Raw genomic sequence first — 115,343 nt, forward strand, 5'->3', positions numbered from 1 at the left:
CGAGATCGACGACGGCGCGCGGGTAGGAGACGCACTGGGTCCGGTCGAGCGACATGACGCCGAAGACGTCGGTGCCCGTCACGAGGGGGACGACCATGCAGGCGTGGCCGTGGGGGAAGTCCATCACGCCGTCGAAGGGGTCGCCGTCGCCGAAGGCGTGATCGTCTTCGGTGAAGACGTGGCTGCGGCGCTCTTCGATCGCGAGCCGGATGGAGGGGAAATCGTCGAGGCGGATGCGGTGCTCCCGGACCTCGGGGCGAGAGAGGGGGCCACTGGCCGCGCGCGCGCGGAGCTCGCCGTCCTCCAGCTCGAACACCACCGCCAGGTCGTACGGCGCGAGGCGACCCAGCCACTCCAGCCCCCGCAGCAGGAGTTCGTCGAGGGCGACGTCGGTCCCATCGGCGAGTCGCGCGAGATCCGCGAGTTCGTTGGCCCCCGCCGCGAGCCAGTGGTCGAGGGTCATCGGGGCCATGGTAACGCCGGAGCGCTGGCTGGGGCACCCCGAGCGGGAGGCGTGGGCAACGAAATGTCGGTGTGTGGCAACGACGTTTCGGTGAGCAACGTCCTGTCGGTGGGCGCACGGGCCGAGAGGAGGGCCCATCACGCGCGGATTGCAGGTTGGATGGCGCTGGCACGAGGAGTGGATGGGGTCGGTGGGCGTGACGAGGACCGAGCGAGGGCGCGCTGCATGGCGTGGCGGCGCAGCGCTGCGGGTGGACGGCGCGCATGGAGAGGAGGTCGTCGATGGGCGTGATGGATGGGGTGAGCGGTCGGCTCGGCCGGCGGGGTGGGTGGTCACGGGGCGGTGTGGTGATCGCCGCGGTGCTGCTGGGGGGATGCGGGGACGACGACGGGACGACGCCGCTCCAGGGCGGGCCCGATCTGGATCAGGAGCTGGCAGGGGTGCTGTCCACACAGGAGGTGCGCCCCGTGGTGCCGCCGGCGGCACAGGATCCTCGGCTCGTGGAGCTGGGGCGAAACCTGTTCTTCGAGAAGGAGATCAGCGGACGCCGCAACATCTCGTGCGGGACCTGTCATCACCCGCTGCTCGGCTCTGCGGATGGCCAGAGTCAGTCGCGAGGGCAGGGCGCGGTGGGGCTCGGTCCGGCGCGTCGGCATGTCGATGGGAGCATTTTTCTTCCGCGGAACACGCTGTCGGTCTGGAACCGAGGGGTCGCCGGCTGGGACACGATGTTCTGGGACGGGCGCCTCTCTGGCAACCTGACGGACGGCTACGTCTCGCCCGCAGGTGACGCGACGCCGCAGGATTTCTCCAGCGCGCTCGCTGCATTCTCGATCATCCCGGTGACGCCGGACGAAGAGATGCGCGGGTTCCCCGGGGAGCCCGACGTCTTCGGCAATCCGAACGAGATGGCCGACCTGACGAACGACGACTTCGCGCAGATCTGGCCTCTCGTGGTGGCGCGCGCGATGGGCGTGGAGAAATACCGGGCGGAGCTGCTGGCGCTGTTCCCGGGGACGGCGGAGGCGGACATCAGCATCGTTCACCTCGGCGAGGCGCTCGGGGCGTTCATGATCGATGCGTTCACCATGCTGGACACGCCGTTCGATCGATACCTCGCCGGGAACACCGACGCGCTGTCCGACGCGGCCAAGCGCGGCGCGCTCCTGTTCTATGGTCGCGCGAGCTGCTCGTCGTGCCACTCGGGGGCGCTGCAGACCGACTTCGGCTTCCACAACGTGGCCGCGCCGCAGGTGGGCACGGGCAAGGGGGACGAGGCGCCGTTCGATCACGGGCTGGGTCGCGTCACTGGCGTGCAGTCGGATCGGTTCAAGTTCCGCACGCCGTCGCTGCGCAACATCGAGCTGGAGGGGCCGTGGATGCACAACGGCGCCTACGCCAGCCTGGAGGACACGGTGCGCCATCACCTGGACCCGGTGGCGGCCCTGAGCGCCTATGACGACCGCCAGGTCGAGCCGGAGCTTCAGGGCACCTACCAGCAGAACAGCGAGGAGCTGCTCTCCACGCTCGCCCCGGAGCTCGCCGTGAAGGGCGACCCGCTCAAAGACGAGGAGGTGGCCGATCTGATGGCGTTCCTCTCGGCGCTGACCGACCCCCGGTCGTTGAACCTGATGCACCTGATTCCGGACAGCGTGCCGAGCGGTCTCCCCGTCGCCGATTGAGCCCTCGTTGACGGAGCGACGGAGAGGGAACTCGGTCGCTTCTACGGTGCGAGGGGCAGTTCGAGCACCCTCGTCGCCAGCCCGCCTTCTCCTTGCGCTCCGTCTCCCGCCCCGGTTCCGCCCATCCCTCCAGGGCCCGCGGCGCCGAAGGTCAGCGGGATCGACTCGTCCAGCGACAGGGGCGTCCCGCTGAACGCCACCGCGGCCGCGTGTCCACCGAGCCCGCCACCGCCTGGGCCGCCGTCTCCGCCTTTCCCCCCGACGCCACCCGCGCAGCCGGACCGCATCGGATTTACGGACGAGAAGCTGCCGCCAGCGCCTCCGACGCCTCCCGGGCCTCCGACCTGCCCGTCGCCCCCTTGACCGCCGAGGCCTCCATTCCCCGCCGTGATCTTGCTCTCCGTGAGCACCACCCGGGCGTCGAGGCTCACCAGCCCGAAGCTCGCACCACCCGGCCCACCCCCTTGGCCTGGCTTGCCACCGCAGCCGCCGGTCCCGCCGCTCCCACCCGCGCCATGCGCGCCTGGCAAGATCCCGCAGGCCCCACCGTACGCAGCGCCGCCGCCGCCGCCGCCCTGTCCAGGTCTCCCCACCGTTCCAGCCACGCCGGACGTCCCCACGAAGCCCAGCTCGGGCGACAGCGCACCCACCCCTGCCGCGGGCGCGCCGACGGTCCCTTCGAGCCCTGTGGAGCCATCGCCACCGAGGCCCCGGCCAGCCGTGCAGGTCCACGTCGTCTCGTTGGCCTGAGCGCCGGTGCCTCCAGGCCCGGCATCCCCCGTCTGACCGCTCTGCCCGCTCTGCCCCGAGTTCGCCAGGCCATCCCCACCCTTGCCGCCCAGCGAGGTGGCGCCATCGTCGCAGACCAGCTCCACGGGCGGCCCACCTGCGGTCGTCAGCACCAGGGTGCCGCTCACCGTCAGACAGGGCCGGGTCCCTGCCACCCCGGGGAGACCCGCCTGGGCCGTGGGAGGAGGATCGCCGGGCATGGCAGGGACGGCCCCGTGCTCGCCCGTGGCGCCGACGGCCCCATCCCCGGCCACCAGCTCACAGCGCACCAGCTCCGCGCTGGCTTGATGCGCCAGGACTGCGATCGACGACGCGCCTGGCGTCTCTCCGTTCGCCGCTTGCACGAGCACGTCCTCGATGCGGCTCGCTGCCTCGCCGGGCAGCAGGCGCATCGCCACGCGATCGGGCGGACCTGCGATGGTCGTCTTCCGCTGGTCCCCGACGAAGCCCCACTCCGCCTCGCAGTCGAGCCCCCCGTACAGCGTGATGCCCGGGGGCACCTCCACCGCCTCCTGGAACGGCTCGGCGCAGGCGTAGACGCGGCCCGTGCCCTTGTCGGGGTCGAGCGCGCGAGAGAACGCCTCCGCCAGCGACTTCACCGGCCCCGCCTTGATGCCCGCGTTGCCATCGTGCCCCTGACTGCTCGACGCCCACACCCCACAGTCGTTCGCTACCGGGATGGCGCTCTCGCTCGGGATACAGCCCCCGTACGTCGGCTTGTCGCCCCCCTCGCCGCCCGAGGATGAGTCCCCGTTGGGCGGCGGGGTCACCGTCCCCTCGGCGCAGCCGACGCCGAGACCAGCCGTCACCACGGCCGCGAGCGCCACCAGGCCGAGGACGGCCCCGCGCCCTTCCTCCCCGAGCCTGCCACCGAACTTCCGTCTGCTGATCGTCATGGGGGTCGCGCCTTTCCGAGCCGCGTACGGCAGCCCTACGATAGTTAATATTCCGGGCAGAAGCCGAAGATTGCCGGTTCCGCCCCTGCTCCAAGCACTGAAAGGGATGGGCAGGGGCCATTGCGTGAGACGTCGTACCCTCGACGAGGACGCCCGAGCGGACCGACCGGGTGGCGCTCAGACCCTCTGCCTGCCGCGTGCAGCTATCGACCCCGGCCAGAGCCTGCGGCAAGATGACCGCACATCCTAGAAAGGACCAAGTCGCATGCAGTCCGGACTCCCCCTGTTCCTCTCGGCGGACCTCGACGCCCCCTGCGCGTGCGGAGGCATGTCGTTCTTCGGGTTCTCGATCTCCTCCCTGATCTTCTTCGCCCTCGCGCTGTGGCTCGCCGCCAAGATCCTGCGCCGCCTCCGACGGAAGGGAAAGCCCCGCTCCCGCGAGCGCACCGAGCTGGATCAATGGGCGGATGAGGTGCTCACCCGCGAACTGCACCGCAAGCTGAGCGCCACCGGCCTCGAGCGCGACACCGTGCAGCGCGCCTTCGAGGGCACCCCTGAGCCCGACGCCGTCAGCGCCATCGAAGAAGCCGTGAAGTCCGTGCAGATGCGCTACGCCCGCACCCCGCGCGAAGAGTACGAAGCCCGCCTGGAGGTGAGCTTCGAAGACGGCACCACCGCGACCGCCACCCGCCTCCTCACCGCCGCCCAGCTCCCCCCCGACGTCTGGGAAGAGCTCGGCCGCACCGGCGGCTCCTACATCTTCCGCACCCTCCACTTCCCCTGGTCCGAACCCAACCGCTGGTCCTGACCCCCCATCCCTCGGGTCCACTCCCAACCGCTGGTCCTGACCCCCCCATCCCTCGGGCCCACTCCCAACCGCTGGTCCTGACCCCCCCCATCCCTCGGGCCCACTCCCAACCGCTGGTCCTGACCCCCCCACCATCCCCCGGGCCCCCTGCCAACCCAGGCGCCGAAGGGGGGAGCGTGGCTCCGGTGCCTGGGGGGCCCCATGCGCCCGGAGCGCCGGCCCCCAGTCTTCTCCAACCTCCCCCACCTCGTCTCCCCCCCCTTCAGCCCACCCCGAGCCTCCTACCAGGCGCGACTCGCATGGGGGGAACCAGGCACCGGAGCCACGCTCCCCCCTTCGGCGCCCCCCGGCAGAGAGACCCCTACGCCACCCAGACCGTCTTGATGTTCACGAACTCCCGGATCCCATACACCCCCAGCTCCCGCCCGTACCCCGACTGCTTGATCCCCCCGAACGGCACCCTCGGATCCGACGCCACCATCGCATTCACGAACACCGCCCCTGCCTCCACCTCGGCCACCAGGCGCGCCTTCTCCCCCGCATCGCGCGTCCACGCGCTCGCCCCCAGCCCGAAGTGTGTCGCGTTGGCCACCTCGATCGCCTCGTCCAGGCTCTTCACCCGCACCAGCGCCGCCACCGGACCGAACGTCTCCTCGGCCACCGCAGGCGCCTCGGCCGGCAGCTCCGAAAGCGCCGTCGGCGCGTAGAAGTAGCCTGGCCGATCCAGACGCTTCCCGCCGGTCAGCAGCTTTGCGCCCGCCTTCACCGACGCCTCCACCTGCGCCTCGATGTCGGCCCGCACCTGCGCCGTCGCCAGGGGCCCCACCTCGGTCTCCGGGTCCAGCGGATCGCCCACCTTGAGCCGCCCCATCACCTCGGCGAAGCGACGCTCGAACTCCGGCGCGATCGCCTCGTGCACGATGAACCGCTTCGCCGCGATGCACGACTGACCGTTGTTGATGATCCGCGCCTTCACCGCCGTGGTCACGGCGGCGTCCAGATCGGCGCTCGGCAGCACGATGAAGGGATCGCTGCCTCCGAGCTCCAGCACCGTCTTCTTGATCTGCTTGCCGGCCTCGGCGCCCACGCTGCGCCCGGCCCCTTCGCTCCCTGTCAACGTCGCTGCGGCCACCCGATCGTCGGCCAGCAGCCGGGGGACCACGCTGGCCCCGACGAGCAGCGTCTGGAAGGCGCCCTGCTCGAACCCGGCGCGATGGATCACGTCCTCGATGGCGAGCGCGCACTGCGGCACGTTGGAGGCGTGCTTCAGCAACCCGACGTTGCCAGCGGCCAGGGCAGGCGCCGCAAACCGGAACACCTGCCAGAAGGGGAAGTTCCACGGCATCACCGCCAGCACCGGGCCGATGGGCTGGAACAGCACGTAGCTCTCGCTCGCGCTCGTCTCGATGTGCTCGGGTGAAAGGAAGCGCTCGGCGTTCTCGCCGTAGTAGCGACAGACCCAGGCGCACTTCTCGGCCTCGGCGATCGCGGCCTTGATGGGCTTGCCCATCTCGATCGTCATCAACCGCCCGAGGGCCTCCTTCTCGGCTTCCAGCAGCTCACCCACCCGCAGCAGCAGCGCGGCCCGCTCCGCGACCGGGCGGCGGCGGAGGCGATGGTAGGCCTTCTGCGAAGCGGCGAGCTTCTCCTCGATGATGGCATCGGTGTGCGGTGCGAAGGTGCGGAGCGTCTCGCCGGTGGCGGGATTGACGGTCGCGATGGACACAGGGCCTCCTCGATGATGGCGTCGGTGGCGCGCGGCGAGGGCCGCGCGAGGAACGCGCACCCTACCACGCCACCCTTCACCCCGGACGCCCCACGCCGCCCTTCACCAGGAACGCCCCACGCCACCCTTCACCAGGAACGCCCGTGCCGCGCGGCATCACGGGACGCGGATGTCCACCTCGGCGAGCTGGGCCTCGGTGAGCTTCCACGACGCGGCGGCCACGTTGGCTTTCACCTGCTCGGGGCTGGTCGCGCCGGCGATGACGGAGGCCACCTTGGGCCGGGTGAGCAGCCAGGAGAAGGCCAGATCCAGCAGGCTGTGGTTGTGCAGCGCGACGAACAGGACGAGCGCCTCCACCCGGTCGAGGTTCTCGTCGGACAGGAGCTTCTTGAAGTAATCGCTCGACCCGAGGCGCGATCCTTCGGGCACCGGGTGCCCCTTGCGGTACTTGCCGGTGAGCAGGCCGCTGGCCAGCGGGAAGTACGGCAGGAAAGCCAGGTGGAGCTGCTTGCACGCGTCGAGCACCCCGTTGTGCTCGGGGTCGCGGTGGAGAAGGCTGTACTCGTTCTGGAGGCTCACGAAGCGCGCCCCGCCCGCCTTCTTCGAGGCAGCCTCGGCCGCGTGGAGCTGCTCGGCCGAGAAGTTCGAGCAGCCGATCTCGCGCACCTTGCCCGCCTTCACCAGCTCGTCGAGGGCGCCCAGCGTGTCCTCGATGGGGACCGATTCGTCGGGCGTGTGGAGCTGGTACAGGTCGATCCGGTCGGTGCCCAGGCGACGCAGGCTGTCTTCCACCGCGCGCCGGATGTACTCGGGCCGCGCACCTTTGCGCTGCTCGTCGACCTTCATGCCGAACTTGGTGGCGATGAGGACCTGATCGCGGCGCTTCCCGAGCGCCTTGCCGAGGTACTCCTCGCTCTTCGTGCCGCCGTAGATGTCGGCGGTGTCGAAGAAGTTGATGCCGGCGTCGATCGCCGCGTCGACCACCTTCGCCGTGGCCTCTGCGTCGATCTTCATGCCGAAGTTGTTGCAGCCGAGACCGACCACCGACACGTCGAGTGAACCGAGCTTCCGCGTCTCCATCTCGAACTCCTCTGGCGTTGTGCCTCCCGCGGTTCGTCTTTCCTGCCGCGGTCGGGTGCGCGAGCGTTCTACCGCGGAGCTGGCGAGTGCGGTTCCAGACTCGTTCGAGCCTGTCGAGCGCGGGGCAGATGCTGAGGACGCCGTCCGTCCAAAACAGCACGGTACAGGAGCGAGATCCCCGCGGCTCCCGTGGACCGAGCGGACGCTTGATCTCGCCTGGAGTACCTTCCGATGCCGCGCGTCGCGACTTCATTGCGTTCTCGTCATTGTGAAGCTCGAGGGCTGGTCATCGCTCGGCCCCGTCCTTAGGCGATCTGCGTATGAGACAGTACGAGCGAGCTGAGGCCATGCTGGCAGGAGAGCCCGCGCCGCTGCTCTACCCCGGGCGCCCCCCTGGGCAAGAGCATGTGGCGACGGGAGGCGCGCAGGAACTGGCCGTGAGGACCCGCGCCCTCGAGGCGATGATCGAGGCGGAGGTCCCTTTCCTCGTCGCCGGCACGTACGCGTTCTTCGTGTACACGGGCATCTACCGCGAGACCAAAGACCTGGATCTCTTCCTGCTGGAGCGCGATCTGCCGGCAGCCTTCTGCGCACTCGAGAAGGCAGGATTCCGCACGGTGGTGCACGACGCACGCTGGATCGGCAAGGGGTATCTCGGCGAGAGTTTCGTGGATCTGATCTTCTGCTCCAGCAACGAGCTGGCGGTGGTGGACGAGCTCTGGTTCCAGCATGCGCGCGAGGGATCGGTGCTGGGCTACCCCTGCCTGCTGGCGCCGCCGGAGGAGATGATCTTCTCGAAGGCCTTCATCGACGAGCGGGAGCGCTTCGATGGGGCCGACATCAATCACCTGATCTTCGCCTGCGGTCACCTGATGGACTGGGAGCGGATCCTCGCGCGCTTCGGTCCGCACTGGGAGGTGCTGTTCGCTCACCTCACGCTCTACCGGTTCGTCTACCCCGGCGCGCGGAGCCAGGTGCCCGACTGGGTGATGGATGAGCTGTGCCAGCGCACGCAGGAGGTGTCACGCTCGGGCAATGCCGGCGCAGATCTCTGTCGGGGGCACCTGATCAGCAACAAGCAGTACCGCCACGATTACGAGCTGCGCGGGATGAGCAGCGCAGAGCCCACGCCAGGGGTCCTGCCGCTGGAGTGGCGTTCGGGTGTGAGCGGGTCGGGGCCCTGCGTGGTGGCGACACCGGGCGTGGCTGCGGCAGGCATGGCTGCCGCAGACCTGGCCGCGGCAGACGCGGTGGCAGCAGCAGCAGCAGCGGCAGCGGCAGCAGCAGCAAACGCGAAGGACGTGGCGGTGGCAGCGGCAGCGAACGATGTGGCGGTGCCGGCAGGCGTGCCAGGCGCGAAGGAGGTTGCATGACGACGGATGCGAACGAGCAGCGGGTGGCGAGCCCGGTCACCGCGGTGACGCCCCAGACCGGCGGCGCCAGCGGCGGTGGAGCCCACGATGGCGGCGAAGGGGGAGAACGCGCCTCGGGAGGAGATGGCGAGGGGAAGGCGGTTCGGCGTTTTCGCCTCGCTGCGACCTCGGATCTGCACTGCCGTGGGGCGGAGCAGGTGACCCGCCTGCGGGATCTGTTCCGGGCCGTCAACGACGAGGCGGAAGGGCTCGTGATGTGTGGTGACCTCACCGATCGGGGCCTCATCGACGAGGCGAAGGCCCTGGCGGATGCGCTGAGCGGGCTGAAGGTGCCGTGCGCGGCGGTGCTGGGGAACCACGATCTGGATCACGGGGTGGGTCAGGAGATCATGCAGATCCTGCGGTCTGCCGGCATCCATGTGCTCGACGGCGACCACGTGGAGTTCAACGACGACGTGGGCGTCGCCGGGGTGAAGGGGTTCTGCGGTGGGTTCGGGAGCGCCATGCTGCAGGCCTTCGGCGAGGGACCGATCAAGGCGTTCGTGCAGGAGGCGGTGAGCGAGGAGCTGAAGCTCGAGGCCGCGCTGGCGCAGCTCGATACGGCGCGCAAGGTCGTGATCATGCACTACGCGCCGGTGCCGGACACGACGCTCGGAGAGAACCTGGAGATTCGCTCCTACCTCGGATCCAGCCGGCTGGCCGCGCCCGTGGACATGTACGGAGCCGACGTGGTGTTCCACGGGCACGCGCACCACGGGACCATGGAAGGCCGCACGGCCAAGGGCGTGCCGGTGTACAACGTGGCGTTCCCGCTGCTGAAGAAGAGCGTGGGGCAGGGGTTCTTCGTGGTCGACCTGTGAGCGGCCGCGGGAGGGGAGTCGCGCGGGGCGGTGATCGCGGTCGCGCGGCTCAGGTCTCGTCCGGGGAAGGGGCGAGTTCGATGTCCACCTGCAGGGGGATCGGCCCTCCGCATTCCTGGCTCGTGGCAGGGTTGAGGGTCTCGTCGTAGTCGACGAAGCCCTCGGCCGTGATCTCCACCTGGGTCGGGCCGTTCGTCCAGATCTGGCAGTGAAGCTCCCGCAGTGCGGTCGGCGCAGGCTCCTCGGGATCGACGTCGCAGACCACGTTGCCCTCGTCGAGGGACAGCCAGGTGGAGGGATCGTCGAGGTGGAACGCAGGCTCCTCGCCCACGCTCCACGTGACGCGGATGGTCGTGTCGGGCGGGACGGGGCCGTCTGCGGAACGGACGGTGATGGTGTACTGGGCTGCCAGCTCGGTCGGGCACCCGCCTTGACCTCCCTCGCCCTCGCCGCCAGCGCCGCCCGTGCCGTCGCCGTCATCGCAGGCGCCAGTCATCAGGCTGCAGAGGAGGGCCATGAAGCCCGAGAGGCTCGCCAGCAAGGGAAGATGAATCCGTCGAGACGACACGGCGCGCAGGATAGGCAGGAAGGGGGGGCAGATCCAGCGCCGGTCGCGGGCGCCTGCTCGATGATGTGCGGGCCGCCTGACAGATGAAGGGGGCCCGCGGTGGGCCCCGTGAGAGCGCTGTTACGGCTTGCGATGGAGGGGGCTGTTGGCGAAGCGGCGGGCGAGGACGTCGAGCGCGGCGGCGGTCTCGGCGGAGGCCTGCTTGCGCGCCGCCTCGATGAGGGCGGGGGTCGACGGATCATCGACCACGAGGATGGCCGTCGCGGCGGTGCGGCGGACCTCGCCATCACGGGTCACGAAGGCGTCGACCAGGGCCCTTGCGGCTTCCGCCCGGGTGGCCTTGCCTTCCCCGCTGGCGGCGATCACCGGGGTCTTCCAGGCCCAGGCCGAGCCGACATCGCCGAGCGCGCGCACCACGAGCCGCGCGGTCGTCTCGTCGCGGTGGGTCGGGAGGGCGGTGGCCAGCGTCTTCGCCACGGACAGGCGACGACACATCCCCATGCCGGCGAGGATCGCCGTCTGCTTGGGCCCTCGCGCCGTGGCGAGGCCGATGAGCTTCGTCGCGGCGGCGTCGGTCCCGAGCTTCCCGAGCGCGGCGGCGGCCTCGCGCATCACCTCGAAGTCCGTCATCGCTCCGTCGAGGACCGCGTTCAGCACGGGCGCTGCGCGGTCGTCCCGGAGCATGCCCGTCGCCTCGATCAAGCTCGTCCGCCAGGCGAGCCAGGCACTCTCGCTGAGCTTTCCCTGCTCGCCACCGTCGATCGCGAGCTGCTCGAGCATGGCGTGCAGCGCGCTGGGGCCGAGGCTCTTGAGCATCGGCGTGACCACCGCCATCCGTCCGCGCTTGGTCTCGTCCAGCTCCGGCAGCATCTGCCGGGCTTGTTCCACCGCCATGAAGGCATCCGGGTAGGCAGCCTTCGCCTTGGTGATGTCCGTCGTGAGCTGGGTGCGCTCTGCAGGAGAGAGCTGAGCGGTGCTGATCACCGCGCCGGCAGCCTGGGCCTCGACGGGCCAGCCCGCGGTAGCGAGTCCGAGCGTCAGCGCCAGCGCCGCGAACCATCCTTTCGTGCTCATTGTTCACCCTCCCACCAGTTGACCGCCGGGATCGCCCGGGTGGTATTCGTGCCGCAGTGCACCTCGCCAGCCATGCGGTGATACAGCGCCCAGTTGTCGATCCAGTGTACGGCGATTCCCAGCGGTGCAAAAGCCTCGCTCATCTGCTGCTTGAAGATGTCCTGGCCTCCAATCACCGGGCCGAATGGATCAGGCGCTGCGAAATCCGTGTCCGAGAGATAGATGCCGTTCACCATCCCCGGCACGTACGCGACGGCATAGCCCGACTCGGACTCCCAGACCGAGCCGATCCGGACGATGTCGTCCTCGGTGATGCCCGTCTCTTGCACGAGGACCTCGACCTGACTGTCGACCTCGGCGGCTGCCCACGCGCTGGTGTTCATGAGGTCGGGATCGTTCAGCACCGCGTTGATGGTGGTACGTGCGGAGCCCTTGGACGCGAACATCTCCGTGCTCCCGTACCCCGCGTCCCGCGCTTGCTGGAGCATCTGCACGCCGATTCCGCTGTCGGCGACGACCAGGGCCCAGCCACGTGCGGTCGGGGCCTTGACGAAGCTCGTGGTCTCGTCGACGTGACCGACGAGGAGCCACGAGGTGTCGAGGTACACGGGCGGCTGGTAGCCCTGCGCGACCAGCATGCGGTCGAAGCTCTGGTCGGGGTAGTACGACGCCGTCTTGCCGCGGAGGACGCGACCGACGGGGTAGCTGCGCCCCTCGTGGGTGAAGGGCGGGATCGTTTCGGTGTTCCCGAACGAGTTCAGCGAGTCCATCGAGTTCGCGTGGTTCGTGTCGTACTGCACCGCGCCGGCGACGTCCTTCCCGCGCAGTGTGGTGAAGACGATGCGGCCCGCCGAGCGCAGGCTCCCGCCGGTGTAGTTGGCCGAGCGGAAGTTCACGTGGATGACCTGCTTCTGCCCGCCAGGGCCTGGCATGGCCATGTAGCCCGTCTCGAAGAAGTCCTGCGTCCACTGGTCGTTGAGGGACATCTCCAGGGTCGGCTCCGGCACATTCGAGGCGTTCACGGCGGTCGCGAGACCCTGCCGGAACACCGTCGAGCCGTTGCCGGTCATCCGGGTGACGTAGACGCGCTCGGCCGGATCGAGATGATGGCGGAGCAGCACGGGGGCGACGCGCATCTTCAACGTGTCGGTTCCCCCCTCGACGGGCTCTCCGTTTCGCGTGCCTCCTTCGACGGTGAGGGTGAGCTCGGCGAAGCCGTCCCAGACCGTCAGATCGCGCACGATGTCCCTGCCCTCGATGGCGAGCTCGATCCCCGCCTGGAGCTCGGCAGCCGTGAGGGTGCCTTCCGGGGAGAGCGCGGTGAAGCTGTCTCCATCGGCCTTGAAGAGGCGGACCTTGCTCCTCGCCTGCTCGTTCAGGGTCACCGTGGCCGACGCGTCGGCCGGGGCGTCCGGCCACGGGGCGACGCGCAGCCTGGCGAGATCGAGCAGATCGTCGGGACCATTCACCACCTCGTCGGCGGCGTCATTGCAAGCCGCGAGCTGCGAATCGCTCACGCTCTGGCCCTTCGGACACGATCCCCGGTCGTCGTCGATGTTGGCGAGGAAGATCGCGCCACGCGCCGCGTCCCACGTGTCTTCATTCACGTCGTCGTCGGGATCGTTCAGATCGACGACGCCATCGCGGTTCACGTCGGCGCGGAGATCCACGATGGCCCTCGCGCTGCTGGCTCCACCGCTGCCACCGTCACCGCCGACGCCACCGGCTCCACCGACATCGCCGCCGCCCACGTTCGTCGCGCTGCTCGTCGTGGGAGGGCTCCCGCCAGTTCCACCCGAGCCGCCCGTGGCCTGGTTCGGGAAGAGGTCTTCCTGGTCTCCGCTGCACGCCGCAGCACCAGCCGTGAGAACGGCAGCGCCGAGCAAGAGCCATCGAGCTGTCACCATCCAGGGTCTGCTCCTCGACGGCCGGGAAGTCCGACCGCCGGAAGACCAGTACCACGGAGGCGTGATGGGCTTTAAGCGCGGCGAGAGGGCATCGCGTGTCGATGGGTAGCGGCACTACATCGTTCCAGCGGCAGCGGCTTGCGTCGAGAGGCACTGCCGCGACCGCTTCGTGCGTGCGCTCCAGGCGTCTGCGCGCCACGGCGTGCGGTCGAAGTGCCTGGATCATCGAGGCGCCGAAGGCTCACGGAAACGTGGGAGAGCCGCGCGAGCGCGCGCGCCGTGACGGCGTTTTCCATGACCGAGGCGAACGAGCGCGCGAGGCGATCGAGCGCAGGGGCGCGAGCTCCTGGCGACGGCTGCGACAGGGCTGCGCTGCGGCGTGACGGTGCCGGGTGCTGCGGCGTGACGGCGGCGGGCGCTGAGGCGGCGCGAAACGCGAGCTGGATGCGTCGCTGTACCTCGCCCTGCGCGCCGGCTAGCCTCCGGCCCGTGTCTCCCCCGTCTCCGCGCTTTGCCTACCACCCGGAGGGCCACGTGCTGGTCCTCGCCGATGGGAACGAGCTGTTCGTCCACGAGGGCAACGGGGACGCGCCGCGCTGGCACCACCGGGCCGCGACGGCGCTCGCCGCGGTGGGCGTGGCGGATGACGTGATCGTCTCCCTCTCCGTGGACGGGATGCTGTCCTGGTGGTCCCTCGACGGTGGCGAACCGCTCGCCGAGATCGCTCTTGGAGAGACGCCACGCGCCCTCGCCGTCGCCTCCAGCGGCACGTGCGCCGTGGCGCTGGCGAGCGGCGTCGTCATCGAGCCGCGGGACGGCGCCCGAGTCGCGCTGCCCGTGCCCGATGCGACGGCCCTCGCATGGTCGGCGCGCGGTGAGCGTCTGGCGGTCGGCAGCGAGGAGGGCCACCTGCACCTCTTCTGCCTCGCAGATGAAGCCCCCAAGGAAGAGACCAGAGCCATCCCCGGCTCTGTCGAGACGACCGAGCCCGCGGAGACGCGCGAGCCGGTGGAGAACAGCGAGGCCGCGGAGACGAGTAAGCCTGTCGAGACGACCGAGGCCGCCGGGACGACCGAGCCTGTCGAGACGACCGAGGTCGCCGGGACGACCGAGCCTGTCGAGACGCGGCGCCCCGAGGCCGTCGTGACGGACCTCCGCGCTCCCGTGCGTAGCCTGGCCTGGTGCTCCGCCGGCTTCTGGATCGCCGCCGTCGGCGATCGCCTCGTCACCGTCGACGCGGACGGAGGCCAGCCCATGACCCTCATGCGCATGACGGGTCGACGGCCCGACTGCGTGAGCTGCGCCGCGGCCGGGGACCTCCTGGGCGTGCGGCTCGACCGGCACACGGCGGTGGCGCTGGAGATCGCCTCGAAGAAGCTGGTCGCCGTCCTGAGCGTCCCCGATCGCGAGGTGATCGGCCTCGCCTTCGGGCCCGAGGCCTGGCTCGGCCTGGGCCTCGACCAGGGCGACGCCAACCGGATCGCGCTGCGGGCTCGGACGCTGCACAGGACGGAGCGCCACCCTGGCCGCGAAGGGACGAGCTGGCTGCTCGGGATCTCCTTCGACGCCACCGAGCTGCCGCGGCCCAGCCTGGGGGCGGACATCCTCGACCTCGCGGACGCCGCGGACGCCGTGGACGACGTCGGGACCACGGAGGACGCCGCGAGGACGGCGTGGGCGCTCGGTGTGACGGCGGCGCTCCTGGGCGTCATCCTCCTGCTCGCGAGCCGCTGACCCGCAGGACATCCCTTCCCAACGGCGACCCCTGCGGGCCATCATGATCGCTCAACCACGTACGCCGCGGCTCGACCTGACAGCGTGTCAAGTCCCATGAGAGCCCGCAGCGCAAGGAGGACGGCATGGCAGGAGCCCCGAGGTCGACCACCCACCCCGTCCCACACACTTGTCGCGAGCCCCTCGTTTCCTGGCTTTCGCGCTGTGCGTGGTGGATGGGATGCCTGGTCGCCGCGGCGTGCGTGTCGGCCCCCGAACCGGAAGATGCTGGTGCGCGCCCCGCTGCGGTGACGCCGAGTGCGCAAGCGCAGGCGGTCACCGACACGGCCCCTCCCGCCCTTCGCGCGGCCTACATCGCCGCCGTGCAGGCCGACGCGCCCGCCATCTACCACTTCCGCGACACGCCCCAGGGGCTCCGCGCCGACCCCACGGGCGCGGGCCTCGCCGTCACGCTCGCCGGCGCTGGCGTGCGGGTGCTCTCGCGCTCCCGCCGCTGGGAAGCCTCGTTCGCATCGCTCTCCCTCGGGTGTCCCGGCGCCACCGTGGAGGTCACGCCGACCCCACCCGTCCTCGCCGGCCGACGCGCCGAGTACCGACATGGCGACGTCGTGGAGTGGTACCAGCACGGTCCCCTCGGCCTGGAGCAGGGCTTCGACCTCGCCCGCCGCCCCGCCTGCAGCGCCGCGGGCGAGGGCCGCGTCGAACTCTCGATGACCCTCGGTGGCACCGTCCGTCCCGAGCTTGCCGACGAGCGGACCATCCGTCTACGCGACGCCGCGGGCCGCGAGGTCGGCCGCTACGCCGAGCTGTTCGTGCGTGACGCCGCGGGCCGCGAGATCCCGGCCTCCCTCGACGTCCGGGGAGATCGCATCCGCATCCTCGTCGACGACCGTGTCGCCACCTACCCCCTGGTGATCGACCCCCTCGTCTGGGAGGTCTCCGAGCAGCTCGCGACCTCCGGGGCGGGGGCGCTCGAGCAGCTCGGCACCTCCATCGTCCTCTCGGGCGACACCGCGCTCCTCGGCGCACCCGAGGCCACCGTGGGCACCGTACCGGGCGCTGGCGTCGTCTACGTCTTCGGGCGCGTCTCCGGCGCCTGGGTGGAACAGCAGAAGCTCCACGCCGCCTACACCCCCCCGGCGCTGCCCGTCGCCCGTCGCTTCGGCGCCTCCCTCGCCCTTTCGGGCGACACCGCCGTGATCGGCGCGCCGCACCACGCCGGCATCAACTCCTCGGGCCGCGCCTACGTCTTCACCCGCGCGGGCGGCACCTGGACCGAGCAGCAGGCCCTCGCCCCCCCCGCCGGGCTCCCCCACGACGAGTTCGGCAACGCCGTCGCGCTGGACGGCGACACCGCGCTCATCGGCGCGCAACGCGACGACGGTCACGGCACGGACGCCGGCGCCGTCTACGTCTTCTCGCGCACGGGCAGCCTGTGGTCCCAGGTCACCAAACTCTTCGCCCTCGACGCGGCCGCTGGCGACACCTTCGGCGCCGCGATCGCCTTCTCCGAGCAGCAAGCCCTCATCGGCGCTCCCCGCCATGGCACCCCTTTCGCCAGCGCCGGCGCCGTGTACGTCATGGATCGCGGCGGCGGCGTCTGGTTGCAGATCGACAAACTCACGGCCCCCAGCGTCAGCGTCCGCCAGTTCGGGCAGGCCATCGCCATGGACGGCGACACCGCCGTGATCGGTGCCCCTGGCGACCTGACCCTCGGCCCCGGTGTCGGCGCGGCCTACGTCTACACGCGCGCCGACGGCTTCTGGAACCAGTCCCAGCAGCTCTTGCCCTCCGGAGCCGCCCCCGAGGCCTTCGGCGCTGCCGTCGCCCTGCTCGGGGACCGCCTCGCCGTGGGCGCTCCCCTCGAAGGCCCCGCCGATGAAGGCGCCGCCTACTTCTTCGAGCGCAGCGGTGGCCTCTTCACCGAGACCGGCGAGCGCACCGCCCCCACCCCTGCCCAGCACTTCGGCGCCTTCATCGCCCTCGGCGTCGACTTCGCGCTCGCGGGCGCCCCCCACACCCTCGCGCAGCAGGGCGCCGTGTACGCCCTCCACCAGGTCGACCTGCTCGCCGACGGCCAGCCCTGCGCCGATGATGGCGCGTGCGTCTCCGGCCACTGCGTCGACGGCGTGTGCTGCGACCAGCCCTGCGGCGGCGACGGGAGCGCGTGCCAGGCCTGCAGCGCGAGCCGGGGCGCACAGGCGGATGGAACGTGTACCGTCCTGCCCTCCGGCACCCTCTGCCGCGACGCCGCGAGTGCGTGCGACCTCGCCGAGACCTGCGATGGTCTTTCTGGCGAGTGCCCCCCCGACGCGCTCGCCCTCGCGGGCACCTCCTGCCGCGCGTCCGTGGGACCCTGCGATGCCGAAGAGGTCTGCGACGGCGCGACGCTCGACTGCCCTCCCGATCTGAGCGCACCTGCCGGCACGACCTGCCGCTTCGCCGTGGGGCCATGCGACGCCGAGGAGAGCTGCGACGGCGTGACGCCCGATTGCCCCCCCGATCTGCTCGCCACCGCCGGCACCGAGTGCCGCGCGGCCACGGGCGCCTGCGACGTCGCCGAGGCCTGCGATGGCCTCTCCGGCGCGTGCCCCTCCGACACCTTCCTGAGCGCAGGGGTGGCTTGCCGCCCCCAGGTGGGCCCTTGCGACCGCGCCGAGGCGTGCAGCGGCACCAGCGCCGAGTGCCCCCCCGATGTCGTCCGCGGTGCGGGGACCTTGTGTCGCGCCGCGCTCGGCATGTGCGACCTCGCCGAGGTCTGCGACGGCGTGGGTGCGGCCTGTCCCACCGACGTTCTCGCCACCGACGGCACCGCCTGCCCTGGCGGCACCTGCGAAGCCGGGACCTGCAGCTCCGACGGCACCGGCGGCGCGGGCGGTGGCGTCGGCGGTGGCGACGGCGACGTCGACCCGTCGAGCGTCAGCGGCTGCGCCTGCCGCCTCGCGGAGGCGCCGGCACCCGCGACCTCGGCCGAGCGCGCCGCTCTCCCGGCCCTGGCGGCCCTGGCGATTGCCCTGCGCCGCAGCCGCCGTGCATCCCGCAGCAAGCCCGCTCGACGCGAACCCACCGCGCATTGATGGCGCGCCCGCCGCGGGCCGGGCCCTCCCGACATGACACCACCACGCATCGACCGAGCGCCCGGCGCAGGCCAGGGGACTTGCGCCCGTGGCCCCGGGGGCCTCGCGCCCGTGGCGTGGAGGGAGCCCGAGGTGTCGAAGGAAAACCGAGGCATCGAAAGAAACCGAGGCGCCTCGAACGGCTGCGAGGCGCCTCGTCGACGTCGGGCCGGAGCGGTGTTTGCCGCGCCCGGCTCGAGCGCGCTGCTTCCGCGCAGCGCCTCGTCGCTCAGATCTCGTAGAGCATCTGTTCGAACACGATGATCTTGTGCGACTCGGGCAGCAGGATCACGAACAGGCTGTCCCAGTGGTCCCCGTTCGGGCCCGTCTGGTAAGTCCGGTAATACCGCTTCGCCTGCACCGACTCCGTGCCATTGGAGTAGGTATTCAGCAGCTCCGCGACGACGGGCCGGTAGATCGACGCCAGCGCCTGGTTCAGCCCTGCCGCGTCATACACATCGGGCTGGGGATCGTACTTGTACCGCCAGTAGTGCCCCTGCTTCAGCACCAGCTGCGCCGCGTGGTCCAGCGACGCCTGCCCCGTGTATTGCCACCCGAAATCGTACCGGGTCATGTCCGCGTCGGCCCCGTCCCGCCACACGCCCGCCAGCAGCGTCTCGATGTGCGGCGCGATGGCTTCCTCCACCCAGATGTTCGGCGCGTTGCTCGGCGCCGGCCCGACGTTCGCCGGCAGGCACGACCAGCCCACACAGCGCGGCTGCAACCGGAACTGCTTCCCGGCTCCTGCGTCCGCACCGACCACCGCCAGGTACTCCCCGCCGGCCTCCAGCGACGCCAGCTTGATCCGGCTCAGCTCCCCGTAGCCGTCGTCGTCATCGAGCGCGACCGGCGTCGTCCCGTAGCTCCCGCTCGCATCCTTCGGCCCGTACAGGAACAAGCTCGTGTCCAGCCCCCTCGAGCTCCCGAGCTGCGTCACCTCGACCTGGACCTGCGAATGCGCCGGAATCGTGACCGCGAACGAATAGAACTGCGGATTCGTCGTGAAATAGGTCTGCACTGCGCCTTCGAGCGCCAGCGGCCCGAGGTACGTCGTGCTGTCGAGGATGTTCCCGGACCCCGGAGCTGGCGGCGTCGTCAGCACGGCCTCCGTGCTCTCGCCCACCACCTCGAACGTCCCCTCGTCCTCCACGCCGGCACACCCACCCAGCACGGCCAGCGGCAGCGCGCACAGCAGCGCTCTCATCCACACCCGATCCTGACGCATCATCGCATCGACCCTTGCGCCAGAGAGGACGAATCACCGGGCACGATACCTCGGCTGCCGCTCTGGCCATCTGACGCCTGTCTCACCAGCCGCCCATCGATTCAAGCGAAATTTCGGTGACATCTCCTCGTCACGAGACATCCCCCCGATCACGCCGTGCAGCGAGGTTCACCCTGGAGCGGAATCGTGTCGCGAGACGCGAATGCGCATCGTGCTACGGTCCGTCGACGATGCTGGTCGAGTGCAAATTCTGCGGCGCACCCCTCGACGTGGGCGACACGGATTCCATGGTGAAATGCCGTTACTGCGACAAGACGAGCCAGGTGCGCTCGCTTCGCACGGTCATGCAGCAGACGCCCCAAGGCTGGGCTCCTCCACCCCGGTGGATGCCGCCGGCGCACCTCCACCATCCAGCGAGCCAGCCCCTCCAGTACCACGTCACCACCGTCTCCTCCTCCGCGCCACGCCTCCTCCTCCTCCTCCTGCCCGTGGTGATTACGATGGTTATCGCCATCAGCATCGGCGTCGCGCTCACCCGGAGTGGCCAGCTCGACATCCCTGGCCTGCGCACGGGCGTCGCCCCCGAGAAGCTCCTCGCCCTGACGATGCGCGAGACCCCGACCGAGCTCGCGCGCCTCCTCGACGCCAAGCCCGACGCGCACGGCTTCCTGCTCGTCCCCGTCGCCCACGACGCCGTCGCCTCCGTGACGTTCGGCTGGAAGAAGGCCAGCCCCGATCGCGTCGAGACCATCTCTCTCCACATGCGCAAACCCGAGCAGCACGACGCGGCCATCCGCAAGCAGCTCACCGAGATCTTCGGCCGCCGCTACGAGCCGCCCATGTTCCTGTGGGAGTACACCTCCATGCACTGGCTGCCGGAGGCCCAGGTGCTCAACATCAACGTGCCTGCCTCGCTGCCCATCTACGGTGACAACCCCTTCCGCGAGGAACAGCTCGCCGCCCTCTGGAGCGTCGCCAAGGTCCTCGCCTTCCAGCAGCGCACCCCGGTGGATCCTGCGCTCCTCCGCGACGCCCTCGGCACCGGCTACCCCCTCGCCACACTCGCCACCCTCGACCCGCAGACCAGCGTCGATCAGAGCGCTACCGCCATGAAGGCCCTCTTCAAGGGCACTTACCCCAAGCTCCACATCGACATGGACTACGCCGTCGCCCTCGCACACCCCCTGTACGGCGAGGCCATCGTGAGCTGGGACAACAAGCGCTCCGGCGTCTTGAAGCATGTCCGCCTGACCCCACCTCCGCGGAAGCAGAAGTTCCCCGATCCCTCCGTGCTCGTCGCCTGCGCCACCACGATGCTCGGCCCACCGCAGAACGTCTCCGAGGGCAACGCCCTCCGCGGCGACCAGAAGACCTACCGCTTCCGCGTCGCGAGCGGCGGCAGCGTCGACGTCTTCGAGGCCATGGTCACCGTCCAGCTCGCTCACGCCTCGAAGTCGCCCATGTCGACCGCCGATTTCCAGCGTCTCCTTCGCGGCTTCGACGCTTGCGGCAAGACGTCGGGCTGAGCACCCGGCCTCGCAGCGCGCCGTGGTAGCTTGCTCCCGTCATGCTGGTCGAATGCAGGTTCTGCGGTGCTCCTCTCGATGTCTCCGGCACCACGCCGCTCGTGAAGTGCCGTTACTGCGAGAAGACCAGCCAGCTCCGCTCCCTGCGCACGATGGTCCCCCGGACCCCTCCGAACTGGACGCCACCGCCGCAGTGGACGCCGCCTCCCCACCTGCACTTCCCGACCACCAAGCCGCTCGCATACCACCATGATTTCGTCCGGATGCAGTACGTCGTCGTGCTCGGCGTCATGCTCCTCGCCCTGGTGGTCGGCCTGCTGTCGTCCGGAGGCACCAGCAAGAAGCGCCCGCACAGGGGCGTGAAGCGCGAGACGATCCTCAGCACGCCGATGCGTGGCGGATGCGTCGTGGCCGAGGCGAGTACCCATGTTTCTCCGGATGCGAAGGGAGAGATTCATGTCGAGGTCGACGACGACCTCGTGCCACGGATGACGTTCCAGTGCTCCCCGGAGAAGGTCGAGCCCCTGCAGCGCATCTCGATCCACCTGCGCGACGCCCGGAAGCACGACGCGCGCATCCAGACGCGGCTCCGCGCACTCTTCGGACGCCGGTTCTTGCAGTCCTCGCTCTCGTGGGAAGGAGCGAGTGTGCAGTGGCTCCCCGAGCTGGGCTTGCTGACCGTCGATGTCAAACGGACGCTGGACGACGGCAGCGAGAACCCTCACCGCGTCCAGCAGATCGAAGCCCTCTGGGGGCTCGCCAAGGAGCTCGCGTTCCAGGCGCCCGCGACGCTCGATCCGCAGACCGTGCGCGATTACCTCGGCGGAGGCTACGCGCTGAGCGCCCTCGCCACGCTGGATCCGAAGACCCCGGTCGAGCGCAGCGTGAGCACCTTGAGTGCTCGTTTCCGCGGCCTCCACACGAGGACCCTCGGCGACCTCCACGGCTTCGTCGAGGAGGAGCAGCGGCTCGCCATCGACCACCCCTGGTTTGGACTGGCCACCTTGCGGTGGGATGGCCGTCCAGGCAGCCCCTTGAAGACCATCAGCTTGTTCCCTCCCACGCTCCTTCAGGGGGTGTACGTCCAGCGGGGCGCCATCGACTGCCTGACCCGCCTGCTCGGCCCACCGGAGGCACCCAGCAGCCGCAAGTCGTTCTCGGGTCAGGGAGCTGTCTTCACCTGGCCGGGCGAGGGAAACTACAGCGTGGCGGCGCTGGAGACGTCGTTGGTGATCGACGCGCGCGCAGCCTCCAGCGCCGGGTTCCAGCGCATCCTGAATGGCTTGAGCGCCTGCGGCCAGCCTGTGCGCTGAGCCCTACTTCGCCCACCCTCCAGCCCCTCGCGCCCACCCTCCAGCCCCTCGCGCCCACCTCGTCGCCAACGCCCAGCGCGGGATGCTCTCCCCGCGCAGAGCATTGACCGCTCGTGTCCGCGCCTGCACTGTGGAGATCCACGGACCGGGGGGCGCAGCGTGGAACAGCAAGCCGTTACCGATCGAATTCCTACGGAATTTCGCTACTGGGACAACCTCTCGACGCCGAAGGCGCAGCGGTTACGAGGCATCCTCGGCGCGCTCTTCGGGGTCGACCCCAAGCTCACCGACGAGACGGTGCGTACCTACGCCCGCTCGTACTACGACGCCGATCCCCTCGCCGAGTCCGTCGTCGACGAGGTGTACCTCCCGCGCGGCCAGGCCGCCGGCCGGCGCCTCTTCGACCAGGCCCTCGCCTGCGGTGTCGACGCCATCCCGGACGCGCCCCCCTCGCTCCGGCGCCTCTTCGAGGACCTGGAGACTCCACCCCCCTGGCTGGACGAGCAGCGCGTCGCGCTGGGCGCCCGCGTCTTCCGTCGCTATGGCACCCACCTCTACTCGTTCGCTGGCGCCATCACCCTCGAAGGCTACCGAGAGAGTTCGGTCGCCAAGCCGCTCGTGCTCACCGGCGCCTACACCGGCAGCTCCGCCAACCGCCGCTTCCTGGAGACCGCCGCCTTCTGGACCGACGTCTCCGAGCCTGGCGGCCTCGATCCTGGATGCCGCGGCCGCGAGACGGCCCTCCACGTGCGCATGATGCACGTCTTCGTCCGCAAGCGCCTCCTCGCCCATCCCCAGTGGCAGCTCGGGGCCTGGGGCGTCCCCATCAGCCACGGCGACGCCCTCCTGACCCTCCTCGGCGGCAGCTTCGTGCCCGGCTACGCCCTCAAGCTGCTCGGCTACCGCACCTCGCGCGAGGAGATCGAGGCGATGATGCACTTCTGGCGCTACGTCGGCCACCTCATGGGCGTGCAGCCCCGGTGGTTCCCCGAGACCGTCGAGCAGGCCTTGGGCCTGCTGTTCACCTCGATGATCAAGGGCGCCCAGCGCTCCGGGGACGACGGCGTGCTCCTCGCCCGCTCCTACCTCGCCTCGTACGCGCCCACCGCCGCCGACCGCTGGTTCACCGCCTGGAGAAAGCGCTGGGAGCACAAGCTCCAGCTCGGCTACGTCAGCTTCTTCCTCCCGCCCCCCAGCTACGCCCTCTACGGCCTCCCGCGCCCCGGCCTCTGGCGCTTCCACCCCTTGCTCCAGGCCCCCTTCGTCTTCGCCCGCGAGACTGCGCGCCAGCACCTCCCTCGCCTGGACGACTGGCTCGACGAGCGCGCGCGCCGCGAGACCCGCGACTGGGTCGACGCGCGCCTCGGCCCCCGCCGCGCCGAGTACCGCGCCGCCGAGCCAATCCGGCCGTGAGCCGAGCTGCTCCGGCCGGCGTTCGGTCGCGTGGCGGGACGATCAGCCGCCCAGCAGCACAGCGTCCGGGACCAGCATGCAGGTCCACCGCGCCTCACCGTGGAGGTGGCTCAGCATGCTCATTCCATCGGTCACCCGGCTCGGGACGACGAGGTGGACGTCGACGCTGGCGACGTCGCAGCTGTTCATCAGCTTGTGCAATGGCAGCGTCACCTGCTGCACCGTGTCGACGGCGGTCATCCCGCTCGTGAGCAGCGAGGGCAGGTGCGCATGGCCACGATAGAAGCGGAGCGTGTAGGGGACGGGTCTCGTGGGGTGCGCGGCGGTGAACCGGAGGGTCACCGTATCGCCCTGCTTGTCGTGGTAGCCCACGCAGCCGCAGTGGGTCTGCGCCGCCGTGCCATTGAGCAGCATCCCCTCGAACCCGGCGTCGCACCGCGCATTGTCGATGCGCAGGCGCCGCGAGGCCGCGGCGAATGCAACGCCACGCTCGTCGAACAGCTCGACGCGCAGCGTGGCCATTCCATTCGGCACCCGCGTCGAGTCGATCCTCGCGGCGAGGGACAGGCTCTGCCAGCCATCCTCCTCCCTGCGCAGGGCGTGGAGGTGCGACTGCCCGCCGACGCAGTGGACCGGGATGTCCGTCGCCACCCAGCTCGCGGTCGCGTCGCGCTTGAGCTCGGGGCTACCGTCGTGCCTCACCAGGGCCGCGCCCTCGGCGAGGGACACGCGGTAGTAATGGGCACCGGCCTGCCGCGCCCGGAGGTGATCGAGCGTGACGACCAGCGTGCCCCCGAAGGCGACGTTCTCGACCTTGAACGGAGCGCCCATCAGGTGCGACGTGTCCGCCTTTCCCTCGTGCTCTCCGCTCGGGACGACGCATTGAAATGGGACGAGCCCGATGCCGAAGCCAAAGTCGGCGGGGGGGGCGGTCTCGAGGCGGCCAATGCCCTCCTGGCTGGCGACGAACCACTGACCTGGTGTGAGTTCCTCGGCGCTCCAGGGGTCCTGGGTCGCGCCGTCCATGAGCACCTCGGCGTGAGGCTCGTCCCCGGTCAACCCGCTCACGCGGAGGAGCTGGTTCGCAGGGCTGCGCCGCGTGAGCAGGAGGCTCGCTCGACGCGGGTCTGCCCAGCGCAGGAAGCCCACGTCCCCCAGGCCTTCCAGGAGGACCGCGCGCCGGCCTCCCGTGATGCGCAGCAAGCGCCCGCCCTGGCCTTGCTCGGCGACATAGAAGGTCTCGCCGTCCGCCGCGACGAGCAGCCCGACCCCCTGCGCAATGCCTGCATGAATGCGGCTCGGCGAGCGCCGCTGGCGCGGATCGATCTGCCAGATGCCCGCGTCGTCCACCACGTAGAGCAGATCCCCGTGCGCGGCGATCTGGTGCGGGCTGCTCATGCCGTCGAAGAGCACGTGGGCACCTGGCGGGGCCTGCGCATCGAAAGGAATGTAGAGCAGCGCCCCGCTGTCGAGCGTCACCCCGTGGTGCCCGTCGTGCTGCGTCAGCGCGCGAGGACCAGGTAGCCCCGACAGGACATCCATCGGCTCGCGGTGGAGCTGATAGGTCACCCAGTCCGCCTTCGTGAGGCCGTCGACGAGATCCTTGTAGATCCGGACGATGGCGTGGTGCCCGAGGCGCACGGTCTTCACCGCGTAGTACCGCCCTCGCTCCGATTGCCCGTCCTCGGTGAGCGGCGCCGAGCTGTAGCTGCACGTCCGCAGCTTCTCCGGGTCGACGTGGGCGAGGTCGGGCGGTGGCTCCTCGAGTTCGCAGAGCAGCGCGCCGTTCAGCCGGGTGATGCTCCCACCCGCGCGGCGGAGGCTCGCGGACCCCTCGTCGAGCCGGAGGGTCGTGCCCACGGTGAACGCCGCGCCAGCGCCTTCGGAGACGATGGCGTGCGGAGGGACGAGGACCTTCTTGATCCTCCCCGCGCCAGCGCCGTCGGTTTGCAGGAAATAGAGATAGTCGTCGCTGGAAGCATGGAATGTCCCGCGCGCGCCCGATAACGGCGGCGCGAACTGCGTGTACGCCATGGTGGTCCCCCCCCGAGTCCGCTGAAGTCGACAGGCTCTCGATGCGCCGATGGTTCTGGATCCATGCCGCGAGCGCCTGGGGGCGCACACGACGGCGCTGTGCCGTCACGTCATGGCCACGATGCCTCCCCTCATCGTGAACGCTTCAGTGTAGGTCGTGCAGGCGGTTGCTCAATGTCGAGGGAATCGGAGTCGACCCGATTGTTCGGCCATCGAGGACGGTGGGGCAGGTGAGCTGGGTGAGGCCATGGTCTTCCTGGACCCGCCGCGGAGCCTGAAGGAGGCGAAACTGGGTGCGTCAGCGGCCGACGGTCGCGGTGCCGGAGCGAAACGAGGGGGGCGGCGGCCGACGACCGGGGTGCTGGAGCGAAACTGGGGCCGTCGGCGGGACAGGGGAAGTTTCGCTCGTCAACTGGGTCGGTCGGCGGGCGACGCCCCCAGTCTCGCTCCGGAACTGTCGGTCGCAACGGGGGACGACGCCCCCCGTGGAGAGGTGAAACTCCCCTCGTCGGGGGGTGATGGTCGGCGTTGTGTCGGGGAACTCACCCCGTCGGCGTCGCCCAGGGGAGTTTCCTGGCGAAACTGGGTGCGTCGGCGTTGCCAGGTCGGGTTGCACGGTGAAACTGGGTGCGTCGGCGGCCGTCGGGCGCAGGAGGAGAGGTGAAAACGCCATCGTCGACGGAATGTCAGTGGCCGTCTCCGAGCGAAACTCACGACGTCGGCGAGCGATGCACGCGTGCGAAGGGGCTGACCGCCAGCGGTTGGCACGCGGGGTGATGAACGGGGGCGGTTGGTACGGGAGTGAAAGACGGAGGGCTGCTGGCAGAGCGGTGGGTGAGCCGGTGGGTGAGTGTGCTGGTGTGAGTCGCTACCCGGGAGGTGGGGAGGAGGGGGACGAGCGGCTCGACCCGTCGCGCTGGGCGGTGGCGCGCTCGCGGTACTTGCCCGGGGGGATGCCGCACCAGCGCTTGAAGGCGCGGGTGAAGGTGCTCACGTCGGAGAAGCCGAGGAGGAAGGCGACGTCGGGGATCGCGATCTTGCCTTCGCGGAGGAGCTGCTCGGCGCTCTCGCGGCGGACCTCGTCGAGCAGGTCGCGGAAGCTCACGCCTTCGGCGGCGAGGTGGCGGCGGAGGCTGCGCTCGCTGGTACCGAGGCGGCGGGCGATGGTGTCCGTGGTGGGCTCGCCGGCGTTCATCTCCAGGGCGATGGCGTCGCGGACGCGATCGGGGAGGGCGGTCGCGGCGCGGGTCCGACGGCGCAGCTCTTCGGCGTGGTTCACGAAGAAGGCGGAGAGGGCGGCGTCGGCGCCGCGCGGGGTCTTGGCGAGGAGCGCGCGGTCGAACGAGAAGCTGTCCGTGGGGGCGCCGAACTCGATGGTGGTGCCGAAGAAGCGCTCGTGCGCGGAGACGTCCCGAGGGGCAGGGTGCCGGAAGGTGACCCGGGTGGGGGTGAGGCTGGGAGTGGACGACTCGCGAAAGCAGTGGAGGCAAGAGCAGAGGGAGAGCTCGGCGGCGAGGCGCTCTCCGAGGCTGAAGGTGGAGGCCGCCGTGGCGTGGATGGTGGCTTCGTTGGGGCCGCTGGGATCGTCGAGCTGCCAGCTCGCGTTGTCGGAGAGCAGCACGGCGTAGCGGGTGAGGCGTTCGAGGGCTTCACGGCCGCTCTTGCTGGTGGCGATGACGAAGCCCATCACGTGCAGTTCTTCGAGCCGCATCCCCTGCGCGACGTGGACGGGGAGGCCAGGGTCGTCGAACGTGCGCGCGAGGTAGGCGAGCAGATCGGCGTAGGCCTGGAGGGGAATGCGGCGCTCGATGGACTTGAGTTCGTCGGGCCGGAGGTGGACGCGCTCGCAGAGGACCCGTGGCTCGATGCCTCGCGCTGCGGCGTAGCGGACGAGCTTGCCGACGTGGATCGCCGACGTGGTGAGCGAGGGCCGGCGCACGCTCATGGTCGCGCCACGCTACCACGCACGGCCGGGAGGGACCTCGGGCGGAGCGAGGGAGCACGATGTCGACCCTCCGTAGATGCAGGAATCCGGGGACGCAGGAAAAGAGAAGGTCGCGCCCCGAGGTGCGCGGTGTGCGCAGGCCGCCGCTTATTTCGTGAGCACCGAGCCGTAGGAGATCGTGGCCTTGGCGGTCTGCGCCTTCACGGTCTCCCAGGGGACGGGGATCTGGTCGGCGCCGAGTTCCCAGCTCGTGACGAGGCCGGCCGACGTGACGGTGTTGGCCTCGCTCATCGCGGCGATGTGGGCGTCGGTGACGACGAAGGCCATCATGGACTCTTCGTCCTTCCAGACGCTGATGGTGCGTCCGTAGCCGCACGACTGGGAGAGGGCGAGCTGGTAGCCGATGAGGCCCGGCTGGTCGGCGAGCTGGTTGGTGAGCGGCGTCATCAGCCCGAAGAAGCGGTTCATCTGGTCGGCAGGGATCGAGACCAGGGTGCTGCTGGCGATGTAGCGCTCCTGCGGGGGCTCCGTGAAGCCGCCGTTCGTCGGGTCGTAGCCGGGGCCGGCGAAGGCACCGGGGAAGATCATGTCGCTGTCGTCGCACGGAAAGATGGCCGCGCCGGTGAGGTCGGGCTCGGGCTCGGGTTGCCCGCCGGTCGTCTTGCCCTGACCGTCGTCGCTGGAGCTGCAGGCAGTGAGGGCACAGAGGCCGAGCGAGAGGGCGACGAGCGGGAGTGCGTGGCGGATGGTGCGGTGCATGCGGGTCCTCGGGGGTGTTGGGTCTGCGGTGCGGAACATCGCGGCGATGCGATCAGTCGCGGCGCGAGACGATCCCGAAGAGCAGCTCGGGGAACGTGCGCTGGAGGCGGTTGGATCGAAAATCGGTGCGTCGGCCCATGCTGCGGAGCTTCACGGGCGTGCCGGTGGGATGGCCGGCGCCGAGGGAGACGATCCAGACGAGGTCGCCGTCGTCACGGCGGACGGCGTGGTAGACGTACGAGCCGGTGGTGATGCGCTCCTCGACGCGGCCGGTGCTCGGCGCGCCGTCGGCAGGGGTGCGCTCGAGGGCGCCGAGGGGATTGGCACCGTCAGGCGATGGGCTGCTCAGCGATGCCCGCGCTGGCGCGTCAGGCGATGGGCTGCTCAGCGATGCCCGCGCTGGCGCGTCAGGCGATGTGCCGTCCGGTGCGAGGGGCGCCTCGCGCGGTGCCGAGGGGGGCGTGGTGGCGCTGGGATCGGCGCTGGCGAAGGGGGTCGGCTGGAGGCTGACGAGCGCGGCGAGAGAGGCCGCGGCAGCAGCGAGCCCGAGCAGCAGTCGCTCGTGGCGCGGTGAGCGGGGTCGCTTCATACGCCGGGAAACCTAGGCCGTACGCGCGGCCTGAACCTTCACCGGAGCGGCCAAGCTCTTTGCAGTTCCGGCCACGCCGAGGGGGTCGATCGGTCGCCGTGTGCGGCGTGGGGCGCAGGGGGTGCGCTTGGGAGGGGTCGGGTCTTGGGGTAACCTGATTCTCATGGCCTCTCCTGCCCTCGCTCTGTCGATCGTCCTGGATCAGCGCGGTCTTCTCCCGGCGACGCCCGTGCAGGCACACCTCGTCGCAGAGCTGCGCGCGCTGGGGGGCGGGGTGGAGCGCGCGAGGCCGCCGCTGTCGGTGATCTTCGCGATCGACGTGTCGGGCTCGATGGTCGGGCCGCCGCTGGAGCACGCCGCGCGGTCGATCGAGCGGCTGGTGGAGCTGCTGGAGCCCACCGATCGGGTGGGGGTGGCGGCGTTCTCGGACGAGGCGAGCGAGGTCGTGCCGGTCGCGCGGCTCGACGCGGAGGCGAGGCGGTCGATCAGCGGGCAGGTGCACAAGCTCGAAGCGGGCGGCGGGACGAACGTGGAGGCGGGCCTGTCGCTGGCGCGGTCGATGATGCCGCCCCGAGGCGTCCACGAGCGGCAGCTCATCCTGTTGCTGAGCGATGGCGCCCCGAACCGGGGGAGGGTGGCCGTGGAGGAGCTGGCTGCGGTGACGCGCGGGTTCCGGCCCGAGGTGGTGGTCTCGACGCTCGGCTACGGGGCGCATCACCACGAGGACGTGCTGGCGCGGATCGCGGACGCGGGCGCGGGGCGCTACCACTTCATCGCGGATCCGGCGGTGTGCTCGGTCGAGCTGGCGCAGGCGCTCGGGGTGCAAGGGGACGTGGCCGCGGAGGCGATCGAGCTGTCGCTGTCGCCGGGAGAAGGGGTGGAGCTGTCGCGGTTCCACGGGAGCCGGGAGCTGCGGTTCGGGGCGAGTGGGGTGCGGGTCGCGGTGCCGGATCTGCTGCACGGGGGGAGGGCGGTGACGGTGGCCGAGCTGTCGCTCACGCCGCCGCGGGAGGCGGGGGTCTGGAAGCCGCTGCTGGCGACGGTGACGTTCCGGCGCGCAGGGGAGCGGGAGACGCAGACGATCGCGGCGACGCTGGAGGTGCCCGTGGGGGTGACGGTGACGGGGCCGAACCCGGAGGCGCGGGCCGAGGTGCTGATCGCGCAGGCGGACGAGGCGCGGGTCGAGGCGCGGCGTCAAGCGGACCGGGGTCAGTTCGAGGGAGCGGCGGCGGTGCTGCGGGGGATGATCGGCACCATCGAGGCGGAGCCGGGGCGGGGACGCGGGGATGGCTCTGCGCTCGACGAGGCGCTGGAGCAGCTCGTGGACGAGGCGGTGGCGATGGAGCGCAAGCCGAGCCGCGAGGCGTACTGCGCGTTCCGGAAGGCGCAGGTGCAGAGCCGGTCGCTGGCCGAGGGGGCCGAGTCGTACGCGTCGTCGCCGATGAGCGCGAGGATGGTGGAGAGCGTGGCCGGGGCGCTCCCCAGGGCGTCGCTGGTGGTGGTCGAGGGCGATGAGCCGGGCAAGCGGTTCCCCCTTTCGCAGCCGCGCAACACCATCGGTCGGACGCAGGCGGCGCAGGTGCGGATCGTCGACGTGAACGTGTCACGGATGCACGCGATGATCGTGGGGCAAGAGGGGAAGTTCTTCGTGTCCGATCTGGGGAGCACGAACGCGACGTGGCTGAACGGGGAGGTGCTGGAGAAGCCCGTGCCGCTCGGCCCTGGCGACGTGCTGCGGATCGGTGACGTGGAGCTGCGGTACGAGGAAGGCGCTCAGTCGTCCTTGTAGCGAGCGGCACGCTCGGACCAGTCGCCGTTCGCGCGCATCCACGAGCGCAGGCCGGCGGTGAGGCGGGCGAGGTGCGAGGCCACGGGCTCCTCGAAGGCCGTGAGGCTGCGTTCGAGGGAGAGGTAGGTGGCGAGCTCGGCGTCGTGCAGCGCGGCGGCGCGGTGGAGGGCGTCGTTCAGGGAGCAGCGCTGCTCGTGCTGGATGAGGATCACCAGGTTGTTCACGTCGCCGTGGCGGATCTCCTTGCCCAGGGAGAGGATGTCGTTGGAGTAACAGATGACCCGGTTGGCCGCGAGCTGAGTGGCCTGCACGAGGGGGTGCGCGTGGAGCCGCTCCGGCAGGTCGACCTGGTTGGTGAGGTAGATGAGGTCGAAGCAGGGGATGACGGCGCCGGTGAACGGGCGCATGGCCACGTACTCGGCAACGCAGGGGACGTTGTGTCGGCGGCGGTTCTCGCACTCCCAGCGGTTGGCCTCGAAGTAGGCGCTGACGTCACGGCAGAAGCGCTCGAGCAGCGGCGCGGAGGCGAGCTTCGCGAGGCGGACGAGGATGTCCTCCAGGGCGTGGACGAGCGGGACGTCGTCGGGCCGAGCGTGCGCTCCGCCGAGGATGCTGTCGAAGCGCGTGTGCAGGTGCGCCACCTGGGTGGTCTCGCGTCCGAGCAGGGTCTCGTCGAGCTGGTCGTCTGCGAGGAAGAGCCACGCGAGAAAGCAAGAGGCGAGATCGAGCTGCTCCTCGGAAGCCGTGGGATAGATGCGCCCACCGAACCACCCATACTCCTCGTGGCGTCGCTGTGCGGCCGGCTCGGTGGGCATGATGCCGACCCGGTGCGTCCAATCGATGGTGGCTCGATTGATCGGCTCAGCGAGCGGGTGGAGCGCAGGAGGGAAGGGATAGCTCAACAGGGGCCGGCCGTTGGTTTCCATGGGTTGACTGCATGAGCAGTTATCCCAGGTATTTCCCTCGAAAAGGCGAGATCTCGACGCCGCGAACGTCGTTGTTTCGACGAGATGTGTAGGCGCCAACCGAAACGGGTCGAGCCGCTGTCCTCGGCGGATGACAGTGTCACCCCAAAAGAGTGTTTGGCCCGTCCGCCCGCGGAAGGTAGACCATTCAACCGGTAGAGCGAACGATGCCGCACAACCTGGATCTCATCTTCACGCTGACGGGAGGGCTCACCGCCGCTCTGGTGCTGGGCTTCATCACCCACCGACTTCGGCTCTCGCCGATCGTGGGATACCTGCTCGCCGGGATCGCGGTGGGCCCCTTCACGCCGGGGTACGTGGCCCACGGTGGAATCGCCGAGCAGTTTGCGGAGCTGGGGGTGATCCTGCTCATGTTTGGCGTGGGGCTGCACTTCCACCTGAAGGAGCTCCTGGCCGTGCGTCGGGTGGCCCTCCCGGGTGCGATCGTGCAGAGCGCCGCAGCGACGGCACTCGGGGTGGTGGTGGCGCAGTTCGCTGGCTGGGGTACGGCGGCGGGTGTGGTGTTCGGTCTTGCCATCTCGGTGGCGAGCACCGTCGTCTTGCTGCGCGTGCTGGCGGACTACGACGTGCTCCACACGCCAGCCGGGCACGTGGCCGTCGGCTGGCTGGTCGTCGAGGATGTGTTCACCGTGCTCGTGCTGGTGATGCTGCCCGTCGTCACCGGCCCCGAGGCGAGCGGCGATCTGAAGGGGATCTTGCTCTCCGTGGGGGCGGCGATCCTGAAGATCGGCGTGCTCATGGCCTTCACGCTGATCGTGGGGCAGTGGGTGATCCCGCGTCTGCTCGGGTACGTGGCGAAGACGCGTTCGCGCGAGCTGTTCACGCTCACGGTGCTGGTGCTGGCGCTCGGCATCGCCGTCGGATCGGCGAAGCTGTTCGGCGCGTCGATGGCACTCGGTGCGTTCCTCGCGGGGATGGTGGTCGGCCAGTCGGCGCTCAGCTCCAGGGCGGCGTCGGAGGTGCTGCCGCTGCGTGACGCGTTCGCGGTGCTGTTCTTCGTGTCGGTCGGCATGCTGTTCAACCCGGCAGAGGTGGGGGCTCACCTCGGCCTCGTCGTTGGCACGCTGGCGGTGATCCTGATCGGCAAGCCGGTGGCCGCGTTCGTGGTGGTGGTGCTGCTCGGCTACCCCATGAAGAAGGCGGTCACGGTCGCCGTCGCGCTGGCGCAGATCGGTGAGTTCTCCTTCATCCTGGCCACGCTCGGTCGCAGCCTGGGCGTGCTGCCCGAGCAGGCGATGCCGGCGCTCGTGGTGGCGTCCGTGATCTCCATCACGCTGAACCCGATGATCTTCCGGTACGTCGAGCCGGTCTCGCGCTGGCTGGAGACACGCTGGGGGAACAAGCGGAAGGACGATGAGCCGATGGCCGACATCAAGCACGCAGACCCGGCGCACCGGGCGGTGGTCGTCGGCTACGGTCCGGTGGGCCGCACGCTGACCAAGCTGCTGCGCGAGAACGAGATCGATCCCACGGTGATCGAGCTGAACCACGAGACGGTCCACCGGCTGAACCAGGAGGGGATCCGTGCAGTCTACGGCGACGCGGCGCAGCCGGAGATCCTGGAGCGCGCTGGCATCAAGGAGGCGTCGAGCCTCGTGTTCGCCGCGTCGGGCTCACCGGCCGATGCGGTGATCCTGACGGCGCGCTCGATGAACCCGGACATCCAGGTGCTCGCGCGGACGGCGTTCCTGCGCGAGGTACAGGCGCTGAAGGATGCCGGGGCGTCGGTGGTCACCGTCGCGGAGGCGGAGGTGGCGCTGGCGATGACGGAGCACCTGCTCACCCAGCTCGGCGCGACGGTGGAGCAGCTCGATCGGGCGCGTGAGCGCGTGCGCACCGATCTGGGGTCGCTGGTGGGCGTGAAGGTCGGCGCCTGATCGCGGTCTGCGGTGAGGGGGGGCCACGCGCGTCGGGGGGCGCGCGGTGGGGGGACGCGCGGCGGGCAGGGGGAATGACCGGCTGAACGGGCGCTGCCCGGGGGGGCGACCCGGGGCGCAGCGGCAGCGCAGGCTGTGCCGGCTGCGAGCAGCTCCGCGCGGCGCGAGGCTTGCCTCAGCCGGTGGTCGATGAGGGTCGACCGCCGTCACGCCCGTTCTTTCGCCTCGCGGGGGCGCAGGTCCGAGCCGCGCACCCGGAAGGCGCGGCGCGGCAAGAAGGCGCTGGCGCTGCCGCCTGTGCAGGTGCTGCCCGTGGCCTCGGCAGAGGAGGCCGGGCTCCGCTACGTGACCGACGCCATGTCCGGGCTCCGGCGGATGCGGGCAGGCCGGGGCTTCTACTACGTGGGGGTGAGCGGTCAGCCGGTGCGGGACAAGGCGGAGCTGGCCAGGATCCAGGCGCTGGGGATCCCGCCCGCATGGACCGATGTCTGGATCTGTCCCTTCAGGGACGGGCACCTCCAGGCGACGGGCCGCGATGCGCGGGGGCGCAAGCAGTACCGCTACCACGTGCGCTTCCGTGAGGTGCGGGACGAGACGAAGTACCACCGGCTGCTGTCGTTCGCGGCGGCGTTGCCGGGGATCCGGCGGCGGGTGGAGGAGGATCTGGCGCGGTCGGGGCTGTGCCGTGAGCGGGTGCTCGCGACGGTGGTGCGGTTGCTGGAGAAGACGCTGATCCGGGTGGGGAACGATGAGTACGCGCGGAGCAACGAGTCGTTCGGGTTGACGACGTTGCGGGACGAGCACGTGGAGGTGCAAGGGCCAGAGCTGCGGTTCTCGTTCCGGGGGAAGTCGGGGCGCGATCATGCGATCGGGGTGCGCGACGCGCGGCTGGCGAGGATCGTGAAGCGCTGCCAGGACCTGCCCGGGGAAGAGCTGTTCCAGTACGTCGACGAGGCTGGAGCCCAGCGCGTGATCCACTCGGGGGACGTGAACCAGTACCTGCGGGAGATCTCGGGGCAGGAGTTCACGGCGAAGGATTTCCGGACCTGGGCGGGGACGGTGCTGGCTGCTCAGGAGCTGTCCCGGGTGGGGCCAGCGTCGACGGTGGCGCAGAGCAAGCGGAACGTGGTGGCAGCGATCGACGCGGTGGCGGCGCGGCTGGGCAACACGCGGGCGGTGTGCAAGCGCTGCTATGTGCACCCGCTGCTGCTGGAGGTGTACGCGGAAGGAAAGCTGCCGGTGCCGTCGACGGGCGCCGCAACGGGGGAAGGGGCGGCGACGGCAGAGGTGCGTCGGGCGGTGATCGCAGTGGAGAACGCGCTGCCACCTCACGAGGTGTGGGTGGTGGAGCTGCTGGAGGCGCGGTTGCGTGCGGCGGCGGATGCGCCGTCGCTGGAGGCGCAGCTCGTGAAGAGTGTGCGGGTGACGCGGGTGAAGGCGACGCGAAGGGGGTCGGGGAGGTCGGTGGAGAAGGGGGAGGGAAGGGGACGGGCGTCGAAGGGGCAGGCGGTCGCGAAGTCGCGAGCGACGGCGAAGGGACGGGCGTCGACGAAAGGCGTCAGCGGAACGTCGCGAGGGACGCGACGGCCGTGAAGGCGAGCGCGGTGAGCGCTGCCAGGACGAGGACCCAGAGGGTCTGGTCGATGCCGCCGGTCGCGCCGAGGAGCCGGCGCTGATCCGCGAGGGGGAGGGGCTCGGAGAAGCCTCGCTCGCTGGCTTCCTGGAGGTGCGCAGTGAGGTGGCGTCGAGCGCGGCGCGCGAGGGCGAGCGTGAGAAGCGCTTCGGTGACGGCTGCCACCACGAGGATGAGCAGGCCGAGGCGTCGGGCGTGGGCGGCGCGCTGCTGTTCGTGGGCTTCGACGCGGGGCATGCCGTCCGCGAGCAGGGCGATGGGGGGCGCAGGAACGGCCGGGGTGGTCACGGGGATCGGCCAGGCGAGGGTGGCAGCGCCGCGCTCGTCGGGATCGCTGGCGACGACGATCCAGAGGGGGCTGGGCAAGGGGAAATCGATGGGGAGCTCGCCTTGAGGGAAACCGCCGCGGGCGGCGACGAGGGGGACGATGGCGCCAGCGTGGCGGCCGTGGGGGCCGAGGAAAGAGAGGTAGGCGTGGCGGCGAGGGGCCGGCGCGAGGATGCGGAGGCCTCGAGGGGGGTCGCCGAGGGGGATGAGCCAGAAGGCGCCAGGGACGACGGGGAGGGTGGCTTCCAAGGTGCCGGTGAGGGGCTCCTTGCGGGCGGTGATCGTGAGCTCGAACAGGGGGGCGTGGGGGTTGAGGCCGATGGTGGCGTCGCCGTTGCTGTCGGTGCTGGTGATCAGTGGGTCGACGGCGAGGGGGAAGACGGCGCCGGTGGCGCGGGCTTCGATGGGGATGTCAGGGAGGGGGCGCTGATCGGGGCCGAGGGCGCGGACGCGGAGCTGTGCGGGGAACGGGGCCGCGAGCGCGCCGTGAGCGAGGGTGAGTTCGAGGTGGATGTCGCCGCTCCGCTGGCCGGCGAAGGGAGGGGGAGGAGCAGGGAGCGCGGGGGGAGGAGAGAGGGGAAGCTCCGCGTCGAGGAGGATGCGTTCGTGCTGGGCGATGGTGACGTGGAGCGGGGAAGCGAGTCCGCGGGGCGCAGGGAGTGAGGCTTCGACGATGCCGTCCTGGTTCGTGGGGCCGGTCCAGGTGCCGAGGGAGGTGCCGGCGGCGCGCGCGGTCACGGTGAGGGGCAGGTCGGGTGCTGGCTCGTCGATGCCGAGGCGACGCTGGAGGGCGTGAAGGCGCAGGGCGAGGACTTCGCCTCCCGGGGAAGGGGAGCCCCAGGCGGTGATGCCCGTGACGACGCGGACGCGCCCGGGGCCGAGCATGACGGCCGCGGCGAGCGTGATGGAGATGGCAGGGAGGCCGATCATCACCAGGCGTCCAGCGGTGCCCATGCCGAGAGCATAGCCGGTGCTGGTCGATGCCTTTGCGTTCCGGCGCTGCCTCCGATAGGAAGCCGAGCATGGCAGCCGACAAGCCGACCAAGCGCAAGCGCAAGAGCCCCGGGACCGCCGCCGACGTCGGAGGGGCGTTCCTTCGGCAGCGCAGCGATCCTCGCAAGGAGCGGCGCTTCGAGAACTCGTCGTCGGTGGGGGCGGTGCTGACGATGGTCGGCGGTTCGCTCGCCGCGCTGGCGCTCGGCGCCGGGGTGTTCGGGCAGTGGTTCCGAGGTGATGGGACGACGCCTCATCCCTATGCGCTCCACCTGCTGGGGGCGGGTGTGGCGTTCGCCATCGCGATCTTGCTGTTCGGTCAGTGGGGTTCGCTGCCCGTCCGTGTCGGTGACGCTGGCGTGGCGGTGGAGCGCGGCACCGAGGTGGAGAGGCTGGGCTGGCACGATGTCCAGGGAGTTCTCCTCGGCGGTGGTGCGCTGACGTTCCGGGGGGCGGGCATGAGCATCGTCATCCCGCTGCGCTCTCAGCCGGAAGCAGCGGCGCGGGCGCTGGCCGAGGCGCGCACGCGCATCCCGGCGCGGGTGAAGGAGATCGACGAGAAGGCGCTACCGGCGCCCAGCGACGCAGCCGGTCAGGTGCTCTCCCTCGAGCCTCCGCAGATCGCAGGGCTGCGCTGCAAGTCGAGCGACAAACTGATCTCCTTCGAGCGGGACGCGCGCCTGTGCGGTCGCTGCGGAGAGCTTTACCACAAGGATGACGTGCCTCGGCGCTGTGTGACCTGCGACGCGCCGCTGCTCGGCTGAACGTTCCAGTCGTGGGGGTAGGGAGCTGAGGCGACGCGGGCGGGGGCGCGTGCCCCTGCCGCGGGACTCACAGATCGAAGCGATCGGCCTGCTCGCGCAGGAAGTTCACGTAGAACTCCGAAGGCTGGTGGGGCTGGAGCTCGCCAGACTCCACCGCCGCTTCGAGCGCCTTCTTGAGCTCCCCGATGCGGCGGGAGGGGGGAATGCAGAACGCGGACATGATCGCGTCGCCGATGCCGCCCGGGAGCGGAGGGATGACCGCGTCCTCGACGGCCAGCTTCTCCACGCGATCGGAAAGCTCGCTGATCTGCCGCAGGCCCCGGCGCTTCTTCTCGGGGCGCTTGGTGGTGATGTCGGCGCGGGAGAGATCGAGGAGGTCCTTGAGCAGGTCTCCCATCTCCTTGGTGAAGCGGCGGACGGCACTGTCGGTCCACGAGGCGTCGTACTGGCTCGCGCGCAGGTGGTGCAGGATGAGCAGCCGGACGGTGCTCTTGAGGGCTTCGTCGCGCGCGAAGAGGGGGAGGCGCCGGTCGATCCGGTCGAACATGCGCGCGCCGACCTCGGCGTGTCCGAAGAAGTGGACCTCGCCGTTTGGCGAGATGCTCCTGGTCTTGAGCTTGCCGATGTCGTGGAGCAGCGCGGCCCAGCGGACCTCGAGGCGAGGGACGGCCTGACGCACGACTTGCTTCGTGTGCTTCCAGACGTCCTTGTGGCGCCACTCCCCGTCACCGAAGCCGACCATGGCCTCGACCTCGGGGAGCATGGCGGCGAGGGCGCCGCACTCGAGGAGGGCGTCGAGGCCCGCCTCGGCGTCGGACGACATCATCACCCGGTCGAGCATCTTCCGGACGTCGGGGAGATAGAGCGTGGTCGCGGCCTTGAAATCGGCCGTGGACGCCCGGACGACCTGGTTCTCGGGCCCTCGCTCGGCGCGCACCGCCGCGTACTCGAGGGCTTCCATGGCCCGCGCGGGGCTTGCTTCGTTCTTGGGAAGGTCCTGCACTGCAGCCCTCGCGTCGCTCGCGGGTGGTGGTTCTTGCCCGAGGGAGACCGGCTGTTTAATCGTTCCCCAGCGGGAATCAACCCTGGTCCGCGCGGGCGAGCGGGGTGGGCCCGAGGCGCTGACCGACGCGGGGCCGAGGAGTTTGCGGGGCGGCGCGTCAGGCGGCGCGGAGCAAGCGGCTCACGTGCGCTTTCTCCCAGGCGATGGCCCGCTCGAAGTGGCGGAACATGCGCTCGCGGGCGAGGAACTCCGGGGGGTGCAAGATCCGCCGGCCGTGCTCCTGCCCGCAGGGGATCACGTGGTGCAGCATCTCGTGGTAGATGACGTACGACACGAAGTACCGCGGGACCCAGGGCCGATCGAGCGCCGGGTGGATGCGGATCAAGCGCTCCACGGCGGAGTAGCTCCCCAGCTTGATGGTGCGCCGCGGCTTCTGGGCTTTCCCTCGGCGACCCCACGTGATGAGGGCGTCCATGGTCCCGCCGAAGTAGGTGTGGTTGACCTTCTGGTAGAGCTGCAAGAGGTCGTGCGTCTTGCCCTGGGTGCGTACCGGCGTGCTCACCGGCCGACAGGCGCGGATGCGGTAGCCGTTCTGGTCGATGTACTGACCGACGACCAGCGACCCTTCCCGATCCTGATCGACGAGGTAGCGGACGAGTGCCTCCTGCACGGGGGCGGGGGCGTCCAGGAACATGTGGTGGACGCGCGCGCGGAGGACACCACCTTCTCGCGAGGACGAGAGCATCTCCCGGAAGTTGTCGGTGACCGAGAGGAGGACCGGGCAGCGGGTGGCCAGCTCGAGCCGCCGCGCCATCGCCTGCCGGGCCCCCTCGTGAACGAAAATTCGCGGATAGCCGGGCGGGAAGCGGATCTCGAACGGGAGCGCTCGAGGGTCGGGGAGCCGGATCGCAGCGGGTGAGACGCGGGGCGCAAGCGCCGTGCCTTTGCCGCCGCGCCGCGTCAGCCGGCCAGCGGAGGACTCGGACGTCGAACGAGCCCTGGTGCCACCCAGCCCCTGAGCAAGATAGGGGGGGTGAGCGAAGGGAAAGACCATCTGTCCCGTCATCCTCAGCCTCCGGATCGGGCGTATTCCCGGGGGGGATCCTTGTCAATGCGCGGGTCCAACGCCATGAAATGATTCAAAATTATTGCTGGCTGGGCCCGACGGCGCGCCGGGCCGAGGCGCCGCGGAGCGGAGACACGGAGTGGGCGGCGCCATTTCTGTATTTGTTGTCTGATTTCCGGCGGTTACCGATGGTTCTCGGTGTCCCGGAACGTCCGCGGGTCGATCATGTCGACCATCCGCCAGCGCGGTGCAGCTTCATGAGGTTCCAGGGCGACGACCATGGCGGTGCAGAAGCCGCCCGCGACGGTGGCCGGTGGCTTCTGGCCGTCACCCGGGGCGAGGCTGCGGAGGAGATGGTCGACGGTCGGCGCGTGTCCGACGAGCAGCGTGTCCACGCCAGTGCCGAGGGCCTCCGAGGCGAGGCGCAGCGTCTGCGGTAGGTCGGCATCGAGCGCCAGCTCTTCGCGAAGCTCGGGGCCGAGCTCGGAGGCGCCGACTCGCTCGGCCTCTTGAAGGACTCCAGCCATGATCTCGGCCGTCTCACGGGCGCGGCGGAGGGGGCTGGAGAGGATGCGCAGGGTGGACGTGCTTCCCCGCTGACCTTGCAGATGGAGGGCGACCGCCTGGACCCGGCCTTTGCCCTCGGCGGTCAGCGCCCGGTCGGCGTCACGGCCCGTCGCGGACCGATCCTCCGCCGGACCGTGGCGCATCACGTAGAGCCGCATGACCTAGTTGGCCTTGGGGGTCTGGCGCTTTCCCCCCTCGGCAGCAGGGGCCGCCGCTTCACGACCTTTCCCCTGGGGAGCCGGTGCGGCCGGTGCAGCATCGGCGCCGTTCCCGGGGCGACGGTGGATGCCATGCTTGGCCAGCACGAGCTGCTCGACCTTCTCCAGCATGGCCGGATGCTGCTCCAGGAAGGAGCGGGCGTTCTCTCGGCCCTGTCCGATGCGCTCTCCCTGGAACGAGTACCAGGAGCCGCTCTTCTCCACGATGCTCGCCTCGGTGGCCAGGTCGATGACGTCGCCGCTGTGGCTGATCCCGTGACCGTAGAGGATGTCGAACTCCACCTCCCGGAAGGGGGGGGCCATCTTGTTCTTCACCACCTTCACCTTGGTCCGGTTACCGACCACGGCCGGGTCCTTGCCGCCCGCCACGGCCTCCTTGATCTGGCCGACGCGGCGGATGTCGAGGCGCACCGAGGAGTAGAACTTGAGGGCGTTGCCGCCGGTCGTGGTCTCGGGGCTGCCGAACATGACGCCGATCTTCATGCGGATCTGGTTGATGAAGACCAGGAGGCACTGGGACCGGGAGACGGTGCCGGTGAGCTTGCGGAGCGCCTGGCTCATCAGGCGGGCCTGCAGGCCGACGTGGCTGTCGCCCATGTCGCCTTCGATCTCGGCCTTGGGAACGAGGGCGGCCACGGAGTCGACGATGATGACGTCGACGGCGTTGGACCGGACCAGCATGTCGGCGATCTCCAGCGCCTGCTCGCCGTAATCGGGCTGGGAGATGAGCAGCTCGTCCGTCTTCACCCCGAGCTTTTTCGCGTAGTTGACGTCGAGCGCGTGCTCGGCGTCGATGAAGGCTGCCGTGCCGCCGTTTTTCTGGATGTTGGCGATGGCGTGCAGGGTCAGGGTCGTCTTGCCGCTCGACTCCGGGCCGTAGATCTCCACGATGCGGCCGCGCGGGTAGCCGCCGATGCCGAGGGCGATGTCCAGGCTGAGCGAGCCCGAGGAGATGGCCGGCACCTCATCATGGAGGGATTGCCCCTCCTTGAGGCGCATGATGGCGCCCTTGCCGTATTCCTTCTCCACGCTCGCGATGGCGAGTTCCAGGGCGGCGTGCTTCTGCTTGCTGTTCTTTTCTTCCGACATGGGGACCTCGGGGCGGTGAGAGGGGGCGCGCGGTCAGCTGATGCGGGAACTGTTTACTGGCCGGCTGTTCAGGAAGCAAGATGCCCGCATCCAGGCTGAGACAGGGAATGACCGAGCGCCGGGCGTGATGAACGGGAAGGTGCGGACAGGGCGAAGAGGCCACGGGGTTCCTGGTGGAGCCCCCGGATGGGGAGGCTGCCCCACGTTGGACAGGGCGCCGGGAACCCTGGCACGGGGCTCAGAATAGACCGATCGAGAACTGGAAGGCGCCGAAGTCTTCCCAGGGCCGTCGGAGCAGGTTGATGCCGTAGTCGAGGGCGAGCGGGCCGATGGGGGTGCCGATGCGCAGGCCTGCGCCGGCGGCATAGCGCAAGGCGAAGAGGTCGAACTCGCGCGGGTCCGCCCAGACATTGCCGGTGTCGAGGAAGATGCCGCCCTGGAAGACGGAGCTGGAGCCCAGGGGGAACCGCAGCTCGGCCCGGGGGTTGAGGGCGAGATCGCCGCCGCGGATGAGCACGTTGTCGATGGTGGTCGGCTCGCCCTGGGCGTTGGGGGCGCCGGAGAGGATCCGGGCGGCCACGTCCTGGGGGACCATGGCATCCACGAGGAAGGCGCGCATCGAGTCGACGCCACCCATGAAGAAGAGGCGATCGGGGTACGTTTCGCTGCCCTTGGCGAGCTGGAGGTTGTAGCCGCCGGACATGCTGAGGGCGATGCTCACGCCCTTCAGCGGCAGCGGGATGTAGCCCGAGACCCGGCCTGCGAGGCGGAGGAAGTGGCTGATGGCCGCCTGGTCCTCGCTGTCGTCGGACGGGAAGGCGTTCACGTGCTCGACGCTACCGCTCATGAGCACGCCTTTGGTCGCGGCGAACGGGCTGTCGCGCCCGTCCCAGACCATGTTGAACTTCTGGGCGAGGGCCATGGTCTCACCCTGGGGGACCCGCAGCCGGCGGAGCGTGGCGTTGCGTGCCTCCTCGTTGAAGAGCTTCACGTCGTTCAGCTCGGCGCTCAGGCCGAACTGGCTGGTCAGCGTGCGGCGAGGCCGGAAGCTCAAGGTCGGGATGACGGCTTGCTTCGTCATGCCGAAGTCGCGCTGGTTGTCGCGGACGTCGATGGCATCGAACGACAGGCTGACCAGCGGTCCGAGGCCGATCTCGGGGAGGAGGACCGAGATGCTGTTGCGCCGCTCGAGCCGCTCCAGACCGCTCAGCGGGGCGTAGTTCGCGCGGACGCCGGGATCGATGATCATGAAGTCGAGCAGGGCGTTGAGCTGGATCCGCAGCGTGACGGCGATGGCGGCGCCGCCGATGTTGCGGTGGCCGTACTCCACGGCGAAGCGGATGCCTTCACCCGTCGAGAAGCCGATGCGCGGATCCAGGTACTGCGGGAGCTGCTCGGCGACCGTGATCAGCACCCGCTTCCTGCGCTGCGGGACGTCGGGGTCCTCGAGGGACACGGACACGCTGGAGAAGGGGCCCAGCGTGGCGATGCGCTCCTCGCTGGTGCGGACCTGCTTCTGGCCGAAGGGCTGCCCTTTCTTGAGGGCGAGGCGGCGGAGGATGAGCGCGTGGTTCGTGCGTACGGCGCCCTTGATCACGAAGCCGTCGACGATGACCTGGTCGCGCTCGGTGACGACGAAGCGCGCGCGGGCCCGCGTGCGGTCGGGCGAGGGCTCGACGACGGCACGGACCTCGGCGTAAGCGTACCCGCGCTCGCGGTAGGCATCGAGCATGCGCAGGCGGGCGGCGTCGAGATCGAGGGTGGAGAGCGGCTGCCCCAGGGCGAGGTCGGCCATGCGGGCGAGATCGCGCTCGGTGAAGGCGCGGTTGCCTTCGAAGGCGATGTCGTAGAGGGTCGTCTGCGGTCCAGGGTGGATGGGAATGCGCAGGGTGATCTCTGGCGCGCACTCGATCCCACGCACGGGATCGGGCCGGCACTGGAGCGCGTCGGGGACCGGGGGCTCCGGGAGGGGGAGGCCGTACTGATCGGTGCGGCACTGGGCCGCGACCGTGACCTTCGGGGGGTCGGGGATGCAGCGATCGGCGGGCGACTGCCGCGAGCAGGTGGCGCGGAGCGCGGTCACCGGGCCGACGATCGCGTTGAGGTATCCCTTCGCGTAGTAGAGATCCCGGATGTGGTTCAGCGCGCGATCGTAGGTCTCCCGGTCGTACGTCATCGCCGGGTTCAGATCGACGGGCTTGGCCCGGCCGCCGGCGCCCTGGGTCGGGCCGAAGATGCCGTCGATCGCCGTGACGTCGGGGAGGGTGATGAACTCTCCGCCGGGTAGATCTTCTTCGAGAAAGGTCTGGATCTCGCCCCCGACGTCATTGGGGCTGAGGTGCCCCGTCAAGCAGGGGAAGACCCGCTTGTTCACCCGCACCTGCTGGTGCTCGTGCACGAGGAACACGAGGTAGATGGTGGTGTCGCTCGTCCCTTTGCGCTCCTCGGCCCGGACCTCGGCGTCCAGGAAGCCCCGGCGCACGTAGAAAGAGCGGAGCCGCTCCACCAGCTCTGCGGGTTTGTGCTCCGTCTCTCCGTCCAGCTCCAGGGCCTCCTCCAGCGCGTCGGCGTCGAAGGCGCGGTTGCCCTCGAAGGCGGGGATGATCCTGGGACCCGGGGTGAGATAGACGTAGAGGTAGCTGTACGACCCCGCGTGCACCACCCGGTGCGCCACCTCGGCGCGGTGGAAACCGTTCTTCCGGAGCAGCTCCGTCATCTCCGTGTCGGCTTCGCTGAAGGCTGGCTCGTCGACGCGGTCGCCGGCGCCATAGCGATACCGGCGTTTGAGGGAGCCGAGCTCCCGGTCGGCAGCAGGATCGATGACGAACACGCGCTGCGCGATCGAGCGCGGGGGGCCGGCGTTGATGTCGATGGCGAGCACCACCCGCATCGGGTCGTCCGTGTCCGCAGCATCCACGGCCACCTGCGCCGTGGGGTAGCCGTGCTGGCCGTAGTAGACGCGGATGCGCTCGGCGATCTCGGACAGCATCGGCGCCGTGACCTCGCTGCCCTCGGCGATTCTGGCAGCGTCCAGGGTGGGGGCGACGCCCAGGGCAGCCCCCGTGATCTTCACCGTCGCGACGAGGCGACGCGGGAGCAGGTAGAGGCGGAGCTCGGCCTCCCCGTCCTCGAGGGGGACCACCTCGGCGGAGCCGCGGGCGAAGGTCCCCGTCGAGAGCAGCTCGCTCAAGGCGGTCCGCGCGGCCTCGGCGCTCAGGGGGTCGCCCAGCTCCACCGTGGTGACGGGCTCGACGCGCGGCCACCGACCTCCGACCGCCGTGACGCTGATCCTGCCGATCGGTTTTCCAGCGAGATCGCCGAGGGAGGGCGGCGGTTCGAGCGGTGGGGTGTCGGCGCCTTGCACGCGCTCTTCGGCCGCGAAAGCGGCAGCCTGTGCGGCGGTGCGTGGCTCGTCGCCGGATGTCCCCGGAAGAGGATCCACGGCGTGCGCCGGCTGGCCCGCGAGTGCGACCACGGCGAGCACGGCTGAGACGAGACCTACGCGCACGGCGGGCCGAGGGTGCCTGTCAGGGCACCATCGATGCAAGAGTCAGTGATCTCCGTCGACACGAGGAGTTCATGCTTCGAGGCCGTCTCGTCCGTGATGCGCCGTGGGGCACCGTGAGGACGGCGCGCGCGCTCACGTCGATCCGCCGACGCGGGGAGGTGCGCACGATCCGATGCCTCTGCATGGGACGGGAAGGACGGCGCGCGCGCGAACCGGTTCCGTGAAACCGGGAGCACGAGGCGGACAGCCAGGAGCCTGGGCCACAGGCATGGCCAGGCGTCCAAAAATGAAATTGACTTTCGATATCGACCAAGATAGCTAGCGCGGGTGCTCGCCAGCGAGAGCCTCGAGGCTCGGCTGATGGGCCGGCGCTGCCATTGCTGACGCTCTCCCGCCCTCCAGCGGGCCCGTCGGCATCTGCGTGCCGTCCGTGATTCGCGCCCGGCGCCAGCGTGCTGCGCGACGGCGGGTCGCAACGTGAAGTCGACGTCGACGTCGCCCATCCAGGGCGTCCGCCTGGACCACGGGAGCGGGGGCGCCGTCCAGCTCGTGGAGCGGGGCGGTGATCTGCGCTCCCCGCGGCTCCAGGGCCGCCGGGTGAGCGCTGGATACCCGAAGAAAAACGAGGATCTGTGCAGATGAAGTACGTGGGCCTGTTCTGTTCCTTCGCGCTCGGGCTCGGGATCGCTGCGGCCGCATGCGGCGATGACGGCTCGGAATCCCCGGGGACCACCACCACCACCACCACGGGGGAGGGAGGCTCCGGCGCCGCTCCGGGCTGCCCCACGGTGCTGGAAGCGCCGTGCGGGACCTGCATGGGAGACGCTTGCTGTGAAGACCTCACGGCCTGCGAGGACGACCCCGACTGCTGGGCCTGCGTGCACGCACAGGACAGCGACGCCTGCGAGCGCACCCCCGAGACGCACGACCGCGTCGACCGCTACCTCGTCTGCCGGGGCGGCGCCTGCCAGCAGGCGTGTATCGCCGGCGGCAACGGTGACTGCGAGGGCCGTCTCGACAACCTGTATCCCGCGGCCTGCGCGGAGTGCCTCCAGGCCTCGTGCTGCGACGAGATCGCGAACTGTGCCGCGAACGACGCCTGCTGGATCGACTGCTACACCATGCACGACACCGACGCGTGTCACGGCAACCAGGACGGCCACGCGCTCTACCACGCGCTCGGCGCCTGCTTCAACGCCACCGACTGCGCCTCGGCGTGCAGCGCGCCTCCGATCGCGCCCGCGTGCGACGCGCCGGTCGACTCGCCGTCGGCGGGCGTCTGCGTCCCGACGGGCGGCGCCTGCAACCCGGTGACGAACGAAGGCTGCCCCGACGACGGCAGCGCATGCGACATCAACCAGGGCGGGACCTTCCAGTGCTTCCCGCCCCCCAGCCCCAACGCGACCTGTGAGGCCTGCGGCTCGGCGGCTGGCTGGTGCGCGCCGGGGAACACCTGCGCGCCGGGCGGCAAGTGCGCTCGTTACTGCTGCGACGACGCGGATTGCGGCACGGGGACCTGCGACAAGGACGTGCTGGGGGTGGCCACCGTCGGCCTCTGCGTCGAGGCCAACTGAGCCATCCGTTCACGCCTTGCCGCGGAGCGCGAGCTGCTTTTTGCGCAGCGCGCGCGCGGCAGGCGCGAACAGGAGGCGAAGCAGCCAGCGCGGGCTGAGGGTGCCCAGGGAGATCAGCACCCACATCAGAAAGCCGGGCACCACGAGCGCTCGCCCGCGATCGAGGCTGCGGACGATCGCGCTCGCGCAGCGCTCCGCCGAGATCATCAACGGACCCGGCACATCCATCCCGGTGAAGTTTCCCACGGTGTCGTGGAACTCGGTCGCGACCGGGCCCGGGCAGACCTGCGTGACGCGCACCCCGGTCCCGGCCAGATCGAGCCGCAGACCCTCCGTGAAGGACGTGACGAAGTGCTTCGTCGCGATGTAGGCGGCCATGCCTGGACCGAACGTCAGCCCGAACCCCGAGCTGACGTTCACCACGCCGCCTCGCCCACGGGCCACCATCCCCGGGACGAGCCGGTGGGTCAGGTAGGTCAGCGCGGTGACGTTGAGGGCGATCATCCCCTCCGTCTTGTCCCAGCCCGCCAGATCGAAGGCGCCGATGTCCCCGTAGCCGGCGTTGTTGATCAGCACATCCACGTCGCCCACCTCGGCCTCGATGGCGGCGAGCAGCTCATCGGTCCGAGCGCGGTCGGTGACGTCGCAGCCGAAGACGACCACCTGGAGCCCCGGGGTCTTTCGGTTCAGCTCCTCGCGAAGCGCCTCCAGGCGCTCCTTGCGACGGGCGACGAGGATCAGGGTGCGCGCCCGCGGACCGAGCTGCAGCGCGAGCGCGCGGCCGATGCCGGAGGAAGCGCCAGTGATGAGGACGGCGCCTCGATCGATGGGCGAACTCACGGGACCAGGGTGCCGCCTGGAGCGGGGGAGGCGCAAGGGGCACGGCGGCAGGAGCGAGCGAGCCCGCTCCTTGCGTCGTCAGGGGACTTCGTGGGGACCGATGTCATAGATCCCTTGAGGTCGGGCGCCATCGATGAAGTCATGGGTCGGCGCGTCCTCGATCGTGCCGGCTCCGATGCAAGGCGAGCCCGCGGTGAGGCGGAACTCGGTGTCCACCTTGGGGTCTCCTTGCACATTGCCCGTGTACGCTGCCGGGAGGGCGCCGAGCATGGCGAAATTCACGGCCGAAGTCCCGTTCCAGCGCCTGTAGAGGTATTCGTTGCCTCCCGACTGGGGCATGAAGAAGAACAGGTTGTTCGTGAAACCCTTCGGGTTGGCCGTCTGATTCAGGACCGTCTCTTCATAGACGCCGTACCTGTACTGGTTGCGCCCACCGATCAGGGTGTTGTTGCGAATGATCGCATATTGAGCATTCGGGTTTCCTCCCGCGTAGGGCGAGCCGAGGACGATGGCCGCCGATTTCGCGCTGACGGAGGTGGAGCCATTGCCGGTTGCGTCGAGGTAGTTCGAATTGATGTGGATGTCCGGTGCGGGCACGTCGAGTTCCGGCAGGTAGATCGCCGCCGATTGATCGGCCGACGCGCCGAAGATCACGTTGTTCACGATCCGTGAGGCGGAGCTGTAGCTGGCGATCCCGCCGCACCAGTACGAGACGCTGAGGCAGACCGGAGGGGTGCCCATGTCGGTGTTGATGAGGTTGCTGTCGATGAGCACGTCACCGCGGGTGGTCATGCCATAAGAGACGCCATTCATGGCGGTCCCGGCCTGGATGCGGTTCTTGAATACCTTCGTGTCGGGGCGCGCGCCGGAGTCGATGATGCCGAAGGAGGATTGCCCCGACCCGCTCCGGATCTGGTTCTCTCCCACCTGCGCGGCGGCCTGGGACTCGATGAGCACGCCGATGGAGGCGTCGTTCTCGGAGTTTCCTGCCTCGATCACGTTGTCGTTGATGAGCGCTCCGAGCTGCTCCGAGGGCGAGCCGAGCACGTGAACCGCGATGGATCGCTTGGCGTTGTTGACGTTGCCGTTGATGTGACCGCCGATGATCCGGTTCCCCCTGAGGATCGGCGAGCCGCCATCCAGGGTGATGGTGACGCCCCCGGGGGCGTTCGCAGGGGCCCCATCCTGCGCCTGGATGGTGAACCCTTCGACCACGGTGCTTCGCGAGATCGTCGAGTTCGCGCGGACGCAGGTGAACGAGGTACACGCGATGACGCTGGGATGCGCCGCAGGGTTCCAGGTCCACGAGGTGGCGTCGTGGCCGCCCTTCAGGCTGATGTGCTGGGTCAGGAGGACATCCTCCTCGTACCGCCCTTCGGCGACGTAGACGAACGTGTTGGGGCCGATCTGTTGCGCGTGCTCGATGCCTTTCTTGAGCGTGCGGACTGGCCTCTCGGTCGTGCCGGGGTTCTTGTCGTCCCCGTCGGGAGACACGAACGTGCCGAGCCCTTTGCAGATGCTCTCCGGATCGGCTCCACCCTTGCAGTCGTTGTCGATCCCGTCGCCACAGATCTCGGTCGGACCCGGGATCAGCGGATTGCCATCGTCACAGTCGCCGTCGCACTCCGACAGACCATCGCCGTCGAGGTCGGCGTCGCTGCACGCCCCCTCTCCCCCGCCGCCGGTCGCTCCCGAGCCCCCGGTGTTCCACGAGCCGCCCTCTCCCCCGCTTCCCGAGGTGTCGGCGGTGAACATCGGCCCGCAACCCCCTGCCACCCACAGCGCGCCCCCCGCCGCACACCAGAGCCATGCCGCCAGTCCTGCACGCATCGGAAGCGCCCTCCATCGGAGGGGATCCTCGCACCGCTGAGGGCCCCCTCGGACCGATCACTCTACCAGAGAACGACGGATTCTTGCACGTTCCATGACCGCTCTGGACGCCTGAGCTAGGTTGATGCCTCGATTCCTGTCCAAGGAGCTTCTGTACCCATGCGCGCCTTCATTCCGACCCTCATCACCCTGTCGCTCGCCGCCTCTCCTGTGCTCGCCCAGGAGGCGTCAGAGCCTTCTCCCGCGGACGCCTCCGACACCCGTGCCTGGACGAAATCACAGAACAACCGAGCCGGGATCGAGCTCGACTTCTTCAACTCGTCGGTGGACAGGGGCACCTTCGGAGGGGGGTCGGTCAGCAGGACGGGCATCTCCATCACCCCAGTCCTCCAGTTCGAGCTGGTCGATGACGTGTACCTCGATGTCGAGCTGCCCATCGGGTACGGCTCGACGAGCTTCGGGAACCAGAGCGAAGGGAGTTTCCTCTTCGGAAATCCGACGCTCGGAGCACACTACGCGAAGGGGTTGAGTGACCGGCTCGCGTTCTTCGTGGGAGGCAGCGTCTCGATCCCGACCATCCACGATCCCGATTTCTCGACGCTGTTCGGCTCCCTGTTCAACGTGGCGCCCCTCCGCGCGAACTACGAAATCTACCGCTACGTGCCCGAGGCCATTGGCATTCGTGGCCGCGCCGGGGTGGAGGTGCGCATCCTCCCCTCGCTCATCTACCGCGGCGACATCAACCCGAACTTCTTCATCCCCACCGGTGGCGGAAACGCGGTGTTCCTCATCGATCAGGGGAACGAGATCGAGTACCGCCTCGACTCCGGCCTCGGCTTCGGCGGGCGCTTCCAGGCGACCTTCATCCTCACCGACACCAGCGACCATGTGCAGACCGCGCTCGAGCCCTTCGTGAGCTACGAGCCCCGGCCCTCTGGCCTCTACGCGCGCGCCGGCCTGCTCATGGCGCTCGACGAACAGCTCGGCTTCGCCTTCGACGAGGGGAAGATCCTCACGGGCCGCATGGCCGTGGGCTACAAGTGGTGAGCTGGGGGTTCACCCCTCCCCAGGGCGCGAGGACCCGCTAGAACCAGCGCCTGCTGCCGCCGAGGGCAGCGTCCTCGTGCCGCGTGGTCTCAGCACGCCGGTCCTTGTTCTTGCGCCCGACATACTGCCCGATGTGATCGAAATCCCGGCTCATCCCGAGCTCGGCCTTGGTGCGCGCGACGTGGATCGTCCCGTCGCGCACCTCGGTCACATCACTCCATGACACCAGGCAGTCCCTCGGAAAAAGAAAGCCCTTCTCGACCATGATGGACCCGGCTTGTGTGCCGATGACCTTGCCGAGCTTCTCACCATCCACGCTGCGGACCTCCATCCCCTCTTCAATGCATCCCTCGAACGGGCTCTGCATACGGACCTCCTCGGGGTAGCGCGTCGTCTCCTGGGTGAAGCGTCCAGGTGCCACGTGGACGGTCGATGCATCGAGCATGCCGATGCCGGGTGATCAGTTCCCGTCCGAGAGACCCCAGCCGAAGCCCATGCTCTCCAGGGCACCGAGCAGTTCATGCGTGCTGGCGTGCGCAGGGAGGAGCCGCTCCTCCAGCAACCCGAGCGCCTCGCGGCATGCTGCCTCGCCCTGCGCATCGACCGTGTGAAAGACCAGGCGGCTCAGGCCGGCGAGGCGGGCTGCCAGCATTTGCAGGCACGCCATCAGCACCTTGTTCCCCCCGAAGGCCCCAGTGCCCCAGTGCCCGGTGTGGATCGTCACCTGTGGCTCCGCGTGCCCGGTGGCGAGCTGGGACTCGAGGCGGGCTGCGGTGAAGCCGGTGAACGCCGTCTGCACCACGTCGGCGATCTGCTCGGCCGTGTACCGGCCGCTCGCCCCGGGGATGGCTTCCATCGCGATGAGGTTGCTCACGGTGGGTGGGTCGAGCGGGCGGGTCGCTTTCCGGATCACGTCCGCGGTGGCCCGAGCGAAGCGGTTGCCATAGAGGCCGTCCGGCAGGGCCGCCGGATGCAGCGTATCGATGGCGCAGCGCCGCTCGACGCCGCGGATCAGCACCGGCGTCGGCACCTTGTTTTCCCGTGTCCTCGCCTTCACGAAGGGGTCCGCAGAGACCTTGAGGGCCTCCCGCAGCGAGCCCAGCGCCGGATGCTCGGCGGTCTGGAGCTCGTCCTGCGCGAACAGCGGCCCACCGTAGCCGAAGAACAGGTTCACATCGGCGAAGTTGACGTACCAGGCCATCTGGGGCGCGGTCCCGCTGGCCGTCTCGGGCTCGTAGGTGAAGAACGAACGGTCCAGCACGAACTCCGGCGTGTGCGAAGGGAGCTGCGCCGGGACGGGCAGCGCCCACCAGCGAGAGACGACGAGCGTGCCCCCATGCTTCGTGCCGGGAGGGCACGCGATGTCGTGGATCACCTGCTTGTTCGGGTTGGCGAGCCGCGGCGGGTGCGAGGTGACCAGTTCATGGGCGTCGAACGAGACGCGGACGAGGAGTGACTCATCGTGGGGGGACATGATGGCGGAGCATGCCAGCGTGCGGATGCGGCCGCTACCTGCAGACTCCCCTGGAGATGCGCGTGTCGAGGGGAGATCTGCGTGGCGCCCGAGCGCAACCCTCTCCGTTCGCTAGCGTGCGAGGGCACCACCGATGGCGCCACCCATCACACCGAAGCCGACGGCGCCACCGCCGATGGAACCGGCACTACCGCCCATCGGACCCATCCCGCCACCGCGGCCGATCACCGAGTTCGCGGCGCCTGCAACGCTGCCCACGCCGGCGCTGCTGTTGGCTCCGATGGCGCCGACCGAGCCGAACCCCGGGATGCTCCCGCCGCCGAACGCAGCCCCGCCCGGGAACCCTGGAGGCTGCGCGACGCCAGGGATCTGCGGGTAGGCGAGGGAAGAAGTCCCCGGGCCGGGGGCGAACGTCGCGCCCGGTGTCTGCGGCAGCCCAGGAGCTGCCGAGGTGGGGGGTCGCATCCCGTAGCCGCCACTGTCACCGCCCACCCCGAAGAAGAAGCCGGCGGGGGCCTGGGCCACCTGAGCGGGTTCCATGGGCACGGGCTGCACCACCACCACGTGCGTGGACGCGGCTGGCGCGGTCTGCTCCGCGCGCTGCGGCTTCGGCTTCGGCCTCGGAGGGGCGCTCGAGAGCTGCACGCCGAGGAACCGGCGCTCGCCTGCGCGCATCACCTCCATCAGCACCGCCGTACCTGGCGCGAGCGACGTCAGGTAGTCCTCCAAGGCCTCCGCCTTGTCCACGGAGCGCCCGTCCACGGCGAGCACCGCGTCGCCTTTCTGGAGCAGCGCGGCCGACGGCCCCGACGAGAGCAGTGTCGCCACCCGCTCCCGCGCGTTTCCCTTCTTCTTCACGTCTTCCTTGTGGGGCTCCCGCTCACTCCTGCGCTCCTCGGCCTGCTGCTGCGGCGGCGCGGCGCGCAGAGGTCGCGGCTCATCCGCGAGCGCATCTCGGCCCGGTGTTTCCGCCTGGTGAGCGCTCGGGTCTTGCACCTGCCGATCATTCCCAGCCTGTGCAGGTACCTCGGCCGGCCGAGCCTTCTCCGCGGCCCAGGCCACGTTCTCATCCTGCCCGCGCCCAGCGTGGATCATCGCGATCGCGGCGGCGCCCGCGGCCACCATGCCGAGCGCCACATGCACGGTCTTCGCTCCAGTCATCATGGCTGCTCCTCCTGCTGGGCCTACAGGCAAGGATGTCGCCACCCTCCCACACGGCCTCACGCTCCAGCCGGTCCACCTGCCGCGCGCCGCGGATCACCTCGCCTCCCCGGACCACCCCGACTACCTTGGTGACGCCGTGCCCGTCCCTCCCTCGCTGCTCAACGACCTCACCGTCGTCGGTCCCCTGGGCTCTCTGGCCATCTCCCAGATCAAGCCCCGCAGCTCCTCGCTCGCGCTGCGCGCCATCCGCTGGCATGAAGGCCTCGAACGACTCGGCCTCGTCCTTCCCTTCTTCATGGTGCATGACGTGGGCCTCCTGTTCGCGGCACCCCGCGAGCAGCTCGAACTCGGCGCGCGCTGTCCCATCGAGCGCCTCCAGCGCCCGCACCTGGACCCTGGCCGTGGGATCTCCCTCCACGACATCGAGGGATACCGCGCCCTGCTCGACGAGATCGGCGAGAGCGAGGCCGCGCGCCGTGCCCCCCAGCTCAAGCTGAACGACGACCTCATCACCGTCGTCCTCTCCCGGGTCCTCGGCACCGTCGCCTCTCGGCTCACGGTCACCCCCGGCTACCGCAGCCGCATCCCTGTCGACGCCTCCCTGTTCGACGGCATCGAGTCCCAGCTCGCCGCGCTCTTCGAGACGTCGACGCTCCCTGCCGAGGTGCGCGTCTCCCGCGTCTTCGAGATCCAGACCCTCCGGGCCCTCGCCGATGCTCGCCTGTTCGTCCTCACCATGGCCGACGCGCTGGACATCGACACCCTCCGCCTCTTCGGCATGCTGGGTTCCGAGGCCAGCGCCGGCGCGCTCGCCCAGGTGGATCTCCTCGCTGCCCTCGAATCGCCGGAGGCCAACGACATCGTGAACTTCTCCCTCGAGATCCTGCCGAGCGTGCTGGAGACCAAGACGCGCCCTGCTGCGGGCACCTCGGCCGCGCATGGGTTCTCCGGGATCAACACCCGCGGCACCATCGACGGTCTCGTCCTCACGGAACTCGCATGGGACGACCTCGAACTGGCCCGCCGGATCGCCGACAACGAGGTCCTTTACTACGCGCGCGAGCAGAGCCGCGAAGAGCAGCGCCGCATCCACTACCTGCTGGTCGACGCCTCGGCGTCCATGCGCGGCGACCGCCAGACCTTCGCCCGTGGCATGGCCATCGCCACCGGGAAGAAGCTCCTGCTCGAAGGGGAAGACGTCGCCTTCCGCTTCTATGACGCGCGGCTCTACGAGATCCAGCGCGCGAAGTCGGGGCAGCTCCCCACGGCCCACATCCTCTCGTTCAAGGGCGAGCGAGGCCGCAATCCAGCGCGCGTCTTCGCCGAACTCGCCACCGATCTCGACATCGCTCGTCACCACGACCCCCGGACACCGGTCGTCCACCTCTTCACCCACGCCGCCCTCTACATCCCGCGCGAGATGGTCCAGGCCGTGCGCGCCCACGCCCACCTCTCGGCGGTGTTCATCCTCCCCTCGGGGGGGCAGCTCGACCTCGACTACCTCGACCTGCTCGACGCCCACTGGGTCGTCGATCACGCGACGATCGCTGGCGGAGGCGCTGCCCGGGCGACAGCGGCGCGCTCCATCCTCGGCGAGACCCATGGCGATGCCGCCACGGCGCCCGTGAGCCTCCGGAGCGTCGACGCCACGGCCCACCCCTCCAGCGCGCGCGACGACGAAGCGCGCCTCACCCGCTGAGCATGGACCCGAAGGCGTCGCCCGAGCGGGCGGGGGGCGGCACCCTGGGCGTCGCCCGCGTCGATGGAGCCTCGGCCGTCGTCTCCTCCCGCGCAGACGCCCCCCTCAAGCTCCTCGTCCCTCGGCCGCGTGGACCTGCGGCCTGGATCTACGCGGCGACGCTCGGCGGTGGGTTGCTCCCTGGCGACAGCATCGACCTCGACCTCGACCTCGCGCCGGCAGCCGCCGCGCTCGTCGCCACCCAGTCTTCCACCAAGATCTACCCCAGCGATGGGCGTCCCTCGGTGCAGACCCTCCGCGCTCGCCTCGCCGACGGCGCCTTCCTCGCGTGGCTTCCGGATCCTCTCTGCCCCTTCGCCGGCGCGATCTACCGCCAGCACCAGCGCATCGACCTGTCGCCCGGGGCCTCGCTCGCCCTCGTCGACGCCATCGTCTCCGGCCGAGCTGCGCGGGCCGAGCGCTGGCAGTTCACGTCCCTCCACTGCACCACCGAGATCTTCGTCGACGGGCGCCTCACGATCCGCGACGCGCTCCACCTCGAAGACGACGCCGACCTCTCCGTCGCGGACCGCATGGGCCGCTTCGACGCGCTCGCCACCGTGCTGCTGCTCGGGCCTGCCCTCGCCGAGGCGGCCGCGGGCCTGGTCGAGCGGTTCGCCGCCACCCCGCTGCGGGCCGAGCCGCGCCAGCTCGCGTCCCTCCACACGGCGGTCAATCCGGTCGCTGGCGGCGCGCTGCTCCGCATCGCCGGCGAGCGCATCGAGGAGGTGACCGCCGCCGTCCGCAGCGCGCTCCAGGTCCTCACGCCACTCCTCGGTGAGGACCCGTGGGCGCGGCGGTGGTGAGGCGCGTCTACGGCGCGGCGACGTGGCCCCGCGCCATCTCCACGAACGCGCGCAGCCCGGCCGACATCTGCCGACGGCTCGGGTAGTACAGGTACAGACCGGGGTACGGCGGACACCAGTCGTCGAGCACCCGCTCCAGCCGACCCTCGTTCAGCGACGGGGTGGCCATCGCCTCGAACACGGACGCCAGCCCGACCCCGTCGATCGCGGCGTGGATCATCAGCGTCTGGCTGCCCAGCGTGAGAGGGCCTTGCACGTCCACCGTCTGCTCCTTGCCGGCCTTCTCGAACTCCCAGGGGAACAGCGCGCCGCTCTGGAAGCGGTACCGGATGCAGGCGTGCGCTTTCAGATCGGAAGGGACCTTCGGCCTCCCTCGCTGAGCGAAATAGCTCGGCGAACCCACGATCGCCCAGCGTTGCTGGGGCCCGATCGGCACGGCGATCATGTCCTGCTGCACACTCTCCCCGAAGCGGATGCCGGCGTCGAAGCCTCCCGCGACCACGTCCACGAGGCCGTCTTCGCAGACGACCTCCAGCTGCATCTGGGGATGCGCTCGCAGAAAGCGGCCCATGATCGGGGTCAGCACCATCTCCGCCGCCAGGTGGGACGAGTTGATCCGCAGCGTCCCCACCGGCGTGTCGCGGAAAGCGTTCACCTCGTCGAGCGCGTCCCCGATCTCGCGGAACGACGTGCTCAACCGCCCGAGCAGCCGATCTCCCGCCTCGGTCGGTGAGACGCTCCGGCTGGTCCGGTGCAGCAAGCGGACGCCGAGGTTCTCCTCCAGCTCGCGCACCGCGTGGCTGAGCGCCGAAGGGGACACGCCCAGCTCCACGGCGGCCCGTCGAAAATTGCGGTGCGTCGCCACGGCCACGAAGGCGGAGAGGCGCGTGAAGTCCATCCGGGGGGGGGCCATGGGTGAATCCAGCTCAACGATCCGGTGAAGGGAAACCAGCTTATCGGAACGGCTCGGATCGATCACATTCCAGTCATCGAGCGCGGCGGCGAAGGCCCCCGCGGCACCCGCAACGAGCAGCGTTCCCGGTCAACCGGTGTCGCCCTCCCGCGGGCGCCGCTTCCGGGCGGCGGGCCTCCCGTCTGCCCTGCGCACGACGAGTCGACGAAACCCGAGCGAATGCACGAAGAACAGGAGAATCCCATGAAGATCTGGCTCATCACTGGCGCGTCCCGAGGTCTTGGTGCCGAGATCACCCGCGCTGCCCTGGACAAGGGGGACGCCGTCGTCGCCACGGCGCGCTCTCCTCGGGACATCACCGCGCGCTTCGGCGAGCACGAGCGCCTCTTCCCCGTCGCACTCGACGTCGCCGACGAGCGCCAGGCGCAGACGGCGATCCAGGCGGCGATCGAACGCTTCGGTCACATCGACGTCCTCGTCAACAACGCCGGTTTCGGCGTACTGGGCGCTGCCGAGGAGACGAGCGATGCCGAGACCAGGGCCGTCTTCGACACGAACGTCTTCGGGGTGCTGCGGGTCCTGCGGGCGGCGCTACCGCACTTCCGTGCCCGGCGCAGCGGACACATCATCAACATCTCGTCCATCGGCGGCTTCAGTGGAGCGGCGGGGTACGCCGTCTACGCTGCCACCAAGTTCGCGCTGGAGGGGCTGTCCGAGTCGCTGGCCGACGAGGTCGCTCCCCTGGGGATCCGCGTGACGATCGTCGAGCCGGGCTACTTCCGCACGGATTTCCTCTCGGGTGGGTCGCTGCGGCCGACGGCGCAGCAGATCGCGGACTATGCGGACACGGTCGGCAAGGTCCGGGTGATGTCCAGCGAACGGAATGGACGTCAGCCGGGTGACCCCGCGCTGGCCGCCCAGGCGGTGGTCACCATCGCCCACGCCGAGCAGCCCCCGCTGCGGCTGCCTCTGGGCCTCGACGCCATCGCGCGCAACCGCCAGAAGCTCGCCGACGTCGCGCGCGAGATGGACGTCTGGCAAGCGCTGGGCGAGTCGACCTGGTTCCCTGAGGACCGGCCGGCGTCCTGAGGCGGCGTCGAGGTCGGTCGAGCGCGAGCCCGATGCCCTGCACGTGACCACGTGACACGCTCGAAATACGCACGACACACAACGGTCCACGGGACGATACAAAGTCGTTATGTGTTCGATACACGCGGAGCGCGCCCGTCGTGCCTGGCATGTAGTGCCGAAAACAGCGGGAATTCGCGAGGAATTCTCCCCCTTGCCATCACACCGGGGGCGCGTGTGGTGCTAGGGTTCGGCATTGCGACCATCATTGCGGTCGCAGCCAGGGGCCATGCACCTCTCTCCGCGTGAGATCGACAAGCTGACCTTGCACAATGCGGGCTTTCTGGCGCAGAAGCGCCTCGCCCGCGGGGTGAGGCTCAACGTCCCGGAGAGCATCGCTCTCCTCTCCACCCAGATTCTGGAACTGATCCGCGATGGGAAGCGCGTCGCGGAGCTGATGGACCTCGGAAAGAGGATCCTCGGCCGCAACCAGGTGATGGAAGGCGTCCCCGAGATCGTCACGGAAGTGCAGATCGAGGGGACATTTCCGGACGGTACGAAGCTCGTCACGGTCCATCATCCCATCGCCGCCGAGCAGGGCGACCTCGCCCTCGCTCTTTACGGGAGCTTCCTCCCCGTCCCGGATCTCGCGCGTTTCCCCTCGCTCCCTCTTTCCAGAGAGCTGACTTCTCCCCCTGGCGCTTACCAGGTTCCCGAGGGGGACATCGTCCTCAACGAAGGGCGCAGCGTGGTGCAGCTCCGGGTGGCGAACCTCGCCGACCGGCCCATCCAGGTCGGGAGTCATTACCATTTCATCGAGGCGAACCCGTATCTCCGCTTCGACCGGGCCAGGGCTTACGGCCACCGCCTCGACATTCCGGCGGGCGCAGCGGTCCGGTTCGAGCCGGGAGAGGTGAAGACGGTCACGCTCGTCCCGATCGCGGGGGAGCGGGTGATCCGCGGCGGGAACAACCTCGCTCAGGGCCCCGTGTGCCCAGAGAACCTCGCGCGCGCCATGGAGCGCGTCCAGGCGCTCGGTTTCGCCCACGAACCGGAGGCCTGAGGTGAGCTTCCATGCGGACCTCGACGCCCGAACCCCGCTGACTCTTTCGCTTCACGGAAGCTCGAGAACCTGATGCCCCGTCACCTCTCCCGCCGCGCTTATGCAGAGATCTATGGCCCCACCACGGGAGACCGCGTTCGCCTCGGAGACACGGATTTGCTCATCGAAATCGAGCGAGATCACACCTCGTACGGAGACGAGTGCAAGTTCGGGGGCGGCAAGGTCCTGCGCGATGGCATGGGGCAGCGCGCGGGGGCGACGCAGGAGGAAGCGCTCGACTGCGTCCTGACCAACGCCGTCATCCTGGACTGGACGGGCATCTACAAGGCCGACATCGGCATCAAACACGGTCACATCGCGGCGATCGGCAAGGCCGGGAACCCGGATGTGATGGCCGGGGTCACACCCACGATGATCGTCGGGCCGACCACGGAAGTCATCGCCGCGGAGGGGATGATCGTCACGGCGGGGGGGGTCGACACCCATGTTCACTTCATCTGCCCGCAGCAGTGCGACGAGGCCATCGCGGCGGGGATCACCACGATGATCGGAGGGGGCACGGGGCCGGCCACGGGCACGAACGCGACGACGTGCACGCCAGGGGCGCACCACCTCCGGATGATGCTGGAGGCGACGGACGAGCTGCCCCTCAACTTCGGGTTCACGGGGAAGGGGAACGCATCGCTGCCGGAAGGCCTCGGAGAGCAGATCCTCGGGGGCGCGATCGGACTCAAGCTGCACGAGGACTGGGGGACGACGCCCGCGACCATCGACTGCTGTCTCACCGTGGCGGAGGCCCACGACGTTCAGGTCACGATCCACACGGACACGCTCAATGAGTCGGGCGCCGTCGAGCACTCGATTGCGGCGTTCAAAGGGCGGACGATTCACACCTACCACAGCGAAGGAGCAGGCGGAGGGCATGCACCGGACATCCTGCGGGTGTGCGGCGAGCGCAACGTCCTGCCTTCGTCGACGAACCCCACGCGACCCTTCACGGTGAACACCCTGGACGAGCACCTGGACATGCTCATGGTGTGTCATCACCTGGATCCGAGCATTCCCGAGGACGTGGCGTTCGCGGAGTCGCGCATCCGGGGAGAGACGATCGCGGCCGAGGACATCCTCCACGACCTGGGAGCGATCTCGATCATCTCCTCGGACTCGCAGGCGATGGGGCGCATCGGGGAGTCGATCACGCGGACCTGGCAGACGGCGGACAAGATGCGTCGGCAGCGCGGAGCACTCGCGGAAGATCGAGGGAGAAGTGACAACCACCGAGCGCGCCGCTACGTCGCGAAGTACACGATCAATCCGGCGATCGCTCACGGGGTCGGCCACGTGGTCGGATCGGTCGAGGTCGGCAAGCTGGCCGATCTCGTGCTGTGGCGGCCTGCACTGTTCGGCGCGAAGCCGGAGATGGTGATCAAAGGCGGCGTGATCGCATGGGCGCAGATGGGGGACCCCAATGCGTCCATCCCGACGCCTCAGCCGGTGATCATGCGGCCGATGTTCGGGCGGTACGGCCGGGCCCCTGGGCGCAACAGCCTCGCGTTCGTCAGCGGAGCCGCGCTCGATGCGGGCGTGGTGGCCACCTATGGGCTCACCAAGCGCCTCGAAGCCGTCCGTCGTTGCCGCGCGCTCACCAAGGAGGACATGCGGCTGAACGACGCGCTCCCGGCGATCACCGTCGACCCCGAGAGTTACCTGGTGACCGCGGACGGTGAGCGCCTCGCGTGTGCACCTGCGACCCGGCTACCGCTCGCGCAGCGGTACTTCCTGTTCTGATGGAGGGAGGAACTCGTGCGCCGATGAATGCTCTCCTGCTCCTGCTTCAGCTCTCGGACTCGGCCTTCCCCACGGGAGGGTTCGCGCACTCCAGCGGCCTGGAAGCGGCGGCGCAGCTCGGTGAAATCCAGGGGCATGGCGCATTGTTCCGCATCGTCCAGCACAGCCTCCACCAGACGACGCGGAGCGCGCTCCCCCTTCTCCTCCCGGCATACCGGGCGCCCAGCCGTTTGTTCGAGCTGGATCGTCTCTGCGAGGCCTCCACGACGTGCGCGGTCGCGAACCGCGCCAGCCGCGTGCAAGGGCGGGCATGGCTCGCCACCACGGCCTCGACGTTCGGCTCGACGGCGCTGTGGGAACTTCGCAAGGACCTGCGCGCCTCCGGGCAGCCAGGGCATCTCGCGCCCCTGTTCGGGGTCATCGCGCATCACCTCGATCTTGGTTCGGAGGATCCTGCACGACTCTTTCTCTTCCTTCATCTCCGGGGACTTCTATCGAGCGCGGTTCGCCTCGGTCTCATCGGGCCGCTGGAAGCGCAAGGCATCCAGGCCCGCTTCGGTCCACTGCTCGAGTCTCTCTGTGCGCGGGCTCGGTCCTTCACGGAGGACGATCTCGCGACGACCGCCCCCCTCCTCGATGTCTTCCAGAGTCATCACGACCGCCTCTATTCGCGGCTGTTTTCGAGCTGAATGGAGAATCACCATGCCTGACCGTTCCTGCATCGACGACCGCTTCATCTACCGCGATGACATCGAATGTCATGGCCCGGCGCGTTCGCATTCTCGATCGCATGCGCATGCGCATGTCCATTCACAGCGTCATCCCTTTCATGCACACGGTCACGGTCACACGCACGAGCCACTCGGGGGGCCTGGCGATTTTCACCACCGTGACCGCCCCCTCCGGCGTGACTACGAAGACCGGGCATTCACCGTCGGCATCGGTGGCCCTGTCGGCAGCGGCAAGACCGCGCTGGTCCTTGCGCTCTGTCGTGCCCTGCGTGACCGGATCGGGCTCTCGGTGGTGACGAACGACATCTTCACCCGGGAGGACAGCGAATTTCTTCTGCGCCACCAGGCGCTGCCCGCCGACAGGATCCGCGCAGTCGAAACGGGTGGCTGTCCGCACGCGGCCATCCGGGAGGACATCGCGTCCAACCTGCTGGCCCTCGAGGAGCTGTCCGAGCTGCACGGTCCCGAGATTCTGCTGATCGAATCGGGTGGGGACAACCTGGCAGCGAACTTCAGCCGAGAGCTGGCTGATTACATCATCTATGTGATCGACGTAGCCGGAGGGGACAAGGTGCCCCGCAAGGGTGGGCCCGGGATCACGCAGTCGGACCTCCTGGTCATCAACAAAACGGACCTCGCGACCGCCGTCGGCGCAGATCTCTCGGTGATGGACCGGGACGCGAAGGCGATCCGGGCCGATGGACCGATCGTGTTTGCTCAGGTGAAGAATGGGGTAGGGGTCGACCTGATCATCGATCACATCCTGCATGCCCATCAGCACGCACTCGGGATTGCGCATTGATGGTGAGATTGACGAACGCCCCTCCCGTCGCACCTCGCCTCAGCCCTCATCGGCGCCGACGTGCCGCGACCCCCTGAGCCCAGCCCGCCCCGCGCGACCCCGCCCACCTCTCCCCCGACCACCCCCTCGCCCCCCTCTCGACAATCCTGACAAGAGGCTGTCATCCCCTCCCCCTACGCTCCCTTCCCTCGAAAGGAGCTTCCCGTGCACCCCAGCCCTCGCCGCCCCCTCCACTGGTTCGACATCCCCACCCTCGACCTCCGCCGCGCCGCCCGCTTCTACGAAACCATCCTCGACCTCACCTTCGAGCGCCGCCCCCCCCGTGACCAGGCCCACGTCCTCTTCGCCTACCGCGACGGCGGCATCCGCGGCGCCCTCCTCCGCGTCGACCCCAACCGCCCCTCGACCCAGCCCACCCGCGTCTTCCTCGACACCCGCGGCAACCTCGACGGCGCCATCGCCCGCGTCCCCGACGCTGGCGGCAAGCTCCTCATGCCGAAGACCAGCCTCGGCCCTGACGGCTTCTTCGCCCTCATCCGCGACACCGAAGGCAACACCATCGGCCTCCACACCGCCCTCGCCTGACCCCCCCGCCTTCCGCCTCTTCCGCCCCCGCCCATCGAGCAACCGCAGCCCGAACACCTCCCCGATCGACCCCAGCCCCAGCGCCCGCCCCGCATTCCGCGCCGCGCGCCGCGCCTGCCGCACCAGCGTCACCACCATCCCCCCCAGCAGATACACCCGCTCCGTCTCCTCGGGCGTCCCCCCACCCGCAGGCCGCCGTTGCAACCCCTCCTCCAGCCCCTCCAGCGCCCCTTCCAGCGCCCCCAGCCCCTCGACCCCACCCCGACCCGCCGCCAGGCCCCCCACCCCTGGCACCTTCAGCGCCTCCAGCAGCAACCCCAGCTGCCCACACAGCGCCACCCCTTCCCCTTTCCCCTCCGGCAACCGCGACGTCATCGCCAGCGCCGTCTCCACCAACCGCTGCTCACCCCCCACCTCCCCCCGGTCCCGGAGCTCCACCAGCACCCCCAGCAACACCGCCCTCCCCACCTCCCGCCCCTCCCGCCCCTTCCGGAGCGCCCCCGCATAGACCCCCCGCTCCTGCCGCCTCACCCCCACCTCTCCCGTCCGCCTCACCGACGCCGAGACCAGCGCATCCCGCACCTCCGCGAGCCGCCCCCCATCCCCCCGACTGAACCCATACCCCTCCAGCGCCCCCTCGTGCCTCCCCAGCGCACCCAGCGTCTCATTCGCTTGCGCCAGCGTGACGTGAGCGCTGTAGCTCCTCCCCAGCCGAATGTAACGGGCCCTTGCCTGAGCCGAGAGGCTCGACGGATCGAACGGCATGACGAATCTCCTGACAGCACATGGCTTATCGGACGGCGCCCGTGGGCAGTTCACACCCCACCGACGTCATTCATCGACGTCCGACCCACCCCACATATTCTCGGCCCGCCCCCGATTTTCTCCGCCCCCGACCGTCCCCACCACCCCGACCCCCGCCAGCATCTCTGACCGCCTCTCCGAACTCCCTGCCCGTCCCTCCCGAATCCCTGAAGCTCTCGCCAAAATCCCTGAACGCTTCACCGAAGCCCCTGCCCATCTCTCCCAAGTTCCTGAACGCTTCACCGAAGCCCCTGCCCATCTCTCCCGAGTCCCTGCCCGTCTCTCCCGAATCCCTGAACCTCTCGCCAAAATCCCTGACCGCCTCTCCGAACTCCCTGCCCATCTCTCCCGAGTCTCTGCCCATCTCTCCGAAGCCCCTGCACCCCTCACCGAAGTCCCTGCGTCACTCTCCGGAGCCCCTGAGCCTCCCTCCCATCTCCCCTCAGACGGGATCCAGGCGACGGACGACGACCGACGGCTCGAGACGAATCCGTCGCGTCGAGGGATTCCCCGGACATCCTCATCACCGAAGCCCTCATCGACACCACGCAGAACGGCCCCAGTCCCGACGGCTGCGTCGTCGCCGACGCCATGCCCCGGTCATGGGCCCGCAATGCAAACGATTCCGTGGTGTGCCCGAGCCGCGTGAGCGATCGCGCCCGGGAGGAGGGGGCAAGCCCCGACGCCGACCAGCGCGCTCATCGCCTCGTCAGAGGATCAGCGGAACGCGGACCACCAGCTCCGCTTCCGACGCTGGGCGCGGGCGACGAGGAGGCCCAGGCCGAGGGCCACGACGCCACCCACGAGGGGAAGGGTCAGAGGGTGGTTGAGGGCTTTCTTGCCGAGCACGAGGGCTCTTCGGCCGGCTTCGGCCAGCTCTTCTTCGCGGCGTCCCAGCTCGGCGACGGCTTCGCCGAGACGTTCGCTGGAGGCTTCGGCCTGCTGTGTGGCAGCTTCTCGTCGGTCGTCCTGCTTGCTCATCGATGATCTCTCCTGATCCGGCGGGCGTTTTCGGCGAGGCGTTCTCGGATCCCACCGAGGGGATTGCTCGGCAGCATCACGGTGCCCACCGTGCCCGCGATGACCGCGAGCGACAGCAGGCCGAAGCCGAGCAGCATGGGGCGCGAGGGCTCTCTCTGGCGGGCGAAAGCCGCGGAGAGAAGCATCAACTGCATCCCGGAAGCCGCCGTCACGACCGCCGTGCCCAGCAGCAAGACGGCGGCCACGGACTGGGTGGCGGCGCGGGTCAGATCGTCGCGCGCGAGAGTCATCTCGGCGGACGCGAGATCGCGTGCGGCAGTCATGGCTTGCCCGAGCAGCTTCGTGGTCGGAGCTCTGTGATCCGATGGTCCCTGCATGATTCCCCCCGGTGATGGTGACCCCCGCGGAAGTGCATCGAACGTCGTCGTGCATCCACCAGGACGCCCGAAAGCTTACAGGAAACTCCCTGGGTTCGTGCGTCCGGATGCCGCCACGGGGCAGTTCTGGTCGGCAACGCTCGTTGGGATGGGGACGGAGCGAGGCGGGATGGCGACAGTGTGAGGCGGGATGGAGACGGCGTGGGACGAGATGGAGACGGCGTGGGACGAGATGGAGACGGCGTGGGACGGGATGGAGACCGCGTGAGGCGGGATGGGGACAGCGTGGCGTGTCGAGGGCAGGGGAAGGCGCGGCGTCGCGGGCGTGGGAAGGCGCGGCGTCGACGGAATGCAACGAGGACGGGGGCGGGGGCTTCTGACGCGGGCGGCATGGCTCGTGCCCGTTGCGGGCGGCATGGCTCGTGCCCACTCAGGGGGGCCCGACCCGGGCGTCGCACTTCGTGACGCTCGATGGGTCTTCACTCCCGGAAAGCGAGGGGCGCGATGTTGGTTCGAAGCTTGGCATTGGGCATGGTGGTGACGGTTGGGATGCTGGGGGCTTGTTCGTCGGAGGACGAGCGAGGCGACCAGGTGGACGAGGGCATCCCTGGCAACGGGGAGACGACGACACTGGAGGAGCCGGAGACGTGCGGGGGGATCGCGGGGCTGCCGTGTCCCGCCGGGCTCGTGTGCGTGGATGACCCGCGGGATGACTGCGATCCCCGGATGGGCGGCGCGGATTGCAGCGGGATCTGCGTGGATGATCCGGACTCGTCGACGCCGCCCAGCGGCGTGACGGCGGGGTGGTCGGTCTGTGGCAAGGCCATCTGTGGCCGCGGAACGGTGTGCTGCAATGCGAGCTGTAGCCTGTGCCTGCCGCCCGACATGATGTGTACCCAGCACGTCTGCGAAGAGACCGCGGTGATGTGCGGGAGCAGCGTGTGTGGTCGAGGGGAGTACTGCTGCAACGAGAGCTGCAGCATCTGTGCGCCGCTCGACGGGGCCTGCACCCAGCAGGTCTGTGATCCGGAGTGAGCGCGAGGCCTGTGGTCCAGCGTGATTTTGTGGCGAGGTGACCGCAGGATCGGAGCGAGGCGAACGGCGTCAGGTGCGAGAAACGGTTGACGCTCCTCTCTTGCTGGGGAGACTGCCGTGTCATGTCCTCCCGATCGCCGAGCGCGCTGGTCCGGGCCGCCTTCCATGTCGAGCACCAGTTCGAGTCGCTGAGCTACCGGCTGCGGAGCAAACTGAACCTGGCGCGGCCGCCGCGGATCCTGCCGTACCGAGGGTACGGCACGACGCGGGCGTGCGTGGTGAAGGGGCGGGTGCTGGAGGATCGCTACGAGCGGGCTGCGCTGAAACAGCGGACGCTGGTGGGGAGCGCAGTCGCTTCGTGGAAGCGGTTCGCGACGCTGGAGATTCCGCACGCGCGCGTGGAAGTCCGCTGGGGAGAGCGGACGTGGGAATGCGTGAGCGACGAAGAGGGATTCCTCGAGATCACGGTCGAGCCGCCCGATGGGATCACCCCAGGGTGGCACGAGGTGGAGCTGTCGCTGCTGTCCCCTGCGTCGACGAGCGCGGTGAAGGTGAAGGCGCCGGTCGTGGTGGCCGGTCGAGAAGCGGAGTTCGGGATCATCAGCGACATCGACGACACGGTCATCGTGACGGAGGTGACGAACCTGTTCAAACGGGCTTATGCCCTGTTTCTGACGGATCACCGGCTACGGCTCCCGTTCGAGGGCGTCGACGCGTTCTACGAGGCGCTGGCCCAAGGGCGGAGCGGGCAGGCGGGGAATCCGATCTTCTATGTGTCGTCGAGTCCGTGGAATCTCTACGAACACCTGGACGAGTACCTGGCCCTGCACCGGATTCCAGCCGGCCCGCTGCTTCTCCGCGACTGGGGCTTGAGCCGCACGGGAATCGCTCCAGGCGGAGGACATGGGCACAAGCTGGACAAGATCCGCAGCATCCTGCGGGCCATGGAGCCATTGCCCTTCCTCCTCATCGGAGACAGCGGGCAGGAAGATGCGGAGCATTATCGCTCGATCGTGCGGGAGTTCCCGGGCCGCATTCGCTGCGTCTACATCCGGAATGTTCGCCAGAAGCCGGGACGGGAACACGCGATCACGGCGATTGCGGAGGAGATCCGGCTCGCCGGGAGCGTGATGCTGGCGATGGATGACACGGTGACGGCAGCGGAACACGCGGCGCGGCACGGATGGATTCGCTGGCAAGAGGTGGCGGAGGTGGAAGCGCGCAAGGAGGAGGCCGAGGCGCTGGAGACCCCGGTGCTCGATCGGTTCGAGCAGGAGGCTTGAGCGGAGGAGGGGGGCGTGGCCGGCGGCGTCAGGGGGTCATGAGATGCCGTCCGGGGAGGTGAGGTCCAGGTAATCGGCGCGCCAGTAGGCGTAGAAGGTGTCGTCGAGCGCCTTCCAGCCGAGCGAGTCGCTCATCTCGGCGCCGTAGGTGGCCTGGAAGTGATTGCCCCAGTGGGGGCGGGTGCCGTCGGCGTCGATGAAGCCGTATTCGTCGGAGAGGGTCCAGGAGGCGAAGACGCGGCCGTTCTTCCGGTGCACATCCGGGTCGGCGGCGAGGGCGGCGATGGCGCGTCCGACGAACGCCGGGGTCTCGGAGGCGATGAAGTTAGGGTCTTTCTGGGCCCCGTCTCGCCAGGTGTCGGCGGTGACGCCGAAGTGGTCGAGCATCTCCTCGGAGCGCAGGAAGCCCGGGGTGACGGCGACCGACGTGATGTTCGTTGCGCGGAGTTCGCGGGCGTAGACGAAGGCGAGGCGGATGATGGCCGTCTTCACGAGGTCGTAGAAGATGTTGCCGCGGTAGGCGAAGGTGTCGCCGTCGGTGATCTCGACGAGCAGGGGGCGCGGGCTCTGCTTCAAGAGGGGAACGGCGTGCTTCGCCGTGATGAGGTGGGTGAAGATGGCGCGGTCGATCATGGTGCGGCCGGCTTCGATGGACTGCTCCCAGAAGGGCTTCGAGAAGTCCGTGAGGGCGTCGCCCCCCCAGACATCATTGACGAGGAGGTCGAGGCGGCCTCGTTCCTCGCGGATGCGCGCGAGGAGGGCTTCGACCTGGGGCTCCTGGCTGTGGTCCACCTGCACGGCGATGCCCTGGCCTCCGTTCGCGGTGACCAGCTCGGCAGTTTCTTCGATGGTCTCGGGGCGTTTGCCGGTGGCGGGGGCGCCGCGGACGCTGCGGCCGGTGCAATACACGGTGGCGCCCGCTTCACCGAGCATGGTGGCGATGCCGCGGCCGGCGCCCCGGGTGGCCCCGGCGACGAGGGCGATGGTGTTCTGAAGGGGTCGAGGAGGAGTGGGCTTCATGGTCGGGACCTCGCGAATTCGGGTTCGGAGGGGGGTGTAGCGAAGGAATGCTGACATCCTCTGTCAGGATGGTGGGACTACGGTCCGTTTCTGCGAGGTGGGCGGATGCGGGCGGACCGGTTGGTGAGCTTGATGATGCTGCTGCAGAGCCGGCGTCGGGCGACGGCGTGTGAGCTGGCGCGTGAACTCGAGGTGTCGGTGCGGACGATCTACCGGGACGTCGACGCCCTCTCGGCCTCCGGGGTGCCCGTCTGTGTGAGCCGTGGCCCGCACGGAGGGGTCTCGCTGCTGGCGGGGTGGCGGACGAGCTTGACGGGGTTGACGCGAGGCGAGGTGGAAGCGCTGGCCGGGGTAGGGCAGCCAGGAGCGCTGGTGGATCTGGGGCTGGAGGAAGCCCTGCAAAGCGGCCTGCGGAAGGTGGCCGCTGCGCTGCCGGCGGGCCAGCAGCCCGAGGCCGCGCGGGCCCGAGAGCGGCTGTTCGTGGATGGCTCGTCATGGTTCCAGGAGCGGGAGGAGGTGCCACATCTGGGGGTGCTGCGGGATGCCGTGTGGGAGGACCGGAAGGTGGCGCTGACGTACCGGGATTTCGAGGGCGCAGAGAGCGAGCGGGTGGTCGAGCCGCTGGGGTTGGTGATCAAGGTGGAGCGCTGGTACCTGGTGGCGGGGACCGAGAAGGGCGTGAGCGTCTTCCGCGGGGGGAGAGTGGCGGGGGCACGAGCGCTGGAGGAGCGGTTCGTGCGGCCAGCAGGGTTCGAGCTGGCAGGGTTCTGGAAGGGGTGGTGCGCGCGGTTCGCAGAGAAGCGGGCGACGTACGAGGTGACGGTGCGGGTGTGGGGGGAAGGGGAAGAGGCGCTGGGGGCGGCGCGCGGGGCAGGGGATCGGGAGAGGATCCAGGCGGCGGCGCGCGAGGCAGATGGCTCGAAGCTGGTGACGGTCGACTTCGAGCGCGAGGCGATCGCGGTGGCGCAGCTGGTGGAGCTGGCGGGGATGGGGGGCGGGGTGGAGGTGGTGGCGCCGGAGGGGCTGCGGCGGCGGCTGGGCGCGATGGGGGAGGCGCTGTGGGGGATGTATGGGGGGGCTGGGGCGGAGGGGAAGTGGGGGCGGGCGAGGGTCGGCAGGGCAGGGGAGGGGGAAGGGCGTGGGCTTGTGGGGGCCCTCGGGGAGGGGTAGGGAATCGAGAGGATCTGGCGGGAGTGCGGGATGGAATCTGAGCAGCTGGCGACCTCGTTCGAGAGCCTGGACGATCAAGGGAAGATCGCCGAGGTGTTCCGGCTTGCTGGGTTCGACGTGGAGCGTGGGGTCGGGACCGAGGAGGGGACTGTTGCGTGGTTCGCCGTGCCCACGTCAGGGTTCGTTCGACCGCGGACGCTGTTTCGAGCGCTGCCGTCGCCGCCGGATGCACTCGATGAGGCGCTTGATGCGCTCGAAGGTGCGCGAAAGGCGATGAATGCCGATCGGGCCATCGGGGTCGTGATGTCCGGGGAGCTGCCCGAGGGCTATGCGCCGGATCTCGATGGGAGTGCCTGCGGCATCTTTACATTTCGGGAGTGGTTTCTGACCATCTCCGGGATCACAGATGAGCTGAATGCGTTGATCCGGAACGTCGAACAGTCCAAAGAGGATACCTTCTACATTCCCAGGAGAGCGCGGCTCGAATCTGGCGAAGAGGTGGGGGTCGAGTCATTCATCGACGACTGGGTTCGAGCTGCGGATGGCTCCTCTCTGCGTCTGAACGGAGACAGGGATGCAGTCGCCTCGGTGCTCCGTCTTGCCTCGTATCGAGCCGCACGGAGGGTAGGCACGGAGAGAGCGCTCCTCGATGTGAATCGGGCGAGCTGGGGGCCACTCTCACAGCTCGCTGTAGCACTAGGACTTGTGATTCCAACCATTAATGGATTCGTAAACGAGCAAGTGGACATCAATACACGGTGTTTGATGGGTCATTATATCGTTAGGAGTACGAAGGATATCGTCACAGGTGAGCCAGTAGAGTTTCGTTTCGTCATCCCGGAAAACCTGGTCGAGTTGTTGCTCCTTGAGCCGCAACCAGAAGACTTGGCGGCGTGGTTCGACCAGCGTCTCGGCTCGTCGCCAGTTGTTCAGCGAGTGCGAGAGGCCCTTCGCTCCAGCCGTGACTTCACCGACCTTTCAGCGAAGCTCGCCCGTTTCCATGACTTCTTGCGAATCTTTTCAAGCCGAGCCGACGATGCCGAGGCTCTTCCCGTCGCTGACTGGATTGCATCGATGTCGCTGCGGTACTTCCGCTTGGTTGAACAGAGGCTCCCTCAAAGGGGAGATCGAGATGAGGTTCTCAAGAGTTTCGAGGAAGCTGCCATGCGCCAGTTCGCGCTTGGAGAAGTTCGCGAGGACGAGATCTCGTTCGACTGGCCATGGTCAAGCTATACAGAACGATTTTGTTTGAGTTTGCAAGGGTTCACCAATTCGATTGCGCGAGACTATTTTGTCGCCAAAAAAATTCTTCGCGAAGTCGAGCAAGGCAATGAAGGTCTGCTTCTTCGTCACCAGTTCCCGGCGATGACGCTTCGTTTCTTGAGCCGCATCGCACCGGACATTGCAGTCCGTCTGACCGGGAGTGCGCTCGGGAGAATGGAGCAGGCGATCCAGGATGAAGTCGAACGAAAGCTACACCTGACCTTCGCGCATATCCTGAACCGGCCTGTAGGGGCCATGCGTCAATACCTCGAAGAGATACGCCAGGAACTTTCGAAGACCCAGCTCGACACCTTGGCGCGCCCTCTGGAACGGCTGGAGGCAGAGATCACCCATCTCGCGGATCTGGCAGAGAAGACACGTCTCTGGCGCGACGAACCTACCGGGACCCGAGAGCCCGTCAGGCTGCGTCCACTCGGCGAAGAACTCCTCCGTCAACTCCAGCAGCAACAGCCGTCGGTGAAGATGGCACTGCACGTCACGGACGACCTCGTGGTCAGCGCGCTCCCGGAAGCGCTGCGCGAGGCGCTGTTCTGCCTGGTTCAAAACGCATTCCAGGCCGCAATCGCCAGCTCCGAGCGAACACCTCCCCACGTCTCCTTGCGCGGCCGTCCAGTGGGCGAAAACATTCGGATCGAGATCTGGGACAGCGGGGATGGCGTGAGCCCCGGCGATCGCGACCGCATCTTCGAGCCCTTGGTGACGACGAAGACGGGCGGAGCCGGCAAGCCGCGGGGTACAGGGCTTGGGCTTCCCATCGCGAGGCGCTACGTGGAGAGCATGGGCGGGCGCGTCGGGGTTGATTCTGAGCAGGACCAGACCTGCTTCTTCGTGGAACTCGTAGCCTGGAGAGCGGACGGATGAGCGACGGCACGTCGAAGCGGATCTTGCTGGTCGAGGACGACGACCAGAATGCAGAGGACTACACCGCCTGGCTGCAAGCCGCCGGGTACGTGGTCGAGCGCGCAGCGGCCGTCGACGACGGGCTCGCGCGGGCCGAGGCCTTCAAGCCCGATGTGGTGATGCTCGATCTCCAGCTCCCCTCCCACCCCGGTCGCGCGGACGCTGACGCGGCACACGGTCTTCGCGCGCTGGAAGGCCTGCTGAGAGACGACCCCTTTCGGCCCGTCGTCATCGCCACCGCCCACAGCAGGAACCGGGAGCTGATGCGTGAGGTGATGCAACGAAACCGAGGCGGGCAGTTCCTGTTCAAAGATGAACGGGATCTGAAGGGCGCCTTGCTGCGTGCCATCGCCGTGGCCCTGGCGAGCCCTGTCTACGTGGCGAGCCGCACCGTGCGTGCCTTCGAGGCGCTCGTCGAGCGCAACGAGCTGGAGGAAAGGTACCGCGAGTTTCTCAAGAAGAACTGGCGCATCATCCTCGGGCCTCGGTACCGGGAGTGCAAATCACCCCATGACGTGGGGCGCGGGGCGAAGGTGGATCTGCTGTTCGTGCGGCATGACGACTTTCCGGACCTCTGGGAGCTGAAGCGGCCGGATCAGCCCGTGCTCAAGGGCTATGGCGACCGTCTCCATCTGAGCGAAGAGTGCGCGCGCGCCGTGGGGCAGCTCATGGAATACATCGATCTCGCCGAAAAAGAACGCGCAGGGCCGAACAGCTACGAGGCGCGAAAAGGTCTACAGGTGCGGCTCGAACGACCGCGCGGCGTGGTTGTGATCGGGCGCCGCTCCGACGATCGGGAGCGCGATCATCTCGCACTCCAGAACAGCTTTCTGGCCGGCATCTCCATCCTGACCTACGACGACCTCCTCGACAGCGCGCGCGAAATCCTCACCTTCCTGCGCGACTACCGGAACGGCGACGCGGATCCCTGAGCGCTCCTCCCTCGTCAGCGGACGCCTGGCTGGCACGAGGCGCGTGGTCGTGTGTGACCCGGGCACCTTCATGTCTCTGACTGGCCTCCCTCAGACCTCTCCCGTCTGGAGCGGGATGTGCAGCGCACGTCGCTCCTCCCGCGCACTCTCCAGCGTTCAGGCTCGGCCACCACCACGCGAAAGCCTGCCCAGTTGCTTTCCATGCGCGAACGGATGGCCCTATCCTCACGTCCCATGAAGAGCGCGATCGTCCGGGCACTTCCGATGCTCGCCGTGGTGGTGGGAGGACTCCCATCGAGCACGGGCTGCGCCGCAGGGCGGGAGCCGGCCCCCGATCCGTCCTCCAGCGTCAGCGTGACGGGCGGAGGTGCCGGAGGCGCAGGCGGCGAAGGCGGCGCTGCGGGCGCAGGCGGTGAAGGCGGTGCTGGAACCGGCGGCGGCACCACCACCCCATGCCCCACGGCGCCCACCCAGGAGATCCTCGCCGCGGGCGTCCTCCCTGCCGACGCCGCCGTCTTCGAGCAACCCCCTGGCGCCACCTCCCCGTTCGTCTTCGACCCCCCCTCCGGCGTCGTCCTCCCCGCCAAGTGGCCCACGCCTCGCTTCCTCGTCCACACCGACACCCTCCCCAAGCTCGTCCGCCTCGAGCTTCGCGTCGGCACCCAGACGCTCGGCTACGTCGGACGCCCTGCCCCGAGCCCCCCGGCGCACGCCGACAGCGTCGTGCAGGGCGCCTGGTGGACCGTCAGCGTACCCGACGTCTTCTGGACCTCGGTCTCCTGCCAGGCAGGCAGCGGGGTCGTCGCCTGGCGCATCCTCCACGCCCTCGAAGGCATGCAGAACCCGAGCGGTGTGACGGAAGGCGCGATGCGCTTGATCACCGGCGCCGATCCCCCCGACCTCACCTACTGGCAGATCGAGGACGCGGTGGGCGCCACGCTCTCGATCGAGCGGCTCGCGGTGGGCAGCAACCCGAAGACCCTGATCGGGGGCAGCACGGGGTGCGTCGGGTGCCACGCGGTCTCCCCCGACGGAAGAGACGTCATCTACCAGCGCCCCGGGGGCAACAACAGCTTCCGCCTCGACGTCGTGCGTCCCCTCGCGTCGGGGACCATCACCTCGCCCACGCTCACGTCACTCGCCTCCACCGTGCTCGCGAATGCCCCCCTGGGCACGCCTTCGGTGTCGACGGGCGCGTGGGGGGACACGACCGGGCGATGGGTGACGGCGGTGTCGCTGTCGACGTTCCCGGCGCAGCAGGGGCGCCTCGCGCTGCTCCAGATCGACGCCAGCGCGGCGACGATGACGATCGGGCCCGAGGCCGTGCCGGGGAATGCGGCGTTCCGTGTGGCGTTGCCTCAGATGGCGCCGGACGCCAGCCGCATCGTCTATGTCGCCACGGATGGGATGCTCGAGGGCAGGGCGACGGGAGAGCCCGACAAGACGTTCGACCTCTGGCAGGTGCCGGTGACCCTCACGAAGGATGGTCCTCCCGTCTTCGGGACACCTGCGGCGCTCAACTTCGCGTCGAACACGCCGCACGGAGAGGTGTACCCCTCCTTCTCCAGCGACGGGCAGTTGCTCGCGTTCATGCGGGTCCCTCAGGGGCGCGGGGCATACGACGAAGAGACGGGCGAGATCTTCCTGATGCACGCCAGCGCGTCGCTTCCTCCCGTGCCTCTCTCGGCGAACCTCGGGCCGCAGGGGCCTGCGGTGTACAGCGGGCTCGGCTTGACGAACGCCTGGCCTCGCTTCGGACCGCAGACGGTGGATCGACCCGAAGGCCGCTACCACTTCCTGCTGTTCAGCAGCCGTCGTGGGTCGCCCACGCTCTGGGAGGCGCGCGTGGATGGGTCGGTCCCGCACGGGGGGCGACCGCTGCCCAGAATCTACATGGCCGCGGTGCTGGTGACGCCGGACCGGCAGATCGCGAGCTTCCCTGCGGCGCTGATGCCGGGGCAGCGGGTCGACGCGGGCGCGCACTCCGGCGACTTCACCAAGGTCACCGCGGTCCCGCCGCCATGAGGGGCACGGGAGGCGAGGTTGTCGCGACGAGGCGCCGCGCGATGGACTAGGCTGGGCGCCGTTGAGCCAGCATCTCCGCCCCCTCGCCGAGCTACGCGACGAAGCGCGGTCCGCGCTGGCCCGCGGTGAGCTCGGTCGCGCGCGGGAGGCACTCTGGGGCGCCCTCCAGCACACCATCGCCCGCGAGGAGGAGTACGTCGCGCTGACGGGGGAGATGCGCGAAGTGTTCAACCGGCTCGGCGATGTCCGCGCGGCCCTCACCGTCGCCTGGTACGCGGGCACGGAGAAGACCCAGGCGCCACTGCTGGAGCGGGCGCCTGCGATCGATCGGGCGCGCACACTGCTCGCATGGGCCGATCGCGAGACGGGGATGGAGCGGCAGCAGCAGCTCTATGCGCGCGCTGCGGACGAGTACGAGGCCGCCGGCCTCGTGGCGCAGGCGGCCATCGCGAGGGAGCGAGGTCACGATTTCGGTCGGGCACGCGCGCTCTGGTCACGCCTCTCTCAGCTCCTGTCGTCGTCGGGGTCCGACTTCTACGCAGCCGGCCTGGCGCGATTCAACCTGGCTCGCACCTCCCTGCGCACCGGCGACGCCGCAGCCGCGCGAGAGGCCGTCTTCGCGTCGGTGCATCTCCTCGAAGAGGCAGCGGATCGCTACGAGACCATCGGCCAGCGCGAGCGGGCGTTCGACTGTTACCAGGTGCTCATCGCCATCGGCCGGGAGAGCGGCGCGTTCGAGCACGTGCTCGAAGGCTACGTGAACGTGATCCGCATCCTGCGCGAGGATCACCTGCGCTACTACGCCCTCCAGTCCTACGAAGAGGCCGTCTCGGCGGCCGAGAAGCAGGGAGAAACCTCGGCGGCGGCGACGCTCTCGCGAGAGATGGCGGCCTACGCACGGAAAGAGGGGCTCCCGGCGGTGGCGAACTTCGCCATGCTCACCCAGGCGCGCCTCTGGCAAGAGGTGTCGGTGCTCGCGCTTCGGCGCGGGTCGCCGCCCGAGATTGCCGAGAATGCCTTGCTGGCCGCGGTCATCGCGCTCGGGGAGGCGGGGCAGTACCGGAAGGTGGGGGACGTGTACCGGGCGCTGTCCGAGCTACCGCTCGAGGCGTCGCGCCAGAAGCACTACGGCCGGGCGCGGGAGAGGTACGTGGACGCGCAAGATCTCTCCATCGATGCGGCGCCTTTGCCCGCGCATCTGCGCCACGAGATGGGCTTCCCCGAGGTCTGGCACGTGGATCTGGTGGAGTGGGAGCAGGCTGGCAGTGCGAGCCAGGCGGCGGGGGATGTCGTGCTCGATGCCTCGCAGTGGTCCGAGGTGACCCGTCGGCGCGCCATGCTCGCGCGGCTCACGGCGCTCGCGATCGAGGAGCAAGAGGCGAGGGGGGCCTTCCGGGAGGCGTCTGGGGGCTATGTGACGCTCGCGGAGCAGCTCTCGACGGTCGAGCTCTACACCATCCTCTCGCCCCTGGAGACCCTCTTCCGGCGGCCCGAAACGCACGTGCGCGTCGCGGTCGTGCGTGCGCTGTCCCGGTTTCTCTACAAGCGGACGTTCACCACGCTGCGTGAGGCGCTCGCCGATCGGGATCCGACGGTGGTCCACGAGGGGGCGAAGTCGATGGAGGAGCTGCGGTTCCCCCACGCCTTCGATCCGCTGGCCAGGATCTACCGTGAGGCGCAGAGCGCGCAGGTGCGTCAGAGCGCGGTGCGCGCCCTGTCGAAGATCGATACCTTCGAGGCGGCAGAGCTGCTGCTCGGGATCATCCGCCACGATGGCAGCGAGGAGCGGATGGCCGCGGTCGACGCGCTGCGTCGGGCGAGCGGGATGAAGTTCATCGATCTGGCGCGAGGGGCCATGCCAGGTCTTTCGGGGCCAGCGCAGGCAGCGGTGCGCGACATCCTGCAATCACGTGGCGTGAACGTTTGAAGCTGGACTTCACCCTGTCGTCATTTTGACCGAAACGTCTCACGGAAGGCGAGGAAAAGCCCGAGACGTACGGCCCTCCCCTCACCCTGCATTCCACGCCGTCCCCTACGGTCGCGTGTTCCGAAATGGCGTACACCTATCTCGACGGCGCGCTTGGGGGAGCGCCGCGGTGCCGAAACTGACGTGGGGGCAGTCGAGGTCGCTACGTGACGCCGTCCGAGCCCCCGGGGGTATGCTGCTCGACCTCGGTCGACTTCTCGGCTACCCCCGGCGGCTCGTTTTCTTTTGTGCGCTGGCGGTTCAGGACCACCGGCCGCGTCGGATCGCTCTTCAGCGGAGCGTGCTCTCGAGCGCGGTGACGATGTCGGTGTACTGGAACTTGTAGTCGAGCTCATGGGCTCGCCTGGGGATGACGTGCTGGCCGGTGGTGATGATCTCGGCCGCATCGCCCAGACCCAGGCGGACGACGGCTTCGGGGACGCGCAGCCAGGAGGGGCGTCCGAGGACCTGGCCGATGGCCTTGGCCAGGTCTTCGCCGTTGACGGGGTTGGGAGCGACGACGTTGAAGGGGCCGCTCACGGTCTCGTTCTCCATGGCGAGGAGCGTGAGACCGACGACGTCGTCGAGGTGAATCCAGGAGATCATCTGGCGGCCATCGCCGATGGGACCTCCGGCGAAGAGGCGGAAGGGGGTGATCATCTTCTCCAGGGCGCCGCCGCCCTCGCCGACGACGATGCCGATGCGGAGCTGCACGGAGCGGACCCCTTGTTGCTGTCCCACGAGCTGCGCGGCTTCTTCCCAGCGCACGACGACGTCGGCGAGGAAGCCCTCGCCCGCCGGGGCCTTCTCGTCGAGCTGCTTCTCGGGCGGCTGGGCGCCGTAGTAGCCGATGGCCGAGGCGCAGACGAAGGAGGAGGGCTTCTTCTTCGCCTTCCCGATCGCCTCTCCGAGCAAGCGCGTGGTCTCGACGCGGCTGCGGATGATGTCGCGCCGCGCTGCATCGTTCCAGCGCTTGGCGATGGGCTCACCAGCAAGGTGGATGAGGGCGTCGGTACCGTCGATCTCGTCGAGCCAGGAGCCAGCGTGATCCGGATCCCACTGGACGGCGCGCGTCCCGGGGAGCGCACGCTGCGCTCTGTCTGCGTCGCGCGAGAGCACGACGACCTCATCTCCTCGAGCGAGCAGCTCCTTGACGAGCCCTCGACCGATGAACCCCGTGCCGCCGGTGAGCAGGATCTTCTTCACGGCCGGCCTATCTATCACGCTTCGTCGGCCATGGGGGGGCTTCCGGCGGCGAGCGAGGAAGGGTAGGTGAACGCGCGATGAGCCTCGAGACGTTCAAGAAGCAGCCCCTCGGTGGCGTGGACCGCCGCTCCCTCGTCGGCGCCCTCTCCGAGCACGGCGCCTCGGCAGCCGCGGAGCTGCTCCGGTCGCACCGTGCGCGGATTCAGCCCGCAGGGACGAAGATCGCCTCCGATACGGCCGTGCTCCTGCTGGGGGGCTCGAACGGGATCACCCGGGCCGTCGCGCTGCACCTGCTCTTCGGAGAGAAGGCGGCGGTCTACGGGGTGCATCTGGACAGTGAAAAGATGCAGATCGGGCCGCACCACGTGAAGGCGCTGACCGAGGCGGCGGAGGCCGAGGGGCTGACGGCGCGGTTCTGGAACGCGGACGCCACCCGGCCGCAGACGGTGGAAGAGGTGGTGGGGGCGCTGAAGGAGCGCTACCGCGCGGTGCATCTGGTGAACGGGATCGCGGCCGGCGCGACCAAGCGCTACGCAGAGCACGGGCCGACGCTGGTGCGGGATCTCGACGTGGCCTTCGATCCGGTGCTGCAGGTTCCCGACTTTTCCAGGGCCGAGAGCATCCGGCGCCTCGGGATGGTGGAGGTCGAGGTGGCGACCGAGGCGGACATCGAGCGCACCAACAAATTCATGGGCACCTCGACCCTGCTCTGGGCCGAGCCGCTCGCCGCGGCAGGGTTGCTCGCGGCCGGGGAGAGCGTGGTGGCCTTCTGCGACTACGACTACCCGGACGACGATCCGGTGTACGCGATGGGTCCTCTCGCCGGGGCGAAGCTGCTCCAGCGAAAATCGATGCAGGAGATCAAGGAGCGGTTCGGGGTGCACGCGGTGCGGATCTGTTACCCGCCGGTGGCCACGACGGCGCTCGGGGCGATCCCTGGGGGGCTGCTGATGTACGGCCTGAGCGCGCAGATCTTGAAGGAGCGCGGCCAGCTCGAAGACGTGCTCGATCTGGCGCGCGGGACGATGGACCTCTGGAAGCCTGGCTTCGCGGGTGAAGAGCTGCGGCTCGACGAGGCCTACAAGGCGGCGCTTCCGGAGTTCAATGCGCGCAAGGACGAGCTCACGGCGGAGGACATCCCTGGGGCGCTCCACCTGCTGTTCGAGAGCGAGAGCGCTGCCAAGGGGTGACGGGCTGACGGACGTCGCGTCGGAGGGCGGCCGGTCGGGTCGCCTCCGATGCGGCTCACTCCGGGATCAGGCAGCTCGGACCCTTGCCATCGCCGGCGTTGTTGTCTTCGTGGCACTCGTTGTTGCCGCCTGTCGCTGGGTTCGAGGCGCAGTCGTAGCCCTCGTTGTCCGCACAGCCGCGAACATCCAGCTCCTGCACGTTGCTCGGGGCATTCGCCCACTCGCAGATCACCGCCTCACACTGGCCCGGTGAGAGAGGCTGCGTGGTGGCGACGGGCGCGTTCGCGCAGGTGATCTCGTTCCGGGTGAGGTTGTTGTAGAAGCGGACCTGTACGCCAGCGCCGACGACGAGCGCGCCGCGGTTGCAGACGTCGGCCACGAGGCTCAGGTACGCGGGGCAAGTCGCGGCGTTCAGCGTGAGGTCGAGGGTGATGTCGGGGGCAGCGAACCGATCGAAGCTCGGGAGGTTCTGGCGGAAGTTGTTCATCACGCCGGCCACGGTGGCGTCGGTGGCGGCGAGCCAGTTCGGGGGCTCGTTCATGGGGATCGCGCCGAGCTCGCTCACGTTGGTCACGTGGTAGGCGTGCTGATTCCAGATGCGGCGCGTGGGGACCCAGGAGTCGGTCGGGTCTCCCCAGATCTGGATCCCGTCGGTTGCCGCCGGTGTGCTGCCGCTGGCGTTCTCCACGAAGATGATCTCGGCGTTGCCGTCGTTGTCGACGTCGACGACGATCGGCATCTCCAGGCGGGTGTGCGAGTTGTTCGGCACCTCGAGCAGCACGGTGCCGTCGACGCCGCTCATGACCCGGAAGAACCGTTCGTCGTTGTAGACGACCTCCGCCTTCCCATCGCCGTCGAAGTCGAAGACGCTCGATCCGGTGGAGCGTGAGCTGCAATCGTCGTTGCGCACCTTCCAGCGAATCCCTGGATCGGAACACTGTGGCGGCAGGGGCTCGGCGAGGCACTCCAGGTCGGCGACGACATAGTAATCTGCGCCGGCGACGCCAATCTCGGCGTCTCCATCCCCGTCGAAGTCGGCAATGGTCGGCGGCCCCCCCTCATTGAGGGTGCAGTTCACGCGGGGGATGTCGATCCGTACGGGCGCTCCGCCGACTTCCAGGGGGGTGCCGTCGTGGTTCAGGATGTAGATGACGCCTGCGCGCACGATGACGATCTCGCCGTAGTCGTCGTCGTCGAAGTTCCCCACGGCCGTGAAGCCGTCGCACGGATAGGCGTTCGGAGCGCCGCAGTTGGCCGAGCTGGAGGCGACGGGGAAGTCGTAAGTCCACAAGGGGGTGCCGTCGATGGCGTACATCGTGTTGCCGGCGAGCACGTTCAGGTTGCCGTCGAGGTCGGGGTCGCCGACGGTGCTCACGGGGCCGAGGAAGGCGTTGATGCCGACGCCGCCGGTTCCTTTCCATTTCAGCGAGCCATCCTCGCCGTTCAGGACCACGCGACCCTGGATGATCTCGGGCTTGCCATCGTGGTCGATGTCCGCGATCGACGGGGTGGTCCCGGCGAGATGATCCCGCATCGGGCGGGAGGGGTGCTCGGTGTTGATCCACTTCACCCGCCCCGTGCGCTCGAAGGCGATCGTCCCGCCATTGACGATGGTTCCGACGAGGTCGACCGAGCCGTCGCCGTCGATGTCGCCCGCAGCGAGCCCACCGGAGTTGTCGAGCCAGATGCCAGCGATCCCGGTGTCCGCCTGGATCTCGGTCGCGCCGACCGCGAAGTGCTCCGTCATGGTGCCGTCGGGGTTACACGCGCCCGACAGGACACGGAGCGCACCGTTCTGGTTGCAGCAGCCGTCCTCCTGCAAGCGATACGCGACGAACGCGATGTCGGGGATGTCGTTCGTGTCGACCTGACCGTCGCCGTTGTCGTCCGTCAGGTTCACGACGACCGGCGTCATCACCACATCGTCGCGCAGCGCGTAGGGACCATTGGCCGGAGGGGCATGCCAGGCACACTCGATCTGCGGGCTGAACTCGCCGGCCGGAGGGACGTAGATGCAGGCTTCCGCTTCACCTCCGCCCTCGCCGCCTGCGCCGCCACCGCTGCCGCCACTCCCTCCGTTGCCGCCCGCCGCGAGGCCTCCGACGCCGCCTCCGCCAGGTCCCGTCGAGGGGTTGCCCCCGGTGCTTTCGTCGTCGCTTCCACAGGAGCAACCTGCGGACGTCGACGCGACCGTCGCCACCATGAGCAAAGCAAGTGCAGGAAGGGTCGGCGTGCGCATCATGACGGATCAGGCTATCTGCGCAGACCTCGCCCTGTCGACGTCGACGGTCGGGTTTGGTCCGCGGGGAGGGGCCGTGGTAGGGCCGAGCGGGTGAAGGCCATCATCATCGGCGCAGGTCGCGGCAGCAGGCTCCGTCACCTCACGGACGAGATTCCCAAGACCCTGGTGCACGTACTGGGTCGGCCCATGCTCGACGCCATCCTGGAGGCGCTCGCTGCAGGCGGTTTCTCGCGCAAAGACGTGGTGTTCATCTGCGGCTACCGGAAGGAGGTGATCCAGGAGGCGTACCCCGATCTGACCTATGTCGAAAATCGGGACTGGGAGCGGAACAACATCCTGCTCTCTCTCCTCTGCGCCCGAGAGCACCTGGCCGAGGGCTTCGTGTCCACGTACGCCGACATCGTCTACCGGCCAGCCATCGTGGCCGATCTGGTGCGCTCACCGCACGATCTCACCCTGGCTTGCGATACCGACTGGCGCCGTCGCTACATCGGTCGGTCGGAACATCCGGAGACCGATGCCGAGAAGTTGCGGGTTGAAGGAGACCGGGTGGTGGAGATCTCCCGGCGCATCCCGTCGGAGCTGGCCACGGGGGAGTTCATTGGCGTGATGAAGGCCTCAGCAGCCGGAGCGGCGACGCTGACCAGGGCGTTCGACGAGGCGCAAGCGCGCTTCGCCGGGCGTGAGTTCCGGGAGGGGCGCTCGTTCGAGCGGGCTTACCTGCTGGACATGTTGCAGCACATGCTCGAAGGGGGGACGGCGATCCACAAGGTGGATACCCACGGGGGGTACATGGAGATCGACACGCTCCAGGATGCCGCCTCTGCCGAGCGATGGTGGCGCGGGGAGTGAGGTCTTCCCGTCACGGTGGGGCGCGGAGCACGGGCAGCTTCAGCCGCGCTGCCATGGGGGAGGGCTGCTCGGCCGTCGGGAGCAGCTCGGCCAGGGTGGCGCGGTCCAGCACGGCCATGAAGGCCTCCAGCGCCTCGCCGAGCAAGGCCTGGAGTCCGCAGGCGCCCGTGAGAATGCAGCCGCCGTAGGTCGGCTCTTTCTGGAAACACGCGACCAGGGCCATGTCCTCCTCGGTCCAGCGGATCACATCGCCGATCCGGATCTCGGTGGGAGAGCGGGCCAGGCGCAGGCCTCCACCGCGTCCCCGCAGCGTCTCGATGAACCCCCCCTGACCCAGGCGGTGCACGACCTTGACCATGTGGTTCTCGGAGACGCCGTATGCCTCCGCGATCTGGCGGATGGAGACGAGCGCGTCGGGCCGCATGCCCACATAGAGCAGGGCACGAAGCGCGTAGTCCGTATGGAGGGTGAGGCGCATGTGGAAAGGTATAAATCGATTGCATCTTTGAACCAGGGGTGACTATAAGATTCATGTTTGATGCACCTTTGAGGAGGATGCCATGTCCCGAACCCTCAGCGAGCACACCATCTCGGTGGTGAAGGCGACCGTCCCGGCTTTGCAGGCGCACGGCGTGACCATCACGCGGCGCATGTACGAGCGGATGTTCAAGAACGAGTCGATCCGCAATCTGTTCAACCAGTCGCACCACGGTGCGTCCGGCTCGCAGCCCCACGCGCTCGCCGCGGCGGTGCTCGCCTATGCACAGAACATCGACAACCTCGCGGTGCTGGCCCCGGCCATCGAGCGGATCGCGCAGAAGCACGCTGGGTTGAACATCCTGCCGGAGCATTATCCGTTCGTGGCAGAGGCGCTTCTGGCGGCCATCCAGGATGTGCTGGGTGATGCGGCCACGCCCGAGGTGATGGACGCGTGGGGCGCGGCCTACTGGTTCCTCGCCGAGGTGCTCATCGGGCGAGAGGCGCAGATCTACCGTGAGGCGGCGGAGGCGCGCGGAGGCTGGAACGGCTGGCGCGATTTCGTGGTCACCGAGCGGGTGCGCGAGAGCGACTGCATCACCTCGTTCACGCTGGTCCCGGCCGATGGGAAGCCCGTGCTCGAGCACCGGCCCGGTCAGTACCTGACCTTCTGGGTGGATCTCCCCGGGCGTTCCCCCCTGAAGCGGAACTACAGCATCTCGTCCGCGCCGAGCGATGCGTCGTACCGGATCACGGTGAAGCGAGAGCCGGAAGGCACGGTCTCGGGCTGGCTCCACGACGAGGTGAAGGTGGGGACGCGCTTGAAGGTGGCACCCCCGGCCGGAGAGTTCTTCTTGCCGGAGACGCCCGCGCGTCCGGTGGTGCTGCTCAGCGGGGGCGTGGGCCAGACGCCGTTGCTCAGCATGCTGGACACCCTGGCCGTACAGCATCCGGAGGTGCGCACGCATTTCGTGCATGGCGCGCTGAACGGCGCACTCCACGCGCTCGGGACGCATGTCCGGGGGGTGGCGCAGCAGTCGTCGGGGAACATCGCCGCGACGGTGTTCTACGAGAAGCCGCGCAACGAAGACCGCCACGGGGTGGACTACGACGAAGCGGGCCTGATCTCGCTCGACTGGCTCCAGGCGAACACGCCGCTGGGGGACGCGGACTACTATCTCTGCGGGCCGCGGCCGTTCCTGCGCGCCTTCGTGGGGGGGCTGGGCAAGCTCGGGGTGCCAGCCGCGCAGATCCACTACGAGTTCTTCGGACCTGCGGACGAGCTGCTGGCCTGAGCGCGGAGCCCGAGCACCGCGCCTCTTCTCGGTATCCGCAGCGATGGGCTGGAGGGGTCGATGAGGGCCGACGCCACGGCGCCGGCCCGCGCCGACTCAGAGCTCTCTGGCGCAGCGAAAGCCGATGCCGGGGGCAGAGGCCGTGGCGAGCTGGTGGAAGCGGAACGCGGGGTTCAGCCAGAGCGCGAAGCCTCCGTTGAAGCCGCCGCCACGGATCGCCTTCCGATCGCCGGCGGGAGCGCCCTTCGGGTTGACCTGCTCTTCGTCCTTGTAGACGGCGAACCAGTCGCCGGTCCATTCCCACACGTTGCCGACCATGTCGTTGAGGCCGAACTTGGTCTTGCCCTTGGGGAACGAGCCGACGGGCGCCGTGCCGGGGAAGCCATCATTGGCTTCGTACATGCGCTGGCTGGGCTTCGCGCCGCGCGCGGTCTCCCACTCCGTGCACTCGGTGCCGCAGGCGTTCATGAAGGTGTGATCGCCGACCTCGTTCCCCCACGGGAACTTCCGGCCGTCGGAGCCGCGCGCGGCGTACTCCCACTCGGCCTCGGTGGGGAGGCGCTTCTTCTGCACCTTGCAGTAGGCGTCCGCGAGGTCCCAGCTGACGCAGTTGATGGGGTGCTTGGTGAGCTCGGGCTTGCCGAAGGTGCAGTGCTCCGAGATCGTCTTGAGCAGCTTCTCGTGCTCCGCGTCGCTGACCGAGGGATCCTTGGGGAAGGAGATGGCTTCCGGGGGGCGCTTGCAGTCGCCGACGTCGGAGCAGGCCTGGTACTCGCCGGCCGTCACCTCGTTGATGTCGATGCAGAACGAGTCGATGGTGACCTTGTGCGCGGGTTGCCAGAGCTTGAAGGTCGGCTCGTCGGAGCCCATGAAGAAGCGGCCACCCGTGACGAGCGCCATCCCTTCGGGGCATCCCGGAGGAGCGGCCGCGCTCGTGGCCGCGCTGGCGCTCGCGCTGGGAGCGCCAGCGGCGACCGAGGCCGTGGGTGAGGTGTCGGCGGTGGTGGTCACCTCCGATCCGCCGCCGAGGATCTTCAGGGCGGCGAAGCCGCCAGCGGCGAGGATGACGGCGCCGAGGGCACCCAGAACGACGGGGGCCGCGGAGCGCTTGGTGGGGACGGCCGTCGAGGTGGAGGGCACGAACGAGCCGGAGTTCTCGGGCTGACGCGTGCCACCGACCACGGCCGGGCCCGACCCGGGGAGGCTGGAGGGAGGAGAGGCGCCCGCTCCGGCGTAGCCAGGCATCGAGGGGAGTGAGCTGCGTGATGGGATCCCCGAGGACACGAGCCCGCTGCTCGTGGCCGGGCTCCAGGTGCCAGCGTCGGGGAAGACGGCCTGGTGTAGGGCAGTCCAGAACTGCCCCATGGTCCTGAACCGCTCCTGAGGGGACACGGCGAGCGCCTGCAGGAGGACGGCCTCGACGGTGCTGCCGAGATCCAGCCCGAAGGCACGCGTGGTGGGTCGCCGGATGGGGTCACGGCTCTCCACGGCGAGCTGCATGTAGTCGTCGCCCTGGAGGGCGGACTTGCCGGTGAGGATCTCGACCAGGATCAGCGCCATGGCGAACACGTCGGTCCACGGTCCCGTCGCGCCGTGGGTACGGCTGAACTGCTCCGGGGCGCCGTAGTTCGGCGTGAACGCGGTGATGTCTTGCCCGGTGTGGGCCAGCGCGGCTGCGGCCGCGGCGTGCTCCGACATGACCTTGGCGATGCCGAAATCGAGGACCTTCACGTGGACGCCGATCCCGCGGGGGTCGCCGATCACGAAGATGTTCGCCGGCTTGATGTCACGGTGGGCGATGCCACGCGCATGGACCTGCTCCAGTGCGACCGCCGCCGGTTCGAGCAAGGCCATCGCCTCGTGCAAGCTGCGGTTCGGGGCGCCGCCCTGTGTCTCCTCCCAGAGCACTGCGTCGAGGGGCTTTCCTTCGAGCCACTCGAGGACCATGTACGGGAGCCACTGGCCGTCGGGGCTGGTGAAGGTACCGATGTCGCGGGCCTGCACGATCGCGGCGGAGCGGCTCGACAGCTCGGCCATGAGGCGCCCCTCCTGGATGAAGCCGTCGAGCAGCTTGTCGCGCTGGTCCGCGGGGGCGTTGGCCAGGATCTTGAAGCACTTCAGCGCGACGGGCTGTCGCCAGATGGTGTGCTCGGCCTTGTAGACGACGCTGAAGCCGCCCTCGCCCACCGCGTGGCTGATCAGATACTTCTCTGCGATGAGGGTGCCCGAGATGCCGAGCGGGTCGCGGGTGCGCTGGGAACTCATAAGCTCCTTCGAAGAGGGGACGGCATCTTAGCCAGGACGCGGCCCGAAGTGGACCTTCCTGAACGCTGGGGGGCGCTTCATGGAGCGCGAAGACCAGGAGGCGTCTCGCTTCGCGCGCGCGTTGCCCTGATTCTTCAGGTGTTTTCCAGCGGTGGGGCACAATGGGTCAGGCGACCCCTGCCGGGGTGCCGAGCGCGGGGGCTAGGGGGCAGGGGAGGGGCCCAGCAGCGCTCCACGCTCACTCAGGTCGGCGAGCAGGGTGGCCGTCCCCTCCAGGACGGGGCCGTCGAGGGGCTGACGCTCTGCGGTGCAGGCGGTGAGCACGGCGTCGCGCAGCGTGGCCCCGGCGAGCAGGTTCTCCAGGAGGGAGGCGGCCAGGGGGCTGAGCTCGAGGTAACGCGCCTCATGCTCGGCGTCGCGGTACACGAAGAGCGCCGTCGGCCGGCGCTCGGGCAGGTCGTCGGCGGTCTCGTCGTCGAGGAGAAGGTGGACGGCATGCTCGTAGCGGACCAGGGCGGCCGAGGCGTGGAACCGGACGCCGCGATCGAGCGAAAGGGGCGCGTCGGGAGGCGGTGCGGGCTGCGGTGCGTCCTGGGGGGAACGGTGTGGCTCGGCGGCGGCGCGCGTGGCGAATCCGATCAGCTCGTGTCGGGCGAGATCGGAGAGGTAGTCGGGGAGGTTCGGGTCGGCTGTCCAGCGCGGGGACGCCCACTGCGCGAACTCGAACGCGACGTCGCGCACGTAGGGAGAGCGCGGGAGCTCCTCGTCGAGGAAGCGATGCACGTGCGTGTCGAAGCTGGCGCCGAGGCGGGCCGCGGTGCGGGGCATCTCGATCGCGATCGCGGCCCTCAAGCGGCTCCTCACGAGGTTGCGGTAGACGAGCAGCCGCTCCTCGGGCACCGCGGCGAAGGCATCGAGATCCGGGCCGGAGACGCCCGCCGTGGAGAGGAAGGCCCTCGGATCGCGGGTGATGGTGTCGTCCTGAGGGGCTCCGACGAGGCGCTGCAGCGCCAGGAAAAGAGGCGCACCGGGATCGAGGCGCGGGGCGAGGTCGGGGAGGAGGCGAGGGGAGGGAGTGCGCAGGGGGGGCGCGACTGTTGCTTCGGCGAGGCCAGCTCGGTACGCGGTCTCGATCGCGGGAAGCTCCTGGAGCAGCTCGGCGAGGGGCGGGACGTGATGATCCCGTTCGAGCACGACGGGGACCGGGCCCGTGCGCGCCACGGCGCGGGTCAGGAGCTGGAGCACCGGATCGATGGGAGGAGCGCCATGGGTGTCGATGAGCAGGGGGCCGCGCTGCTCGTGACCGGCGACGTGCATCGCCACGACGCGCTCGGGCGGGAGCTTGTCGAGGAAGCGCGCCGGGTCGTAGCCGTGGTTGCGGGCATTGACGTAGACGTTGTTGACGTCGAGCAGGAGCCCGCAGTCGGCCCGCTCGAGCACCTCGACGAGGAAATCGGCCTCGTCGAGGGGAGCCTGGCCAGGCACGAGGTAGTAGGTGATGTTCTCGATGGCCATGCGGCGCCCGAGCCGGTCCTGGGCTTCGCGGATGCGAGCCGCCACGTGGGCGGCGGCGGCGCTGGTGCGAGGGAGGGGCAACAGCTCGTGCAGCGCTCGGCCCTCGACGCCCGAAAAGGACAGGTGATCGCTGTGGAAGGGGGCGTCGACCGAATCGAGGAGGCCCCGTAGCTCCCTGAGGAATGCGGGGTCGAACGGATCCAGGCCGCCGAGAGAGAGCGCAATGCCGTGGCTCAGCAGGGGGTAGCGCGCCTGGACGCGCTCCAGGGCGGCGGGGATGAAGCCGCCGCGGCGCATGATGTTCTCGGGGCAGATCTCGAAGAAAGGCAGCGGCGGCGCTGCTCCTGCGTCGAGCCCTTCGAGAAGATCGTCGAGGATTTCCCAGCGAAGGCCGAGGCCGACGCCTGTAGGGGATGCGGGAAAGCGCCCCGGGAGGGGGGCGGCGAGATCCGCAGGGCCAGGGGATGCGCCCTGAGCGGTCACCGTGATGCTCCGGCAGGCTGGGTCAGGCGCACGTCCCTGCGCCGCACGCTGCGGAGGCGTCCGGCTTCTTTGCCGCAGGCTTCTTCGCTGCGGGCTTGGGGGCGGGCTTCGCCGTGGCAGGCGTCGCGGGCGCTTGCGCCGTCTCGGCGGGCTTGGGGTCGACCGGAGCTGCCGCGGCGCCGGGCTCCGAAGGCGGTGCCGTGGCGGGGGTCTCGTCCGGCGTGACGTCGGCCGGCGTCGCCGGGTCCTCGGCGGCGGGGGTGGCGTCCTGGGCAGCGGGGACCTCGGTCGCGTTGACGGGGGTCTGAGAGCCCCCGCAGGCCGAGATCATGGCGCCCGCGCCGAGCGCGGTGAGGGTTTCGTAGATGCTCTTCTTGGACAACATCGTGCGCTCCTGGTGTGTCCCGGTTCTATGCCAGGACGTGTCCGGCGTCGAACGAGTTCGGCGCCGTCGTCCGGCCGGCTCCCGCTGGGGGCGGAGGCGCACATCACGCACCCGTGATGCACATATCTGCTGGCCTACGTCCTGCAGCGGGCCGTGCCGAACGCAGGGGGGGGCGGGGGTGCGAGCCAGGGGGACAACCCCGGCAGCCGCACCGTGACGGCCGAAGGGCGGCAGGGAACCTGCGCAGACGCCTGGCCGACGACGCTCGAGCTGGGCGGTGAGGCTCACGAGCGAGGTGTGGGGTGCGAACGCGCCTCGACCGCTCCCGTGCGGTGAGACTGAACAACGAGGAGAACAGAGGACCATGAACACGCTGGGATTCGTGTCGATGGGGTTCGCGGTGGTGGCGGTGGGTCTGACCTTCACCGGCGCTGCCAGCGCTCAGTCGAGCAGCTACGCCAGAGACTACCCCGATCTCAACGTCCGCAATGTCCCCCCGTCGGACAAGCCGTTGATCCGCAAGATCCCGCAGCCCGACTACTCCCTGGAGGGAGGGTTCGGCATCGTGGGCTACCTCGATGGGGCCGCCTCCATCGGACCCGCGTGGAACGTCCGGTTCACCGCCGCCTTCAACCAGCGCTTCGCCGGAGAGCTGAGTTACATGGGCTCATCGAGCAGCGTCGCTCAGACCGACAGCAGCCTGGTGATGACGGCGCTCGACGCCTCGGCGCGCTTCAACATCCTGCTCGCCGATCAAGCGTTCGTGCAACCGTTCGTCGCGGCGGGGCTGGGCTACGCGGGATTTGCTGGCGAAGGGGGCGACCCCTTCACGGTCACGGTGCCCGTGGCCGCAGGGGTGGAGCGGCTCCTGACCGAGCACGTGAAGGTGGGAGCGCGGTTCAACGTTCGGCCCACGTTCTTCGACGACATCGGGACCGGACCCGAGACACAGGGCGCCGACTCATGGCAGGTCGTCGGTCAGGTGGGCGGCGCGTTCTGACCTGAAGGTTTGGCCTCCCACGGCGGGAGAACACCAGCGACATTTCGGGCGCACGCTTGGCTCAGAAACGGCCGCGGACGCCCATCCAGCCTGGACCCGCGACGACGTTCACCGGCTCCTGGCTCGATTTGCCAGGGCGGAGGACGACCAGCGTGACACCTGCAGCCGCGGCGACGCCCGCGAGCACGAAGCTCACCGTGGAGACCGTCGCGAGCGTCATCCCCTTGTCCTTCGTCGCCCTCTCGGACTCCGGGCATCGCCCGCTGACGTCGCACGACTTCTCGAGGTCGCTGGCGACCCCGAACGACATGAGCCCCGTGACGGCCCCGACGCCGACGCCGACGCCTGCGACGCCGAACGCGATGGCGGCGGGCAGGAGAGAGCCCGAGCTGCGTGACCCGCTGCTCTGCGCATCGCCGGGAGCAGAAGGCGGCTCCGAGACGGGCGCGATGGGGGAGGTCGTCGGCGCTCCGGGCGATTCGCCGGGAGATGCCGGAGGGAGCGCCGCGATCTCCGTGCGCGCTTGCTGCTGGGCCTCGAAAAACTCGGCGGGCGCGTAGTTGGCGAGCTTCTCATCGATGATGCGCTGGAAGACGGCTCTCGCTTCCTGGTGATGGCCGAGCTGAACATGGCTCCGTGCGACCATCAGCAGGATCGTCGGCGCGTGGAAGTTGCGCTCGGCTTCCTCGAAGGCCTTCAGGGCCTCCTCGTATTTGCCTGCCTCGAAGTGACCAAACCCCTCGTTGGCGAGCGCGCGCGCCCGCTCACGATCACCGGCGACCGGGGCCGAGGCCGGACTTTGGGCCTTCGCGAGCCCCGGGGTCGACGCCGTCAGCGCGACCGCGCAGGCGAGAATCCATCGAACGTGCATGCAGCCACCCACCGGGCGGAAGCTACCAGAGACCGGACCGAAAAGGTGAGCCAGAGATCTCTCCGGGCCCTCACTCGGCGTTGGCATCGCTCGTCGCGGGTCGGGACGACCAGCGATCCGACCCGTGACGAGGCGCGGTCTCCGGCCGCTCACGAACCGATACCGCGGTGACGACCCCCTCCACGACCCGGTCCAGGATCTCGGGCCGGATGGGCTTGACGACATGCTCGTCGAAGCCGGCGTCGAAGGCGGCTTGTTGATCCTCGGGCCGGCCGTAGCCGGTGAGGGCCACCAGGTACAACCCGTCCTTCCCGCACGCGCGGCGCACGCGCCGAGCCACTTCGTAGCCGTTGACCTCGGGCAGCCCGATGTCGACGAGGGCCAGGTCGGGCTTCTGCTGGATGATGGCCTCGGCTCCCTCCGCACCGGTGCAGAAGGAGGTGACGGTGTGGCCGTCTTGCATCAGCAGCACCTCCAGCATCTCGCGGCCGTCGTCGCTGTCCTCGACGAGGATGATGGACAGCGGGCGGGACACGGATGGCGACGCGGACGGCGACGCGGCAGGGCGCAGCGTGCTGGCCACGAGCTGACCCTGCCAGAGAGGGAAGGAGGCCACGAACTCGCTGCCCCGCCCTGGGCCGTCGCTCGAGGCGGACACGCGCCCACCGTGGAGGCCGACGACCGCCTGCACCAGAGAGAGGCCGACGCCGATGCCCCCCGACGAGCGATCCAGCGTGGTCTCGCGCTGATAGAACAGCTCGAAAACCCGGTCGAAATCCTCCTTCGGGAGGCCCACCCCGGAGTCGCGCACGCGGATGACGGCCTGATTCCCCTCTCGCCGCACCGAGAGCCAGATGCGACCCCCGGCAGGGGTGAACTTGGCGGCGTTCGTGAGCATGTTGCTCTGCACCTGCTGCAGGCGGTGCAGATCGCCGCGTACGGCGACCGGGAGGGGCTCCAGGTCGACATGAAGCTGGAGCTTCTTGCTCTCGACCAGTGGCTGCACCGCCTGCAGCGCCGCCTCCGCCGCCTTCCGCAGGTCGAGGGGCTCCGCCCGGATCTCGATCTTCCCCAGGGTGATCCGGGTGATGTCGAGGAGATCGTCCAGGAGCCGCGCCATGTGCAGCGCCTGCCGCTTGGTCACGTCGAGCGCGGAGCGGGTCGCCGACGTGTCGAGCTCGCTGCGCTCGATGGTGTACGTGGCGTTGAGCACTGCTGCGAGCGGGTTGCGCAGCTCGTGGGAGAGCATGGCGAGGAAGTCGTCGCGCCGCTTGAGGGCCGTGCGATCGCGCTCCTCGGCGTCCTTGCGCACCGTGATGTCCTCGGCGATGCCTGCGATCGCGTAGACCTCACCGCTGGTATCGACGAGGGGGAAGCGCACCGTCAGGTAGGTGCGGACTGCGCCATCGTACTCGATCTGCTCCTCGACCCGGAGCACCTCGCGGGTGGAGGCGACCTGCTCGTCGCGTTCGCGCCGGAGGGACGCGAGCTTCGGGGGAAGGAGCCCCTCATCGGACTCGCCGATGAGCAAGTCCGCGCGCGCACCGAGCACCTCGGCCGCCACGCGGCTGACGATCTGGTAGTTGCCCCTGCGGTCCTTGACCCAGATGGAGAGCGGCGCGTGATCGAGGATGGCCCGCATCTGCTCCCCACGGAGGCGCGCCCGCTCCTCGCTCGTCCGCAGCTCGCGCTCGGCGTCCTTGAGGGCCGAGAGATCGACCAGCGTGAGCACCACCCCCTCGACCGTCTGGCGCGGCCGGTAGGGCAGAACGCGGAGCAGGTAGTGGCGCCCGCGGAGATCCTGCACCTCGCGCTCCACGCGCTCGGCTCCATGGAGCACGCCTTCCAGATCCCGCACGATGCCCTCGTGCCGTAGCTTGTGCGTGAAGCTGTCGATCCTCCGCCCGATGTCCTGCGGCAGCAGACTGAACGTCTCGGCGATCTTCGGCGTCAACCGACGGATGCACAGCTCCTTGTCGAGGAAGAGGATCTGCACCTCCGTGCTCTCCAGGAGGTGGTTCATGTCCGTGGTCAGCTCGGTGAGCTCGGCGATCTTGGCCTGATACTCCGCGTTGACGGTGTACAGCTCCTCGTTGACGCTCTGCAGCTCCTCGTTGGTGCTCTGCAGCTCCTCGTTCGAGGCGATCAGCTCCTCGTTCGTCGCTTGCAGCTCCTCGTTGCTGGTCTCCATCTCCTCGAGCGTGGCCTGCAGGTTCTCCTGCGTATGGCGTAGCTCGTGTTCCAGCGTCTCGATGCGCTCCTGCGTGAGCATGTTGACGGGCATCTCGTCTTGCCCTGGGCTCGCTGACTGCGTGGTCGCCGGCTCCAGGGTGACGAGCAGCTGCTGGTTGTCCTCGGCTCCACCGAGGGCCATCACCGAGACGCGCACGAGGCACGACCCGTCGGGGGTGCGCGCCGGGACCCGCTCGTAGAAGGCAGGTTCGTCTCCCTTGCCCGCGCGCTTGAGCGCCGAGGCGACGGCGAATTTCAGCTCCCCATCCAGCAGATCGAGGACGTTCAGGGACGGCCTTCCATCGTGGTAGGCGAGGAAGCGTCCTCCCCCGCCGAAGGAGTGCAGCAGCTCCCCGGTCGGTGTCACCAGCAGGCTGGGCGGCGTGAACCGCTCGAGGAGCGCGTGCTGCGCCTTGGTGATCGCCCTCTCCTGGATGCTCCGACGATCCAGCAAGCGTTCGCCGCGCTCGCGTCCTCCCTCCTGACCCCGCAGGTCCGGGGTGATGCGCAGCTCGCGCCGCTTGCGGTAGATCTTCCACCGCTGATCCAGGGGCAGAAACTCGTCGCTCAGCGGACCCGGAGTCTCGCTCGGCCCGAGCACCATCACGCCGCCTGCCTTGAGCCCGAACAGGAACAACGAGATGGCTTTGCGCTGCGCGGCCGGCTTGAAGTAAATGAGCAGGTTCCGGCAGCTCACGAAATCGATGCGTGTGAATGGTGCGTCACGCAGCACGTTATGGTGCGCGAACACGATGCTCGAGCGGAGCGCGGGCGAGACCTGGAACCGGTCTCCGTGGGAGGTGCGCGTGAAATAGCGATCGCGCAGCTCGATGGGCAAGCCTGCGAGGCTCTCTGCCGGGTAGATGCCGGCGCCAGCCACCTCCAGCGAGACCCGGTGCACGTCGGTCGCGAACACCTTCAACCGCACCCGCTGACCGGCCTTCCGGAAGGCCTCGTGCGCCAGCAGCGCAAGCGAATACGCCTCCTCGCCCGTGGCACAGGCGGCGCACCAGATGCGGAGATCTTCATCGGGGCCGAGACGCTCCAGTAGCTCGGGCAGCACATCGGTGCCGAACCGCATGAACGCATCGCGATCGCGGAAGAACCCCGTCACACCGATCAAGAGATCCTTGTAGAGCGAGGCCAGCTCCGCCGGGTCGTCCCGGAGCTGGCGCACGTAGTCTTCGGGGCTTTCCACCCGCGAGAGCAAGAGCCTGCGCTCGATGCGCCGACCCACGGTCGCCGCCTTGTAATGGGAGAAATCGATCCCCGACTCTCGCCGGAGTAGATCGAAAATGGGGCTCATGGCGTCGCCGGAGCCCGACAGTGCGACCAGATCGGCGAACTCGGCGCCGCTGCCCGGGGGGCGCTTTGCATAGCGGATCAGCGCGTCGCGCAGCTCCTCGGGGGACAGGATGAGGTCGACGATTCCCGTATCGATGGCGCTTCGGGGCATTCCATCGAACCTCGCCGTTTCCTCGCTCTGGACCAGCACCAGGCCCCCTGCCTCGTGAATGGCGCGGACCCCGCGGGAGCCGTCGCTCCCCGAACCCGACAGGATGACGGCGGCGGCGCGCGAGCCCATATCCTCGGCCAGCGAGCGAAAGAAACCATCAATCGGCAAGGAGAGGCCCTGATCGAGCACACGTTCGGTGAGCAGCAGGCACCCTCCGGAGATGATCATCTCCGTGCCTGGCGGCATCAGGTAAATGGTGTCGGTTCGCACCTCGATCCCGTTGGTCACGCGCACGCAATCCAGCTCGGTGCGACGCGCGAGCAGCTCGGCCATCACGCTGTCGAAGTCTGGAGACAGGTGCTGAACCACCACAAAAGCCAGGCCGCAGCCGGGACTCAGACCCTCGAACAGCCGTTCGAGGGCCTCGAGCCCACCCGCCGAAGCGCCGACGCCCACAACGAAGAACTCAGGTGTCGTCTCGTCCGAAGCGTGTCCTGGTCTCTCTCCCAGCATGGTCGACGGGTTCTCACTCATGTTGATCACATCCCCCTCCCCCCGGTCCGCTCTGGTTATAACATCAGGTGTCCATCCTGCTAAGCCCGCGTGACGGTGGCGTCGCGATCACGAAAACCTCGTCCGTTCGTGGGGATGCGCCTTACAAGCTGATTGAATCCGGTAAAACTTGCGCACGTCGATCCATAATCGATGCAAAGATCGGCAACCGAACTTGACCTTCGTCCTGCACGCCACCACGATGCCCCTGCATCCCCTGGATGACGATGGACGTGGTCACGTCCCCCTCCTACAATTTCATACGCCGATGAGCCTTCACAGCCTCGCCGCACAGGGTTTCTCCGCGGCAGCCGACGCCTACGAGCGTGGGCGCCCCGATTACCCTCCCCAGGCCATAGAGATCCTCACGGACGCGCTTCGTCTGCACGCCGGTCGGGTCCTGCTCGATCTCGGCGCCGGAACGGGCAAGATGACGCGCCTGCTCGTGTCTTCTGGCGTTCGACTGATCGCGGTCGAGCCTGTCGAAGAGATGCGACAGAAGCTCGCCGGCGCCACGCCCGGCCTGGAGATCCTCGATGGCGTTGCAGAAGCCATCCCTCTGCCGGATGCCTCGGTCGACGCCGTGATTGCCGCGCAGTCGTTCCACTGGTTCCACGCCGATCTGGCATTGCCCGAGATCCACCGTGTGCTGCGGCCCGAGGGGCGGGTGGCGCTGGTATGGAACATGCGGGACACCGGGGTGGCCTGGGTCGCTCGCCTGTCGGAGATCCTCGATCGGCACGGTCGAGAGGCGCCCCACTACCGTGGCTTTGCCTGGCGGGCAGACCTCTCCACGAGCCCCCTCTTCGAGCCGGTGGCCGAGCGGGAGGTCTCCCACACGCAAGAGCTCGACGCCGAAGGGCTCGCCGAGCGCGCCGCTTCGATCAGCTACATCGCGGCGCTCCCGACCGCCGAGCGGCTGGCCGTGCTCCGCGAGGTCCGCCAGCTCGCTGCCGAGCACCCGGACCTCCGCGGGCGACCGACCTTCGCCTTCCCTTATCGGACCGTGGTAGCCATCTATGCGTGCCGAACCATGAGGTGATCGTCGTCGGTGGTGGGCCAGCGGGCGTCACCGCGGCCCTCGCCTTCGCGCACCAGAAGCCAGCGCTCGCCGAGCGCATCGTCGTCCTCGAGCGAGACCACTACCCACGAGACAAGTACTGTGCGGGAGGTCTTGGCGGCCGCGCGGACAGGGCACTCGCCCGCCTCGGCGTCCACGTCGACGTGCCGAGCGTGGCCATCCGTGGCATGAGCGCCACCACCCTCGACGGCGAAGTCTCCGATCGAGCCGGGGTGATCGGCCGGGTGGTGCGACGGATCGAGTTCGATCACGCCCTCGCCCGCATCGCGCGAACCCGCGGCATCCAGGTCGTCGAAGGCGCGCGGGTCACCGCGCTGTCCTTCCATGACGAAGAGGTCGTCGCCGAGAGCACCAAGGGCGCTTTTCACGGTCGGGTGGTGATCGGCGCCGATGGCGTCGGGAGCATCGTCCGCCGCGCCCTCGGCTTGCCCTTCGGCCGCCTCCGTGCCCAGGCCGTGGAGGTCGACACCGAGCCGGTCGCCACGGATCGCCCCCGTGACATGCTCCACTTCGACCTCGATGATCACTCGTATGCCGGCTACGCCTGGGATTTCCCCACGCTCATCGATGGCGCGCCCATGGTCTGCCGTGGCGTGTACGTCCTTCACCCTGGAGCGCTTTCCAGGAGCGCATCGGACGAAGCCTTCGCAGGTGGCGATCCCGACGCCTTGCTGCGAGCCCACCTCCGCAAGCGCGGCCTCGACCCCGCGCGCTACAGGTTCAAGCGGTTCGCCGAGCGGGGCCTCGCGGCAGGCCTGACCATGGCGCGCCCTCGCGCCTTGCTCGTCGGTGAAGCCGCCGGAATCGATCCCCTCTTCGGGGAGGGCATCGCCCAGGCCATCGCGTACGGCGTGCTCGCGGGCGCTTACCTCGCCCCGCGTCTCGACGCAGGTGCGCTGGACTTCACCGACTGGGACCAGCACATCCAGCGCTCACGGCTCGGCGCCGATCTGCGGGTGCGGCGTCGCCTGGTCCGCCGCTTCTACGGCCGCGACCGCGTCCGGATCGAGCGAGGCGTCGCCGCCTCTCCCTCGCTGCTTCGGTTCGGCCTGCATCATTTCAGCGGCGACCGCATGCCGATGAACGAAGGCATGCGGGCCTTCGTGGCCGCCCTCTCTCTTTATGCGCGCCTCCGCCTCCCGGTGCCCTGAAGGCTGCCTCAGGGCATCGCAGCGCCCGCAGACACCGTCGACTCGGGGCGGCGCTGAGACCTGGGTTATCCAGGTGGATCCCAGGCGCACCACCACGCTCCCCCACCCATCGACCGTTCGAGACCAGTGCGACCCGTCCTGAGGCCTTCCGAGAGACGACAATGCAGGCTTTTTTTAGAAGCGCTGGATTCTTGCCTCGCCTCGCGTCATGCGCCCCGTGCGGCACGCGCCGTGCTAAACAAGAAGCTCAAACAACGACGCGAAAACCGAAACCACTCGCGCAAGTAAGTCGAAGGACGAGGGAAACGCCATGAAGAAGATCTTCACCATCGCCGCTCTGGTTGCTGCCACCGTTTCGGGCACCGCGCTCGCCGCCTCCGAGTACGAGTTCAAGGTCACGCCGCCTGCAGCTGCGAAGGCGAACTCGAAGGCAGAAGCCACCGTCTCGGTGACCGCCACCGGCGCGTGGAAGATCAACCAGGAGTACCCGGCGAAGCTCGTCCTCGACGAGACCAGCGGCCTGACCTTCGAGAAGGCGAAGCTCACGAAGGACGACAAGGGCAGCGTGAAGATCGACGACCACGCGGTCGAGTTCAAGATCGCGGTCACGCCCTCTGCCGCTGGCGCGAAGGAGATCAAGGGCAAGGTCAAGTTCGGCGTCTGCGACGCCGCGAAGACGCAGTGCCTCAGCAAGGAAGAGGCGGTCTCCATCAAGCTCGACGTGAAGTAACCTCTTCGCGAGCCGAAGAGCCTGCTGTGAGGGCGTGCCATGGGTGCGCCCTCTGCGTTTTGTGATCACCCGTCGTGTCACACTGCATTGTTTGAGCGACGCGTTGGGTTATTCTCGCGCCGCGATGACCCGCCGCCCTCTGAGCGTCCTTCGTATTCCGACGCTTCCTGCTGCTCCAGGGAAGAGCGGCTTCCACATCAAGGGGGTGGTCTACTCCGGCATCTTCGGGCGCCTCGCGCAGGAAACGGGCGCCCTGGAGCGGTTGCGGGAAGAACTCAACGACCAGACGCTCCTTGGGTTCTTCGACCAGCTCTTCCTCGCCTCGGGCTGGTACGACATCTTCCCCATCGTGCCTCTCTTCTCGGCCATGGCGAGGACGCGAGGCGTCTCCTTCGAGTCTGCGAGCATCGAGGGCACCCGCGCTCGGGCCACCGAGGACCTGAACTCCATCTACCGATCGTTCTACCGCGGTGCGACGCCAGCTCAGGTCGCGCTACGCCTTGCGCGTGGCTTCGGCAGGTACATCGACTTCGGCGACGCGACCTCCACCGAGAACGCGGACGGCACGGTGGAGATCGCCACCCACAAGCTGCCGACCTTCTTGCTGCCCTGGTACATGCCCTCGGCCGCCACGTTCTGCCGCATTGCCCTCGAGCTGGCCGGCGCCCGTGATGTGCGCACCTTCTGGCGAGCTCCCGAAGACGACGGCGAGCGAGGTGACATCTCCCTCGCCTCCATCCAGCTCTCTCTCTCCTGGCGCTGAGCGAACGAGCCTGCCAGAAGCTGAGCGAGCTCGCTGTGAAGCGAGAGCGTTCGAGCGTTGTTCGGGGGAGTCGGGAGCGCCGTTACGGCGGGGAGGGGGGCGCTGTTGAGGGCGCCTCCCTCGCGTCTTCGTGGGTCGTCGTCGAGCGGAGCCGAGCACGCCGCGAGCGACAGCTCACGGCCTTCTCGTGGGGACCTTGCTCAGGGGTTGCAGGGCGTGACGCGGCCGAAGGTGAAGGGGCGCGTCGCCTGATCGTAGTAGCTCGTGTGGCTGCCGTTCACGCGCCAGTTGTACGCGGTCGCCTCGCCGTTGGCGTTCGTGTACACGCGCATGTACGCCGTGCCGGGAGCAGCACCGGCCGCGTACGACGAGCAGCCGCGGCTGTCGTTGTAGTTCGTGCCGCCCACGCTCAGGCACCCGTGCGTGCTGCCCGTCTGGTCGGCGATCGGCACGATCCACTGCGTGTCGAGCGTGATGGGGTTCTGCTTGGAGGAGAGGACCTTCACGTCACCCACGACCACCACCGTGTGGCCGCCGTAGGCAGGCGCCACGGAAGACGAGTTGATCACCAGGATGTCGCCAGCCGCGATGTTGTCGGCGATCCCGTCGTTGTTCGCGTCCACCAGCGTGCTGGTCGCGGTGAAATACTGCCCATTGAGAATGTGCTCGTAATAGGTCGGCGAGCTCGGGCTGTAGTAATCCCACAGGTCGCGGACATCCGAGGTCTCGAGATCATAGGCAAACCGGAATGCCGCCGTGAAGAATGGTGCGCCATTGCCGGTCACAAGATTCTCGGTGACGATGTTGAGCGCGGAGGTAGCAATGTCACCGCACTGGGCACTGGCAGTCGCGGGGGCCAGGGAGACGACCGAAACGGCGGCGGCGACGGCGAGGCAACCAGAGAGCTTCAACATGGGGGGAACTCCTTCACGACGGACACGTTGGACATTGGATGGCTGGGCATTGCATCCCGCCTTTTTGGGTGCTGCTGCAGGAGACCTGCATCGTGCATAAAAGCGACGAAGGGCATGCTCGTCAAGTGAATCCACCGTGCAGAGCAAATCTGGTCGCAGGCTTGCTCCCTCCGTCGCAATGTCTGCGGTCTATGCGCACATCTGCGCCGAGTGGTCTATCGCCTCACACCCACATGGCCAGCTCGGGGCTCCACCGACGCCACACGAGTTCCTCCTCGCGTTCGAGGGCTGCCTCACCCGCCAGGATCCTCAGCCGGATGGTCTCGAGCCGCGCGGCGAGCCCCAGCTCGAGGCCCGTGTGGTCGGCGTCTAGGTCCTCTGGATCCAGGAGCCGCGCCGTCGTGTGCAGCGCGTCAGGACCTGCCTCCACGACGACGTAGCCGTTCCGCTGCGTCTTCGCGAGCGCCAGATGTGGGTTCGCCCCCACCTCGGGCGCTGTGAGCAGCGTCTCCGTCGCCATCGCCCCGGCCTGGTTCGAGGACACCTGGCCCTTCAAAAGAGGATGCTCGCCCACCTGCTTGGCAAGCCGTCCGTCGAGTGGTCTCGATGACACCGGGGGGCCGGCGAACTCCACGACCCTCCGGCCCTCGTCCCCCTCCACTGCGGGCAACGCCGCGAAGAAGGCGCCAGCGTCCCCCGAGAGCACGACCATCCCGTCGAGCCTCGCCAGCGCCTCCAGCAGGGCGCGGCGCCGGTTGGGGAAGCCATCCCACGTGTCGCCGCTCACGTAGAAGGCTCGTTGCAGTGGTGCAGGCACGTTCGCATGGGTCAGGTCGAGCACCTGCGGGGAGAAGGCATGCTCGCTCGCCCACACCTTCCACGTCGCCTCGGAGGTCTGGAGCGTCTTCAGGAACCAGAGCTCCTGCTCGGAGCCCATGATCTGCTCGCTGCGCCCCCGGGACTGCTCGTAGCGCTGCCTGGCATACGAGTCGAATGCCTCCTTGCGGAGCAGGTAGCGCGCGCCCATCGCCGAATACGGTGCCACCTTGCCGATATCGCCGAACGACACGCCCCACAGGGGAGACGCCGTCGCGTCGATCGGGGCGAGCCGCTTCGTGACGGGCAGCGTCGCATTGTGGACCGACAGCACCTCGTTGATGAAATCCACCGCGAGGTCCCCGTGAACCAGCACGGGATCGTAACCACACGTCGGCGCTGCAGCGATCAGTGCGGACTGGTAGATCCCCCCCTGGTACGTCTCCACGTCGACATACCGTGAAGCCCAGGCCGGGGGGTAGCTCGCGGCCTCCTTCTCCCTCAGCGCCGCGTCCGTGATCACCACCGCCCCTGGCAGGGCGTCCTCCGGCACCAGATGATCGCCCCGGTGGGTGCGAAGGTCGGTCAGGACCAGATGGACGTGACGTCCAAACACGAGGTCCCGGTGAATGCGGAGCTGGCCCGGGTAGGGCGCGTCCGGATCGTAGACGCTCTCCTCGTTCGGCGTGTCGACGGGCTGGTATTCGAACCAGGCGCGATTGGCTCTCTTCCTGCGGCGCACGTCGGTCTCGTCGGCGCGCTCGTCGAAGTAGGTCGACGTCGCCCCGTAGCTGTCCTCGGAGAACTCGTGGTCCCCCCAGATCATCACCATGGGAAAGCGCTCGTGGACCCGCTGGAGCGCGCGATCGGAGCGGTAGACGCGGTAGAGCTCGCGGTAGTTGTCCAGCGACGCCGCCGCGAGCACCTCGCGACCGTCCACCTCGACCGGCATGGCGCCCTCCTGGTCGGTGAACGTCACCTGCCGCGCCACACGGATCCCGCGCTCGGCGACCTCGTGAATGTAGCCGCCCAGGTGCACCACGAAATCGATCTCCTCCCGGGCGAGCAAGAGCAGCGCGTTGTAATGCCCTGCGCTGAAATCCTGTCCCGACAGGAAGGCAAAGCGCACAGGCACGTCTGCCCCGGGTGCAGGCGCCGTGCGTGTCCGCCCCGGTCTCGACGCGTACCGCCTCCCGTGATGATCGTGAATGAAACGATAATGGTATGTCGTGGCCGGCGAGAGCTGCTCGATCCGCACCTTCACGCAGTAATCATGTCGTGCCCGCGCCCAGACGGACGTGCTGACCACCAGGCTCTGAAAGTCCTCGCTGGTCGAGACCTCCAGGTGCAGCGGCACATCACGTCCCGCGTGCCTCGGGTTCTGGATGCGCGTCCAGAGGATCACGCTCTCGGGCCGCGGCTCCCCGGAGGCCACCGACTGAGGAAAGTACGTGGCGCCGTCCAGGACCTCAATCTCCGGAGGAGCAGCGCAACCTGGCGCCAGGAAGGCACCTGCCAGCACGGCCGTCGACCGCAGAAACTCTCGGCGCTGCATCTCGTCTCTCCCTCCGTTGCTCGCCCCGTCGTGTCGAGCGCTCACCGCGCGATCGACCGCGTGCTGTGCGTGCCACGCCCTGCGCCTGCCGTGGGCAGAGCGCCCTCTCGTCCGTCCTCGAACCCAGCCGACGCTGGCGCCCGGATTTGTGAGGTTCCTCTTCTGTGATGTCAGCCAGGTTGCCGAGGGCGCGTCACACACGCCGTGCCAGCGCGCCTGTCGCCCCCCTCGGGACGTGACGGCTCCGCGTTGGCAACCTCGCTCGACCTTTCCCGGGGAAAGCGCCGGACCTCGAGTCGACCCAGCGTGACCCCAGGGACGGCATCACCCGGTGTGGCGTAGCCTGAGCCCTATGCTCGCCATCGAGGCCCGCGGGCTTCGCAAGACCTACCGCCCCTGGTTCCGCCGTGGCGGACACGAAGCCCTCGTGGGGCTCGACCTGGTCCTCGAACAGGGGGCCGCCTTCGGCCTCATTGGCCCGAACGGCGCGGGCAAGACCACCTTCATCAAGGCCCTGCTCGGCATCCTTCGTCCCACCGAGGGCCTCGTGCGCGTCCTCGGCCAGTCTCCGGACGACCCCCACATGCGCGCCCGCATCGGCTACCTCCCCGAGCGCCTGCACCTCCCTGGCGCCCTCACCCCCCTTCGCTTCCTCCAGGGCGTCGCTCGCCTCAAAGGCCTCTCCGACGGCCCGCACGAAGCCCGAGAGGCCCTCGCCCGCGTCGGCCTCCAGCCCGACGCCACCCGACGCATCGGCGGCTTCTCCAAGGGCATGCGCCAGCGCCTCGGCCTCGCCGCCGCGCTGCTCGGCCGACCTCTCCTGCTCATCCTGGACGAACCCACCGACGGCGTCGATCCCGTCGGGCGCGTCGAGATTCGAAAGCTCCTCGCCGAAGAGCGCGCCCGCGGCGTCACCCTCTTCCTCAACTCCCACCTCCTCTCCGAGACCGAGCGCATCTGCGATCGCATCGGCGTCCTGGTCGCCGGCCGCCTCGTCCGCGAAGGCCCCCTCGACACCCTCTGTGGCCGTGAAAACCGCCACCGCGCCCGCTTCGCCCCTGGCCACGACCCTGACGCCCTCCTCGCCGCCGGCCTCACCCCTGCGAAGGACCCTGGCTGGTTCCTCGTCGACGCCCCCGACGCTGCCACCCTCAACGCCGTGCTCGATCGCGCCCGCCAGACCGGCGCCCTCCTCGTCGAGCTACGCCCCGACGCCCGCGACCTCGAAGAAGTCCTCACCGAGGCCCTCTCGCCATGAAATCCCTCCTCGTCGCCGCCGACCTCCTCCGTGAAGCCGCCTCACGCCGCTGGTTCCTCGGCCTCGGCATCGCCATCACCCTCGTCCTCCTGATCCTCGGCCTCGCCCTCCGCATCGACGTCGTCGACGGCGCCCTCGCCGCCTCCCGCCTCTTCGGCCGCACCCTGCGCACCGACATCCGCGCCGCCGACCTCGCCTTGCGCCCCATCTTCAAGGCGACCTCCTACCTCATCTTCTACGGCGGCCTCCTCTTCGGCATCGTCGCCTGCGCCGACTTCGGCCCCAGCCTCCTCGCCCCTGGCCGCATCGAGCACCTCCTCGCCCTCCCCATCCGGCGCTTCGAGCTCATCCTCGGCACCTTCCTCGGCGTCCTTGCCCTTGCCCTCCTCGGCGCCCTCTACGGCGCTGGCGGCCTCGTCGTGCTCTTCGGCGTCAAGACCGGCGTCTTCACCGCCCGCCCCCTCCTCGCCGCCCTCCTCGCGAGCGTCACCTTCTCGGTCCTCTACGCCGCCATGCTCACCGTCGCCGTCGTCGTCCGCAGCGCCGCCCTCTCTGCCGCTGCCGGTCTCACCTTGTTCACCCTCGGCATCCTCGCCGGCTACCGCGACCGCCTCGCCACCTTCTTCGAACCGGGCCCCACCCGCGCCACCTTCGCCGCCCTCACCCTCTTCCTCCCCCGCATCTCCACCCTTGCCGATACCGCCGCCGACCTCTCCGCGGCTGCCCCCATCGACGCCCGCGCCCTCCTCACCCACCTCGCTGGCCTGGCCGTCTACGCCCTCGCCGCCGTCGCCCTCGCCATCCACTGCTTCGAACACAAGGACTTCTGAGCCGGAGCCCCGCGCTCCTTGCGAACCCCCTCATGAAACAGCGTGGCTGGCTCCTCGCCTTCGTCCTCCTCCTCGGCATCGCCGCCTTCCTCATGGCCCGCGCCGACTCCCCGAGAGCCCCCGCGCGCGCCGTGCGGATGGCGTTCCCTCGCCACCCCACCCTGCGTGACCACGAGCGTCGCGCCCGGCGCCAATCCCTTCCACCCGTGGCGCTCCCGGGCGACACCGAAGCTGCCCCTCAGCGTCGCGACCCGCTGACCGTCGCCCTCCCGACCGACCCTGACAAGAGCGCCTTCGTGTTCGAGCTCGAGGACCTCAAGGACTCCCCCCTCGGCCAGATCTGGATGGACTGCCTCCTGGAGCGGACCGACCGTGGACGCGACCGCTTCAAGGACGTCTTCGGCATCGACCTCCTCGAAGACGTCGAGCGCGTCGCCGTCTCCACGGGCCGCGTCGCCATCCTCGGCCTCGTCCCCGACGCCGAGCGAACACCGCCCCCTCGTGCCACGGCGCGCCCCTACGGCGAGCGCGCCCAGATCTACACCAGCGACGACCGCGGCGAGATCTTCGCCACCTGGGGCGACTCCCTCCTCCTGACCGGCCCCGAACGATCGGCCATCGAGGCCGCCCTCGACCGCCTCGACGGCAAAGGCCCCCTGGAGGAACCTCGCATCCCCGACTGGTCCGCGTACGGCGCCATGTACGGCGTCCTCTCCCCCGAAGACGCTGCCAACCTCTTTCCCCCCTCTCGAGCAGAGCTGGCCGCCCAGCTCCAGGCCGTGGTCAGCCGCGTCGACATCCACGTCGACGCTGCCGAAGACGTGGCCATGGTCCTCGACGTCTCCGGCCCCCAGGCCGACGACCTCGCAGATCTCGCCCGGTCCCTGGGGGGCGCCCTCACCCTCGCGCGAGCCACCTCCACCGAAGAAGGCGACCACCCCTTGGCCCGCCTGCTCGAACACGCCGCCGTGCACCCGAAGGACGATCGCTTCGCCGTGGACCTCGCCTTGCCGCTGGACTTGCTGAAGACCATGGGCCCCTGCCGGAAGCGAGAACCTCGCCCGCAAGAAGCCCGACCGGGCGACCCCTCGCCCGCGCCTGAAGACACCCCTGCCGACGAGTGAGCGTGGATTTCAGCCTGTTCATCGGCTCGGCAGGGCGTTCGTGGCATTCGTGGCGTTCGCGGCGCTTTCCCGCTCAGCGCCTCGGCTCAGAGAGGCAGGGCATTCGCGATGCCCTCCCCTCGGTGCCTCAGTTCATCGGCAGGAGCGCCCCGTTCGTGTCCACCCGCCAGACCCGGAGCTGCGACCCATCCGGCTCCGCGCTCAGGTAAATCGCTCGGATCCCGCGCGCCTCCAGCTCTGCGATCTGCGCTGGCGCGATCCCTTCCTCCAGGCGCGGCTCGAACATGAACTCCTCCCAGAAGTTGTGGTGACCAGGCCGGTACGTCTGCGAGTAGTACCCCTTCAGCACCAGCGGCGCGCTCGTGAGCCCCACGATCCGCGTCTCGACCCACTTGTACAGCGGCGCCGTGTACCCCGCCGTGAACCCGGTGGGTGCAGGCGGCCAGTAGAACGACGGCGTGACCGTCACCCCGGGCGCCACCGTGTACGACCGCTGCTGCAGGATCGCCCCCGGAATCGGCTGCCCCTCGGCCGGACAAGCGTCGAGGCGCACCACCTCCGACGACACCGTGCTCACCGACCCCGTGTAATCGACCACGGGTACCGGCGTCGCGTACGTCGCCTCCAGGGTCACGATGAAGTCACGCAGCGCCGTCAGCGGCCCCACCGACGGCGGCAGCAGCTCCGGAATCTGCTCCGTCGTCAGTGTGAACGTCCTCAGGCTGGCACCCGCGCCGTTCGTGAAGCTGTCCTGCGACGTCCCCGCATTGAAATCGTGGCTCGCACCCGGCCACGACGCAGGGGTCCCGGTCAGCGTCGCCACGCTCGCTCCACCGCTCGCCAGGAACGACAGGCTCGAGTTCCCGAACAGCGTGCTTCCCAGCGCCGCCGGCGTCAGGAACTTGCTCGGCGTCGACAGATCCGCCCGTATCTTCAGCCGGTGGTTCGCGAAGATGTCCCCGAACTCCCCCTGGAACGTGCAGACCCGCCGCGGATCATCGATCAGGTACGGCGTCAGGCTCGGCGTCGTGTCCGGAAGTGCCACCTCACGCACCTGCTTCACGACCAGCTTCCCGGGCGACATCTTCTTGTACTCGAAATCGAGCATGTACGACGACTTGCCCGGGTACTCCTGCTTGAAGCGCGTCTCCACATCGAAGAGCAGCGCCGCCAGCGCGTGATAATCGTCTTCCCACGCCATCACGCGCGCGCCGAGCGGCACCAGCGTCGACGTCGACACCAGATCCAGGTACGTCACCGAATCAAATTCGTTGACGCGCACCACCTCGGGGAGCGCCCCGCCCTCCGGGTTGGTGACCGACACCGCCCCGAGCTGCGTCACCAGCTTGATGTCCGTCCCCGCGAACGGCAGCTCTCGCCCCAGCGTCGCCACCCCGTTCGCCATCTCCTGCGGGTCGGGATACGAGTAATGGACCAGCACGCCCATTCCCACCTCGGCCTCGTTCACGCCATAGAGCAGCCGCGCCAGGAACGCATTGTCGTTGTAGAAGCTCGCGTACACCCGGCGAATCGCCCGGTACACCCCCCGCTCTTCCGGCTCGCCGGCATCGCAATGGCTCGGCCCCGTCGTGTCCGCGTCGGTATCGTCGGCGAGGCACCCGCTGTAGCTATCGTAGAGCCCCGCGCCGGTGAACTCCGCGCTGTCCTCCACATTCGTCGAACTGCGGAACCGGATCTTCCGCGTCGGCGAGAACCCGGTGAGCGCCGCCTGGATCGCCTGCTGCTGACCCGCCGTGAACACCGCGTCCTTGCGGATCCGGTCCCGGATCTCCGCCAGGTCCACCTTCAACGCCACCAGATCCGGCGGATACGTGTACCCCGAGAGCTTCGCCTCGATCTCCGCGCGCAGCGTGCTACCCCCGGGCATCGTCTGATCCAGGAACTCGTCCCAGAGATCGAACGACAGCGCCATCGCCTCGTCGCTGTTCTGCGGAATCGCATCCCGCAGCATCCCGTAGTTCGCCGCCTTCCCACCGAAGTGGATGATGTCCGCCGGCCCCAGGTTCTCCGTCGACCCGTAATAGGCCCCCAGCGGCTGCTTCGGTGACAGCCCCAGGTTCGCGGGCCGCTTCAGATCCAGCAGCGCCGCCCGGTCTGCCGCGGAGATCTTCCCCTCCGCGTCCACCAGCGCCACCCGGCAGAACGTCCCCCAGTCCAGCGCAGCCCGCAGCGCGATCTCCTTGCCGTCGAGCGTCCTCGCGTGCTCGGCCGTCTCCTGGTTCCCCACGTACGCGAACGGAATCCCGAACGACGTCGCCAGCAGCGCCGCGTGCGAGTTCGGCGTCGAGGGCGACAGTGACAGGATCCCCGCCACGTAGGGCACCTCTGCCGGCACCGAGTCGGTCAGCAGCACGTCCTCCGGCCGCAGCGCTCCGCTGGCGTACGCCGCCTCGATCTGGTCCGGCGCCACATACTTCAGCCGGCCGATCGCCCACCCCGGCGCATAGCAGCTATCCCCGTTGATCCATCGCTCCGCCGAGCTCACGGGGAACCCGGCCGATTCGAAGAACGCGCTGTTCGCCGTCGCCGACGCCTGCTGCTCGAACGTCGGGAAATAGAACGAGCGCGTCCCTGGTGGCGCATCGACGATGCTGTTCTTCACCAGGTCGAGCACGATGCGCGCCATCTCCGGGTGATACGCATCCTGCCGCACGAGCTGGATCCCGTACTCGGGCACCGCGTCGGCGTTCGGCGAGATGAGCACCGCCCCCAGGATCGCCTTCTGCCCCGCCGCATACAGCGAGACCTGATTGTACTCCTCCAGCGTCATCCCGAAGAACGGATCGAGCCGCGCCGTGGCGAACGGCCCGTGGAACGGGAAAGCGTTGCTCTCCTGGTAGTAGACCTTCGTCGGATCGTGCATCAGCACCGTGAACTTCACCCACCGAGGCGCCCCGGGATCCCACGTCGACACCATGAACGGGTCGTACGGAAAGGTGAGCTCGTTCTTCCAGTCGTCCGACGGCGTGATCTCGATCGGATAGGTCTCGACGGGCCACTCGTAGCCCCCCTGTCCCCCTTGACCACCATCGCCCCCTGCGCCACCCGCGCCTCCGGTGCCACCGCTCGCCCCTGAGCCACTCGTCGGCCCCGGCTGGTTCGGCGACTCGCCGTCGCAGCCCGCCACGAGGAGACCCGCTCCTGACAGCGCCACCGTCAGGCAAGCCATCCTACCGATTCGTTGGTACTTCATTGAAGCGTCCAGGTCCAAGACCCATGCCAACCAGCGTGACATCGAGGCTCGTCATTGCGTGGTAGGGCATTCATGCCCGCATCTGGCACACGCCGACACATCCGACATCGCGCTCGGTGCTGCTCGGCCCGCTGCGCGATCCTGCGCGCACCGCTGCGAATTCCACATCGCACCGCGCGCATGGTGCAGCGGTGATGAACGGCCCACGACGCCGCTCAGCGCCCGCCACGGTGCTCATCCACCCGCCAAGGCGGAGATGGCTCGTGGCCCCGCTCGACGCACGCCCAGCGCTCCGCCATTCACTCCCAGCTCTCCGCCATCAAACGGGTCGCTGCATTCTCCGACTTCCCGACCACCCGCGCGTTCACCTTCACCCGCTGCCCAGCAGTCGGGATCGTGTGCTTCTCGCTGTCGAAGAAGATGATGGCCCTGCCTGCCTCGTCCACCAGGTGAAAATAGTCGAGCTTCATCTTGTCGTCGCCGCCCACCATTTCACGCGCATTGAGCGCCCGGTTTGCGTCGTCGACCACCTCGACCACCCCCTCGAGCGAGCACACCGTCTCGCTCGGCTCGCTCGTGTACGAGCGCGTCGTGCAGGGTTTTCCTCCCGGCCGCATCACCACGATGAGGCCCACGAAGCCCACCGCCAGCACCAGGAGCAGCGGACTCAGCTTGGACTTCAGCGGGGATTTTTTCGCGTTTTTTTGCGCTGCGCCATCCATCGACCGCGATGAAAGCACGCTCTTCCACGACGCCACAAGCACAGCCATCCCGTGTCTCCTGCGCAGAGAACCTCGCTCGCAACGAGTTCCGTTCCTGTCGATGTCCGACGATGCAGGTCGCCCCCATGGTGCATCGCGCTCCAGCGCAGCCATCACGCACGATTCACGAAACGGAGAGCGCTGCATGGACACCGGCCATGGTGCATCACGCCCCACCGCAGCCATCACGCCGCGCCACACGCTCCTGCTGGCCGGTAGACGAAGCGCACCGACGACGTTAGCCTCGGCGCACGCGCTCGTGGCCAGGCGGCGCGCTGGACCGGAGTTCCCCGCTTGAAGATCTCCCAGCCTCAGCTCGACACCTTCGCGCAGACCAACCCGGCCATCTTCACCGAGTGGCTGATCGATCACGTCCACCGTTTCTTCGCCGACTGCTGCGACGAGCTTGGCCCCGAGACCGTCCGCCTCGAAGTCCACGAAGCCATCCAGCGTGCCGCGCACCATGGCTTCGTCGAGCCACTCCACATCGCCCGCTACACCGACATGGTGTTCGAGTTCGGCACCGACTTCGACGACGACCCCCGCTTCCCCTGGGCTGCGCAGATCCTGGCCGACCCCGCCCTCTCCACCCCTGCCGAGCGCATGGAGCGCCTGCACGCCGCCGCCCTCGACCAGGTCACCCGCGACGCCCAGCTCGTGCAGCCCGACGCCGACTCCCCGAACGCCACCCCTTCCGCCTCGACCTCCACCCACCCCGAGCGGTGATCCCATGGCCAGCGACACCACCCCCGAACCCCAGGGCTATGCAGCCGCCAGCCGCGACACCGAGCGCCACGCCATCACAGGCGCCTTCGCCCAGCACTGCCGCGGCAACCTCCGCCGCCTCCGTGCCCTCACCAGCCGCTGGTTCAACCGCCCGCGCGCCGACAACGCCCCGCTCCCCGACGACGAGCCCGCCACCGACCCCTACAAGATCCACTGGGTCTGGGTCGGCGGCGACCTCGCCCCCTCGGCCCAGAAGAACATCGTCTCCTGGTCCAGGTCCTTCAAGAAAGACGTCGAACCCGTCCTGTGGGTCGACGACGCCGCGCTGGACGCCCTGCGCAACAGCGGCCGCATCCGGATGGAGAACGGCAAAGAAGTCCTCGACCTCAAAGGCCTGAAGCGCCCCGTCACCGTCACCTCCATCCGCACCCTCGACGGCGCCGGCATCCCTGGCTGGGACCGACTTTCCCCGGCCATCGCCCACGAGACCCAGAGCGACAGCGGCCTCAAGCAAGTCGCCTCCGACATCGTGCGCGTCGCCGTCCTTTGGCACGCCGGCGGCTCCTACTGGGACCTCGGCGACACCTCCCCGGGCAGGCGCCGCTTCGGCGCCGACAAACTCGACGCCGCCCTTGGCGACGACGCCCCCGCCATCATCCCCCAGGTTCTCGCCAGCGAGCCCATCCCCGGGACGACCGTCCACCGCACCGAGAACGGCGTCATCCTCACCCACCCCCGCAAGCAGCACGAAGCCAAGGCCCTCTACGGCATCATGCTCGACGACATGGCCGCTCGCTACGACCGCCCCGACGCCCGCACCCGCGACGTCGACGCCCTCGTCGGCGAGTGGAAGCAGCGCCAGCGCATCCGCCTCCCCGACAACCAGATCGAGCGTGACCGAAAGCTCGCCGAGGAGCACCCCTCCGCCACCGTCCTCGCGAACAACTGCGCCGCCCAGGAGCACGTCATGCAAGGCCTCGACGGCGTGCGCACCCCGAAGGAAGTCGACTCCCTCATGGTCGAAGCCCTGAAAAAACGCGGAAAGAACGATGGCACCAACACCGCCATCATCCAGGCCACGAAGCGCGAAGACGAAGCCGCCTACCTCACCAGCCTCCAGCAGGGCCTCGGCGGCAAGATCGAAGCGGATTACCTCCCCAAAGAGATCTCGAAGACCGTCAACACCTACACCTTCGAGTCCTTCGTGAAGATCTCCGGCACCCAGGTCCCCGGCGGCGCCGAGAACTTCCCCGCCAAAGCCGAGAACCTCAACTCCGCCGGCTGGAGCAAGACCCAGGGCTTCTTCGGCGGCAACACCAAGAGCGGCTCCTGGTACTCGTGGAAGACCGTCCCCGGCCGCACCCTCGCCGCCGAAGCCTGACGCCCGTCCCTACCCAGCCTGCCCCCATCTCCAGCGGCCAGTCTTCACGGCAAACTCCCGCCACCGCCGGGCAGGCCTCACCGCATCCCATCGTGACCAGCAGACTCGCCGTGCTTCCCAGCGCGTCCGAGAGTCGCTTCGGGACCTCCCGCGAGAGGTCCACGCCGACCTCTTGCATCACCTCGACCACCTCGGGATGCACCTGCGCCGCGGGTGCCGTTCCTGCCGACTCCGCGTGCGCCTTGCCTGGATCGACCAGCGCATTGAACCACGCGGCCGCCATCTGCGAGCGCCCAGCATTGTGCACACAAGCGAATACGATGGTCTTCACGGACATGCCTTCTCGACCCCTCGATCCACCGACCGCTGCTCCACGCCCCCCGACGCGCCCTCGGAAAACAGCCGCCGCTGGAGCCACAGCGACAGATGGACGAGCGCCAGAAGTGCCGGCACCTCGATGAGCGGCCCCACCACACCTGCGAGCGCCTCCCCCGAGCCGATCCCGAAGATCCCGATCGCAACAGCGATGGTCAGCTCGAAGTTGTTCCCGGCCGCCGTGAACGACAGCGCCGCCGTCTCCTCGTACGAGAACCCGAGCCACTTCGAGATCGAGAACGCCGCACCGAACATCACCACGAAATAGATCCCCAGGGGGATGGCGATCCTGACCACGTCCAGCGGCAGCCGCACGATCTTGTCCCCTTGCATCGCGAACATCAGCACGATCGTATAGAGCAGCCCCAGCAGCGCCGTCGGTCCCACCTTCGCCAGAAATCGGTTCTCGTACCAGTCCTCTCCTTTCCATCGCACCAGCACGCCGCGGGTCGTGGCCCCTGCGATCAACGGCAACCCGAGAAACAGGAACACGCTCGTCGCAATGGTCCCCATCGACACGTGAAATGCCGTTTGCTCCGCCCCGAGCCATCCCGGCGCCACCGACAGAAAGAACCAGCCCAGCACGGAAAGGAACAGGATCTGGAACACCGAGTTCAGCGCGACAAGCACCGCAGCGATCTCATCGCTCCCTTTCGCCAGCATGTTCCAGATCAGCACCATGGCAATGCAGCGCGCCAGCCCGATGAGAATGATCCCCGTCCGGTAATGCGGAAGATCCGGCAGCAGCAGCCACGCGAGCCCGAACATCAGCACTGGCCCGAGCACCCAGTTGAAGAACAGCGACGCACCGAACAGCCGCCCCTTCGCCACCACCTCACCCAGCTTGCCGTAGCGAACCTTCGCCAGGACCGGGTACATCATCCAGAACAGCCCGATGGCGATGGGGAGCGACACCTCCCCCACCTTCACCGCGTCCAGCGCCGGTCCGATGGCAGGGACCACCTGCCCCAGCGCGATACCGCTCCCCATTGCAACGAAGATCCAGACCGGCAAGAACCGATCGACGAGCGAGAGCTGCGCCCTCACCGGCTTCGCTTCACGCATCGTTCCTCGGAGCACAGCACGGCCCCGTTGCCGTGTTCGCCGCCTCGTCGGTGGCCGCGAACGGCGCGCGACGGTTGCTCTCCTCCGACCCCATCACCGCCGCGTCCCCCTTCACCACGAACACCTCCCACGAGTTCCCGTCCGGATCCTCGATCCAGACCTTGTCCTGCACCGCGTAACAACAGGACGTGTCCGCCTCGGTGAACGTCTTCAACCCCGCGGCCTCGAACCGCTCCTTCGCCTCGAGCACATCCGCCGTCGAGGCCACCTGCACCCCGAAATGGCTCGCATTCACCCCCGTCCGCGGCGCCTCCTGCATCGTCAGGTTCAGCGATGGGACCTGCAGATCGAACTTCGCATACCCCGGCCGTCGCTTCGTCGCCGGTACCCCGAACACCCGCTCGTAGAACGCGACGGAATCCTCGATCGTCGACACATTGAGCGAAACGTGCGGCTTGATCACCTTCATGGCCCACTCCTTCCAGAAAACTCGAACATGTGGAGCGAAGAAAATCGCCCATCCAGCGTCGGACCGACCGGCCCGACCAGGGCGATGCGAACTCTTCACGTCATGCGTGCGACGACGCGCAACCCCACGCTGAACGCCGGACGACACCGGCGGACGAGCGCGTTCCAAAGTCGATGGGTGAGCGTCTCGCGCGCTGCTTCAGCAGCAGCCCTTGCCCCGCTTGCAGCAATCCTCCCAGACGTATGCCGTGAGCACCCGGAGCGCGCCGTAATCGACGCTGTAGTAATGAAACGTGCCTTCGTTGCGTGTCTTCATGAGCCCCGCGTCCACCAGCCGCTTCAGATGGTGGCTCAGCGTCGAGGCTGGCATGTCGAGATGCGACTGGAGTTCTCCCGCAGCCGTCCCGTCGTCCCCGCCTTGCACCACATAGCGCAGAATGGCGAGCCGGACGGGATGCCCCAGCGCGCTGAGCTGCTCCGCATGCCGTTCGAGCTTCGAACTCACCCCCTTCTTCTAACATCCTCGAAGTAGGCCGGCAACCCGATCCTTCGACAAGTTTGGAAGTAGGCTCAGCCTCTCCCGTCGGATGGGCGCATGGTCGTGCAGCTCAGCCGGCCGCCCTCATGAACGAGCAACCCGACCTCAGGAGCCCGGTGCCGCGAACAGCGCCTCCACCCCGCTCACCACCGCCGCCCGACGGATCCACCCATCCAGCTCGGTCAGGTCGGTGCTCCCGAGCACCCGCTCCCGAACTGCCGCTGGGACCGCGAGCCCGCGCGCTTCGAGGACATCGAGCACCGCCTGCGCCTTCGCTTCCAGCTTGCCGGCCTCGGTGCCCTGCTCCACCCAGCGCTTGACCAGCTCCGTCTGGAAGACGTACTCGCGCTTCACCATCGACTCCAGCTTCCTTCGCGCCGCCTCGTTCAGCGACGCTACCACCAGATCGGAGTACATCGCCGCACGCTCCGCATCCAGCCCCGCAGCCGCCTGGAGGAACGCCTTCCCGATGGCCACGCCAGCTTCTCCCTTCCCGTGCGCCAGCGCCGACATCACGGCCAGCTCCGGCTGGCTCCGGGCCTGCTCCACCTCCGTCACGAGCGGGATGCCCCTCGGCCCCAGCACCAGCGGCCGCAGCACGCACCCGGGGTGACCCAGCTCGATCGCTTCACCGCACCACCGTGCCACCACCTCCGAGGGCGTGACCACCAGCAGCCAGGTGGGGCAACGATACCGCTCCCGCACTGCCGCCAGGTACGACAGCCAGACATACCGTTTCCACGCATCGCGCTGGAGCTGCGCCTCCACAATCACCGCCAGCTTCTCGGCGCCGCCCTCGCACTCGAACAGCAGGACGAGATCCGCGCGACGCTCCACGGGGATTGCATCCGTTGCATCCCCGGAGACCACCTCGGCGCGCGTGAACCTGGGCGTCACCTGGTGCAGCACGTCGCGCAGTAGAGCCGCTGCCAGCATGGGCTGATTGCGAAAGATCCACACCAGGGCTTCGTGGGGCAACGAGGGCACGTGGCCTCTTTCTGGGTACGGTCCGGACACGTCCGCGCGAGTGCCCCTGAACGCAGAGCACCTCTTCGCCGCGCGCCGTCCCGGTCCGCGTGGTCGCAGCACCCTCATACCGCATTGATTCGGTATCGTGCCTGCCCTGGAAGCATGCTCAATGCAGATTCATGGCGAATTCGTCGACCTGGCGTCGGGTAATTACGCTGTCGAGATGATTCGCGCTGCTCTTTTTGCACGCCGCCGTTGCAAGCGCTGAGCAAGCTGGAGGGTCATGATAGGCTGCGCTGGATGCAATCCGCGAGCGGTAAGGGGTGGATCGCTGCCAGTGCGCTGGTGACGGCATCCGGCTGCGCAGTTCTCAGCGGACTCGATGCCTTCGTGGTCGATGACGATGCGGGGGATCGGGCCGGAGGCGCTGGGAGCGGCGGGGAGGCCGGGAGTGGTGTTTCGGGAGGAAGCAGCGCCGGGGAAGGAGGCAGCTCGTCCATCGTGTGCGGTGACGGGCGTGTTGAAGGGGCGGAGGCTTGTGATGATGGGAATACGACGCCCAATGACGGTTGCACCTCCTGCGGGATCGATGATGGATTCCTGTGCCAAGGACAACCCAGCGTCTGCGAGCTTTCCACACGCATCGTCGTGACCGAGGGGCCTGGGCTGGGGATCTCGATCCCCGACGACTCGCGCTACGACGGAAGCGTGGCATCCATGGAGTGCGTGACCTTGCCAGTCGCTGCCGGGATTGGCGCCCGCGTGGGCAAGGTAGAACTCGTCATCGGAATTCAGCATCCTTTTGTGGGTGATCTGGTCATCAAGGTCGTCAGCCCGACAGGCACGGTGCTCACCGTCCTGAGTCGACCTGGGGTCTCCGATCCAGGCGATACCAGCTTCGGATCGAACGGGGATTCCTCGAACCTCGAGGCTGCCCACCCTGTTCGCTTCGCTGATGGCGAAGAGCGTTCTGCGGAGACCATGGGGAACTCGATCGGCGGCGGCAGCGTGGTGTGCAAGGACGACAACCGCTGTGATTACGCGCCGGCCCCGGAGAGGGGTCCTGGAACCTCCTTCGCTGATTTTTTCCTGGAACCAGTCGCAGGTGACTGGTTGGCATGCGTCGCGGATGGTGATTCCAACGATTTTGGCTTCATCGACGCTGTCAGCCTGTCCGTCTGGACAGGCTGACGCATGGCCGGACCTGGGAGAGGTTCAGGTCGTCGTCGCCCTGAACAGCCCCGTCGCGTCACTCACGCGCATTGCCCTCCGCATCCAGTCATCCAGCGCCGCGAGATCCCTGCTCCCACGGACCCGCTCGCGCACGTCCGGTGAGATCTTCAGCCCACGCGCTTCGAGCACCGCGATGATCGCTTCTGCCCTGGCTCTGGCTGCCCCTTTCCCCCATGGGACCGAGCCAGTGCGCACTGGACCTCGTAGGCATGCGTCATGAGGGCTTCCAGCTTCTGTCGCGCCGTATCGTTCAGCGAGACCAGCACCAGATCCGTGTAAACGGCCCGCCGCTTCTCATCGAGCCCAGCGGCCACGGCCAGGAATGCCTTGCCGATGGCCTCTCCGTGTTCTCCCTTCCCATGCAGGATGGCCGAGAGCACCACGATCTCGGGCGAAGCCCACGGCGACCCTGGTCTGGGCGCAGACGGGACCCCTTCGTGGTCGAGCGCGAGGGATGCCAGGACCAGCTT

At 68.9% G+C, this 115,343-nt stretch carries 92 protein-coding genes and 1 pseudogene (2 of these 93 cut by a window edge); 45 read left to right on the top strand and 48 right to left on the bottom strand.

All coding sequences use genetic code 11. The features are described from left to right. Positions 1 to 463: the 5' end (the start) of a sigma 54-interacting transcriptional regulator gene (locus CMC5_RS13550; protein WP_050435881.1), read on the bottom strand. 1,106 nt of this gene lie to the left of the window's left edge; the window shows 463 of its 1,569 coding nt (coding positions 1-463); it begins with the start codon at positions 461 to 463; its stop codon lies off the left edge, out of view. Positions 464 to 744: 281 nt separating this feature from the next. Between CMC5_RS13550 and CMC5_RS13555 the strand changes: the two genes are divergently transcribed. Next, complete coding sequence (locus CMC5_RS13555) at positions 745 to 2,145, top strand: cytochrome-c peroxidase (protein WP_050430808.1); 1,401 nt, start codon at positions 745 to 747, stop codon at positions 2,143 to 2,145. 41 nt (positions 2,146 to 2,186) lie between these two features. Here CMC5_RS13555 and CMC5_RS13560 read toward each other — a convergent pair whose 3' ends face one another. After that, positions 2,187 to 3,830, bottom strand: coding sequence for a hypothetical protein (locus CMC5_RS13560; RefSeq protein ID WP_050430809.1), 1,644 nt, complete (start codon positions 3,828 to 3,830; stop codon positions 2,187 to 2,189). A gap of 265 nt (positions 3,831 to 4,095) precedes the next feature. Here CMC5_RS13560 and CMC5_RS13565 point away from each other — a divergent pair, with 265 nt between their 5' ends. Then, the gene (locus CMC5_RS13565) at positions 4,096 to 4,638 is read left to right on the top strand and encodes a hypothetical protein (protein ID WP_050430810.1); all 543 of its coding nucleotides are present in this window, start codon (positions 4,096 to 4,098) and stop codon (positions 4,636 to 4,638) included. A gap of 361 nt (positions 4,639 to 4,999) precedes the next feature. Here CMC5_RS13565 and CMC5_RS13570 read toward each other — a convergent pair whose 3' ends face one another. Both CMC5_RS13570 and CMC5_RS13575 read right to left on the bottom strand, forming a co-directional pair. Further along, complete coding sequence (locus CMC5_RS13570; RefSeq protein WP_050430811.1) at positions 5,000 to 6,364, bottom strand: NAD-dependent succinate-semialdehyde dehydrogenase; 1,365 nt, start codon at positions 6,362 to 6,364, stop codon at positions 5,000 to 5,002. Positions 6,365 to 6,520: 156 nt separating this feature from the next. Beyond that, complete coding sequence (locus CMC5_RS13575) at positions 6,521 to 7,444, bottom strand: aldo/keto reductase (RefSeq protein ID WP_050430813.1); 924 nt, start codon at positions 7,442 to 7,444, stop codon at positions 6,521 to 6,523. 320 nt (positions 7,445 to 7,764) lie between these two features. On the opposite strand from CMC5_RS13575, the gene CMC5_RS46470 reads away from it, so the two are divergent. Together CMC5_RS46470 and CMC5_RS13585 are read left to right on the top strand one after the other, a co-directional pair. Continuing rightward, entirely contained in the window at positions 7,765 to 8,817 is a 1,053-nt protein-coding gene (locus tag CMC5_RS46470) for a hypothetical protein (RefSeq protein WP_156338556.1), read from the top strand. After that, positions 8,814 to 9,677, top strand: coding sequence for a metallophosphoesterase family protein (locus CMC5_RS13585; RefSeq protein WP_082362462.1), 864 nt, complete (start codon positions 8,814 to 8,816; stop codon positions 9,675 to 9,677). Before CMC5_RS46470 ends, CMC5_RS13585 begins: the two co-directional genes overlap by 4 nt. Before the next feature lie 49 nt (positions 9,678 to 9,726). Here the strand turns inward: CMC5_RS13585 and CMC5_RS13590 are convergent, their stop codons facing one another. The 3 genes from CMC5_RS13590 to CMC5_RS13600 form a co-directional block, all read right to left on the bottom strand. Next, the gene (locus CMC5_RS13590) at positions 9,727 to 10,245 is read right to left on the bottom strand and encodes a hypothetical protein (protein ID WP_156338557.1); all 519 of its coding nucleotides are present in this window, start codon (positions 10,243 to 10,245) and stop codon (positions 9,727 to 9,729) included. A 120-nt stretch (positions 10,246 to 10,365) separates the two neighbouring features. Then, entirely contained in the window at positions 10,366 to 11,319 is a 954-nt protein-coding gene (locus CMC5_RS13595) for a HEAT repeat domain-containing protein (protein ID WP_050430816.1), read from the bottom strand. After that, on the bottom strand, positions 11,316 to 13,226 hold the full coding sequence (locus tag CMC5_RS13600; protein ID WP_050430817.1) for a protein-arginine deiminase family protein: 1,911 nt from the start codon (positions 13,224 to 13,226) through the stop codon (positions 11,316 to 11,318). Before CMC5_RS13600 ends, CMC5_RS13595 begins: the two co-directional genes overlap by 4 nt. A gap of 489 nt (positions 13,227 to 13,715) precedes the next feature. On the opposite strand from CMC5_RS13600, the gene CMC5_RS13605 reads away from it, so the two are divergent. After that, positions 13,716 to 14,960: a WD40 repeat domain-containing protein gene (locus CMC5_RS13605; protein ID WP_156338558.1), complete on the top strand. Its 1,245-nt coding sequence runs from the start codon at positions 13,716 to 13,718 to the stop codon at positions 14,958 to 14,960. Positions 14,961 to 15,175: 215 nt separating this feature from the next. Beyond that, positions 15,176 to 18,037, top strand: a complete 2,862-nt coding sequence (locus CMC5_RS13610; RefSeq protein WP_169796535.1) for a hypothetical protein — start codon at positions 15,176 to 15,178, stop codon at positions 18,035 to 18,037. A gap of 268 nt (positions 18,038 to 18,305) precedes the next feature. Here CMC5_RS13610 and CMC5_RS13615 read toward each other — a convergent pair whose 3' ends face one another. Continuing rightward, entirely contained in the window at positions 18,306 to 19,304 is a 999-nt protein-coding gene (locus tag CMC5_RS13615) for a hypothetical protein (protein ID WP_050430820.1), read from the bottom strand. Positions 19,305 to 19,531: 227 nt separating this feature from the next. On the opposite strand from CMC5_RS13615, the gene CMC5_RS13620 reads away from it, so the two are divergent. The 3 genes from CMC5_RS13620 to CMC5_RS13630 all read left to right on the top strand — a co-directional run bounded on the left by CMC5_RS13620 (position 19,532) and on the right by CMC5_RS13630 (position 23,553). Beyond that, complete coding sequence (locus tag CMC5_RS13620; RefSeq protein WP_050430821.1) at positions 19,532 to 20,827, top strand: PHD finger domain-containing protein; 1,296 nt, start codon at positions 19,532 to 19,534, stop codon at positions 20,825 to 20,827. 41 nt (positions 20,828 to 20,868) lie between these two features. Next, a complete protein-coding gene (locus CMC5_RS13625) occupies positions 20,869 to 22,140 on the top strand; it encodes a hypothetical protein (protein WP_050430822.1) in 1,272 nt (423 codons plus the stop codon). Between the two features lie 159 nt (positions 22,141 to 22,299). Next, on the top strand, positions 22,300 to 23,553 hold the full coding sequence (locus CMC5_RS13630) for an oxygenase MpaB family protein (RefSeq protein WP_050430823.1): 1,254 nt from the start codon (positions 22,300 to 22,302) through the stop codon (positions 23,551 to 23,553). A 42-nt stretch (positions 23,554 to 23,595) separates the two neighbouring features. Here CMC5_RS13630 and CMC5_RS13635 read toward each other — a convergent pair whose 3' ends face one another. From CMC5_RS13635 to CMC5_RS13650, 4 genes are all read right to left on the bottom strand, one after another. Further along, complete coding sequence (locus CMC5_RS13635; protein WP_050430824.1) at positions 23,596 to 25,587, bottom strand: hypothetical protein; 1,992 nt, start codon at positions 25,585 to 25,587, stop codon at positions 23,596 to 23,598. A gap of 868 nt (positions 25,588 to 26,455) precedes the next feature. Then, positions 26,456 to 27,532, bottom strand: coding sequence for an AraC family transcriptional regulator (locus tag CMC5_RS13640; RefSeq protein ID WP_050430825.1), 1,077 nt, complete (start codon positions 27,530 to 27,532; stop codon positions 26,456 to 26,458). Between the two features lie 147 nt (positions 27,533 to 27,679). Then, positions 27,680 to 28,291: a hypothetical protein gene (locus tag CMC5_RS13645; protein WP_050430826.1), complete on the bottom strand. Its 612-nt coding sequence runs from the start codon at positions 28,289 to 28,291 to the stop codon at positions 27,680 to 27,682. A 52-nt stretch (positions 28,292 to 28,343) separates the two neighbouring features. Continuing rightward, on the bottom strand, positions 28,344 to 28,880 hold the full coding sequence (locus tag CMC5_RS13650; RefSeq protein ID WP_050430827.1) for a hypothetical protein: 537 nt from the start codon (positions 28,878 to 28,880) through the stop codon (positions 28,344 to 28,346). A gap of 163 nt (positions 28,881 to 29,043) precedes the next feature. On the opposite strand from CMC5_RS13650, the gene CMC5_RS13655 reads away from it, so the two are divergent. Continuing rightward, positions 29,044 to 30,669, top strand: a complete 1,626-nt coding sequence (locus CMC5_RS13655) for a VWA domain-containing protein (RefSeq protein WP_050430828.1) — start codon at positions 29,044 to 29,046, stop codon at positions 30,667 to 30,669. On the opposite strand, the gene CMC5_RS13660 is transcribed toward CMC5_RS13655, so the two are convergent. Next, a complete protein-coding gene (locus CMC5_RS13660; protein WP_050430829.1) occupies positions 30,654 to 31,595 on the bottom strand; it encodes a terpene synthase family protein in 942 nt (313 codons plus the stop codon). The two genes, CMC5_RS13655 and CMC5_RS13660, sit on opposite strands and share 16 nt — an antisense overlap. Positions 31,596 to 31,801: 206 nt before the next feature. Between CMC5_RS13660 and CMC5_RS13665 the strand changes: the two genes are divergently transcribed. Together CMC5_RS13665 and CMC5_RS13670 are read left to right on the top strand one after the other, a co-directional pair. Beyond that, a complete protein-coding gene (locus CMC5_RS13665; protein WP_050430830.1) occupies positions 31,802 to 33,532 on the top strand; it encodes a cation:proton antiporter in 1,731 nt (576 codons plus the stop codon). Between the two features lie 189 nt (positions 33,533 to 33,721). Beyond that, the gene (locus CMC5_RS13670; RefSeq protein WP_082362465.1) at positions 33,722 to 35,125 is read left to right on the top strand and encodes a DNA topoisomerase IB; all 1,404 of its coding nucleotides are present in this window, start codon (positions 33,722 to 33,724) and stop codon (positions 35,123 to 35,125) included. Here the strand turns inward: CMC5_RS13670 and CMC5_RS13675 are convergent. After that, positions 35,091 to 36,446, bottom strand: coding sequence for a hypothetical protein (locus CMC5_RS13675; protein ID WP_050430831.1), 1,356 nt, complete (start codon positions 36,444 to 36,446; stop codon positions 35,091 to 35,093). The genes CMC5_RS13670 and CMC5_RS13675 overlap by 35 nt on opposite strands. A gap of 68 nt (positions 36,447 to 36,514) precedes the next feature. Between CMC5_RS13675 and CMC5_RS13680 the strand changes: the two genes are divergently transcribed. Next, positions 36,515 to 37,249, top strand: coding sequence for a hypothetical protein (locus CMC5_RS13680; protein ID WP_050430832.1), 735 nt, complete (start codon positions 36,515 to 36,517; stop codon positions 37,247 to 37,249). A gap of 67 nt (positions 37,250 to 37,316) precedes the next feature. On the opposite strand, the gene CMC5_RS13685 is transcribed toward CMC5_RS13680, so the two are convergent. The 5 genes from CMC5_RS13685 to CMC5_RS13705 all read right to left on the bottom strand — a co-directional run bounded on the left by CMC5_RS13685 (position 37,317) and on the right by CMC5_RS13705 (position 44,676). After that, on the bottom strand, positions 37,317 to 38,210 hold the full coding sequence (locus CMC5_RS13685; RefSeq protein ID WP_082362466.1) for an HD domain-containing protein: 894 nt from the start codon (positions 38,208 to 38,210) through the stop codon (positions 37,317 to 37,319). Positions 38,211 to 38,409: 199 nt separating this feature from the next. Continuing rightward, complete coding sequence (locus tag CMC5_RS13690; protein ID WP_082362467.1) at positions 38,410 to 39,306, bottom strand: hypothetical protein; 897 nt, start codon at positions 39,304 to 39,306, stop codon at positions 38,410 to 38,412. Positions 39,307 to 39,500: 194 nt separating this feature from the next. Beyond that, positions 39,501 to 40,043, bottom strand: a complete 543-nt coding sequence (locus CMC5_RS13695; RefSeq protein ID WP_050430834.1) for a SixA phosphatase family protein — start codon at positions 40,041 to 40,043, stop codon at positions 39,501 to 39,503. Positions 40,044 to 40,046: 3 nt separating this feature from the next. Beyond that, the gene (gene recA / locus CMC5_RS13700; RefSeq protein ID WP_050430835.1) at positions 40,047 to 41,192 is read right to left on the bottom strand and encodes a recombinase RecA; all 1,146 of its coding nucleotides are present in this window, start codon (positions 41,190 to 41,192) and stop codon (positions 40,047 to 40,049) included. 238 nt (positions 41,193 to 41,430) lie between these two features. Continuing rightward, the gene (locus tag CMC5_RS13705) at positions 41,431 to 44,676 is read right to left on the bottom strand and encodes a POTRA domain-containing protein (RefSeq protein ID WP_245678427.1); all 3,246 of its coding nucleotides are present in this window, start codon (positions 44,674 to 44,676) and stop codon (positions 41,431 to 41,433) included. A gap of 501 nt (positions 44,677 to 45,177) precedes the next feature. Here CMC5_RS13705 and CMC5_RS44435 point away from each other — a divergent pair. Together CMC5_RS44435 and CMC5_RS13715 are read left to right on the top strand one after the other, a co-directional pair. Next, positions 45,178 to 45,342, top strand: a complete 165-nt coding sequence (locus tag CMC5_RS44435; protein WP_156338559.1) for a hypothetical protein — start codon at positions 45,178 to 45,180, stop codon at positions 45,340 to 45,342. Next, positions 45,339 to 46,274: a hypothetical protein gene (locus CMC5_RS13715; protein WP_050430838.1), complete on the top strand. Its 936-nt coding sequence runs from the start codon at positions 45,339 to 45,341 to the stop codon at positions 46,272 to 46,274. Before CMC5_RS44435 ends, CMC5_RS13715 begins: the two co-directional genes overlap by 4 nt. A gap of 9 nt (positions 46,275 to 46,283) precedes the next feature. On the opposite strand, the gene CMC5_RS13720 is transcribed toward CMC5_RS13715, so the two are convergent. Together CMC5_RS13720 and CMC5_RS13725 are read right to left on the bottom strand one after the other, a co-directional pair. Further along, positions 46,284 to 47,114, bottom strand: a complete 831-nt coding sequence (locus CMC5_RS13720) for an SDR family NAD(P)-dependent oxidoreductase (RefSeq protein ID WP_050430839.1) — start codon at positions 47,112 to 47,114, stop codon at positions 46,284 to 46,286. 78 nt (positions 47,115 to 47,192) lie between these two features. Further along, a complete protein-coding gene (locus tag CMC5_RS13725) occupies positions 47,193 to 48,944 on the bottom strand; it encodes a putative metal-binding motif-containing protein (protein WP_218920261.1) in 1,752 nt (583 codons plus the stop codon). Positions 48,945 to 49,103: 159 nt separating this feature from the next. On the opposite strand from CMC5_RS13725, the gene CMC5_RS13730 reads away from it, so the two are divergent. Further along, the gene (locus CMC5_RS13730) at positions 49,104 to 49,991 is read left to right on the top strand and encodes a hypothetical protein (RefSeq protein ID WP_050430841.1); all 888 of its coding nucleotides are present in this window, start codon (positions 49,104 to 49,106) and stop codon (positions 49,989 to 49,991) included. 37 nt (positions 49,992 to 50,028) lie between these two features. Here the strand turns inward: CMC5_RS13730 and CMC5_RS13735 are convergent, their stop codons facing one another. The 3 genes from CMC5_RS13735 to CMC5_RS13745 all read right to left on the bottom strand — a co-directional run bounded on the left by CMC5_RS13735 (position 50,029) and on the right by CMC5_RS13745 (position 52,629). Beyond that, complete coding sequence (locus CMC5_RS13735) at positions 50,029 to 50,436, bottom strand: PRC-barrel domain-containing protein (RefSeq protein ID WP_050430842.1); 408 nt, start codon at positions 50,434 to 50,436, stop codon at positions 50,029 to 50,031. Between the two features lie 15 nt (positions 50,437 to 50,451). Further along, positions 50,452 to 51,465, bottom strand: a complete 1,014-nt coding sequence (locus CMC5_RS13740; RefSeq protein ID WP_050430843.1) for a hypothetical protein — start codon at positions 51,463 to 51,465, stop codon at positions 50,452 to 50,454. 111 nt (positions 51,466 to 51,576) lie between these two features. Next, positions 51,577 to 52,629 carry a PDZ domain-containing protein gene (locus CMC5_RS13745; RefSeq protein WP_082362469.1) on the bottom strand — a complete coding sequence of 351 codons (1,053 nt, stop codon included), beginning with the start codon at positions 52,627 to 52,629 and terminating at the stop codon, positions 51,577 to 51,579. Between CMC5_RS13745 and CMC5_RS13750 the strand changes: the two genes are divergently transcribed. Both CMC5_RS13750 and CMC5_RS13755 read left to right on the top strand, forming a co-directional pair. Beyond that, the gene (locus CMC5_RS13750) at positions 52,628 to 54,328 is read left to right on the top strand and encodes a hypothetical protein (RefSeq protein WP_245678428.1); all 1,701 of its coding nucleotides are present in this window, start codon (positions 52,628 to 52,630) and stop codon (positions 54,326 to 54,328) included. The two genes, CMC5_RS13745 and CMC5_RS13750, sit on opposite strands and share 2 nt — an antisense overlap. A gap of 2 nt (positions 54,329 to 54,330) precedes the next feature. Beyond that, positions 54,331 to 55,173, top strand: coding sequence for an urease accessory protein UreD (locus CMC5_RS13755; RefSeq protein ID WP_050430845.1), 843 nt, complete (start codon positions 54,331 to 54,333; stop codon positions 55,171 to 55,173). Positions 55,174 to 55,180: 7 nt separating this feature from the next. On the opposite strand, the gene CMC5_RS13760 is transcribed toward CMC5_RS13755, so the two are convergent. Further along, positions 55,181 to 56,086, bottom strand: a complete 906-nt coding sequence (locus CMC5_RS13760) for a LysR family transcriptional regulator (RefSeq protein WP_050435885.1) — start codon at positions 56,084 to 56,086, stop codon at positions 55,181 to 55,183. A 243-nt stretch (positions 56,087 to 56,329) separates the two neighbouring features. On the opposite strand from CMC5_RS13760, the gene CMC5_RS13765 reads away from it, so the two are divergent. From CMC5_RS13765 to ureG, 5 genes are all read left to right on the top strand, one after another. After that, positions 56,330 to 57,175 carry an oxidoreductase gene (locus CMC5_RS13765; protein ID WP_050435886.1) on the top strand — a complete coding sequence of 282 codons (846 nt, stop codon included), beginning with the start codon at positions 56,330 to 56,332 and terminating at the stop codon, positions 57,173 to 57,175. Positions 57,176 to 57,443: 268 nt separating this feature from the next. Then, positions 57,444 to 58,217, top strand: a complete 774-nt coding sequence (gene ureB / locus CMC5_RS13770; RefSeq protein WP_050430846.1) for an urease subunit beta — start codon at positions 57,444 to 57,446, stop codon at positions 58,215 to 58,217. Positions 58,218 to 58,289: 72 nt separating this feature from the next. Further along, positions 58,290 to 60,005, top strand: coding sequence for an urease subunit alpha (gene ureC / locus CMC5_RS13775; protein WP_050430847.1), 1,716 nt, complete (start codon positions 58,290 to 58,292; stop codon positions 60,003 to 60,005). A 23-nt stretch (positions 60,006 to 60,028) separates the two neighbouring features. Then, entirely contained in the window at positions 60,029 to 60,694 is a 666-nt protein-coding gene (locus CMC5_RS13780) for an urease accessory protein UreF (protein WP_050430848.1), read from the top strand. 61 nt (positions 60,695 to 60,755) lie between these two features. Beyond that, positions 60,756 to 61,538 carry an urease accessory protein UreG gene (gene ureG / locus CMC5_RS13785; RefSeq protein ID WP_425394833.1) on the top strand — a complete coding sequence of 261 codons (783 nt, stop codon included), beginning with the start codon at positions 60,756 to 60,758 and terminating at the stop codon, positions 61,536 to 61,538. 39 nt (positions 61,539 to 61,577) lie between these two features. On the opposite strand, the gene CMC5_RS47505 is transcribed toward ureG, so the two are convergent. The 4 genes from CMC5_RS47505 to CMC5_RS13800 form a co-directional block, all read right to left on the bottom strand. Continuing rightward, positions 61,578 to 62,888, bottom strand: coding sequence for a hypothetical protein (locus CMC5_RS47505; protein WP_050430849.1), 1,311 nt, complete (start codon positions 62,886 to 62,888; stop codon positions 61,578 to 61,580). Between the two features lie 70 nt (positions 62,889 to 62,958). Further along, entirely contained in the window at positions 62,959 to 63,270 is a 312-nt protein-coding gene (locus CMC5_RS44445; RefSeq protein WP_156338560.1) for a hypothetical protein, read from the bottom strand. Between the two features lie 374 nt (positions 63,271 to 63,644). Beyond that, positions 63,645 to 63,908, bottom strand: a complete 264-nt coding sequence (locus tag CMC5_RS13795; protein WP_050430850.1) for a hypothetical protein — start codon at positions 63,906 to 63,908, stop codon at positions 63,645 to 63,647. Further along, positions 63,905 to 64,231, bottom strand: coding sequence for a hypothetical protein (locus tag CMC5_RS13800; RefSeq protein ID WP_050430851.1), 327 nt, complete (start codon positions 64,229 to 64,231; stop codon positions 63,905 to 63,907). The genes CMC5_RS13795 and CMC5_RS13800 overlap by 4 nt, the downstream gene beginning before the upstream one ends. 585 nt (positions 64,232 to 64,816) lie before the next feature. Here CMC5_RS13800 and CMC5_RS13805 point away from each other — a divergent pair. Beyond that, on the top strand, positions 64,817 to 65,320 hold the full coding sequence (locus tag CMC5_RS13805) for a hypothetical protein (RefSeq protein WP_050430852.1): 504 nt from the start codon (positions 64,817 to 64,819) through the stop codon (positions 65,318 to 65,320). A 122-nt stretch (positions 65,321 to 65,442) separates the two neighbouring features. Then, positions 65,443 to 66,603, top strand: coding sequence for an App1 family protein phosphatidate phosphatase (locus tag CMC5_RS13810; protein ID WP_050430853.1), 1,161 nt, complete (start codon positions 65,443 to 65,445; stop codon positions 66,601 to 66,603). 36 nt (positions 66,604 to 66,639) lie between these two features. On the opposite strand, the gene CMC5_RS13815 is transcribed toward CMC5_RS13810, so the two are convergent. Then, positions 66,640 to 67,623 carry an SDR family oxidoreductase gene (locus tag CMC5_RS13815; RefSeq protein WP_050430854.1) on the bottom strand — a complete coding sequence of 328 codons (984 nt, stop codon included), beginning with the start codon at positions 67,621 to 67,623 and terminating at the stop codon, positions 66,640 to 66,642. A gap of 105 nt (positions 67,624 to 67,728) precedes the next feature. Here CMC5_RS13815 and CMC5_RS13820 point away from each other — a divergent pair, with 105 nt between their 5' ends. From CMC5_RS13820 to CMC5_RS13840, 5 genes are all read left to right on the top strand, one after another. Continuing rightward, entirely contained in the window at positions 67,729 to 68,793 is a 1,065-nt protein-coding gene (locus CMC5_RS13820) for a helix-turn-helix transcriptional regulator (protein ID WP_050430855.1), read from the top strand. 30 nt (positions 68,794 to 68,823) lie between these two features. Beyond that, a complete protein-coding gene (locus CMC5_RS13825; RefSeq protein WP_050430856.1) occupies positions 68,824 to 70,938 on the top strand; it encodes a sensor histidine kinase in 2,115 nt (704 codons plus the stop codon). Then, complete coding sequence (locus CMC5_RS13830) at positions 70,935 to 71,909, top strand: Shedu anti-phage system protein SduA domain-containing protein (protein WP_050430857.1); 975 nt, start codon at positions 70,935 to 70,937, stop codon at positions 71,907 to 71,909. The genes CMC5_RS13825 and CMC5_RS13830 overlap by 4 nt, the downstream gene beginning before the upstream one ends. Before the next feature lie 234 nt (positions 71,910 to 72,143). After that, complete coding sequence (locus CMC5_RS41605) at positions 72,144 to 73,934, top strand: PD40 domain-containing protein (RefSeq protein ID WP_063796270.1); 1,791 nt, start codon at positions 72,144 to 72,146, stop codon at positions 73,932 to 73,934. A gap of 61 nt (positions 73,935 to 73,995) precedes the next feature. Beyond that, positions 73,996 to 75,861 (top strand): HEAT repeat domain-containing protein, encoded by a 1,866-nt coding sequence (locus tag CMC5_RS13840; protein ID WP_050430858.1) that lies wholly within the window; start codon positions 73,996 to 73,998, stop codon positions 75,859 to 75,861. Positions 75,862 to 76,191: 330 nt separating this feature from the next. On the opposite strand, the gene CMC5_RS13845 is transcribed toward CMC5_RS13840, so the two are convergent. Continuing rightward, entirely contained in the window at positions 76,192 to 77,106 is a 915-nt protein-coding gene (locus tag CMC5_RS13845; RefSeq protein WP_050430859.1) for a TIGR01777 family oxidoreductase, read from the bottom strand. A gap of 77 nt (positions 77,107 to 77,183) precedes the next feature. Between CMC5_RS13845 and CMC5_RS13850 the strand changes: the two genes are divergently transcribed. Further along, positions 77,184 to 78,296: a hypothetical protein gene (locus CMC5_RS13850; RefSeq protein ID WP_050430860.1), complete on the top strand. Its 1,113-nt coding sequence runs from the start codon at positions 77,184 to 77,186 to the stop codon at positions 78,294 to 78,296. A gap of 55 nt (positions 78,297 to 78,351) precedes the next feature. Here the strand turns inward: CMC5_RS13850 and CMC5_RS13855 are convergent, their stop codons facing one another. Next, positions 78,352 to 80,538 carry an FG-GAP repeat domain-containing protein gene (locus CMC5_RS13855; RefSeq protein ID WP_156338562.1) on the bottom strand — a complete coding sequence of 729 codons (2,187 nt, stop codon included), beginning with the start codon at positions 80,536 to 80,538 and terminating at the stop codon, positions 78,352 to 78,354. Between the two features lie 90 nt (positions 80,539 to 80,628). Between CMC5_RS13855 and CMC5_RS13860 the strand changes: the two genes are divergently transcribed. Further along, the gene (locus CMC5_RS13860) at positions 80,629 to 81,390 is read left to right on the top strand and encodes a phosphocholine cytidylyltransferase family protein (RefSeq protein WP_050430862.1); all 762 of its coding nucleotides are present in this window, start codon (positions 80,629 to 80,631) and stop codon (positions 81,388 to 81,390) included. Positions 81,391 to 81,400: 10 nt separating this feature from the next. Here CMC5_RS13860 and CMC5_RS13865 read toward each other — a convergent pair whose 3' ends face one another. Then, entirely contained in the window at positions 81,401 to 81,868 is a 468-nt protein-coding gene (locus CMC5_RS13865; protein ID WP_050430863.1) for an RrF2 family transcriptional regulator, read from the bottom strand. 82 nt (positions 81,869 to 81,950) lie between these two features. Here CMC5_RS13865 and hmpA point away from each other — a divergent pair, with 82 nt between their 5' ends. Beyond that, positions 81,951 to 83,162, top strand: a complete 1,212-nt coding sequence (gene hmpA, locus CMC5_RS13870; protein WP_050430865.1) for an NO-inducible flavohemoprotein — start codon at positions 81,951 to 81,953, stop codon at positions 83,160 to 83,162. Positions 83,163 to 83,258: 96 nt separating this feature from the next. Here the strand turns inward: hmpA and CMC5_RS13875 are convergent, their stop codons facing one another. The 3 genes from CMC5_RS13875 to CMC5_RS13885 all read right to left on the bottom strand — a co-directional run bounded on the left by CMC5_RS13875 (position 83,259) and on the right by CMC5_RS13885 (position 87,810). Next, entirely contained in the window at positions 83,259 to 85,427 is a 2,169-nt protein-coding gene (locus CMC5_RS13875) for a bifunctional serine/threonine-protein kinase/formylglycine-generating enzyme family protein (protein ID WP_050430866.1), read from the bottom strand. 201 nt (positions 85,428 to 85,628) lie between these two features. Next, entirely contained in the window at positions 85,629 to 87,425 is a 1,797-nt protein-coding gene (locus tag CMC5_RS47510) for a multinuclear nonheme iron-dependent oxidase (RefSeq protein ID WP_063796271.1), read from the bottom strand. A 22-nt stretch (positions 87,426 to 87,447) separates the two neighbouring features. Beyond that, positions 87,448 to 87,810, bottom strand: coding sequence for a hypothetical protein (locus CMC5_RS13885; RefSeq protein ID WP_050430867.1), 363 nt, complete (start codon positions 87,808 to 87,810; stop codon positions 87,448 to 87,450). Positions 87,811 to 88,174: 364 nt separating this feature from the next. On the opposite strand from CMC5_RS13885, the gene CMC5_RS13890 reads away from it, so the two are divergent. Further along, positions 88,175 to 88,810, top strand: a complete 636-nt coding sequence (locus tag CMC5_RS13890) for a porin family protein (protein ID WP_050430868.1) — start codon at positions 88,175 to 88,177, stop codon at positions 88,808 to 88,810. A 61-nt stretch (positions 88,811 to 88,871) separates the two neighbouring features. Here the strand turns inward: CMC5_RS13890 and CMC5_RS13895 are convergent, their stop codons facing one another. Both CMC5_RS13895 and CMC5_RS13900 read right to left on the bottom strand, forming a co-directional pair. Continuing rightward, on the bottom strand, positions 88,872 to 89,681 hold the full coding sequence (locus CMC5_RS13895) for a tetratricopeptide repeat protein (protein ID WP_050430869.1): 810 nt from the start codon (positions 89,679 to 89,681) through the stop codon (positions 88,872 to 88,874). 70 nt (positions 89,682 to 89,751) lie between these two features. Continuing rightward, complete coding sequence (locus tag CMC5_RS13900) at positions 89,752 to 93,903, bottom strand: chemotaxis protein CheB (protein WP_156338564.1); 4,152 nt, start codon at positions 93,901 to 93,903, stop codon at positions 89,752 to 89,754. A gap of 286 nt (positions 93,904 to 94,189) precedes the next feature. Between CMC5_RS13900 and CMC5_RS13905 the strand changes: the two genes are divergently transcribed. From CMC5_RS13905 to CMC5_RS13920, 4 genes are all read left to right on the top strand, one after another. Continuing rightward, positions 94,190 to 94,963 carry a class I SAM-dependent methyltransferase gene (locus CMC5_RS13905; protein ID WP_050435887.1) on the top strand — a complete coding sequence of 258 codons (774 nt, stop codon included), beginning with the start codon at positions 94,190 to 94,192 and terminating at the stop codon, positions 94,961 to 94,963. Next, a complete protein-coding gene (locus tag CMC5_RS13910; protein WP_156338565.1) occupies positions 94,945 to 96,153 on the top strand; it encodes an NAD(P)/FAD-dependent oxidoreductase in 1,209 nt (402 codons plus the stop codon). Before CMC5_RS13905 ends, CMC5_RS13910 begins: the two co-directional genes overlap by 19 nt. Before the next feature lie 310 nt (positions 96,154 to 96,463). Next, a complete protein-coding gene (locus tag CMC5_RS13915) occupies positions 96,464 to 96,883 on the top strand; it encodes a hypothetical protein (RefSeq protein WP_050430873.1) in 420 nt (139 codons plus the stop codon). Positions 96,884 to 97,007: 124 nt separating this feature from the next. Continuing rightward, positions 97,008 to 97,646 (top strand): hypothetical protein, encoded by a 639-nt coding sequence (locus CMC5_RS13920; protein WP_050430874.1) that lies wholly within the window; start codon positions 97,008 to 97,010, stop codon positions 97,644 to 97,646. A 200-nt stretch (positions 97,647 to 97,846) separates the two neighbouring features. On the opposite strand, the gene CMC5_RS13925 is transcribed toward CMC5_RS13920, so the two are convergent. Both CMC5_RS13925 and CMC5_RS13930 read right to left on the bottom strand, forming a co-directional pair. After that, positions 97,847 to 98,560 (bottom strand): hypothetical protein, encoded by a 714-nt coding sequence (locus tag CMC5_RS13925; protein ID WP_050430875.1) that lies wholly within the window; start codon positions 98,558 to 98,560, stop codon positions 97,847 to 97,849. A 223-nt stretch (positions 98,561 to 98,783) separates the two neighbouring features. After that, entirely contained in the window at positions 98,784 to 100,976 is a 2,193-nt protein-coding gene (locus tag CMC5_RS13930) for an alkaline phosphatase D family protein (RefSeq protein WP_156338566.1), read from the bottom strand. Between the two features lie 307 nt (positions 100,977 to 101,283). Between CMC5_RS13930 and CMC5_RS13935 the strand changes: the two genes are divergently transcribed. The 3 genes from CMC5_RS13935 to CMC5_RS13945 are packed head-to-tail and all read left to right on the top strand — an operon-like array spanning position 101,284 to position 104,143. After that, positions 101,284 to 102,189: an ABC transporter ATP-binding protein gene (locus tag CMC5_RS13935; protein ID WP_050430877.1), complete on the top strand. Its 906-nt coding sequence runs from the start codon at positions 101,284 to 101,286 to the stop codon at positions 102,187 to 102,189. Further along, positions 102,186 to 103,019: a hypothetical protein gene (locus CMC5_RS13940; protein WP_050430878.1), complete on the top strand. Its 834-nt coding sequence runs from the start codon at positions 102,186 to 102,188 to the stop codon at positions 103,017 to 103,019. Before CMC5_RS13935 ends, CMC5_RS13940 begins: the two co-directional genes overlap by 4 nt. A gap of 32 nt (positions 103,020 to 103,051) precedes the next feature. Further along, on the top strand, positions 103,052 to 104,143 hold the full coding sequence (locus tag CMC5_RS13945) for a hypothetical protein (RefSeq protein WP_050430879.1): 1,092 nt from the start codon (positions 103,052 to 103,054) through the stop codon (positions 104,141 to 104,143). Between the two features lie 127 nt (positions 104,144 to 104,270). Here the strand turns inward: CMC5_RS13945 and CMC5_RS13950 are convergent, their stop codons facing one another. Together CMC5_RS13950 and CMC5_RS13955 are read right to left on the bottom strand one after the other, a co-directional pair. Then, positions 104,271 to 107,333, bottom strand: a complete 3,063-nt coding sequence (locus CMC5_RS13950) for a PEP/pyruvate-binding domain-containing protein (RefSeq protein WP_050430880.1) — start codon at positions 107,331 to 107,333, stop codon at positions 104,271 to 104,273. Between the two features lie 323 nt (positions 107,334 to 107,656). Further along, entirely contained in the window at positions 107,657 to 108,127 is a 471-nt protein-coding gene (locus tag CMC5_RS13955) for a hypothetical protein (RefSeq protein ID WP_050430881.1), read from the bottom strand. 285 nt (positions 108,128 to 108,412) lie between these two features. Here CMC5_RS13955 and CMC5_RS13960 point away from each other — a divergent pair, with 285 nt between their 5' ends. Together CMC5_RS13960 and CMC5_RS13965 are read left to right on the top strand one after the other, a co-directional pair. Beyond that, positions 108,413 to 108,844: a hypothetical protein gene (locus CMC5_RS13960; RefSeq protein ID WP_050430882.1), complete on the top strand. Its 432-nt coding sequence runs from the start codon at positions 108,413 to 108,415 to the stop codon at positions 108,842 to 108,844. 4 nt (positions 108,845 to 108,848) lie between these two features. Further along, on the top strand, positions 108,849 to 110,225 hold the full coding sequence (locus CMC5_RS13965; RefSeq protein ID WP_050430883.1) for a hypothetical protein: 1,377 nt from the start codon (positions 108,849 to 108,851) through the stop codon (positions 110,223 to 110,225). On the opposite strand, the gene CMC5_RS42485 is transcribed toward CMC5_RS13965, so the two are convergent. The 5 genes from CMC5_RS42485 to CMC5_RS13985 form a co-directional block, all read right to left on the bottom strand. Further along, on the bottom strand, positions 110,113 to 110,562 hold the full coding sequence (locus CMC5_RS42485) for an arsenate reductase/protein-tyrosine-phosphatase family protein (RefSeq protein WP_281180859.1): 450 nt from the start codon (positions 110,560 to 110,562) through the stop codon (positions 110,113 to 110,115). The two genes, CMC5_RS13965 and CMC5_RS42485, sit on opposite strands and share 113 nt — an antisense overlap. Then, positions 110,553 to 111,665, bottom strand: a complete 1,113-nt coding sequence (arsB, locus tag CMC5_RS13970; RefSeq protein WP_050430884.1) for an ACR3 family arsenite efflux transporter — start codon at positions 111,663 to 111,665, stop codon at positions 110,553 to 110,555. Before arsB ends, CMC5_RS42485 begins: the two co-directional genes overlap by 10 nt. Next, positions 111,658 to 112,134 carry an ArsI/CadI family heavy metal resistance metalloenzyme gene (locus tag CMC5_RS13975; protein ID WP_050430885.1) on the bottom strand — a complete coding sequence of 159 codons (477 nt, stop codon included), beginning with the start codon at positions 112,132 to 112,134 and terminating at the stop codon, positions 111,658 to 111,660. The genes arsB and CMC5_RS13975 overlap by 8 nt, the downstream gene beginning before the upstream one ends. 198 nt (positions 112,135 to 112,332) lie before the next feature. Next, positions 112,333 to 112,638, bottom strand: a complete 306-nt coding sequence (locus CMC5_RS13980) for an ArsR/SmtB family transcription factor (RefSeq protein ID WP_050430886.1) — start codon at positions 112,636 to 112,638, stop codon at positions 112,333 to 112,335. 138 nt (positions 112,639 to 112,776) lie between these two features. Continuing rightward, complete coding sequence (locus CMC5_RS13985) at positions 112,777 to 113,658, bottom strand: hypothetical protein (protein WP_245678429.1); 882 nt, start codon at positions 113,656 to 113,658, stop codon at positions 112,777 to 112,779. 282 nt (positions 113,659 to 113,940) lie between these two features. Here CMC5_RS13985 and CMC5_RS49135 point away from each other — a divergent pair. Then, positions 113,941 to 114,234, top strand: a pseudogene (locus CMC5_RS49135) (DUF4215 domain-containing protein); the annotation flags it as partial. Between the two features lie 123 nt (positions 114,235 to 114,357). After that, the gene (locus tag CMC5_RS46915; RefSeq protein WP_245678564.1) at positions 114,358 to 114,831 is read left to right on the top strand and encodes a proprotein convertase P-domain-containing protein; all 474 of its coding nucleotides are present in this window, start codon (positions 114,358 to 114,360) and stop codon (positions 114,829 to 114,831) included. 149 nt (positions 114,832 to 114,980) lie between these two features. On the opposite strand, the gene CMC5_RS44460 is transcribed toward CMC5_RS46915, so the two are convergent. Further along, positions 114,981 to 115,343 carry the 3' portion of a hypothetical protein gene (locus CMC5_RS44460; protein ID WP_050430888.1) on the bottom strand. The gene runs 72 nt beyond the window's last position, so the window shows 363 of its 435 coding nt (coding positions 73-435); its start codon lies off the right edge, out of view — the gene reads right to left on this strand; its stop codon occupies positions 114,981 to 114,983.

This window comes from Chondromyces crocatus, from assembly GCF_001189295.1.
Taxonomy (GTDB): Bacteria; Myxococcota_A; Polyangia; order Polyangiales; family Polyangiaceae; genus Chondromyces; species Chondromyces crocatus.

Coding starts and splice junctions, on each gene's coding strand:
- CMC5_RS13645 (WP_050430826.1), bottom strand. CDS start 28,291: ATGCACCGCACCATCCGCCACGCACTCCCGCTCGTCGCCCTCTCGCTC.
- CMC5_RS13725 (WP_218920261.1), bottom strand. CDS start 48,944: ATGCGTGCAGGACTGGCGGCATGGCTCTGGTGTGCGGCGGGGGGCGCG.
- CMC5_RS13915 (WP_050430873.1), top strand. CDS start 96,464: ATGAAGAAGATCTTCACCATCGCCGCTCTGGTTGCTGCCACCGTTTCG.
- CMC5_RS13655 (WP_050430828.1), top strand. CDS start 29,044: ATGGCCTCTCCTGCCCTCGCTCTGTCGATCGTCCTGGATCAGCGCGGT.
- CMC5_RS13615 (WP_050430820.1), bottom strand. CDS start 19,304: ATGATGCGTCAGGATCGGGTGTGGATGAGAGCGCTGCTGTGCGCGCTG.
- recA (WP_050430835.1), bottom strand. CDS start 41,192: ATGTCGGAAGAAAAGAACAGCAAGCAGAAGCACGCCGCCCTGGAACTC.
- CMC5_RS13585 (WP_082362462.1), top strand. CDS start 8,814: ATGACGACGGATGCGAACGAGCAGCGGGTGGCGAGCCCGGTCACCGCG.
- arsB (WP_050430884.1), bottom strand. CDS start 111,665: ATGCGTGAAGCGAAGCCGGTGAGGGCGCAGCTCTCGCTCGTCGATCGG.
- CMC5_RS13855 (WP_156338562.1), bottom strand. CDS start 80,538: ATGATGCGCACGCCGACCCTTCCTGCACTTGCTTTGCTCATGGTGGCG.
- CMC5_RS13950 (WP_050430880.1), bottom strand. CDS start 107,333: ATGGCTTGCCTGACGGTGGCGCTGTCAGGAGCGGGTCTCCTCGTGGCG.
- CMC5_RS13730 (WP_050430841.1), top strand. CDS start 49,104: ATGCGCGCCTTCATTCCGACCCTCATCACCCTGTCGCTCGCCGCCTCT.
- ureC (WP_050430847.1), top strand. CDS start 58,290: ATGCCCCGTCACCTCTCCCGCCGCGCTTATGCAGAGATCTATGGCCCC.
- CMC5_RS47505 (WP_050430849.1), bottom strand. CDS start 62,888: ATGCCGTTCGATCCGTCGAGCCTCTCGGCTCAGGCAAGGGCCCGTTAC.
- CMC5_RS13935 (WP_050430877.1), top strand. CDS start 101,284: ATGCTCGCCATCGAGGCCCGCGGGCTTCGCAAGACCTACCGCCCCTGG.
- CMC5_RS13750 (WP_245678428.1), top strand. CDS start 52,628: ATGGCTGCTCCTCCTGCTGGGCCTACAGGCAAGGATGTCGCCACCCTC.
- CMC5_RS13650 (WP_050430827.1), bottom strand. CDS start 28,880: ATGAAGCGACCCCGCTCACCGCGCCACGAGCGACTGCTGCTCGGGCTC.
- CMC5_RS13975 (WP_050430885.1), bottom strand. CDS start 112,134: ATGAAGGTGATCAAGCCGCACGTTTCGCTCAATGTGTCGACGATCGAG.
- CMC5_RS13920 (WP_050430874.1), top strand. CDS start 97,008: ATGACCCGCCGCCCTCTGAGCGTCCTTCGTATTCCGACGCTTCCTGCT.
- CMC5_RS13625 (WP_050430822.1), top strand. CDS start 20,869: ATGCTGGTCGAATGCAGGTTCTGCGGTGCTCCTCTCGATGTCTCCGGC.
- CMC5_RS13850 (WP_050430860.1), top strand. CDS start 77,184: ATGAGCCTCGAGACGTTCAAGAAGCAGCCCCTCGGTGGCGTGGACCGC.
- ureB (WP_050430846.1), top strand. CDS start 57,444: ATGCACCTCTCTCCGCGTGAGATCGACAAGCTGACCTTGCACAATGCG.
- CMC5_RS13635 (WP_050430824.1), bottom strand. CDS start 25,587: ATGGCGTACACGCAGTTCGCGCCGCCGTTATCGGGCGCGCGCGGGACA.
- CMC5_RS13660 (WP_050430829.1), bottom strand. CDS start 31,595: ATGGAAACCAACGGCCGGCCCCTGTTGAGCTATCCCTTCCCTCCTGCG.
- CMC5_RS13760 (WP_050435885.1), bottom strand. CDS start 56,086: ATGGCCCCCCCCCGGATGGACTTCACGCGCCTCTCCGCCTTCGTGGCC.
- CMC5_RS13830 (WP_050430857.1), top strand. CDS start 70,935: ATGAGCGACGGCACGTCGAAGCGGATCTTGCTGGTCGAGGACGACGAC.
- CMC5_RS13820 (WP_050430855.1), top strand. CDS start 67,729: ATGCGGGCGGACCGGTTGGTGAGCTTGATGATGCTGCTGCAGAGCCGG.
- CMC5_RS13795 (WP_050430850.1), bottom strand. CDS start 63,908: ATGAGCAAGCAGGACGACCGACGAGAAGCTGCCACACAGCAGGCCGAA.
- CMC5_RS13800 (WP_050430851.1), bottom strand. CDS start 64,231: ATGACTGCCGCACGCGATCTCGCGTCCGCCGAGATGACTCTCGCGCGC.
- CMC5_RS13665 (WP_050430830.1), top strand. CDS start 31,802: ATGCCGCACAACCTGGATCTCATCTTCACGCTGACGGGAGGGCTCACC.
- CMC5_RS13620 (WP_050430821.1), top strand. CDS start 19,532: ATGCTGGTCGAGTGCAAATTCTGCGGCGCACCCCTCGACGTGGGCGAC.
- CMC5_RS13900 (WP_156338564.1), bottom strand. CDS start 93,903: ATGAGTGAGAACCCGTCGACCATGCTGGGAGAGAGACCAGGACACGCT.
- CMC5_RS13690 (WP_082362467.1), bottom strand. CDS start 39,306: ATGGTCTTTCCCTTCGCTCACCCCCCCTATCTTGCTCAGGGGCTGGGT.
- CMC5_RS13695 (WP_050430834.1), bottom strand. CDS start 40,043: ATGCGGCTCTACGTGATGCGCCACGGTCCGGCGGAGGATCGGTCCGCG.
- CMC5_RS13745 (WP_082362469.1), bottom strand. CDS start 52,629: ATGATGACTGGAGCGAAGACCGTGCATGTGGCGCTCGGCATGGTGGCC.
- CMC5_RS13565 (WP_050430810.1), top strand. CDS start 4,096: ATGCAGTCCGGACTCCCCCTGTTCCTCTCGGCGGACCTCGACGCCCCC.
- CMC5_RS13640 (WP_050430825.1), bottom strand. CDS start 27,532: ATGAGCGTGCGCCGGCCCTCGCTCACCACGTCGGCGATCCACGTCGGC.
- CMC5_RS13740 (WP_050430843.1), bottom strand. CDS start 51,465: ATGTCCCCCCACGATGAGTCACTCCTCGTCCGCGTCTCGTTCGACGCC.
- CMC5_RS13755 (WP_050430845.1), top strand. CDS start 54,331: ATGGACCCGAAGGCGTCGCCCGAGCGGGCGGGGGGCGGCACCCTGGGC.
- CMC5_RS13675 (WP_050430831.1), bottom strand. CDS start 36,446: ATGGGCACCGCTGGACGCCTGGTGATGATCGGCCTCCCTGCCATCTCC.
- CMC5_RS13905 (WP_050435887.1), top strand. CDS start 94,190: ATGAGCCTTCACAGCCTCGCCGCACAGGGTTTCTCCGCGGCAGCCGAC.
- CMC5_RS13895 (WP_050430869.1), bottom strand. CDS start 89,681: ATGCACGTTCGATGGATTCTCGCCTGCGCGGTCGCGCTGACGGCGTCG.
- CMC5_RS46470 (WP_156338556.1), top strand. CDS start 7,765: ATGAGACAGTACGAGCGAGCTGAGGCCATGCTGGCAGGAGAGCCCGCG.
- CMC5_RS13805 (WP_050430852.1), top strand. CDS start 64,817: ATGGTGGTGACGGTTGGGATGCTGGGGGCTTGTTCGTCGGAGGACGAG.
- CMC5_RS41605 (WP_063796270.1), top strand. CDS start 72,144: ATGAAGAGCGCGATCGTCCGGGCACTTCCGATGCTCGCCGTGGTGGTG.
- CMC5_RS13610 (WP_169796535.1), top strand. CDS start 15,176: ATGGGATGCCTGGTCGCCGCGGCGTGCGTGTCGGCCCCCGAACCGGAA.
- CMC5_RS13780 (WP_050430848.1), top strand. CDS start 60,029: ATGAATGCTCTCCTGCTCCTGCTTCAGCTCTCGGACTCGGCCTTCCCC.
- CMC5_RS13715 (WP_050430838.1), top strand. CDS start 45,339: ATGAAGTACGTGGGCCTGTTCTGTTCCTTCGCGCTCGGGCTCGGGATC.
- CMC5_RS13575 (WP_050430813.1), bottom strand. CDS start 7,444: ATGGAGACGCGGAAGCTCGGTTCACTCGACGTGTCGGTGGTCGGTCTC.
- CMC5_RS42485 (WP_281180859.1), bottom strand. CDS start 110,562: ATGTCCGTGAAGACCATCGTATTCGCTTGTGTGCACAATGCTGGGCGC.
- CMC5_RS13875 (WP_050430866.1), bottom strand. CDS start 85,427: ATGAGTTCCCAGCGCACCCGCGACCCGCTCGGCATCTCGGGCACCCTC.
- CMC5_RS13925 (WP_050430875.1), bottom strand. CDS start 98,560: ATGTTGAAGCTCTCTGGTTGCCTCGCCGTCGCCGCCGCCGTTTCGGTC.
- CMC5_RS13600 (WP_050430817.1), bottom strand. CDS start 13,226: ATGGTGACAGCTCGATGGCTCTTGCTCGGCGCTGCCGTTCTCACGGCT.
- hmpA (WP_050430865.1), top strand. CDS start 81,951: ATGTCCCGAACCCTCAGCGAGCACACCATCTCGGTGGTGAAGGCGACC.
- CMC5_RS13815 (WP_050430854.1), bottom strand. CDS start 67,623: ATGAAGCCCACTCCTCCTCGACCCCTTCAGAACACCATCGCCCTCGTC.
- CMC5_RS13865 (WP_050430863.1), bottom strand. CDS start 81,868: ATGCGCCTCACCCTCCATACGGACTACGCGCTTCGTGCCCTGCTCTAT.
- CMC5_RS13670 (WP_082362465.1), top strand. CDS start 33,722: ATGAGGGTCGACCGCCGTCACGCCCGTTCTTTCGCCTCGCGGGGGCGC.
- CMC5_RS13735 (WP_050430842.1), bottom strand. CDS start 50,436: ATGCTCGATGCATCGACCGTCCACGTGGCACCTGGACGCTTCACCCAG.
- CMC5_RS13965 (WP_050430883.1), top strand. CDS start 108,849: ATGGCCAGCGACACCACCCCCGAACCCCAGGGCTATGCAGCCGCCAGC.
- CMC5_RS13945 (WP_050430879.1), top strand. CDS start 103,052: ATGAAACAGCGTGGCTGGCTCCTCGCCTTCGTCCTCCTCCTCGGCATC.
- CMC5_RS13595 (WP_050430816.1), bottom strand. CDS start 11,319: ATGAGCACGAAAGGATGGTTCGCGGCGCTGGCGCTGACGCTCGGACTC.
- CMC5_RS13940 (WP_050430878.1), top strand. CDS start 102,186: ATGAAATCCCTCCTCGTCGCCGCCGACCTCCTCCGTGAAGCCGCCTCA.
- CMC5_RS44445 (WP_156338560.1), bottom strand. CDS start 63,270: ATGGGCAGGGAGTTCGGAGAGGCGGTCAGGGATTTTGGCGAGAGGTTC.
- CMC5_RS13560 (WP_050430809.1), bottom strand. CDS start 3,830: ATGACGATCAGCAGACGGAAGTTCGGTGGCAGGCTCGGGGAGGAAGGG.
- CMC5_RS13885 (WP_050430867.1), bottom strand. CDS start 87,810: ATGTTGTCCAAGAAGAGCATCTACGAAACCCTCACCGCGCTCGGCGCG.
- CMC5_RS46915 (WP_245678564.1), top strand. CDS start 114,358: ATGGAGTGCGTGACCTTGCCAGTCGCTGCCGGGATTGGCGCCCGCGTG.
- CMC5_RS13810 (WP_050430853.1), top strand. CDS start 65,443: ATGTCCTCCCGATCGCCGAGCGCGCTGGTCCGGGCCGCCTTCCATGTC.
- CMC5_RS13765 (WP_050435886.1), top strand. CDS start 56,330: ATGAAGATCTGGCTCATCACTGGCGCGTCCCGAGGTCTTGGTGCCGAG.
- CMC5_RS13890 (WP_050430868.1), top strand. CDS start 88,175: ATGAACACGCTGGGATTCGTGTCGATGGGGTTCGCGGTGGTGGCGGTG.
- CMC5_RS13555 (WP_050430808.1), top strand. CDS start 745: ATGGGCGTGATGGATGGGGTGAGCGGTCGGCTCGGCCGGCGGGGTGGG.
- CMC5_RS13955 (WP_050430881.1), bottom strand. CDS start 108,127: ATGGCTGTGCTTGTGGCGTCGTGGAAGAGCGTGCTTTCATCGCGGTCG.
- CMC5_RS13825 (WP_050430856.1), top strand. CDS start 68,824: ATGGAATCTGAGCAGCTGGCGACCTCGTTCGAGAGCCTGGACGATCAA.
- CMC5_RS13680 (WP_050430832.1), top strand. CDS start 36,515: ATGGCAGCCGACAAGCCGACCAAGCGCAAGCGCAAGAGCCCCGGGACC.
- CMC5_RS13685 (WP_082362466.1), bottom strand. CDS start 38,210: ATGGAAGCCCTCGAGTACGCGGCGGTGCGCGCCGAGCGAGGGCCCGAG.